This window comes from Neobacillus sp. YIM B06451 (assembly GCF_032667185.1).
Taxonomy (GTDB): domain Bacteria; phylum Bacillota; class Bacilli; order Bacillales; family Cytobacillaceae; genus Bacillus_D.
In genome coordinates this window covers 632989-748331 of the sequence record NZ_JAVFKJ010000001.1, presented here as the reverse complement: position 1 = coordinate 748331, position 115343 = coordinate 632989, and the positions used below count along the sequence as shown (strand labels likewise).

Here is a 115343-nt window from a genome sequence, read left to right as displayed (position 1 = left end):
TCCTCACCAATCGCAAACGGCTTCTCCGTTTCCCCCGCAAGGTTCAAATCAAATAAATCTTTATTGGAAAGTACAACTAGTGTGTAAAGCAAGGCGGCGGCACAAACGGCTGCTAGCGGCTTTAGGTTGAAGCGCTTTTTGTTGCTTGATTGGGCTTCACTTATTTTATGCTGCAATTCATGCACAAATTGCTGCCGGGGTTCCAGCGAAGGGTGATGTTTAATAGGCCTCAGCAATTGTTTAACCTCACGAGTCAATTCGTCGTTTGTATTCATCGCTTACCACCTTCCTCTCCCTGTCCTGCATTTCTTTTTTCAAAATCTTGACGGCCCGATGGAAATCGACCCGGACCTTCAACTCTGTGATTTGCAGTATTTCCGCGGTTTCGCTTACCGTCAGTTCCTGGATTCCCCGTAAGATCATGATTGCCCGATAATGGGGCTTCATTTTTAATAAGGCATGGTGCACTTCTTCCCACTCTTCCTTGCGAAGGATATGGTCGTCCAGTGATTGTTCGCCTGAAATGATTTTTTCAAAAAAGTCAGGAAGGAACTCCTTCATTTTTCTTTTCCGCAAATGGTCGATGGCTGTGTTCCTCGCGATCGCCATGAGCCAGTATTTCCCCCGGTCCGGATTCGTCAGCGTCCGTAAATTCTTAATCGCTTTAATGAACGTTTCCTGCGTTATATCTTCAGCGTCCTGGACGGAATGCGTAAAATACAAACAAAACTGGTAAACATCCCGATGGTAGTCCTTAAATAAAGTTTCAATATCCAAATGGCCCCCCACCAACTCCCCCCCCTTTATAAAACAAGTCGAATAAAATCGTTATTTGTTTCAATTATAGATAAAAATTGTAAAAGTGGTTCAAAAAAATGAAAGTGATTTTTATATTCAAGTACGTTAGGAGTTGGTGCAATTAGGAAAAAAGCGTGAAACGGCAAGGTGGAGGTCGCTAGCAACGAGGGAAAGGTCCACTATATTCTTTTTTAGGAATTCGGATTATATAAGCATTTTAAGAAATTGGAGGAATTGGCTATGTGCTACGATTTCAATTTATTAAGCTTTAGAAAACTGGATAGGAACGACTTGGAGAAAATGCATAAATGGTTAAACAATGGTTTTGCTGCCCAATGGTATGGAAAAAAACAAATGACATTGGATGAGGTTAAGGAAAAGTATTTGCCCTACATAAACGATGAAAAACCTACACAAAGTTATATCATTTCATACGAAAATAAACCTATCGGGTACATTCAAACTTATAAAATAAAAGACTATCCTGATTACGCAAAACAGGTAGCAATAGATGAAAATGCCTCCGGTCTGGATCTATTCATTGGCGAAGATGAATTTATTCATAAAGGATTAGGCAAACACATCGTTCGCAGGTTCTTAAAGGAGATTGTATTCTCTCTTAGTGATTCAGATAGTTGTATATTAGGGCCTGAACCCGATAATGTAATCGCGATAAAAACATATGAAAAAGTTGGTTTCAAATATGTTAAGACAGTAAGGACTGATGATGGAGATGAATACATAATGAGAATTGGGAAAGATGAATTTCAAAATTAATAGATTTTAAAAAGAAAAACCCCATTCGGGATCAGCATCTTATCCGAATGGGGTTTCCTCACTAGATTTATTCTCCATTGCCAGGATGTATTTGCCGTTTTACTTCCTCGACATCCGTATCACTATACATCGCTGTACCCTTCCCGCCGGTTTTTACTAGTAGTGCCTTTACCTCGTTATAGGACAATCCTGACTGGGCGTTAAGCCGCTTCACTTCTTCGATATCCGTGCCGACTGATGTGAAATTCTTTTTGTTTTGATCCATAAAACCACCTCCAGTATCGATGGCATTATAATTCTTCAAGTCAGCTTTTTTTATCCAAACGAGAATAAAGTAGTGGAACTTTATGAGTAGTTTGTCGAATGGTGTAAAAAGGTAAAGGTAAAAGGAAAGAAGAAACACCAAAACACTATGGAAGGGGAATAGTTATGTCGAAAGTGAAAAAACCTTTCAACAAAAAATGGTGGGTCTTGATTTTTGCAATCCTTATCATCGGCGGCATTGCTGGGTGTGTTGACGAGTCGGCAGATACAAATAAAGAAGTACAGACTCCCGCCACCGAAACGGATAGTAAAGATGATACAGCTAATAAAGAAACTCCTAAAAAGGAAACACCTAAAAAAGAACAAAAGAAAACTAGCAAGCCTGCTGCAAAAAAAGGCGTTTTAACCAAAGAGAAATTCGAACAAATTAAGGACGGTATGACTTATGAAGAAGTCGTTAAAATCGTTGGAGCTGAAGGTAAGGTTATTTCTGAAACAGGCGACAAAGGATCTCAATACCATACAGTTATGTATGAATTCGATACGGACGGTTTTATGTCGAACGCCTCGATGATGTTTCAAGGTGGAAAGTTAATCAATAAAGCGCAATTCGGTTTAGGTGAAAAATCAGATGTCGAAATTTCACTTGAAGAGTTTAATAAACTGCAAAACGGCATGACCCTTGAAGAAGTAGTGGCTATTGTTGGGGGCGAAGGAGAAATTTTATCAGAGTCTGGAACCAAAGGAACAAACCTTCATACCGTTATGTATTCTTACCAAGGAAAAGGAAGCATAGGGGCAAACGTCTCGTTATTGTTTCAAGGAAATAAGCTCCAAAACAAGTCTCAATTTGGCCTCGAATAGGAAATATATAAGTTTTTTTACTTGGCCCTCTATAAGGCCATTTTTTTTTCAAAAACTAAGAACACATGTTCCGTTGATGGTAGAAACGGTATCAAATGCTTTGTATTGGACACTTGTATAGAAAAGTTAAGTATAAACTCTACAGAACACACGTTTTGGTGTACAATAAGATTTATGGTTTTTTCACATAAATTTTTTGAGGAGAAATGAATATGAATGGCACATCGCACGCAGCAATTGGAGCAGCAACAGGGTTTGTTGTCGCCAATTCATTTGATGCCTCTCCATCCGCAACACTTTTGCTTGTAGGATTAGGGAGCATTTCAGGCCTGATTCCTGATCTCGATATTGATGGGAAGCTTCGCGGCAAAATCACGTTGTCGCATAAGATGATCAGATTATCCGCCCAACTCATTGGAATACTCATGATTTTGTACAGTTTTATTGAAAAAACAGCGACTGAAAAATGGCTCGGACTCGGAATCGGAGTCATGATTAATTTGGTTGCATCGTTAATCAAGCAAAAACATATGCTTACGATTACCGGAGCTGCAGTCATTGCGGGAGGTTTTTCCTTGGACGAACTTTGGCTAATCCTGCTGGGAGTCTACGTTATTATCGCGTCCTTTTCTTCGCACCGGAGCTACACACATTCACTCCTGGGGGTTATCTTCTTCGGATTCATTGCTTATAAGCTGGAGGCCTCTCTCGGAATCAATGGCGTTTTCTATACTTGTTTAGGAGGCTATGTCAGCCACCTAATCGCAGATTTAAAAATCCTGCCATTTAACAAACGCGGAATTAAGCTTTTCTTGCCAGTGTCATCGAAAGAACTATAATTTAAATACATATTTAAAAACAGTAAATCCCTACCTTAAAAAGAAACCCAGAAACATACAACGTACGATTTTGTACATAATAATGGGTAACCAAATTAGAGGAGGTTACGATTAATGAAGAAGAATCAACAGCAAAACAGAAACAACAGTACAAAATCATCAGGCACGGCTCCCCAAAAAGTGAAACAGGATATACAACAAGATGTGAACGCAGGACAAGGAGCAATGACTTCCCGTGAAGCAGGAGCAATGAGGGATTAAGAATTTTTGACTTGTAAAAACCGACATGAAATTATGTCGGTCTACTTTAATTATGCTTTTTGTTAACTCGGTCCTTTGAAATGCGCCAAAGAAAGAAAAAAGAACAAAATTAAAAATGCGCCCATCATGTACTATTTTGTTTGTTGTATTGGTTTAATTGGCAATTTCCCTGCTCCTTTTGGCAAACCTACCCATATGTAATTAAACAAAGTGAGTTATGTATAACGGGTTCGGTTTTGAAGTACAAAATTCGAATTAGCGTAGAAATGGCAAACACTTAGCAGTAAAATTAGCACGAAAGAAGCTCGGAGCACATTATGCTTCGAGCTTTCTCTATAGTAGTGCATTGTTCAACTAAAGCACCCCTTCAGTTTAAGTGAAAATCTTCACATATTTTTAGGAATTATAGGCTGCTTAAATGACAGCCTTGTAGAAATTAAATTTCACCTAGCCACTTACAGCCTTTTGGTTAATAGTTAATATATATTTCAATTGTATCTTTTCACTATCCAATCACTAAGACGTTTTGAAATAACTAATAATCTTTTTGCATCCTCAATTGAACTATGACCCTCATGGACAGCGATATTCCCAATCACCCTTATTTCATGAAGATTACCGAGATGAATATCGTTTAATATACCGCTTCTCCCTAAAATATGAAGTTTTTCTTCTTGTGAAGTTCTTGAAGGAACTGTAATTCGTTCTTCTGTAAAAATTATACTCACAAGCTTTTCTCCAAACATTCTCAATTTAATTAATGATATATTGGCATCATTAAAGACATTTTCCTGAGCACTTGCTGCTAAATTATATAATTCTTCCCATTTATCTTTGAGACAGCCAAAGTAGTTATCCTGAATCTCTCGCTGATTTTGAGTTTGATTTTGCATTTGTTTTAAAGCTGATGTTGAAATTTCCTTTTTTCTTGGAGGGATAACAGTTTTGCTTTCCAGTTTCTTAATTGGAGGATTGTCTTGTTTAGTTTCCTTTGTAACTGAAATACCATTCCCGTTAGTTAATATTTCAAGCCTTCTTCCATCTTCAGTTACGGCTATATATAAGTTTTTCGTTGTTGTTGTAAGAATATATCTCGTATCGGTATTCATTGAATTTCTTATGTAAGTTTGTATATATGATTCGATTGTTTTTTCCAGAGAATTGGATGTTGAAATTTCCTTTTTTCTTGGAGGGATAACAGTTTTATTTTTCATTTTCTTAATTGGAGGATTGTCTTGTTTAGTTTCCTTTGTAACTGAAATACCATTCCCGTTAGTTAATATTTCAAGCCTTCTTCCATCTTCAGTTACGGCTATATATAAGTTTTTCGTTGTTGTTGTAAGAATATATCTCGTATCGGTATTCATTGAATTTCTTATGTAAGTTTTTATATATGATTCGATTGTTTTTTACAGAGACTTGGATGTTGAAATTTCCTTTTTTCTTGGAGGGATAAATGTTTTATTTTCCATTTTCTTAATTGGAGGATTGTCTTGTTTAGTTTCCTTTGTAACTGAAATACCATTCCCGTTAGTTAATATTTCAAGCCTTCTTCCATCTTCAGTTACGGCTATATATAAGTTTTTCGTTGTTGTTGTAAGAATATATCTCGTATCGGTATTCATGGAATTTCTTATATAAGTTTGTATATATGATTCAATTGTTTTATCTAAAGAATGGGATACTTCGGGATATTCTAAACAAGGCTTGCATCTAAGTGTTTCCCCTTCTTTTAGATAGTTACCACAATCCAAACACTTATATCTAGTTTTCGTTTCCTCTATTAAATATGGTGAGAGCTTTATAGACTTGGCATTAGAATATCCCAAACAAGACTTGCATCTAAGTGTTTCCCCTTCTTTCAGATAGTTACCACAATCCAAGCACTTATATTTTGTTTTAAGATTTTCTTTTGCTTTTCGCAGTCTAGAAAATATCAATTCTTTAACCTCATTTCTTGTCTTTTGTTCTAATCCACAACATATTATTAACTCATCTACTTTTATCTTGGTTTTAAATTAACCTGCCCCGTTTAAAAAGGGATTTAACAAAAAAGGCGGCTAATCCTTCCTGGAACAACGCCCCCAATAGTTGAGGAAATAGCGATTTTTTAAACAATTCTATTTTGAGTTAATCTAATATACCCACTGCAACTGTCCCTTTCTCCTTTTTGCAATGTACATTATTTGCCCAGTATGGTTATGTATTTCTCGCACCATTTGTACCATTATATCGAGTAATGTTGATTTGTAGTCGTTAGCACTAAAAGTAAGTGGAGGCATATTTAGATAAGGCTGCCATACTAATAATTGGGGTTTCATATTCAAATCTTCCAAAATCCAAATAATTACATCAAATATCAAATAATTCATCTGCTAGTATAAGAGCTTCTTCTTTCGATAAGCGAAGTCCTCGCTCAAACTCTTTATCCCTTTCTCTATTGTCTGGTACATTAAAAAATACAGTTTCAGGTAGCTGACGTACTGTTCCCCTAATATGTGATATTAAATTTGCTATACTGTTACTCTATGGAGTTGGATGCCACACAATATCTTCTTGTTTTCTGATAATTGGTTAATTGCTTGAAAAACCCACTTTTTCTCAGATTTAAACTTTCCAACTTACTATCAATAAGTAATATGGCATTATACAAGCGAGCTACCCACTGTTATAATTAGTTTTTACAACGATTATATTTATTTCTACCTTATAAAATATATTTCCTTCTTTCACTAATTCCCCTTTAGTCGAACAAGCAGCACGATCTCGAGCTATGGCACCAGTTAGTGAAAATTCATTTAATGAAATTCTTAAAGACATCAAAAATCAAAGGAATTCCGCAAACTACCATCAAAACAAATCCACTATATCGAAATATTCCTTCTACAATATCCGTAACGTCTTGCCAAAAGAAAAAATGAGGTATAGGTAAAATCAATAATCCAAAACCAACAATAAAACCATAAAAGAAAGTTCTTTGCTTATCCAATTTTCAACCCTCTTTTCTACAATACTCTTCCTTTACCTAAATGCCCCTTTTGATGAAGAAACTCTTCTTTAATTTTAACATAAATAACCAAAAACCTAATTTCTATTTTTATCAATCCAATCCATATAGCAATTAGCATACGAATTCGCACGCTGACAATAACTTCGGTCACACTGCTAAAAGGGGTGCGAATTCGAGTGCTAAAACGCCATAAAACGTACAGAAATCCCTGATATATCAAATAAAAAGATGGAGTCTAATTCAGTTGCGAATTGGACCGCTAATTAGTGTGCGAATTAAGTTTTTGTACTTGAAAACCGAACCCGTTAAGTTACTTACAACCTGTTTCCATTATTATGTACTAAAAAACACTCATCTTTACTAAAGACGAGTGCCCGATTTTTTCATATAGATTAATCTTTATAATTTGACTCAACCACCCAAATTCCTCTTATTCCCATAAGGAATATTGTGCGGCAAATTCCAGTTAAAACGGACGGATATGATTCTTAAGAATACAATAAGAATCAACAGGACCGCTGTCATGTAAGGCCCACGTACCAAGCCTAAACCGATTGCGAAACCAGCAAGCGCTGCCCATAGAGCATAAATTTCAGAATGAAAAATCATAGGCTTTCGGCCCGCAAAAACATCACGTATCATCCCACCGCCAGCACCGGTAATAGTCGAGGCGATAATGACAGCTGCAAAAGGCGCACTAACAGAAACTGCATAGTTTGCACCCTGGATCGCAAATGCCGCCAGGCCAATGGCATCAAAAAAGATAATCCAATTTTTAATTTGCTCAAGCCATTTATTGGGCAACAGAAAAACAAGCGTAATCGAGAAAAAGGCTATTTGAAATAAGTTCCCTTGCATCCACGTGTTTTCAATCGGAATTCCAATCAATAAGTTTCGGACAAGGCCTCCCCCGAAGGCAGTCGTAAACCCAAGAACGTAAATTCCAAGAATATCATAATCCTCTTCCCTGGCTATAAGGGCACCACTTATTGCGAAAGCAAGGGTACCAATGATATTAAGAAGGTCCCATGTCAAAGCGCATCCCTCCTGTCACCGATGTTCTAATTGATTGTCTACCCTTAAAAGATGCAACTAAAAATCAGTGGAGGAAAAAAACCTCCACTGATTGAATTTGCACCAGTATATGGCATGTTTTTGGAACAGCAAGGTCGACTAAAACGACCACTATAGTATTTTCCACCTGAATGAACACAATTAAACCTTTAATTGCGATAGCCAAAAGGCCGAGTGTTAACGGACTTGGCCAATCCAAATCAATTACGAAGTTAATAAATACATTCAAAGTGCCATAATGAATATAAATGCTTAAAAAACAGCCTTTCAAAAAAAAGACACCGGGAAGGCCCAGTGTCTAATTCAGCTATTGGATTTTGTCGATTTTTGATTGACTGTCCGTGTTTGCCTGTTGCTGTTTCTGGCTTTTAAATTGGATGCCCAACCGATATTGGACTCATATTTCTGAGTGTATTCCTTTTGGACTAGCTCATGGAGCCGGTCCCTGTTTTTGGTCAACATATCTTCCATCACTTGAAGCCGACGCGTTGGGAAGCTTAGTCCGGCGAGAATGGTGGTGATGGATGGGTCTGTTTCCGAGATATAGGTTCCTTCGTACAGTTCGAGGGGTTCCCCGATCCTCTCGAAAATCGATGGGATGTTAATCAATTTCGAGACATTTTCAGGTCCCTCATATATCAATCCAGCACGGATGACGCCAGCCGATTCAACCGGACAGAACACCGAATTTGCCCATGATTGTTGGATTTTAAGGGATACTTCCGCAGTTGTTTTGGCATCTGTCACTGTACTTGTTGAGATGACGGTTACACCTCGTGTGCTAAGGATGTTCATAAGGTCGGTTTCATCAAAGTTCCCGTAAAGGGAGCTTTTCATGGTTATTTGCAGGACATGGTTGATTGCCTCCACAACCTTGTGGTTTGAAGCCCGATAAATTTGCTGCTTGCTGGATTGGGGATTGGTCCTGCGCAACTGGTCATTGTCGACCAGGAAGGTGGATGAAATCCCGTCAATTTTGGACAATTCCTCAAGGCATTCCGCTGCATTGATCCGATTGCCAGCAAGGACATTCCGTTCAGGCACGACAGCAATCGCTCCTACTTTTAGCTTTGGCAGCTGGTTCAGCAGGATTTCAATCAGGAGCGGGCTCATCCCCGACCCGGTTCCACCGTCAGTGGAGAATGCCACAAACAGGAACTTTACTTTTTTAAATGACTTTTCAACAATTTCGACTATCTCCCTGTAATGATCGTGTACTGCCCGGGCACCGATCGACCGATCCTGTCCGGCCCCGTTATACCCTGGAACAAAATACTTGTTTTCAACCCTCGTATTGACAAGCCCGTCACGCTTGTTCGTATTGATAAGTGCGGTTGGAAAGCCCAAGGCCGATGCCGCCTCCGCAATATTGCCACCTGCCTGGCCTACGCCCAAGATTCCAATTGGTTTCACCATATCCCCTCCCTTATCTAATAAAATAATACTCAATAGTTCAGAATTTAGACTAATCTTCAGGAAAAGAGGCTTTATTAGTAACGGGTTCGGATACCTATCACAAAACGTTAATTTGCATTGCAAAAAGTAATATTTGTTGTATATAAAAATGTTATTGGTTTTGAGGACCAAATTGCTATGCTGGCGATTTGGTCCTTTTGCTTTGTAAGACATTTCAAACGTTATTACTTGAAGGAATTACGCACCTTTTTGTTGAATTCCTTATTGAACAAACGGGGCAGTATAGTTGAAGAAGGATGACACTAAACTCAAAATTTCTCGTCAGTTTAAATGGAGGGGATTTTATTTTTAGTAAAAAAACAGTCTCATTAGTGATAGCTACTTTAGTTATAATTGTAGGTTGCTCGAACAATGATAGCAATGATACTAAAAAGAGCTATGATGAAAAGGTAGCCAACAATGAAGAAATTACTGGTCTTGGTGTTGAGGGTTACGTTAAAAAACGGACATCTAACAGGGGCTTTTTATTTGAAGTGACAAAGGAACACCAAATGTTTAAAACAGGTACCTTAATAGACGTAAGAGTAGATAAGGAAACAATGTTAGACGAATTAGAAGTAGGTCAGAATGTATCAGTTTGGTTAAGTGGAAACATTCTCGAATCATACCCACCAAAAATCAAAGGGTTAAAGATTGAAATCAAAGATAGTGTGAATTAAGTTAAAAAGCCCTTGTTAAGTCAACGGGTGCGTTAATCCAGCAGGATTAACCGCCTTTTTTGTTGAATTCCTTATTATGCTAACGGAGCAGGTTAGTTTAAGAACATTTAGGGCAGGTTACTTTTAAAAAGGAGTAACCTAAATGAAAAATCCATTCTTAAAAAGTTTGTATTTGTTTATATTTTCGTTCAGTCTCTCCATTTTCCTGGGTAATCCTGTTTATTCTCAAACTACGCTTTCAGATAAGATTGAATATCTATATCCTGCAAATAAGGAAAAAGTTTTTGATGAAACTGTAGATGAATTTTACCAGGCATTAAGAGATATAAAGTATCCTGTACATCAGGAGCTTTACCTAAGGAATAAGCACAAGCAAATACATTTGGATACTGTTCTTTTTAAAGAAATACCTGATGCATCAGTAAATATTAGAAAAAAATTATTGTTTAATGAAGTAGAAGAATTTAATTATATAACTTGGGATGGAGATATTCTTCATACCTACCCTGATTTTGATATTAACTACCATCAGACTGTTAGCCCTGATAGGCAAGTTTATTTCTTTTATTCCTTTAAAGACACGGAAAAAGAATTTAAAGGTAGATATACAATTTATGATGTTGAAACCAAAAAAATGGTAGCAGGTGGAGGTATTAATATGCCAAAGTATCCGACTCACAAGGAACACTTAAGATAAAGAAGGATAAATTTAGGCTTGGAAAAATAGCAAAAAAGTTGTGTTTGTCTTCTTTAACTATCGGAAGCGTTGGTCTTAAGCAGGACTAACGCTTTTTTTGTGGAATTTCTTAATGAACAAACGGGGCAGTTTAGTAAAAGAAGGAGTATTCAACTTTGTGAGGAAATAATAAATTTAGGAAAAATGTTTACCTGGAGGAAAAACGATGGAGTTAAATGATGAACTGTATGAAGAAATTTCAAATTTATGTTCCGATGGGGATTCTTTGGTTGAAGAATCGATGTATGATAAGGCAATAGATTTGTATTTAAAAGCATTAAATTTAGTACCTGCTCCCAAAACGGATTGGGAAGCAAGTACGTGGATTTATACAGCCTTAGGTGATACCTGTTTTATTAAGGGAGATTATAAAGCTGCTAAAAACTATTTGTTTGACGCTTTAAATTGTCCAGACGGAATAGGAAATCCCTTTATCTTGTTGCGTCTTGGTGAAACATTGTTTGAAATGCAAGAAGTCATCAAGGCAAAAGAGTATTTACTAAGGGCATATATGTTGGAGGGATACGACATATTTGAAGAAGAAGACGGTAAATATTTCGATTTAATTAAGAATGAGACGTAGAAGTTGGGAAGAATTACACTTAAAGTAACGGGTCTTTAATAAGAGTTTTAATGGACTTTGTTTCAGGAAATGTTAGGTATCCTTGTAAAAAAGTAAGGAATGGAGTTTCGGTGGGGGACTGCTCAAATAGATGAAGAAGGAAAAAGATATTTGATTTAGATTAGACGGGTGAGTTGATCCAGGAAGGATTAACCGCCCTTTTTGTTGAATTCCTTAATTAACAAACGGAGGTTAGTTGGACAATTTTATTAAATGAAAGGTTGTAGGCTATGCTAAATGAGCTTCAAGATGTTTCTGGGTTATTAAGGATTGATAGAGAATTCAATACTTTAGGAGCATATATAAAAATAATAGCTAATGGAAAAATTGGACGCAATAACCAAATAATCTTCGCTAATAATCATTTTTATTTATCTTTAAATACTTATCTCGATGGAAAATATTTAAATTTGTATTTGGAATTGGATAGTGCGGGTAACATCATAAAAGTGTTAAAAGAAACGGAAGGGATGTTGCCAACGCTATTTATTGCTCCGAATAGCACAGTTTGGTGTACTCTTGATGACATAGAGGATAAGGAATTAATTCTGCCATTATCAAAGCGTCAGGAAATAGGAAGTGTAAAAAAGTATCGTCCATTTGTGGGGGAATGGTTGGGGACTTTTAATGATATAGCTTTATTTCATTCCTATGATAGTTTTGGAAATAAGCCAGACCAATTAATGAAACTAGAATTTAAGGACAATTTTATTAAAAAGTGTGAAATTTTAAAAATCGACAAGCCACAAAAGAATAAGATGATTATCCAGCAGGAATACATCCAAATGATAGCTTGGGATAAGGGGAATTTATTACACCGAAAAATGGATCTAAAGGGGAATATGATTCAGGAAAGAACTATTTATGTTGATGATATGGAATTGAATGATGTGGTTGGTGTAAAGTTATGTTTTGATGATGAATCAACCCTTATTGGTTTTAATGATAATACATTGTTTATCCTATTTATAAATTCTATTGGGAGAATAACCAGGAAAAACCTAATAGAGTTGGAAGCCACTTTTTATAATATCTTGGGTTTAAAAATAATTGATGCTGAAAATTATTTGGTTTCCTTCGTTGGCGAAGCGTTTAATGGATGGGCACTAATAAAAAATAATATCCTTGCGGAGTGTTTTGTAGGCTACGAAGGAAATTCCTTCTATAAAGAAATTATTTCAGATAACATTATTGAATTTCCTATACGAGGAAATGACAAATTGATTATTTCTGGGATATGTGTAAATAAAAGTGATGGTTATCAAGTGGTAATATATAATCAAAAAGAGGAGAAAGAACTTTATATTATCTCTCGGAACTTATTACCTGTAAATTAAATACTATTCAATTAGGTGTCGCCCTCAGGGTAGCTTTATTTTTATTAGATATTTTAAGTTTGTGAATAAATTTACTTAAACATACGGGTGCTTTAGTTAAAGAAGAACTCAAACATAAAATCGCTTAACTTCACTGTTAAGCGATTTTTAATTCCCGAAATTATTTTTGTTAGCAAAATTGCCGGTCAAATGTACTGTAATTTGCGGGCTTACCGAAGTTTCTGTTAGTCTGCAAATTGATATACAAGTTCTATAGCAAATAATTAGAATTTATTAGTACAAATGCCGGTAGATCAATAAAAATAGACCATCATTTTCAACTACAATTTGATGGTCTATTTGCCTTACATAATTAAATTTTGTGACAGGTAACAGAACCCGTTACTTTATTAGCCCTATTTTTATTCAAGAAATGTATTTAGGGACCCTTTATATACCGGGGTTGTCACGGAAGACACTCTTGATAATGCAACCGGGAATCTGCCAAAAGGTAGTTCATCAAAATCTGCTTTATCAACTCATTAAGAATAGACGAAGGAATTGCCAACCTGAAACAACAAGTGGAATAATAGATAACCAAATAAGCCATCTTTTTTTAACAATAAATCCGATTGCTAGAATTACTAACCCCAATATAAATACTCCTAAAATCGTTAAGGTTGTCATAGCTACCTCTCCCTTTCCAACAAATTCACCATCAAATCCCTTTTTATTTCATTAATGCCCGGAAACCTATAAATATGTCAATTTTTATATACAGAAAGAAGCACCATTGAGTTGTTCAATGGAAGCCGTCTATTGATTTTCCCAACTTATCCAAAGTATTTATTCCATTAACCGCCGTATTAATATGTATATGGGGACAAACCCAAATTTTCCAAAAGGAGTGAGAATTTTTATGGATCGAAAAGTCAAGTTCATTGGATTGCTGTTTGCATCTTTGTCGCTTGTCATATCGTCTGGTGTGGCAGCTGCTAAAAGTGACGCTCTTCAAAAATACTTAGGGAGGAATGAGGAAAGCGTTGAATCTCAGTTGAAATCGTTAGACACAAAACAGCTTATTGAAGAAATTGATGCAATTGCATCAACAGAAGAAGCGGATGATAAATTAATGCCCTTTGTTTCAGCACTCTTTGAAAAGAAAAATAAGGTCCAGGATTCAGAGTTATTAAAAGTCATTAAAGACAAAACGAAAGCAGTTAAAACCAGGGAGGCAATGGTTGACTTATATTTGCACATACATGAAAAGGAACCAATCACAGCTGAATTGAAAGAGCTTCTTAACAGTCCTGATGTTAACGAAAGAGTAAAGACTAAAATTGTGGCTGGAGCGCGCTTTACTGAGAAAGACGTTCATCTCTTAAAAGAATTAATAGCAAAAGATGATGCCCTCGTAGCTTTCCACAGCTTAAAACAACTAAGTAAAACGAATACAAATGAAGCCTACACCATTGCGAGTGAAATCCTTTCCAACCTTGATGTTTCCTCAAAAGATAAAGTTTCTGCAGCACTAAAATCCACAGCCAAGTATTTAAAAAAGCAGCCCTTAAACCACAAAAATTACGCCAAGACAGAAGAAGACTTCCTAAATTTAAGTTTTAAAATTATTGATACGAATGACGATACGTATCTGAAGGATTCAGCTTTTTTTGCTGTATCTGAATTGCAAAGCAAAAAAGCCATCAAAAAAATCATTGAAAGCAATTCCGTTGACAAAGAGTTAAAGGTATTTGCGATTGATCAGAACTTCGTTACATTGAAGGAAATCCTGCAAAATAATCCAACAGAATCAGATATTAAGGTAGTCATTGAAGCAATGAATTTGTATCCAATTGTCGATTTGGCTGAGGCTCTTGATAACGCAATGAAAACAATTAATAATCCACAGTTAAAAGAGGAAGCTAAAAACGCTATCAGCATTATGAAAGAACAAGGTGTAAAAGGAAATGAGAAATGGTTGGATAAAAACTAAAAAAAATGCGAGGTGAATAAAATGAAAAAACACATTAGGAAAATTGCCGTATTACTTTTCACATTGGCGTTGTTGGCCCCTTTGTTTTCAAATCCAGCGGAAGCGGCTACCGGGTATCAAGGCTATGCCATTTACCGGGATGGAGTGTTTTATGGTTACGACTGGCACGCTGGAATGATGGATGATCCATATCGGACTACTACTTCTCTTCCGGTTTTGCACGCACCTGGGTCAGGCAGTGTTGTGAGCTGGGATAGCTGGAGTAATTTCATGAAAGGTAATAATTTCAAAGGAGTTTACAGGCCCAATCGGACACCCACTTCGTCGGAACGTGATTTATTCGTTTCAATGGGCAGGAATTTAAGAACTGAAAATATAACTTATAATGTCGCTTATCAAGTATATTATGACACTGGAAGTTCTGGTACTTGGGTCGATCCAAGCGAAGTATCATCAATGAGATGTGACGGCGTCGTTGAATATATTCATGAATGGTATAGTTTCAGAATCTATGGCAGTGACACCTATTGGGATGTAACAAGAAACTCTTTTTGGGGACGAGATCATCACAGTGGAACAGCAATTACACCAAAAAAGCAAGTGGGTTATATGACATTAGTAAAGAGCACAGCCCCTTAAAAGTTGTTGTACAATTAGGTGATAGTTTAAGTTTCAATTGATTAAACCCTTCAGTTTTACCAAAAGAGCAGCCCAATGCCGTTGCGTATTGGGCTGCTTCTTTGTATGCACATTAAGTTTTCTGTACTCGAAAAATGCTTGTGGTCGCGGTTGTCAGGACATTGCACTCTTGGAGGCAACAACCTCCTCCGCCATTTTCCTCAATTTATACTTCTGAATCTTCCCTGACGCTGTTGTCGGGAACGCCTCGCAGAATTCAATATACCTTGGCACCTTGTAGCGGGCTATTTTTCCAAGGCAGAATTCGCGAATTTCTTCTACTGTCGCGGTTTGCCCTTCCTTCAGCTGGATCCATGCCATCACTTCTTCGCCGTATTTTTCGTCAGGAACTCCGATGATTTGGACGTCAAGGACGGCCGGATGCTGATAGATAAATTCCTCAATTTCACGGGGGTAGATGTTTTCGCCGCCGCGAATGATCATGTCTTTAAGGCGGCCGGTGACCCGGCAATAGCCGTTTTCATCCATGACAGCAAGGTCGCCAGTATGCAGCCAGCCGTCCTTGTCGATTGCTTCGGTGGTCGCTTCGGGATTTTTGTAATAGCCTTTCATGACATGGTAGCCGCGTGTGCACAATTCACCCTGCTCCCCGTATGGGACTTCTTCGTTCGTTACCGGGTCGACGATTCTCACTTCGACGTTCGGGAGCGCTTTGCCGACCGACGAAACGCGCAGTTCAATCGGGTCGTCCGTCCGCGTTTGCGTAATTACTGGCGATGCTTCCGTCTGGCCGTAGCAAATGGTAATTTCTGATGCGCCCATTTTTTCGATGACGGCTTTCATGACTTCAATCGGGCAATTGGACCCCGCCATGACGCCTGTCCGGAGGCTTGATAGGTCGTATTTTTCAAAATCGGGATGGTTCAGTTCGGCGATGAACATCGTCGGGACGCCATGCAGCGCGGTGCAGTGTTCCTTTTCAACCGCTTCCAGCACCTTCTTCGGGTCGAACTCCTGTACAGGGACCATCGTCGCGCCAACCGACACGCAGGCGAGCGTCCCAATGACGCAGCCAAAGCAATGGAAGAACGGCACGGGGATGCAGAGCCTGTCCTCCGCTGTCAGCTTCATGCATTCGGCGATGTTGATGGCGTTGTTGACGAGGTTGTTGTGGGTGAGCATAACGCCTTTCGGGAACCCGGTCGTACCAGATGTGTATTGCATGTTGATTGGATCATCCGGGTCAAGCGATTCCATCCGCTTGTCGAGCTCCTCGTCGGATACATCATCCTTCAGCGCTAGGATATCGTCCCAATGCAGCATGCCGGGATAGCGGTTCTCGCCGAGTACGATGACATTTTTTAAAAAAGGAAGGTTCTTCGACTTCAGCTTACCTGGCTCGGACGTTTTCAACTCAGGCGCGATTTCGTAGAGCATGTCGATGTAGGAGGCATCCCTGTAATTCTTCATTAGGATGAGTGTTGTTGAATCTGACTGCTTCAGCAGGTATTCGAGTTCCGCCGTCCGGTAACTCGTGTTGACGGTAACGAGGACCGCCCCCATCTTCCCGGTCGCGAACTGTGCCGTCACCCATTCAGGCCGGTTCGTCGCCCAGATCGCGACATGCTCCCCTGTTTCGATGCCAAGCTTCATTAATCCCTTTGCCACGTCCCGGCACAGGTTTTCGAACTCGCCGTATGTATAGCGCAGCCCTCTGTCAGGGTAAACAACTGCATCTTGCTCCGGCTGCCTTGCAGCGGTTTCCTCTAGAAGCTTGCCGACTGAAATGTTCATTTTCTCCGCCATTTCTATCGCCTCCATTAATAAGAATCGCCAAGTCAATTCTATATTTTAGTAATATTATAATTGGAAAATTCAGATATTACATCTTTGAGTAGGTGGTTTCCCAACTTTCTTTAGAAAATTGAGTCTTATATACAAGTGAATCCACCGATTGGTACAATTAGGAAAACACCCACTTCCCGATCGGAGGTATTAAGAGTGGCTGGCAAAAATAAGGGGCATCGGTTTCTTTTTCTATTTCTTAGTATTAGTTTAATTGTTGGCATCGTTTATTATTTTCGCCCGTTAAACGCTTATCAGGTATTTCCTGAATTGGACAATGTTAAAAGGGTTCAGTTTGTTGTGAGATTCCAAGAGAGGCTGGCTCAAGAGCCGATCTATTCGGAATTAGAAGTCAAAGATACGGAAGCTTTCATACATATATTGGAGAAAGCCAGGTACCAAAGGGCATTTGGGGCAACGAATATTCAAAGCCAAACAAACGCATACGACATTTTACTTGTTATTCCGGAAGGCAATTATTCAATTGTACTAAATGATAAGGGATATGTTTTAGTCGATGAGAGAAACAGCAAGAAGAAGTACAAAATCCTAAGTTCGAAAAAAGAAGGATTGATAAATTTGATCGATGAGTTGTTGCAGGAAAAATAGACATGGATTTACTAGATTTTTTCAGCTTTTAGCCTAAAGAAAAAAGCTGCGAAAATGCAGCTTTTCCATGAGGTTTCATTCATACCAGCAGTAAAGTTCACTTTGCATAAATTCCGTTACTTATATTGAAAAATTAGGATGCCGCCTATCATCACGGCTATCCCAATAATTTTATTAAGAGTCAGAGTGATTGGCTCGGTTCCAAATAGTCCGTTTGTATTGATTATTAATGCTATGATCAATTGTGAAATCAATAAAATGGAAACAGAAAGGGCCGGTCCCGCATGTGTGAAACCTTGCATTACGCTAAATACAATAATGACTCCAAATATACCGCCTAGGAGATAAACCTTATTGACCTCTAGCAGATTTTTGATGCTTCCATCCTTAACAAACAGATAAATGATTACAGATCCAATAAAACCAGTGCCGTGTACAACCACAGTGGTCAGCCATAACCCCGCTTTTGAACTAACGTTCGTGTTAAAAATGTTTTGCAATGTGATAAAAATTCCCGCCAGTAATGAAAATAACAACCCTTTTACCATAAAAAAACAACCCACCAAATCATTCGAATTTTATCCCATCCGCCAACTCTTTTCCCCTCTTTATTAACAAGTACCCATCCCTTTTCTACAATAATCTTTTTTGGGACCAACTCGTTAATCACCTATTTAGATGCGATAACTTGTTCCTAATAACTCGGCGAGTTCATTTTAATTTGGGTGGCTTATCTTTTGCCTATCTTTCGTATTTTTCATGGGACCTCACCTTTTTACGAAAAAAACAGTCCAATTCTCAACTGAGTATTGGACTGTTGCTTTTATATGGGTAATGACTGTTTCCCCATCCATACTTCCCAATCATGTTCATCGTAACGGTTTTAGGAACCTAGTTATTTCCTTATTATTTCATTCAAATTTTGAACGACAAAACCGTACCCGTTAAAATCGCCACAGGTACGGTTTGTTGTTCTTAACTTTAAAAGTATCATTTGTACTATTTGCACAAAATGGGGGTTTTAGTTACATACGAGCGATTAATTAGGCAAATTACACAATAAACCGTAGCTTATTATCCAAAAATATGCGTACCAGCTTCCTCATTAATCGCAGCTTTTAAGCTTTCGGGATTTGTGATGATCACTCTTGATCCGTTGTTCTCTAAAAAGCTTAAACTTGCTTCTATTTTTGGAAGCATGCTTCCTGCCGGGAAATGGCCTTCTGCGACATATTGTTTCGTTTCTTCAACTGTAATTTTTTCTAGTGCCTGTTGATTAGGTTTGCCGAAATTGATACACACCCTGGAAACGCCGGTAGTGATAATTAAGGTATTTGCATGGATTTGTTCAGCGAGTAAACTGGTTGCAAAATCTTTATCAATTACTGCGTCAATTCCTTTATAGGTGCCTTGTTCGGTTTTGATAACCGGGATTCCGCCGCCGCCAACTGCAATAACGACAAATCCTGCGTTGATTAATGTTTTGATCGCATCTTTCTCAACGATATTAATTGGTTTTGGAGATGGGACCACCCGCCGGTAGCCACGGCCGGAATCCTCAATGAATATCCAATCTGGATGTTGTTTTTTCATTTCTTCCGCTTGTTCAAATGTAAAAAAGGATCCCACTGGCTTTGTTGGATTTTTAAAATTCGGGTCGTCTTTACTTACTTCCACCTGGGTAATGACGGTAGCCACCTTTTTGGCAATGCCCCTTTGTGCAAACTCATTCGTTAAGGCTTGTTGAATTTGATAACCAATTCCGCCTTGGGTATCAGCTCCGCAATTGACAAGCGGAACTTCAGGCATGCCCGCTACTTCATGGGCTATTTCTGCTCTTCTAAGGCAGAATCCTACTTGCGGGCCGTTGCCGTGGGTAACCACCACATTAAACCCTTGTTCAACCATGTCTGCTATATGAACAGCTGTTTCAACAATCGCCTCATACTGATCTTGTACTGAATCACGTCCGTTATCACGAACCAATGAATTGCCCCCAATGGCAACGATAACCGTCTTTTCCACTTTCAATCCTCCCAATCATTTGGAACTATTTTTGAGCTAGCAACTCCAGTGATTTTTGCTTATGAGTATGGTACAGCGGGTTTGTTGGATCATTCTTGATGGCGTTCTCAATTGCCTCAATCGCTTCTTCATGCTTCCCTAAAGATCTTAGGCTGTTCGCTTTATGGAAGGAGAAATCGTAACGGTTCGGCTGGAGATCCAATAATTGATCCATTGCCCTAACTGCATCAACATGCCTGCCAAGTTCCCTCAAATAGTTGGATTTATGGTATAAGTAGAACGTTTCGTCCGGATCAAAGGCAACTGCTTTATCGTATTCTGCCAATGCTTCCTCTGTCTTTTTCATCAGCCGTAAGCAATTGGCTGTGTAAAAATAGAAATCCAGGTCATTTGGATTAATGGCCAATGCCTGTTGATACTGTTCCAATGCCTCTTCGTATCTCTTTAATTCCTGGAAGAAATGGCCTTTATAGTAGAGTAAATCAAGGTTTTCCTGATCGCTTTCAAGAGCTTTATCGATTAAACCGATGGCTTGCTCATATTGATCTGCGCGTCCCAACGATTTTGCCTGCTTGATCGTTTCATTGCTTTCAACATATTCTCTTTTTAAAATTTGCACGACCTTCTCTTGCTTCAATTCAATTGCATGCTGAAGCGAAGACTTCCCTTCCCGATCAGGCAAGTTTACATCTGCTCCGGCTTCAACCAGTAATTCGATTACGTCGAAATACAAGCGGCCGCCATTCCCCAAAATAACGGCTTCCAGTAACGCAGACCATCCTAAATCATTGGCGTGGTTGACTGGAATACCAGCGTCCAAACATCGTTGAACTGTTTTTAAGTAGCCTTTTTCACTAGACGGAAGTAGAGCTGTACCGCCAAAACGATTCACACTCTTAAGGTCGGCTCCGTAGTCCAGCATCAAGCTTAAAATTTCGTGAAAACCGTTTGCACCTGAACAAATAAACGGAGTTAATAGAGTAATGTCCCTTTCGTTGACATCACTTCCCGCTTCCAAAAGTATTTTGACAACGTCGATATGATTTTTTTGGGTAGCCGCCATTAAAGCAGTACGGCCTTCCTCATCTTTATAATCAACACTTGCCCCATTTGCTAAATATTGATGGACAGCATCAACATCTCCCCGTTCACTTGCAAGGATCAACTGCTGATTCAATCTTTCTGTTTCCAAAATTACTTACCCCGCTTTTTTGTATGTCGTCGAAATCCAATATCTACAAGGATGTTTTTGCATTTAAAAAATTCATCCGGTACTCGTTTACAGCACCGGAGAATAATCAATCTTATTTAGTGGAATTATGGAAAACCTCGAACAAATTATCACAATCTTCTCTTTGCTCAACCTTTACCATGTTAAGAACACTTTTATCTTCACCCGTTAAATACTTTCTCAAATGCATATCGGAGAAGCCGTGTTTGTCTGCATCTTCACTCGTATTGCAATAGTATACTTCTTTAATTCCTGCCCAGATGATGGCAGACACACACATTGGACAAGGTTCGCAGGTGGCGTAGATGACACAGTCGGATAAATCCATTGTGCCTAGTTTTTTAGTTGCCTCCCGAATGGCAACCATTTCAGCATGCGCAGATATGTCAGTATCTCTCATCATTGTGTTGCTTACTACAGCAATAATTTCATCACCGCGTACGATCGTTGCTCCAAATGGTCCGCCAACTTTGTTTGCCATACCAACAAGTGTAGCATCCGCAGCCAATTTCATATAATCCATAGTAGTTGTCTCCTTTGAATAAAACAAGAATTTGAAACCAAGTTACATTATTTTATTTTTTCGAAACAAACCCAGGAGCAGAATCCAAATGGCCTTACTCCTGAGCAGCATTCATTATTACTCTGTAACTGGACCAAGATTATCTTTTTTATTGATATAAAGTTTATACGCCAAGAATGCCGCGATGAGCAGGTATCCCCAAACGAAAGGCATGGCGGTTGCTTGTGCAAGTCCGATAGTGGCCGTGTGGATTGCGCCAATAAACGTTAAGCCAGCTGCCAGCACTGCAGCGATGATGCCTCCAATAGGCGTGTTGCGGATCGTGAATACCGCGATACATCCCCAAAGAACACTGGAAATAGGTGCGCCATTCCCGAGAGCAACCAAACCATCATAAAAGAGTCCTGCATTATTCAGAGCTAGTGAAGAAACTTGGCCATCTGCACTCCCCGCAGATGTTCCAGCAGCTGAAAGTGCATTATTTACAGCAACAAGCGCCCAGTTGGCAACCCATGGGAAGAAACATACAAAGATTGCCGGTGCTTCAAATTTCGGACTTTCTTTAACGACTTGGTGCCCTGTAACAATCGCAATAAACACGAGCATTGGAACAATAGCGGCAATTGGTACTACAGCTAGCAACAGACCCATTAGACTGAAAATCGATAATAGGAATATTGCAACAGAGCTAGCAATCGAATACCCAAGACCTGCACCTACTTCTTTCCAACCAGCATGGCCAACATATACGGTTACTGGGAATGGGTTCCCACAAATGCCGCCAATTGCAGTAGAAAATCCGTTTGCAAGCATAACATCCCGAGTTTTGTATTCATCGCCACAGACCGCAGCAGCTTCAACGTTTTCCAGGTTAAAAATGTAGTTTGCTAACCCTAGAGGTACAGCAGTTAAGAGATATGGCAAAGCAGCGCTAAAATGGTCTAATAATCCATTCAAATGCAGCTTAGGCGGGTTAAAGCCAAATGATTTTAGAGCTTCCGTAACATCTGCAGGATTTTGATATCCAGCTATCCAGGCAATGGCAGTACCAACTACGATCAGTAATAAACCAGTTGGTATTCTCTTTAAGATTGGATGTTTACTTAACCAGTTCATGAAGATAATGATAAGTGCTACAAATGCAACGATCGGCATTTCAAAGGATTGCAGCATTGGGTTCATACCAAGGAATACAAATGCCAAACCTGCCAGTGCTGCCAGCAAAACTGTTCTTGGGACGATTTTTCTTATTGTTTCACCCAGGAATGCGCCTAAGAATAATATGGATGCCTCTACAAAGCCCCAGATTACAGCTACAGTTGTAGTGAAAGCTGCATCCTGTGTTTGATGATAGAGAGGAAGCATGATGACAAATACGATTAGAAATATACCAGGTGAACTAGAACCCGACGGCAGTGCGGTAACATCCGTTCTGCCTGTCTTTTTGGCTAATTGATAGGCAAAATAAGCAAAAATAATCCCAGAAATAAGTACTGCAAATCCAAAACCAGGAACAATCCGTTTAAAAACAAACTCAGCTGGCATCCCAACTACGCCGATTAGTAATGAGATCATTACCAAAAAGTCTGTTAAAACGTTAACGAACAAACCAAAGGATGCAGCAATGTCTCCCTTTTTCCAAAAAGCTACTTTTCCCATATTAAGGTCTCCTTAAAATTGAATTATTGGAGACACTGGGGAAACCGGGAATTTGCTGGCTTCCCCAAGGTGTCATTAAAACCTATTGAATAGTTTCACTTAAAGCGAGCAATGCTTTTTCAAATGCTTCAACTGGCGGATACGTGATACCGGCGCCAATCATGCCGATTCCTGGTTCTTTGTGGGCGATGGCCGTATTGATTACCGGCTTAATGCCTGTTTGAAGAACCTTTCGTACATCGATTCCGGTTGGAAGACCCATGAAGTTCAATAACGGAATCGTTACATTTGGATTTTCAGTGGTTGTAATTTCCTTCATTTGTGTTGAAAAGCCGATCGCTTCCTCAACTGTTCCACCTACAAGCGAAACAATCGCGGGAGCGGTAGCCATTGCAAAGCCGCCAAAACCATATGTTTCTGTAATCGCACTGTCGCCGATATCCAATCCGGAATCCTCCGGTTTGTAACCTGCAAACATTGGTCCCACAACCTTTTGAGCCGGGCCGGTAAACCAGGTGTTGCCAGCCATTCCACTGACGCGGATGCCGAATTCTACACCGTTGCGTGCCATTGTCGTTACAACAGTACTGTTTGGTATTCCATGTCCGGCATCAAGGGCACATTTGGCCATAGCCATCCAGGTTGGACCAGAGAAATAGTCGCTGCTTGCTACGAATTCAAACACTTCACGCTTTTGTTCCGTTGTAAAATCTGTTTGTATAATGTAAGGAGTCAAAGCCTGGATTAACAGAGTTGTCCCTGCAACATTCCTGTTATGGCACTCGTCTCCCATATGAAGAGCTTGTGCAAGCATGAGGCGCAGATCAATTCCTGTTGGATGAAGCTCCATAGCTGCTTTCAAAATCGGGCCAAATACATCCCGCATCCAGATCAAACGATTGATGACGCTCTCGTCATTGGCACCCATCCGTAAAATCTTTGATAACTGTTCACTTAAGTTTGTATAGGCAATGTTTCCATACGTTTTATTTTCAACGATATGCATGTACATGGAGGCTGAAGTAACCCCGGCCATGGAACCAACACAGTTATGCTCATGGCATGGCGCGAATGTAATTTCTCCTGAGGCCGCGACTTTGTAGGCATCCTCGATATCTTTGGCCAATCCTTCAAAAACCAGCGCTCCTGTTACAGCACCCTTCATTGGGCCACTCATGTCTTCAAAGGCAATTGGCGGGCCCGCATGAAGAATGGTCGTTTTTGTCATGCCTGGAACACAGTTAATTGCTTGATCAAACCCAATTAACACTGGCTGGGAATTTACAATTCTCTCAACTGCGAGTCGATTTGCTTCCTTAATTTTTTCAATTACGGCCGGATTTTCAAGCTTATCCAATGCTGCAATGATTTCCGGCTTCCCACCGCCTGGCGGTTGCCATTCCAGGTGTGTTGCATGTGTATTTTGATTTAAAATATCGTCTTTGAAAAATTCGATTCCAACGTTAATCACATTGAGGTTTGATTGAAAAAGTTCATTAATTTTACTCACGATTATTCTCCTTTCACTACGAATTCACGAGCTAATAACCCGGCGTTTTGGCTGCTGGATGCATGCGTTGCCCCTGAAGCTATTAATTTATCAATTTGCTCCTGATAGTTTTGTTTGTCCAACTCGGTTCCAAGAATGTATCCAAGGATTTCCAAGTGCCTTCCTTCTTGTTCTGCTTGTTGTTTTGCTTCGATAATGTGTGGAACCATCACCCCGACTGGATCTTCATTTGCACCGAAGCCTAAAACAAAGTCCATCACGATTACCCCAACAGACGGATCCTTCGCTTCTTCCTTAAATCGTTCAATCCGGGTAGATGGATCAATCATCGGATGTGGCTTCCCTTTTGTAAATTCATCATCACCAAAGTCAATGAAGGTATGCTCCTGGCTGACTTTAAGGTCCTTTAAGAGATAATCCGGGTTCTTTTGAATGTTGCTATAGACGTTATCAAACTTTTCCATTGCTGCGTACATGGCTTCGTCACATAACGTTCCGCCGCAGAATAATCCGCGAATGTATTTTTGTTCAGGTGTTAACTTTGCACGTACTTCATTAATCAATGGAATGTTCAATGCTTTTTTATTAATCTTGCTTTCATCGGCTCCTGTTAATAAAACAGCCTTCAGCGCCGCCTCTTTCGACATTTTTGCAAAATGGCCGCCCGCTTTTGTGACCTTTTCTTCGTTTCCGCCAATAAACCAGACAACGACTGGCTTCGAGCATTGTTTAATTTGATCACAAATTTTGTCTTCCACACTCGGTGCAGGTGGCTTCGATACTAAAATGATTACCTTGGTTGCCTCGTCGGCTTCCAAAGCCCGAATGCCATCAAGCATCATCAATCCGCCAACTTCCTCGCTTAAATCACGGCCGCCTGTGCCGATTAATTGGGAGATTCCACCGCCAAATTCATGAATGCGCACGCTCACTTCCTGGCTGCCTGTTCCAGATGCACCAACAATGCCAATGCTTCCCTTTCTTACCGCATTGGCGAATGCCAACCCAACGTTGTTGATAATCGCAGTTCCGCAGTCCGGCCCCATCATCAGAAGTCCTTTTTCATGCGCAAGCTTCTTTAGCTCGATTTCCTCTTCAAGGCTTACGTTGTCGCTGAAAAGCATAACGTGAAGGCCATTTTCCAGTGCCTTTTTCGCTTCCCTGGCTGCATACGCCCCATTAACTGAAATGAGGGCTAAATTGGCCTCAAGAATATTCGTTGCAGCTGATGAGATCGTTGAATATTTCACCTCTCCTTTTCCGCCTGAAGGTTCTTTTTTCGTTAACAATTCTTCAATTTCAACGAAAGCGTTTTCGCAAAGTTCATCTGTTTCTGCCTTCACGACAATCATAAGATCACTTGTTTTTGCTTCCTCAACTTCTTGCGTCATTAATCCAACGTTACGGATTACCTCTTTGTTCATTTCCGTTCCCATTGCGATGATTGCCTGATCAACGCCTTCAACTTGATTAGCCTTCGTTGATAAGGACATTAACGAAACGGAATCAAAATATGTGTTTGGTTTGATTAATACTTTTATAGTCATGCTTGGCCTCCTATTTTTCTATTAGCTTCTAATCCGTAGTAAATACCTAATGCGATATCTGTTCCGGAAGTAGAGCCGATGGATAAGACTTTATTTAAAGAGAGAATAAACTCCTCATCTCCACCAGTGAAAATAGACTTTACTAAATGGTTCATTGATTCTCTTACATGTCCTTTTGATGCTTTTTTAAGAGCCATAAAGCTAATATCATTTGTAAGGGATGTGGCGTCCCGTACGACTTGATCCGCTAGTCTTCGATACTCAAAAATCGGACTATTGGGAATATTCAAGACAGTAAATAGCCCTACCAGAAAGTCATCCCCCGACGGCGTTAAACCGGAACCAAGACCAATTAGTCGGATCGCGCTCGCCGTTGCCTTCGAAATATCTTTTTTCAAAATCGCTTCGCAAAGGATGAAAATCCTTTCTTCTAGCATTTTGGACAATTCCGCTTCAAAAGGGCTTTGCGCCTGAGTTCTTTTTTTTACTCCCCCGCCCTTGCCATGAAGGTCAATATACTCTTTCATTTTTGATAAATTATTATAGAATATCTCAAGATTGGCAGGAAAATCAGGTAACTTGCTTTCCCACAAGCTTGCCTTTTCAATCGAGATAACGAGTTGATTGCCGACCGTTAACCTTGCATTTTCAGCAAATACCGGAGCATTGATGGCTAAATCGATGTCATCCAATCGTTCCTCTTCAATCACAAGCGTATTAGGGCCATTGTCTATTTGGTTACAAGCAATGGTATAAAGCTCATCATTTTCGTAGCATTTAATATTGGCGGTCCGATGAAAGGTGCTGTGTATAAAACCGCTAAAATTTGAATCTTTAATTTGCTTTATAAACCCCACATCACCAGATTTTGCATTTCTCAATCGTGCCACTTTTTTTAATAGATCCCCCTCCATATTTATAGGTTTCCTTAATATGTGAACAGTTCAGAAAAATCTTTAAGCAATTGCTTTACAATCTCATTTTATGTTCGATGCATTATCATATCACTGTTTAACAACACCAAAAAGATTTCAATTCCCTTGTGCAACTTGCCTAATGATATGTGATAAAATTTTGACAAGGGAGTGAGGGAAAATGCTAACAGTTAGAGATTTGTTTGAAATTAAGGCAATCGATGGAATTAAAATTGTTGCGGGCGAAAAGGGTATGGATAATGAAATTTCCATTGTGAATATCATAGAGAATCCCGAAGCATTTGACTGGCTTTCACCAAATGAATTGCTCTTATCGACAGGTTATATTTTTAAGGATAATGAAGATGTTCAGAAACGTATTATTAAAGAATTATCTGAAGTTAATTGTGCCGGGCTAGTTGTTAAAATGAAACGTTATTTCGATAAGATTCCACAGAATATGATTGATGAGGCCAATAGGCTTGGGTTACCAATCATTGAATTGCCATTTGAATATACTCTCTCAAGGGTTATTGCAATTATTAATGAAAAGGCATCTGGAAGATATGATTTGTTGAATCGAAAAACCTTGGATATGCATAACCTATTTTTTCGAATTACCCTCGAAGGCGGGGGTATTGAAAGAATTTCTTCCCTACTATCCGAGACTATAGGGAATCCAATTGTTTTTGTAGATCGGGACTGGAAGCTTTTACATCACACGGAACACCAGGATAACAAAGTACCATTAGCTTACTGCCTTGATTTGGTGAAAAACAGGAAGGTTTTCAATCAATCATTCATTGAGTCAATTCCTACTAATTTCAGCGAGATGAAAAAATCAATCAAACGCATTTATCACTTAGAAGGCATGGAGATTAAGTGCCGGATTCTTCCTGTTGCGGTCTCTAATCAACTCTATGGCTATATTGTTGTTTGGCAAACGGTACGGGAGCTCACAGAATTTGATTATATTAATTTAGAACAAGCGTCTACGATAATGGCACTTGAAAGAATTAAAGCAAAGGAAATCGAGGAAGTGAAATTAAGAATCAGGCAGGACTTCTTTGATGATTTATTAACAGGAAAAATAACCTCAAGTGAATCTATACAGACATTAAGTGAATTACATGGATTAAATTTTCAATACAAGTATTTTTGTATGGTGGTAAACATTGACTCTCAGGAACTCAATGTCAGTAAGGATTTCATTGCAAGGAAAGTACATTTGGAAAATAAGGCACGGAAATGTGTAGAGTTAGTATATGAACATTCCAATTTAGTTGTTGGAGAGATCACATGTTTCCATAGAAACAATCGCATCATCGTTTTAATAGGCCAACATGAAACTAGACCAACTATTTCCGTTGAAGAAGTCAAAAAATACGGTAATGGCCTATTCGAAATTCTTACTAAGCATGTCCCACATACAACGTTCTTAATTGGGATTGGCAGTCAATACGATACCATTCATTCACTCCACAAAAGTTTTTCAGAAGCGAATGAATCAATCAGGCTTATGAAAAGGCTTGATGAAAAAGGCGGCATCTCCCATTTTGAAGATCATATTGTTTATCATTTCTTGGATTCCAATATTAACGATAAGGAATTAAAAGAATTTTTCCTAAAAAGCCTTGGCCCGGTTTATGCCCATGACAGATTACATGAGACAAGCTATATCGCTACTTTGGAAAACTTTTTTAACAACAATCTCAACATAAGCGAAACGGCTAAAGCGATGTTTTTACATCGAAATACACTCATATACCGAATTGAAAAGATCAAAGAGATATTGAACAGTGATTTGAAAAACCCCGATGAGCTTTTACAACTCCAATTAGGCTTAAGGATCTTGAGATTATTGAACAAAAATATACAAATGAATGATTTGGATGAAATTAACTAAGGGAAAAAAGATCTTCAACCTAAAAATCATGGGGTTGGGATACACTGGATATTGCCTCGAATTTTTTAAATAGCAGGAACTTTATGCCCGATGGCGAATTGGTTTGTATAGCGCTTAATGTTTGGAGGCATTTGCTTTGTTACTCTACAATTGATTTTTATCAACTTCCCGGTCTTTTTTTAAAAAAAACAGGAGTTGATAAGATGATTTACAAACATACGATTGAGGGTATTACCCCTGATATGCTGCACGGTTTTTTCGTTGGCTGGCCGAATCCGCCTAGCCCGGAAATGCACTTGAAGCTGCTTCAGAACAGTAGCCATATTGTGATTGCCCTAGAGAATGAACAAGTTGTCGGTTTCATTACGGCAATCAGTGACGGCGTCCTTTCCGCCTACATCCCCTTCCTCGAAGTGCTGCCAGAGTACCAAGGAAAAGGTATTGGCCAAGAACTTGTCAAACGGATGCTCGAACAGCTCGGTAGCATTTATATGATCGACCTATGCTGTGAAGACGACCTCGTCCCTTTTTACGAAAAGGTTGGGATGTTCAGGTCTAACGGTATGCTTTTCAGGAATTATGACAGGCAGTCGGGGATTTAACTACAAAAGCATATATTTTTAAAAAGAAAACGCCCTTAGCAATGATGCTTTGGGCGTTTCTTACCAGAGGCTTGTAACTCCGCACTTTGGCGGGTGCTGCTGAATACTGTAGATTCTGAACAGCCAATTTTATTTTATCGGTGGGAGTGGACTTACCTAGTCAAAAATCCACCTGCCAAAAACAAACGCCTGTCCCGGATAGCCAAGTCTATTACTCTCTATCAAAAAAGAATAAAATGACTCCGGAAGTTCTATTATCTTTGTTTTTGAATAGAATGATTTAAGTTTTACTAGACTGGACCGTTGAAGGAGATTCGATATGAGCACGTTTGCCTTCATAAAGGAAACTAAGACACGTTGGCTAACACGGGTTATATGGCTGGTAACCGCCTGTTTTGCGATTTATTTTTTTATCTTAGATTTTCCTTTTCGGCTTGAAACGTATAGTTCCGTATGCGGGGATGAGAAGATTTGCCTCGAAACAGGACAGCTTAACCTCGAAGAAGCACTGCAGTTAAGCCAATTAGGACTGTCCCTTGATGCTTTCGCGGGTTTTAAAGTTTTCCTCGAAATCGTGAAAGTGCTTGTCTATTTTAGCGTTTCATCCCTTTTGCTTTTTCGTAAAGAACAGCCTTGGTTTAACCTCTACGTTTCCCTCGTATTCCTTTCATTGGGAATCGGCCTTTCCTACAATTTTCTAGCAGATCATCCAACGCAATTCATCATGTACCATTTTATTAGTAATTTCGGCGCTACCTACCTTGTTTTGTTCTATTTGCTCCCGGATGGGAAGTTTGTCCCTAGATGGACCGTTGCCATCGCCTTGTTTTGGATCATGGTCGGTGTCTTTTCGGTTTATTTTAAAGGAAGCGTTATGGACGTGGAGAATTGGCCCATTTGGCTTGGGGCATTTTTCTGGATATCCTTCCATGTCATTTTGATTTTTTCACAAATTTATCGATACAGGAAAAGATCTGATGCCATTATACGGCAGCAAATGAAGTGGTATGTATACAGTATTATCATGTACGTGATTGCCCTGCTGCTGTTGAATTTCGTTGGGCCTCTTAGCATTTCGCTAAAAATGGCAACAGAATTCGTCTACGCATTGAGTTCAATACTGATTCCTTTATCCATCGGTTTTGCCATTTTCAAATACCGGTTATGGGACATTAATATCATCATTCATCGTACGGTTCTTTACGGGATTCTCAGTATCCTGGTCGTCCTTTTTTACAGCGTAAGCGTAAGTGTCTTGAGCCTGTATATCGTTGAAGAGGATAGAATGATTTCCTCCTTAATCACTGCTGGTATCATTGCTTTTTGTTTTCAGCCTGTAAAAGTAAAACTTCAATCGTTTGTGAACCGCCTTGTGTATGGGGACAGGGATAATCCCCTTTTCATCCTGACCCAGTTGAATTCCATCTTAACGGCCGCAAGCAGCATGGAAAAGGTCCTTCCATTGGTCGTTACGACATTGGCGAAAACCTTGAAAATACCGTATGTGGCGATTCGGCTTATTGAACAGGAAACCTCGTATATAGCTGCCTCATTCGGAAAACCGAGTGAAGTGGACAGGGAAATTCCTCTTTTTTATCAGGGGAATCGGCTCGGTTCATTATTGCTTTCGAGCCGGGATTCGCATGAACCATTTAGGCCGTCGGATATGAGACTTCTTGATGGCTTGGCGCAACAGGTTGGTATTGTTGCCCAATCGATTCTGCTCCATAAGGATTTGCAGCGGTCGCGCAGCCAGCTTGTCCTGGCCAGGGAAGAAGAACGGAGAAGATTACGCAGGGATTTGCACGACGGGTTAGGACCGAGTTTGGCTAGCATAAAAATGAAGCTGGATGTAGCGGAGTCGTTTATCGAAGCGAAGCCTGAAAGCACCGCGAAAATTATCCATGAGACCGGGAACCAATTAAAGAAAATGATTGAAGAAATCAGAACTCTGGTCTATTCCCTTCGCCCCCCTGTCCTCGATGAACTGGGTTTAGTTGCAGCAATTCGGGAAATGTGCAACCACTATAGCCAGTCAGAAATAAACTTTTCTGTAGTTTCGATTCCGGAACCCTTGCCCGCTTTGCCGGCTGCGGCCGAAATAGCGGTGTACCGGATTGCACAGGAAGCCATTACGAATGTGGTCCGCCACTCGTCCGCAAATGAGTGCTCCATTACGATAGATGCTGAAAATGAGAATTTGCATGTGACAATTGTGGACAACGGCATCGGAATATCGGATGAGACTTTTAAAAAAGGCATTGGTTTCCATTCGATGAAAGAGCGCGCGGAAGAGCTTGGAGGAACGGCCATCATAGAGAACTTGCCTGATGGAGGTTTAAAGGTTTTTGCAAAAATACCAATTCAATAGAGGTGGAATAAATGATAAAGATACTGGTTGTGGATGACCATCCGCTGTTTCGGGAAGGGATTGCGACATTGCTCCAGTCAACTGATGATGCGGAATTGATTGGGGAAGCCACGAATGGGAAAGAAGCGATTGAGATGGCGGACAGGCTGAATCCGGATGTCATCTTAATGGATTTAAATTTACCGGTTTTGAATGGAATCGACGCCATCCAGTCGATAACCCGCCGAAAACCTGAAATCGGGATTCTGGTTTTGACGATGTTTGATGACAATGACTTAGTATTTGCTGCGCTAAAGGCGGGCGCGCGAGGATATTTATTGAAAGGTGCAAACCGTACGGAAACATTGCGGGCAATCAGCGCGGTTTCTAATGGTGAATCGATCTTCAGTCCACAAATCGCAGGCAGGCTTTTATCCTATTTTCGGACCGGACAATTAAAAGAAACCCTTATTTTTCCGGAATTAACGGAAAGAGAACGGCACATTTTGGAATTGATTGTGGACGGCAAAGATAATCCCGAAATAGCCAGGAAATTAGGTATTTCTTTAAAAACAGTCCGGAATCATCTGTCGAATATATACAACAAGCTCCAGGTGGCAAACCGTGCCGAAGCCATTGAACAGGCAAGAAATGAAGGCATGGGCCGGAAGTTTTAAAAATTTATGAATTGCTCCCGTAATGGTCCCGTAAAGTTCCCGACTGTATCGGGTAATGGCTCCCATGACAACGGGTTATACCCGATGATAATTTTGAATTATGGAATACCGGATTACATTTTGACCTCCTACTACGGTATTTTAAATTTCAATAAAGGGAGAATGAGAGAATGAAGTTTTCCAATCATTTTTTTCGGGTAAGCGGAGCATTTATGGTATTAGGGTCCATCGCGGTAGTCATTGGCCATTTACTGAAGCCCCAGCCGCCAGTAAACAATAGTGGGATCGAGCGTTTTATTTCGCAATCGCTGCTTTCCGATACGTTGTTATTGGTTGGGGTTCCAGTCGTGTTGCTTTGTTTGGCAGCACTGTTCATCAGGCAATCCAGTTCCTTATCGCTCTGGGGATGGGCCGGATATCCCCTCATGTTCATTGGTTTGCTGGTCGTTGACGTGATACAGCCGGTTATAAGGCTGGCCACCTATCCTCATGTGCTGGCGGATGTGAACGGTGAAAAGGAAATTTTCCAGGCCGTAACGACGATTTACGATCAAGAACCTTTTGGGTTTTTAAACTTCTTGCTGCTGCTGAGCCTGATTGGCCCGCTTTGGTCAGCCGTAGTTTTTTGGAAAGCGAAAACGTATCCAGGTTGGATGGCGCTCATGCTGGCATTTCTGGTTCCCGTTTTTATCATCGCGCCCCTCTTTGGATTCTTTAACTTTCCGGCGTATCTTTATCTCGTATTCGCTCTCTTTGGAGTAAGGTTAATCACCGACACGTTTAACAAGCAGCCTGCCCTCGCACTTACGCCCGATCAGTAACTGAATGTTTTTAACGGTTTGGGACCATTCAATTGGTCCTTTTTGCATCGAAAAAAAAGATTTGGGTTCCTTTTTGTTCCATCTTTGAAAAAATGGTTACATAAACCCAAAAACGGGTAAATTCACTAGGATTATATCTAACAATTTTTTTAAGGGCAGGTAGAAAATGCGAACAAGAATTATTGAAATTTTAAATGAACATCGAGAGAGGCTTTTGGCAGATTGGAAGATTGAATTACATCATGCCCTTCCTAAACCCGAGTATACGGAAGGGATTTTGGCAACTGAACTTTTTGATATTATTTTTGAAAGCATTAAAAAAGTCGACACCGACTCCTCATCTGACTTAAGTGCTTTTTATTCAAAATTAATGGACTTCAATGGCTCATTAAATTTTCTAACTTATGGTTTTCAGGGGTTTCGGAGAATTGCCTTAAAAACGCTGCTTCAGGAAGATTTAACAAAAGAGGAAGTTCTTCAAGTTTATTACGAGATTGACCGTTGGTTCGACCCGATCATCTCCCAGGTTGTAAACGATTGTTCAAATGATTGGGAAAATGCCCTTTCGCAGCAGCAACAAACCATCCAGGAATTGTCCGCGCCGGCAATTCAACTCTTTGATCACATCATCGTTATGCCGTTGGTCGGGAACATCAATGAGCGAAGGGCCACCACAATCATGGAAAGCCTTCTAAGGGGAATTGAAAAACATAAGGCTGAAATTGTCTTTTTGGACGTAAGCGGAGTCCCGACAATCGACACCTTTGTAGCACAGTCTCTTATGAACTCCACCACGGCTGCCAGATTGTTAGGAACAGAATGCATGATCGTCGGAATGAGGCCCGAAATCGCCCAAACGATCATCGGATTAGGCATTAACTTAAGTGAGATCAAAACGTTCGGGTCGTTGAACAGCGGCCTCATGTATGCAATGAAAGAATTGAACTTGCACAAATAAAGGCGAAATGCCCTTCCAATTGGGAGGGCATTTATAGTGTTGATAAAAAAACAGGCCCCTTGATTGGAAACTGGTGCGGTTTTGAAGTATAAAATTCGAAATAGCAGTGCTTTTCGCAGTTAATTCGCAGTTGAATTGCAGGCACTTTAACAGTAAAAATTTGCACTCAAAAAGCTCGAAGCATAATGGCTCCGACCATTTTTATAGTAGCACTTTGTTAAAGATTAGTCCCGTTAGCCATCCATGAAAGTACAATTCTTTACAAGTGAGTAATAACGTATGAAAACATTCGCTATAGCCTCCTTAAATATTGGCTATTTTCCCCTCCACTTCTAAATATGCATTTATCTATTCATGAAGCAGAATCTATAAACTAAACGCCCAATACTATCAGGAGATAACTTAGGATATTTCTCATAAAGATATTTCCAAAAAAAATCTCCTGACTCAACTACTGTTTTTTGGTTATCAGGAAAACTGTAAATCTCATCAATCAAAAAGCTAATTTTTGCAGCATCTTCAGGAGACATTTCAAGGGATTTCTTGCTGGACCATTCCTGAATAATTAAATTAACTTCCTCCCAATCAATTTCCATTTTGAGACACTCCTTTTGTTTAGCTAACATGCCTCGTTTGTTGGATAACCCTAATGATTTAGATTCATTTAATGTGGAAAGCAACTTTTGGGCAAGATGCCGTTCATTTTTATGAACATAAAAATCGTAAATAACAGGTTTTCTAAATTCATCGGCACTAAACGGTTGAAAAGGTGAACTATTAGGGGATTGTTTCTTTACTTTATATTTCAAGCCTCCATTTTTGAATAATTGGGCTACTTTAAAATAATCAATGTGATTTGTTGCCGTATATACTAATTCTTTATTAAATAGAAAGTCTAATATAGACAAGTGAACTCCCCCTTAAAACCACATTAATACATTTTATTGAATTCCTTTTTTGTACTAACCTGCACCTTTAGTCGAACAAGCTGCACGATCTCGAGCATTGGCACCAGTTAGTGAAAATTCATTTAACAAAATTCCTAAAGACATCAAAAATCAAAGGAATTCCGCAAACTACCATCAAAACAAATCCACTATATCGAAATATTGCTTCTACAATATCCGTAACGTCTTGCCAAAAGAAAAAATGAGGTATAGGTAAAATCAATAATACAAAACCAACAATCAACCCATAAAAGAAAGTTCTTTGTTTATCCAATTTCCATTCCTCTTCTCTACAATACTCTTCCTTTACATAACTGCCCCGTTCGTAAGGATTTCAACAAAAAGGGGGTTAATCTGACCTGCACCGCTGTTAAATAAAAAGCTGCCACTTTAAGCAGGACATAATGAACTTTATTATTAATATTTATCATTAATTTCTTCTGTTGCTTTTTGTTTCGAGTAAAAGTATGTCTTCACCAATCCAACAGCTAGAAGTGAAAGGATTCCGTTTAATATCACGGAGAACAAAGCAAAATTAGTTACCCCATAAACCACTGAATAGGTATAGCCTATTAACATACTTAGTAAAACAACTAAGATGAAAACCGTAATCTTAGGCAAAATGAAACTTATTAGTCCGCTTAAGAGCATTACAAGTGAACCCATAATAAAGAAGTGGAAGCTAAAGATCATTAAGAATTCCAAGTTATTGCGCCCCTTATTCTAATTACTTTATAAATTCTCCCAAAAAGAGGAAATCCCTTCTTTCACTAACCTGCCCCTTATGTTATATAAGCCTCCATTAAAACTTCATTTAACGCCCCAAGAGCCGGATGTTTGGCCTTCTGTTGAAAGAGATCACCATGTTTTCAAGAACATTCCACTCTTAAGTTGGAGCGATTATAATATGGGGCTAAAGTAGTTTACTAAGATCATGAAGTAATGTTCCTCCGACTATATAGTGTTCACCTTCATGATCACCTAATTGGAAGTGGGATGAAACAATAAACCAAGAGTAGCTTTCATCAAAAACACAGAAATCACTTGGCAAATATTCTCCATTGATCGCTATTTCTAACTCATGGCGGACAATTTCATTAAAGGGAACAGAGTAGACGGCATTTCTTCTATGGCTTACTGGAAGGAATGAATCGCCCCTGTCAAAAAATATATAAACTGGTGATTTCTGAATATGCTTACACAACACTTTTATCTTCGTAGAATCGGTAATCTGACTTTCTTTTTTAAAAGTTGATTCCCAAATATACTCCCCGGTTTCCCCTTCAATAAAGTTTTTTTCAAAAGTTCTAATCACATTCATAGAATCTCGGTTCGGTGAATGGCCATTCCAATCAAGATTCACTGTTGTTTTTTCTGGAAAGTACACAGACCTTCTTTTATCCTTAAGAGAAAACTCTTCAAAAAAGTGCCCCGCTCCATATATTTTCCCATCTCCGAAAACAGTGTTCATTAAATGGATATAAGCAAAAGTGGGAAGATAGTCCTCAGTGTCTTTTTTTATATAGTTACCATGATTGATTATATATTTTTCAGTAAAGGTCTTCTTTTCAGAATGATCTACACCTACAAATGTTCGCATCGTGGCCCCGTCGTAAATAACATAAAATTTATCTCTTACCCTTTGACCCAGCTTATGCTCCAATTTTTCTGGCTCACTATAGTAATCAATCTTTTCGTATTCATCATCCAAATCAAAAAATCCCCTAAGGTTAAAATCCGATTTTAATGATACAATATTTTCGTTTTTACTCATAACCTCACCCCAGAAATCGCGATCTCGCAATTAAATCGTGTCTCCTTCCTCCAAACTAAAACAGTGGGATACTGTTACTCCCACTGTTTATGCCGTTATTTAGTTAGTTTAATTAAAGATTTTGGAAAACAATCAATCTCCGCTCTTACTATAACTTTCAGTCAAAACAAACTTTCCCTCTCCGGGATTGTCGGCGATTTCATTCATTGCTTCCAAATCGTTAAAGTGCCACCATTCCGAAGCGAGCGGGCTAAGTCCGGCGCTTGTACAATAGGTCTGTAATTTCATGGCAGCTTCATTCATGGAATTGGTATACGTCGCATTCTTCCAGGCTGTTGCTGACCTCGATGATACGGGAGCAGTAAAAATCGCCGATGCCCCGCTCAATTCATGAATCGGTGTCGGCATCTCATACTCCGTATAATCGGTAATAATGGTTACGGTGTAATCGCCAATCGGCACCTCTTTTTTTTCATTAACTTTCACTAAACTCACATCGATGGCATACCCTTTTTGATGATTTGAAACACCATTTGTAATAAACCAGGTGATGTCCCATGGCTGGGTATTGATTCCCGCCATCACTTCAGGGTCTTTTTTTGCCAAGGCACTCAGTCCGTTGACAACTGCCATTTGCACCGTAAAAGGCCTGAACGCTTCATATATTTTGAGGGAGTCCCCTTCTTTCAATGCATGCTGTTGAGCGATGTCGATTTTTTTCGCCATCGTGTAAAGAACAGGCATGATATATTCTTCTTTTCCTAGCCGCTTGTTAAATGTCTTCCCTGGATATAAGGCCCGGTTGGAAATAGTGGGAATTTCCTTGACTGATGACACAAATTTTGAAGAATATGTATTCGTGTTGTCATAAACAATTGAAGGAATGACGTCGGGCAGATTGATAAAACAATATTGATGCGGCAGCCAGCCGGATAAAGGCCCCCGTTTTACGAACCACCAATCCCCTTCTTCCCTTACGATTTCAAAAGCTGTTCCAGCCTTCATTGTTTCAATTGTCTTTGCATCAGGATTTGCCGAGGCCTTTAATTCCAGTGCTACAGATGTATAGCCTGTTGCACCTTCAATTGGGAGTTCCAGTTCACCTTGATAAGGTTTACTTTCCACAGTTACTTTTTCGGCGGGTTCCTTTTTTGATGAATTTGAATTGGTTTCTTGATCCTCTGCAGCTGGCGGTGTTTGTCGATCGTTTCCAGAACGCTCGCCGTCCGGTTTTGCTGTACAAGCTGCAAGAGCAAGGATGATAACCATCAATAAAGCAAGCAGAGACTTATTTTTGCAATTAAACATCAACCTTCTCCTCAATTTCTACTACCCAAAAATAACATGTCTAAAAAGATACAAAATAATCAGGTGCGCCGGGTAAAAAACGTAAAATGTCCATTGAATCAATTTCGATTTTTTGCCCCGCTCCCCATTGTATAAGGCCAACAAAGGAATGACCAGAAAAATCCCAAAGCGGAAAATGGAATCGAAGCCCATTGAAACGATGCCAGGGATAATATAGAAAACCGTCCCAATCGTTGCATAGCTCGTCATTTGCATTTTGAAATTTCCCCTGAATATACCGAAAAACAAAACCCACAATACAGCGATATAATTCCAGTCTGCGGTGTAGGCGAGCAGGCAGCATACACCAACTAGCGCTATTTTTAAGCCAAGGGGAATATCTTCTCTTTTGCTTATCCCCAAGGCAACGAGCCCCATCAATAAGGACCAGATGACACTTGTCGCCTGCCACCATTCCAGCCCTAGAAACAGTACAAAAGGGAAGTGCGAAATCACCGCAAAAATAAACAGGCGTTTCTTATACTTTTTTAAATTTGACGTATAATGGTATCCTTCAGCGATTAAATAACACATAATAGGTGCGGCGAGTCTTCCAAAAGTATGTATAACAATGTCCAGCGTTGTCCCCTTCGCTACGAGCCAGATAGCCGTATGGTCAACGATCATTGCGATAATCGCAATAACTTTAATGGCATTCGCATCCAACGCTCCAATACTAATCGTATCTGACGTCCATGTCCTTGTGTTATTGGCTTCCAAACCTTACACTCCCATCTTGCTATATTTCCGTTACACTAACTATTACTATTCCTTAGAAACAAAGACATTAAACTTCTTTTTTCGACAAAAACGAGCCTGTCTTTTTTTGAAAATAAAAAGAGCTACCTTAGTAGCCCTTTGCTGCGAAAAAAACTTTATTTGACTATTACTTTTCCAACCATTCCCTGCTGATAATGGTACCGGCATATCAAATCATATGTACCCGGCATATTCGGTTTTACGCTAATGGTTTTTGTTGTTCCCGCCTGGACAACGGCGTCAATTCCGAGCCTTTCCACTGTAAAAGTGTGCTCTTTCTGGCCATTGTTTTTCAATATAAGCGTTGTTGCTCGTCCATTTGGCAAAGTGATCGTTTTCGGATTAAAGTAATCATCGTTCAACTCGACTTGAATCGCATTCTCTCGCTCACTAGGCTGTGTATCTACACTGGATTCAGCAAATACATTGAATGAGCCTAAAGTAATCACAGCCATAACCATTAAGAGTAAAACGCTTAACCTTTTTACAAACATTCTGGAATCCCTCCTTTTCTAGGGCTATTTTTACCAAATCGATAAAAATTATCACTAAATTGGGGGGATAAGAAGCAATTTCTTATTTTTGAAAAAGAAAAAAGATGGCTCCAATAAACGGGTTCGGTTTTCAAGTACAAAATTCTAATTTCCAGTACTATTCTCACGGATATTCATAATTGAATTAGCAGGTACTTTAGCAGTCAAATTAGCATACAAAAAGCTCAGAGCCGTAAATGAGCCCTGAGCTTGCTTTATATTAGTGCGTTGTTGAACATAAACACCCGTTAGTGTAAGTGCATTTTTTCACAATTTTGTAATATTGATGTTATTGGATAAGGATGTAAACATTTATCTCATAAAGCGAAGCCATTTTTCATTTATCTTTATTCATATTCTAAGTAATGGTATTTTTGAGTATCTTCTTCATAGGGAAAGTTAGAACCCTGTCTAATTTTTCCGTCTACACGGAAATATTCATAAGTATGTTCAGGCTCATCTTTAAAGGTTACATAAGCCGCATAACCGCCTTTTGGTAACTTTTGAGTTTCGACTTTTTGAATTTTTTCCTTATCATATTTTTTTATTAGATAAGTATAAGTATCATTTTTTAAAGAATAAAGTTGATATTTTATATATCCATAAATACAGAAAGGAAATATTATTATTAGCCATAAAATAATAGTAATCGGTATTAAAAATTTTTTATTCATATATAACTCCCCCCTTTTATGGCCTCAAAGTAAATAATCTCTATAAGTGGTTGTAAAAACCTTTTTTAAACTAATCTGCCCCGTTTGTTTAATAAAGAATTCAACAAAAAAGGCGGTTAATCCTTCTTGGATCAACGCACCCTTTACTTTAATAAAGATTAGCATATTTCAGTAGGTTAAAATTTGCTAAAGGTAATATCTATAGGTATGGTACTTTTCTTAAGGTTATCTATATGTTCAATAATGAATTTCTCTGAATCAAAAGCCATATCTGGTATTTCAGAACCAGAATTGAAACTATACCATTCTAATACCTTCAAGTCATCATTTGGTTTCATTTCTCCAGATACTACTTTTGCAAGTAACACTATTGCAATTGTGTGTAAACTAGGTGAGATATAATTTGTTACTACATTTAGGACCGAGCAAATCTCTATATGTAAATTGGTCTCTTCTTTTACCTCTCTATGTGCAGCTGTTAGGAAATCCTCATCGAATTCTATAAAGCCTCCAGGAAAACCCCATTTGTTATGTCCATATCTCCCCTTTCGCAGACCTAACAATACCTGGTTTTCTTTCTCAATAAATACGACTACAACAGGAGTTGGGTTGCGATAAAAGATGTAACCACATTCACTACATTTTAGCAAACTATCTGGTCTATATTCTTTTCCACAACAAGGGCAAAATTTAAATTTATTATCTGCAGTTTCTGAATGAGGATAATAAGAAAAAACTTGTTTTATATTCACTTTAACACCCCTTGATAACTCAATAGTATAATTTCTAAAATAATTATAAATAAGGTCATGTATAAATTCTTTATCTTTTAAATATATCCCTGCTTCTGCCACTAACCTGCCCCGTATGTTCAATAAGGAATTCAACAAAAAAGGTGGCTAATCCTGCCTGGATTAACGCACCCGGTAGTTCTATAACAGACCTTTAATCTCAACCTTGTTTATATTACATTTTTAGGTGAATTGGGAGTTTTATATTAAGTATAAATGGGCAATAACGTATATTGCTAAATCAATAATTAGTGTTAAGACACTTATGAATATGCCTACTACACTAGTTCCACCCTTTTGTTTTAGAACCTCTAATTCATCATATAGAGAAAGATTTAAACTCTTTATCCTTGTTATCTCTCTTTTACACTTAGCAAAGTATAATGAATTAGATATGAGTCCAAGTACAAGCCAATACAAAGCCGTTATTATTGTATCTTGTGTATCACTTATATCAGAAAAGATTAAATTGGGTAGCATAACTAAAGTAGAAAGAACTATTAGTTCGATATACATTTTTCTGTATCCCAACCAAAGTACACCACCAAGGAATGCACTCCAATTCCACGATAGTTTTGCTCGGCGGGGTAAGTTTATACAACTTTCATCATAAAGCCTCATGCCAAATTTACGTAGATATTTATCTTTTTTACTTTCCCCTATAAATACTCCCAACCTATCTTTGTCATTGACTTCACTAAAATTCCATTTAGTTATTCCGAAATATCCCATATAAATCACTTCTTCCCATCTGAAGATTTTTCCGTACACAAGAAAAAATAGAAATTAAAGTCCCTTTGGATTATAGGTGCTTGATAATTCCATTTTTTTCAAGTATTCATATTAGTATCATATTGACACAAATGGGACCTTTAGTCACGAGTCTTAATGTACTAACCTGCACCGTATGTTCAATAAGGAATTCAACAAAAGGTGCCTTAATCCTTCTTGGATCAAATCACCCGTTACTTTATGTACAACACCTCACAAACTTTTTTTTACACCTCATAAACTCAATAATTTAAATGTGTTCCATGCAAAAAGCCGCGTTTTTATTTAAGAAAAGAGCCTGATTGTTGAAGACTACAATTATATTTCACTCTAAATATCACTGGGGTTTGGATTTTAATACCTTGCCATTAAAGACACATCAAACCTAAAAAGTGGAGGAATTTGTGAGGTACCTCTCATTACTAAGCTCACTTCTAATGTCGCATTAAACTACTTTAAGTACCATACTCTTATTCTTACGTATCGTGCATCTAATATAAAAGCCATCTTGAATAAATTGGATAATTAATCCATAATTGGGTGAGGGCATCTTAAATCTTAATCCTGTAATACGTTTAAGGGAGTGATGGTGTTTGGTTAAGAACAAACAAATCGAGAAGCGAGTGAGAGGTTTATATTTTATTTAGTTGAATAAAACCTCTCATAAGCTCATGGGAGGCAAATGAATATGATGTACTCAAAAAACATGGTACAAGGAATTGAACTGACTAGCGAAAACTTTTATAAAGCAGCAGGTCTTTTTGAAGCGTTGAAGCATCATTTATCAATTAAAGGTGTCATTAAAGGCACTGTACCAGGCAGGGTCTTTCTGTCTAATGACGGTACATCAGCATTGTTGACAAGCCCTCAAGGCATTTTTCTAGGGGGTAGTACAGAGAACAACCGATTTTTCGAAGAAGCCAATAATTTAGTCAAAGATGAGCTTTTACCTGAGTTTGCCTCGAATGGAGAGTTAGATTATGTACTGTTTTATCCCACAGATGGAAAATGGGATGGTATTCTCCAGATTGTTATGAAGGATTTATTGCCTATGAGAAGTGGGCGAATGATCTTTACTCACAATTTGAGCAGTATAGAAGTTCCCGCTGATAATAGTATTGTCCCGATAAATGGCAACGTATTGCAACGTCAAGATGTAGTAGGGCTAAGTGAAGTAATAAGTGAAATTCTAGAGAACTGGCCTTCAATTGAAGCATACGAGGATAAGGGCTTCGGTTGTGTTGCTATACAAGATACGTCTCAGGGGCCGACCATTATTAGCTGGTGCCTAACGGATTGGGTAGTTGATGATGAGTGTGAAATCGGTATTGAAACAGATGAAAACTATCAACGTAACGGGTGGGCACGAAAAACAGCATTAGGTACACTCGCGCTCGCGAAACAGAGGGGTATCAGAAAAGTTGGTTGGCAGTGTTGGTCAAACAACATAGCTTCTCAGCGAACAGCTCTGTCTGTTGGTTTCAAGCCGCTTGCGGATTTTCCTGTTCTGTTTGGTTGGAATCATCCTTTAAACAACCTCCTTGTCAACGGAAACCATTATATGCGTGGTGATCGTAAGTATGATGTGGAGAAAGATTATGCCCGTGCAGCTTGGAGTTATGCTCAAGCACTTGATAAAGGTTGGGACTGGAATGGAGATAAGGCATTATATTGGAATGCAGCCTGTATGTTTTATTTGACAGGCGGAATAGAACAGGCGAAACATTATTACAAAAAGGCTACAGATAAGGGATGGAGAGATATCCATCAACCACATTATCATGAATATGTCTATAGAGAAGAGAATAGCGAACAGATCGCACTCATACTTTCAGAGTTACTTATGAATTAGTTTAACAAATACTGCCTTATCCACTTTAATTATTGCCGCCAAAACTATAGGAACTTTTTTGAAGCAATTTTCTCAATAAAGCTAACGTTCCTGGTAATTTAGTTGAACTACACAGTAAGGGTACAGATTCCTTTGACTATTTGCAGTTAATTTAAGTTAATATTGGTCAAGATCTTAACGCTTGAAATTATGACAGAGGTTGCTCCTGAAATTTGATATTCAGCATTTTTCAGGACAACCTCACTTTACTGCTTTAATTGAAATATCCTGTCTATTAGTTCACCAAACTGGCCCAATTGTCGAATTACCTAAAATTTTTTTCTTCAAATAAAATGCACCGTTAGCTTAATAAGCCAACAAAAATAAGCGATAATCCTTCTTGAATTATCTGTTAGTTCTATTTTAGTAAACTAATGTTATCAATCCTTATTAACAATAGAAGCTCCAGACTCTTCAAGGATTTCCTCTATTATTTTATATACTGCCTCGCCTTCTTCATTTCTTATTTTATACTTTTTATTATCTATATCTGTCAAAGTAATATAACCATTTTCATTTATATCCAAGGTGTAAACAAAAGTATTAGAAACTATGCTCAGCCTAAAAAAATCATAAAAATTTATAATATCTTTGGAATTTAATATTCTGGAGTATTTAACGGATTTTATTGTTTCAGAGAATTGTGTTAGATATTCTCTGTCTTCTATTGGTACACTATCGTAGGTGTATAGATTGTCATCTTTTCTAGAAAGATGAATATACATTTTTTCTATATCACCAATGTTTTTAAATACTTTATCTGATGACAAAGGGAGAATGTAATCATTAAACATATAAACAGAAATGATAATAGCTATGAAAATCCAATAAAATCGTTTCATAAAGCCCTCCTATTTACAAACCCCTTATTTTTACAATACATATTCTCTAGAGTTCTATAATAGTTCTCAGATTTCCTTCTTTAACTAAACTCGTTAGTACAAGAAGGAATTCACTACATCATTCTTCAGCAGTTCATCGTATCCAGCGATTTTATTGATTTTTAGAGTTAGAATTCAGTAATTCTGCCTCTATTTCTTCATTTGGCACTAATACCTCTTCATTGTTTTGATCCTTACCTTTAGGTATCAGCATTAAAATACCAAGAATAAAAACGATTAAAATGAGCAAAACAGAAACAGTATGCAAACTTTGCCCTGCTGCCATAGCAACTTGCAATAAAATTGAGGCTGTAAGTAGTGATAAACTAATTATTAAAAATCCAAATAACTTGGACATAACTCCCCAACTCCCTTTTTCAATTACCTGCCGTTATTTATATTTATTCTAGTATTTACTACGGATTCCTTCTTCCGCTAAACTGCTTCGTATGTGCAATAAGGAATTCAACAAAAAGGAGGTTAGTCCTTCCTGGAACAACCCACCCTTTAGTTGAATAACATCAATAAATATTTATTATTATCAACGAATTGATTTAGAAATTTCTTTAGATTATTAAACACTTCTTCTATGTCTCCAATACCTTGCTCTGCTAAATAAAACCCGTCTGATAAAAAGTGAATCTCCAGCTCTATCCACTCATTACTTATAGGCAAATACTTTATTAGTTTATCCAGCATACTTATAACGCTAGAAATATCTTTAGTTGCATTTAGATATTCACTTAGCAATCCTAATATTATTTTTGGAGGAAGACTATTATCAATCTCTCCCTTGACCATCATTAACTTTAAACAAATTTCATCTTGCTTTTCTTTAGTAGATAAGGATAACTCAATAATTTCATAAGGTGGAGAATCAAGGTTATCAATTATTGTGTCTGCCCATTTTATCATTCCCTTTATTGTTAAAAAACCTATTGAAATCCCTATTCTATATACTTCTGCCACCAATTTTATTTCCATAAGCACACCACCTAACCAATAATCATCCTGTATATTTCCACATTGTGGCTATTCCTTCTTCAGGAATGCTGCCCCGTTTGCTTAATAAGAAATTCATCAAAAAAGAATAAAAATCAGTGCAAAAATAAGTAAGATTGTATGAACACCAATCAATGCAAGCCTCCCTCTTTTTGGCATCTCGCACAGCTTTATAAAAGTAAGGATTGAAAGTCCAATTGACAAAATTGGACCTATTATAAGCCCTACAAGAAGGAGCATCCCGAGTACATCTGTCGTGATGTGTACATATAAAAAGCCCACAGCCAATGATAGCCAATAGTAATTAACCAAACTCACGAATAGGAAAACCACATTCACGATAAAGTTCATGTTAACCTCCCTTATTGTCTTTAACTCTTCTGCCCGTTTGTTCAATAAGGAATTCAACAATAAAAGGGCGGAGGTTCTTCCTAGAACATCACGCCCTAATTTCTTCACAACTAAAGGAACGCAGTGAAGCAGAGGACGGTTCTGCTTTCCTGCTTCATCTGCTAGTTAGAAATCCCTTACTCTTCTTTATTACTCTAATAATGATGAGCAGACCTTTTAACAATAAAAACACATGATAAAATATGAGTGAAGGGATAAACCCGCCCAGCACGTTGGAAATATCCCTAAAGATTAGCTCTCCTGCTAAGAAAGCTAATAGAATATAAAATGTGATTACCCCAAATATTCCGTACATAACGACATTGAAAAAATATCTCCAAATACTGTTCCGTATTATAATTTTTTGATTAGTTATGTCAATTAGATATGAAGCGGGAATTCCTAAAATAAGATACCCGAAAAAGAAGATCATCATTATATTTAGGTCAGTACTTATGCTTATACTTGTTGGTCGCAGCATATATAGCGAGCAGACAACAGTAGAGACCAAAGCAGTGATAACTTGAATAGAATTCTCTTCCCCTCCTATTTTTACATTTAGCATAGATGCAAATAGACAAGGTTCAACTTCAATCTTAACTATTCAGAAATAAGCCTTTGTTCGAGTTTCTCAATGGCCTTATAATCCAGAGGCGGATTCAATACCTTATAACCTCGGGACCATGCTACAATGTCTCGCTCAAAGGTATATATTTTCAAATCCCCATCTATATAACCGAGGTAAAGTGTAAATTGTTCATTTGGATGTTCAGAACTCCAACCTTCTTGATTTGTTAATTTAACACGGTATTGACCAAGAAATTCTGAGAGGTCATGAATGGTTTCATCGTCTGGTTTTATAAGTTGAAATTCCTCTGGCCCCTTATTTCCCATTATGATATACACTTTCTTGACGTCTTTAATTTTCACTAAATCAGCCAGATTTTGTTCCCGATATTTATATCCGAAAAAAGCAATTACGGCGATTATTATTACCAACAAAAGAACATAGAATTTTTTCGTCAAATCGTATCCTCCCCTGTCTTTCTTCTTAAAAACGCTGTATTTGCAGAAAAGGTTTACCAAGTTGGTTCCGCTTTCAATTTACCATAGCTAACTTAAAATAACCATATAATGCCATTTTATAAGACATCATATTTGAATGGAACAATGGCAAACCTCGGCGATGAGTTTTGCCAATTTTACTATTATGACGATCCTTAGTAGTGTTTATTTACTAGAAAGGTAATCCCTCTTTAAAAATTACGTCAATCCCAAATGAACGAACCAACCGACAAATCCAGTAAAGCTTGAAATCGCACGCTATGAGCAATATTTAATGGAACCGGTCGTATTCAAGTAGAACTAGAGGGAAAGTAGATAATTTGGTAAAGAACGAATAGCCCTAAAGTAAAGCCGATTCAAGAAAAGACCTTGAATCGGCTTGTTTTTCCAACCAGAAAAATCATAAACCCAACTGTTACAAGCATGAGATAAATACTAAAGTATGGTATCTGGTTCAGAGATATCGATGTTAACTCCATCGTTTACATGGATGTGAATCGTCCTTGCTTTTATTTCGGCATTTCCTTTTATTTGGTATGTCAGCTGTACCTCATGGCTGGGCTCCGCTTTACTTGGAATGGTTTTGTCAATCGTAATCGTTTCATAGTCGATTTTATTATAAGTTTCAATCAGTTCCTCGATTTCGGATTCCATTCTTGTAAATGCGTACTTTTTAATTTCCTCCATGTCTTGTTGTTTAAGCGCATGAAGATAATGGATGAATACCTTCGCGCCCTCTTCCGACTGGATTGCTTTGGACAATGTTTGATATAGGTCTTGGTAGTGTGAGTTTTCTTTTAACAGTGTAGCGAGATCATAGGAGTGATTTTCTAAAGGTGGTGGAGTTTCGTTATTAGAGATGGATGGAAAGAAAACATCAAAAACTTTGCTTTCACCATCTTCATACTGGCAATTAACAATTTGTAGGTTTTTCATATTCCAGTCTGAGGAGCGTAGATAGATAAATGAATGATCCAATTCTACAATATTGTGACTAGTAAGATATTGTAAATCGTCGTATTGCTCATGATAACCAGGTGCTTCAATCGTTTTAGGTCTATACAAGCTTGTTGGCTGTTGTGTCGTTTTTTTGATTACTCTAGTACTAATATTGTATTGATGAGTAAATACAAATTCGTTAGACATAGACATATCGTCATTTCCAATATAGATTGTTGTACCATCTTGTGATACAGATGCCAACATCATTGAGATGCCATATGACTTAATTTGCTCATATGAGATTCGATTAGATACTATTGAATCTTTCATATTATATACGATTACTCCAAATGTACCCTGCATAACTACTATGTTGTTATCGGCATATAAAAGTCGGGGCATTTCGGCACCAATATTCATTTGTTCTATGTCAGACAAGTCTACCGCTAATTCTTCACCCTCAGGTAAGTCACTACTAGAACCCTGTACAGCAGGCCCGTTTTCTGGACCCACAAAAGAGTCTTTTAGAAAGGGTAGGCTTAATACGAGAAAAATAATGGCAGCAGAAGCCAAAACTGTCCAATATAAGGGATTAAACTTTCTTGATATACGACTTCCTTGCTGGATTTTTAGGCGAATTTTTTCGCTTTCTTCAGCCGAAAATTTAACATTCTCTTTTAAATAGCTCTTCACGTTATCTGATATGTTCTTATCAAAGTTATTCAAGGTTGGTACCCCTTTCAAGTTTACTTTGAAGAGCCTCTTTTCCACGTAACAGTCTTGATTTAACGGTATTTATGCTAATATTTAGGACCTCACCAATTTCCCTCATGTTCATTTCCTGATAATAATATAGAATGAGAACCTCTTTGTATTTTCCTGAAAGACTAGCGATTTGTTCTATTATTTCATTGGAATGTTGTTGCTGAATAAACATATTTTCGGATGATTGACTTGTATTCAATGGATGAATTTCTGGTTTATAAATTAGATTCTTAATGCTCCATCGTTTACGATGATCTTTGCATTTGTTAATTGTGATTCGAATCAGCCAAGTCTTATAACTAGCTTCATGCCGAAACTTGGCCATATTTTTATAAAAAGTAATAAAAACTTCCTGAATTATATCCTCACATTCAATTTGATCGTTTACATACAAATAGGCGATCCGTTTTAACTCAGCTCCATACTTCAGCATTAACTGATTCAAGAGGACCTCGTTAGTTATTTCTACATCAATACTTTCTTGAATAAACACCGCCGCCCCTCCCTTCAAAAGATTAGACGAATGTAAAGATAGATTTGACCCGTTTATTTTATATGCCTTTCTTTTATCGTACCTAACTAGTTTACTGAAGACAAAAAACCGCTTTGTTGATTTCTTTTGTCGAAAACAACAAGGCGGTTAGTTCTCTACATTCTGTTACATAACGTTTTGCCCTGGATGGCACTTTTGAGAAAATTGTAAACCGGCAGCGACTTGTTAAGAGGCAGGAAGGCTAATTTTTGTTAGCTTTCCGAAATGCATCAAATATATTGTATGCCGTTCCAAAAATCATTAAGAAGATTGATCCGCCAAGTATCCACGTTTTAAACTGATCGTTTGTAGTGTTAAATAAATCCGCCATATAGGTAAGGAAATTAGTATTTAGGATATTTGGGGTGACTAGGATTACGATGACTACGATCGTTTCAATGAGTTGGATAACAGTAGTGTAAAGCGCCATTCGCTTCGTCCATTTCCCCTTTATCAATTTATAAAGGGATAGCGCAATTTCTAAACCAATCATTATTACAACTATCGGCCAAAATCGAAGTAGAACGTCCTGATTAAAAGCTGGGATCACAAATTCAAGCGCGCCTCTTCCGTTTTCATATACCCCTATTAAATGATCCGCATAGAAAAAGACTGTTGCCGCAATTGCGGTCCACATTAAACACAAGAATACTTCAAAATTAGAAATGGCTTTTTTCTTAGGGAGATAAGTGACATTTTTCAGATCGTCCGGAGTCCATTTCTTTAGACTTGATGTTAACGGCTGATCGTCATTCCCTTTATCGACCCTTTCCAAAACCGCAAACACAATCGTTAACCAAAAGAAAACTTGGATCCCTACCTCAATGACTTGTGATATTCCTTTCCCGATAAGATTGAATACCACATCCATTACAGCTTCATTTCCACTATATCCAATAAAAAATTGAGCAATGACGATGATGAAAGAAACCGCCGCCGCAATTGGAAAAAACATTTTTATCAGCGTCACATATACATCGAAATAGCGCGGCCCAATCAGGTACATTGGCCGATCCCGATAACCGTTCGCCAAACTGACCGGGTTTCCCATTTTCTCCAGAACCGCCTTCACATCTTCCTGGGTTGGCTCATCCGGAAGCATATCCGCTATCGTTGACTCCAACTCAAGCGCAATATCCTCACGGTTTTTCTCGGGCAGTCTTCTGGTAACTTCATGAACATATATCTCAATTAGATTCATCGTCCTCTTCCCCCTTTAATAAGCTGTAAAGTTCATTCGTATTCTTGAGCCATTCATTTTTTAATTGCGTGAAAATTTCCTGGCCAAACTCGCTTAATACATAATACTTGCGGGGTCTGCTCTCGGTTGTATCCCAGCTGCTCGTGACCAACTCCTGTTTCTCTAACCGCCTAAGCAGTGGATATAAGGTACTCTGGTCAATCGGGATGCCCGATTCTTCCAGTAACTGAACAAGTGAATATCCATACTGCGGGGTTCGCAATTGGCTTAATACGGCCAGTGTCAAAGTACCCCTCCTTAGCTCAATCATTAGGGAATCCAATAAATTACTCATTCACCCACCTCATTTCTTTTACTATGTGTCGTACAGTATTTATTATATACTATGTATGGTACAGTATTGTGGAAATGAAATCAATTAAATTTTACAAATTATCCAAAAACAGGGTTAAAAACACTTTAAAAAAAACGGTACTTTAGTATTTGAGCTAAAGTGCCGTTTCGGCCTCAGGAATTTTGCACATGTTTTTCTTGCAGGGGACATCATGAAGATAATATTGTGCCTGTCTAAATGGTTGGCAGGCAATCATGTGAAATTAAAAAAACCAGCAGTTTCCCGCTGGTCGACATTCTATTTATTTCGATAAAAACGATCCCTCACTCTTTTCAAACGCGCATGGTAATTCAAAATATCAAGCCGAGCTTTTTCGGCTTCCGGTGCGATTGGACGCAGGTTTTCAATATCCCAGTAATCGACGATGACATCAAGCACCTGGTCAAAATATTCAAGCGGCCCGTAGTTCGCTTCCTTGGCGATGATCGCCATCCGATTTTCAAAATCAGGCATCACAGCTCCCGGCATCTGAAAATTCATGATGACGTTCGCAAGATGGTAGCAGTAATTCGGCTCGAGTTCCAAATGATACTTGATTACTTCCCGGTAGAAGGTGTAATGAAGTGTTTCATCCTTGGCCAGACGCCTTAAAAGGCTGGAAAGATCCTTGTCATGAGGGGCTGCTACTTTTGCGACATTGTAATAAAACACCATAGTGGCAAGTTCCTGCATCGAAGTGTACACCATTGTTTCGAATGGTGTGTGAAAGTCAGGATTCCAGCCGTTTTCAACCGTTTGTTTGTGCAACTTGTGCAGGTGCATCGGATCGACGTTCCTGGTAATCAACAAATACGTTTCCAGCAAATTCGAGTGCTGGTCTTCCTCGGATGTCCATGTATGTACAAATTCTTTAATGACCGATAATGATCCCTTAAAAGTCTGCTCAAGATATGAAGTAAACCAAGGAAGGTTCACTTCGGTCAATAGGGCTGTTTCAACAGCTGTGATGACCGATGAAGGAAGCGTCACTTGGCTTGGATCCCAAGGAACGCGCCTGAAATCCATCGCTTTATCCCATGGTAAAAATTCATGATAACCCCAATCGATTTTATCCGCCCTTTTTTTATGCTCTTCGTACAACTCTCTCAATCGTGGTTCAAGTCTAAAATCCAAATGGTTTGTTAACAAAATAGCCCCTCCAAGTTTGAAAAAATTGTCCATTGTTCATAGCGTGTGGCTTTTACCTATTTCATTAAGCCTTCCACCGAATTTATCCCCTGGTATTAAGACCAGTTCTCAAAAACAGTATACCACACGACTATGTTGTTAACCCAATTGGAGGGTCTAGGTAAAAGGGATTAATTTTTAAACAAGTAAATGGAAATTGTCCGATTGAGAGATTGGTTCGGAATGGTTTAGGAACGGTAACCATTGAAATGGACGATATAAAGGGTGCTTCTGACTCGTTTCGGTGCTGTAATCAAAAAGCTGCCAGAAGACGGGGCATCTTCTGACTGGTTTCGATCGTGTAATCGAAAAGCTGTCAGAAGTCTGGGGTACTTCTGACTCGTTTTGCTGCTTTAATCCAAAAGCTGTCAGAAGACCCGGCATCTTCTGACATGTTCCGGTGCGGTAAACAAAAAGTTGTCAGAAGCTGGGTTACTTCTGACTCGTTTCTGCTCTTGAACCGAAAAGCTGTCCGAAGACAAATGTCTTCTAATGAATAATCCATTAATACTTCCCAATATTCTTCGTATCCCGTTTAATTCCCGGGTTGCCTGGTACCCAGTTTGCGGGGACGCCCTCCCCTGTCATGCGGCCGTATTGGATTCCCTGTATAACGCGAGGGATTTCATAGACGTTACGGCCTACTTCAGGAGGGTAGACGAATTTGGCGCAGATTTTTCCTTCGGGGTCGATGATGACGGTTACCCGGAAGGCCGCGCCCGAAGATTCGTTCAGTGCCCGGTATGCCCGGCAGATTGTATGGGTCCGGTCGCTCAGCAAGGGAAATTGCACCTTCATCGCGGAGGGGGAAGTTTCTGTAAAAACTTTATGTGAGTATACACTGTCCGTGCAGATTGCCAGCACATCCGTGTTAATGGCTTTAAGCTGATCATGAATAGCAGCGACCGCTGCCAATTCTGTCGGTCAGACAAAGGTGAAATTACTAGAATAAAAGAAGAGTACCACCCATCGGCCTCGGTAATCGGCGAGGCGGATTTGCTTCATCTTCTTTTCGCGGTTGTCATAAGCCTCGGCCGTAAATAATGGCGCCGCATCGTTCGTATGTGCGCAAAATGGGAGGTCCCTTCCGCCTAACGTTTCCTTTTCGTTTGCCATGGCTGCACCCCTGCTATCCAGATTAGACTTAGAAATATAAAAATGCTGTTTTCCGGATAGTTTATGTTGGAACGCCAAAAACCGTACCAATGGACATTCTCGGTACGGTTTACGAACTTAATGGGTTTTTATTTTACCAAAAGCCTCAAAAACGGCTTCGTAATCATCTTTCTTGTCGGCCTTGAACGATGTGTTCAGGTAGGCTATCTTCCCTTCCGTATCCACGATAAAGACGGACCGTTTCGCGACAAGGCCTTTGTCATTGTAGACGCCGTAATCCTTAGCGGTTTGTTTTGTCCAGTCTGAAAGCAGCGGATACGGGAGTGTTCCCATGCTGGCGGCGAATACCCGGTGCGAGTGGATGTGGTCCACACTGATTGCCAAGATTTCCGCGTTCAGTTCTTCGAATCGTTTGTAATCCTCTTTCCAAGAGGCGATTTCCTTGATTCAGCCAGGCGTGAAGTCCATCCCATAAAACGCGACAAGCACATTCTTTTTTCCAAGATATTCAGACAGGGAAAGCTTTTCGGAAGTTGTTGCTTCCAAGGAGAATTCTGGTGCCTTGTCACCTATTTTCAAAGCAGCCTCCAAAAGGATTCCTCCTTCCATATTGATGGTGTTATTCTCCCCATTTTTCCCAACAATTAGCCTCTCCTCATAAAAGTCCGGCTCGTCTCATATCGTGTTAATATCGGGGGTGGGAGCGTGAGTACATTTTTACGGGGGACGGCAATCCTGATCATTGCCGCTTTTTTGAGCGAATGCGTGGAGTTTTTGGTGAATATGCAGCTGGCGAAGGAGCTTAAGGAGGAAGGCATGGGCCTTTACATGTCCGCCATGCCGGTCGTTTTCCTTATTTTTATCCTTGCAAGCCTGGAATTGCCGATTTCAATTTCAAAATACATAGCCGAACATAAACGGGACACCCATTTGAGCCTCTTAAAACATGCGTTGCGGCTTGGGCTTTTATCAACGATCTTTTTTATCATCATGGTCGGCGTGGCTGCTGCCATTCCGTCCGCGTTCAGCAGGTTTCCGGCGCATACCCACTGGCTTTTGTTTGCCCTTGTGCCGATCGCGGCTTTTTCGTCGATTGCCCGCGGCTACTTCATGGGAATCCAGCAGATGAGTAAAATTGCGATTTCGAATTTCTTGCGGAAGTTTGCGCAGCTTGGATTGCTCGTGGCTATTTTTCAGTTGTTTGATTCAAGCCTTGAAACCTCGCTCCTTATTGCGCTCGGAGCCTTGATTGGCAGCGAGCTGATTGTTTTTCTCTATCTATTCAGTTTTTTCCTGATTCAAGTACGGGTTTTAAAAACACAATCGCACGAGATTCTCTCTTCCAAACAGGCCCGGCAAAAGCTGATGGCGGTATCGGTCCCAACCGTCGGCCTCCGGATTTTTCAGTCGTTCGTCAATGCGGTCCAGCCTTTCCTCATTCAGCTAACACTTGTCCGGTCAGGGTTTACGTCACTCGCGGCAACTGAACATTTTGGGATGCTCATGGGCGTGGCGATGTCCATCGGGTTTTTCCCCGCGTTCATTGCACATTCGCTTATGGTTGCGTTGATTCCGAATGTTTCCGATGCATTCGCGCGTTCCGATTCGGCTAAGCTTCATGCTCTTTTGCGCCAGTCGATGTGGCTGACGATGCTGTACGGAACCGTTTCCGTTTTTGTCATGTACATGTTTTCCGGACAATTGGCGTCGCTGTTCTTTTCCTCCCCTTCCGCAGCCTATTATTTAAAAATGCTCTGGCCATGCTTCCTGTTTCATTTTTTCATCATCCCACTTCAGGCTTATTTAATCGGCGCTGGGCTGATCAAAGATGCATTCCTGCATAGCATTTGGGCAAATTCAATTACGTTTGCCGCCGTATTCGTATTCGGCTCCATGCCCGGTTTGAATATGGAAGGAGTCATCCTTGGAATGAATGCCGGAGCCGTACTTCAGGCGTTGCTTCATTACTTTACCGTTTGCAAGCGGATAGGCGTTCGGACATGGCTTGTGGCTGGAAAAATGCCCTGATAGGATGGTTAAACGAGTAAAAATTTTCCCAACAAATAAAATTTCAAATTTTCTAAAACTAGCAGGACAGCCACCCCTTAAATATGGTAATATTTAGTTATTCGTTTATAGGGGGTCAATCATGAGGAAAGTTTTATTGGCATTTTTATTTTTACTTAGTTCGACATTCTTTTTCAACACCGGACAGGCCTCAGCAGCAGATGCTTCTTTTTGCGCGCAATTTAAAGGCCAGTCAAAAATTTTCTGGAATGGGGTAGAGTTGAAGCCCGGCCAGATTGGCAGATTGACAGTTTTGCAGAATACGACGCTATACAAGGTCAGCGGCGAGCAAAAGACCGCTTCCAAAACCCTTAAAAAAGGCGAGTTTTACAGAATCTATGCTTTTAAGCCAGGCATGCTGAGCGTGGGCGGCGGCTATTACGTAAACCGTGATGCAAAAGTAAAGTATGAAACACCGAGCAAAGCTAAACTGGATGCGGTCAAGTGCATCAGCAATCCGGCTGGAACCACCACTCCAAAAGACAAAACTCTTACCGTTCAGGAAATTGTCTCCCTAAACGATGATAAAGTTGTTTTACTTAATGGTGTTGCGGGACAAGGCAGCGGCGTCCTTATTAGCAAGAGCCTGATTTTAACAAATGAACATGTCGTAAGCCATAACCCGAATATGACAGCACTCTTCCTTAACGGCCAGGAAATTGATATTGAAGGCGTCGTTGTAAAAGATGCTGACAAGGACCTTGCAATCGTCAAGCTTGCCACACCAGTATCGGTTAAACCAGCTACCATGGGAACAGTGAACAGCAGCAAAAAAGGCGACACAGTCGTTGCCATCGGAAGCCCGATTGGATTGCAGAATACTGTCTCCCAAGGGCTGATCAGCAGTTTCCGCAATGAAGATGGAGTCAGCCTGATCCAAACGTCAGCATCCATTTCATTTGGTAGCTCTGGCGGTGGATTGTTCAACACAAAAGGTGAATTGATCGGGATCACGACTGCCGGAATTTTTGGCACCAGCTTGAATTTCGCCATTTCCATTGACGAATCTTTTGTTTGGAAAAAATATCTGGCAACAGAACATAAAAGCATACCTCTTCTTCCAAAAGAAACATTGAAGGTTTACTTAAATGATGATATGTACGTTGGCATGACTAAGGAACAAGTGAAACAAGCTAACCTGGTCTACGGCAACCTAGCCGAGGAAACAGCGGATTATCTCGTTTTTGAGGAAATCTCCTATTACGATTACCCGGTAATTGAAGTTTACAATTTCAAAAATGGAAAATTGGATTCAGTAGCGGTAGTTTTCTTGATAGAGTTTAAGGACAATGCCGATGGAAAGGCATTCTTCGATGAAATTAAGGGCTACATTGAGGAAGATTGGGATGAAGCTGCAGATCGCGAGGATACCAATTGGGACGATAATATAATCGAAGCGACATGGAATGGGGATGACAGGGCTTCTGCGATGAGCCTGGTCGTATTTCCAGAGGAAGGCCAATTGGTTGCGTCATTAATTTTCCATGTAGAAAAGTAATAGTTGGTTATAAGGATAAACCCCCTCTCATTGCTGGAGGGGGTTTGTTTTTGTTTCTTATTAAGGGCCTTTACGAGAATTCCGCTTGTAACGGGCCTTAAGAACGATAATTACCTAACCTTCGAAATCTCCTCAAGGAGTGTATCAAGCGCATTTTGCTTGTAGGCGGCTTTCATTTTCATTTTCACATCGGCGCTTTTGTTCTTCAACTCCTCCAATGCGGTGAGAAGTGTTTCATCCGTCAGGTTTTCCTCGTTTAGTGTGAGGGAATAGCCTTTTTCCTCGAAAGATCGAGCATTCTGGATCTGGTCTCCCCTGCTTTGCTGGAGTGTCAGAGGGATGATCACCATTGGAATCTCGAGTGCGAGGAATTCGAAAATGGAATTCGAGCCCCCACGGGTGATGACCAAATCCGTTGTAGCTAGGATGTCGGGCAGCTCCCCATGGATGTATTCGAATTGCCTGTAGCCCTTCACAGACGCAAGGCTCTCATCCAAATTGCCCTTCCCGCAAATATGGGCAAGCTGAAAGTTTTCCAACAGCTGCGGCAGGACGCTTCTGACTGCCTCGTTAATTCGCTTGGCGCCAAGGCTTCCGCCCATTATCGTAATAACCGGTTTTCTTGAGTCAAATCCGAGATACTTCCTGCCTTTTTCAGCGGAGCCTTCAAGGATTTCCCTTCTAATTGGAGAGCCGATGGCGGTTGTTTTACTGGGGGGGAGATATTTCACCGTTTCATCAAATGAAGTAAAGATTTTTGTCGCAAACCGTTGTGAAATCTTATTGGCGAGCCCAGGAGTCAAGTCGCTCTCATGAATGAAAATTGGGATATTTAACGTACGTGCAGCAATGACCACAGGGACGCTGACAAAGCCTCCTTTTGAAAAAACAAGCCGGGGCTTCAATTTTTTCAAAATCCGCCGTGCTTCAAAGCATCCGCGGAGCACCCTGAAAATGTCCTTCGCGTTCTCCATGTCAAAATACCTGCGGAGCTTGCCGCTGCTGATGCCATGGTACGGAATGCCGGCTTTTTCGGCCAATTCCCTTTCAATCCCTTTTTTAGAGCCGATGTATTGGATATTCCATTTGTTTTTATCAAGTTCATTTATTAAGGCAAGGTTCGGGGTCACATGACCGGCAGTCCCCCCGCCTGTAAATACAATCGTCTTTTTTTTCATAATGCCTCCACTTTTTAATCACTGATGTTTTATATGTATGCTAAGCCTACTGCCCATTTTAACATCTTTTCCGGAATGAAGGGAAATCGCGAGCGTGTTGGAGGTTTTTTTCGAAAAATAACCCGCGGAATATCGCAGCGGGTTTAATGGGCATCTACATCCTAATATTTGTGGCTAGTTGAGAGCGTGCCTTTGTTACGGGAGGGTGCAGGCATTTTTAAAGTTTAATAAAATAGTAGTAGGAAGCGACTACGATCAGTACCAGGCTTGCCATAAGGATGGTGATCACGCCGTAAGCTTGGATTGCGGCTGGGGCAATTGGAACTAGCAGCATCAATATCCCTGCGATGACCAACACTTTGCCGCCGAACCGATGTGTCTTTTTCCAGACGTCCTCGTTCGCGAGCGTCCAAGGCGTACGAATCCCGAGGAAGTAGTTCGGCTTGAATTTCGGGCTAAGGTTGCCAATGAAAATGAACAGCAGGCCGACAAGGACAGGAATGGTGTTTTTGGAATTGACTAGGCCGAGGCTGCTCGTTATGACCATCGCCTGGAACAGGAAAAAAAAGAACAAGATTCCGTTTGTGATTCCGATATAATTGAACTTCTGAAAATTGACCTTCTTAGGATCGATTCTAGGCAGGAACATCATTAGAAGGTAAAGGAATACCATTGTTCCAGGAAGAATAAATACGCCGAAAGATTTAGGCCCGAATTGATCCGGCACCCCCTCGAAGTTCCAATGTGTTGGTATCCGGTCAGGTAAATAAGGGTACGCAATCCAAGTTCCAAGCACGGTTGCAAGCAAAATAATGATTCCTAACCAATATCGTTTCATGCTACTTCCCCGCCTCGTCTTTTGTTAAAAAATCCATAAACCAGGTGACAACATCTTCGAAAACGCTCGTGTTTAGCGAGTAGATCACTTGTTGGCCCCGCTTTTCCGAATCAACCAGGTTCGCCTGCTTCAATAAATTCAAATGATGTGAAATACTCGGCTTTGTCATGTCAAACTGGTCGGCGATCTCTCCAGCAGAAAGGTCATTCTGTTTCAGCAGATGCAGGATTTTTCTTCTGGTAGGATCGGATAGCGCCTTAAACGCATCATTCATCACAAACCCTCTTTCCGTAGGGGATTCTGTTTAAATTACAATTGATGAGTAAGAATATGTTGGAAATCTGTCAACTTGATTTAGATATTTAGATAAACTTCTAAATATTTCTACTTTCAGGATAATACTGGTACACCCAGAAGTCAATCAGTTATTTTAGATATTTAGACAAATTTCTAAATAATGTGCAAAAAAAGTTCCGGCGGGCTTACCGGACTTAGTTTTTGGTCTTGTGAAAGAAGATATCTCCGGCTTCACTTTTTCTTGCGAAGCGGAGAATCGACCCTGTTTCAATTTGACTGGCGTGAAGCAAGGAGGTGTTCCCTGATTATTTTGAGGTGCTATAGGAAGAGTAATTCCCTTGTTTCATTTTTGCGAAAAAGCAGTTTGGACAGCGGTTTTTAGTTCTTCAAGTAGCGGAAATGGTCCTTGGCTGCCGAGGCTGTCAATGAGGCTTCGGTAATACCATTCTTGTTTATCACGACCCCGATTGAACCTGCTCCAAACTTCATCGCCTCCCTGTTCGACGTCGTCCAAAATGGACGAGATGTTGTGTAGCTTGTCTGCACAGGCAACTGCCCGAATTTCGTTGCTGGTTGTTTTTAATAATTCAATAGTATGCTCTTTTCGCTCCTCCCAACTGAGCGTTTTGTCGGGTTCCGAGCATCCGGCTACCACTTCAGCAACATTCCGCCCAAATCTTGTTTCAATATCCTCTAATGTAGCATCCGTATCCTCGACCGTATCGTGCAAAATTCCAGCCGCGACTAGCTCTTCGCTGTACCCATGCTTTAAAAGCAGCATCCCGACCGCCACTGGATGAGTTATGTACGGCGTTTTCGTCCCCTTTCTATATTGCCCTTCATGCGCTTCGGCAGCGAAGCGGAGCGCCTTGTCAATTAGTTGCATGTAATTGCCTCCTTTTTAAAAATGGGATATATGCCTGTAAATAGGTTCTATATGATTTTATTCCATTTTATCGGGCGGAATCCTTTCTTGATTTTTAAAAAAATCTTAGCGCTCTTGGTTTCTTTCCATTGCTTGTGGTATAGTAGGTGAAGACAAGGAAGTGATACAATGATAAAAATTGAACTGCCGGCACCTGATGTCGTCCTGACGAGAAAAAAACAACTGGGCGAACCGGTGGAGGCCCCTATCAGCAGCAAATATGGCTTTACGGATTATAACCGGATTCCAAGGGACAAAGGCGGAATCATTCTGTTTTTTAACGCGGATGATGACCTGCTCTTTGTCGGAAAAGCCCGTAAACTCCGCCCGCGTGTAAAAAGGCATTTCGAGGACACAGTTTCACCTTTGAAAAACCACCGCGATGAGATCCACAAAATAGCCATACTGGTGGTCGATGAGCCAATGGACCGAGAAATTTACGAAACGTATGCCATCAACACCATGAAGGCGAAATACAACATCGACAAAGTGTTCTACAAATAGGAATGACGCCCCCGGTTACGGTGGCGTTTTTCTTTTGGAAGGATTTTATTCAATGTGTTGACTCAAATCAAAATGAGCGACAAAGATTCCTCCAAAAGCCCAAAAGCTGTCGCACAAATCACGTTGAGCGACAAAGATTTCTTCAAAAGCCCTAAAGCTGTCGCAGAATTCCCGTTGAGCGACAAAGATTTCTTCAAAAGCCCTAAAGCTGTCGCACAAATCCCGTTGAGCGACAAAGATTCCTTCAAAAGACCAAAAGCTGTCGCACAAATCCCGTTGAGCGACAAAGATTTCTTCAAAATCCCAAAAGCTGTCGCACAAATCCCGTTGAGGGACAAAGATTCCTTCAAAAGCCCAAAAGCTGTCGCACAAATCCCGTTGAGCGACAAAGATTCCTCCAAAAGCCTAAAAGCTGTCGCACAAATCCCGTTGAGCGACAAAGATTTCTTCAAAAGCCCTAAAGCTGTCGCACAAATCCCGTTGAGGAACGGCGATGAACAACGCAATAGCTGTCCCGCCAAAACAAGAGTATAGAAAATAAGTCTTCATTTTCTCAAGCTTATCCTCCTCCGCTTTCCGGATCGATATTAGAATAGAATCGCCCAAACTGCAAAATTTAAATAAGATACTTCTATTGGAAATTAGGTGATGGTGTGGATTTTATTTGGCAGTCGGCAGTTTTGATTGTTGTGGGGATTATCCTTTTGAAAATTGCAGGTCGGAAATCCATATCACAGTTGACCTTGGCCCAGACGGTTGTGATGCTTTCAATTGGTATGATCATCGTACAGCCGGTTGTTCAAAATAGTTTGATTAAAACCATTATCGTTTCGACTTTTTTTATCTTGTCAGTCGTCATCATTGAATATATGCAGGTAAAATCGAACGTTATGGAAAAATTCATCACTGGAAAAGCAAAGTTGATTATTAAAAACGGCGAGCTTGATACAAAAACGATGCGTAAACTGCGGATTACGGTTGACCAGCTTGAGATGCGGCTGAGGATACACGGGGTTTCGAATATAAACGATATAAAGAATGCTTCCCTTGAGGTTAATGGGGAGCTTGGATACGAGCTGAAGGATGATGCGAAGCCTTTGACCGTGGGCGAATTTAAAAAATTGATGGATATGTATTTTCCGGGAGTTCAGCCTGCCCAGACCCCTTCTGGAGGAAAAGAAGGATTAAATCTTTTTGAGGAGCTTGATGGAGAGGAAAAAAAGAATCAGGATTATCTTCAGTGAAGCATTAAAATGAAAAGCCGCCCCAATTTTCATGGAGGCGGCCATTTTAAAAGGAGAAATAGTGCGATTATAGATATTTTTTAAGTGTTTCTTGCAGTGTTCCTTTCGTTTCGGCCTTATCAGAGAAGTTAACGCCGGAGTGGACCATTTCCTTGACAAGGTCCGGGCGCATACCTGTAATAATTGCTTTACATCCCATCATTTCAACGCCTTTCAAAACCCTTAGGAAATGGTCAATTACGTCCAATTCCATTGTGGCGATCCCGGATAAGTCGATTACAAGGGATTGTACCTTTTGGTTTCCAACTTCAATGAGGACTTTTTCCTCAATCGTCCGCATCCGATAGGCATCAATCAAGCCAATGAGCGGCAATACGGAAACTGTGGGGCTAACAGGAATGATTGGAACAGAAAGATGCTCCACCAATTTGCGCTGAGCATTCAAAAGCTCATCTTTGAATGTTGAATAACTTAGGAAGAAATTATTCAGAAATTGGTCGATTTTGTCATTGATTTTCTTTTCGAGAACAAAGAAGTCCTCCTTTTCCAGGAAGCTTTCACTGTTTTCGTCAAAACGAGCAATGAATTGCCATAGAGTCCGCCGGATTGCTTGGATCCATTCAAGTTTGAAGGAAAGAGTCAGCGCATGCTCCGCCCAGATCATTCCCTCCTGCTCAGCAAATTGAATTAATTCGGCTTCTTTTTCTTCAACAACGTAATTGACGAGCTTCTCCGCATTTTTCAAGAGATCAATGTTACCTTGCCTAAGGATATCATTAATCTTGGAGGCCACCCCAACCGCTTCGGACAACAGCATTCCCTTAAACTCTTCACGGTTCTCAAAAACGTATTCCCATATCTGGTTACCTAGATTGTATGTTGATACCATTATATTCTCCCTCGACAATGTAATTTTCACATGAACATAGTGTTAATGAAAGTATACAATAGCCTTTCCGATTTTAAAAAAAGAAAGGCTTGTTATTTATAGACAAGGAACTATTTACCTATTTTTACGTAATTATTCCAATGAAAATCGTTTAAAAAACCAAAACTTTGCCCTTTGGCATCCTTCCTGTTTTTAAGTATTATCAGCAAGCCACTTCGCTTGTTGACTGCCTAGTAACAAAAGAGGCTGTTGGATTTCTCTTATTCTAACCTGCAGGTGAACCTCATACTTAAGGTACTTTATTTGTTCAAATTTTACAAAAATATGTATATATGAGATTAACCATTGCAAACAGGCATTTTAAAACTTATTATTTAAATATAGTGGTTTATTTTGGAATTTGTGTAAATGTTCTTCCAAATGGTTTATCCTTTCTATTTTCTTTGTTTGGCTCTTGTTTCTATATACCCTATTCCAATAAGGAGATGTTCATTTTGGCCAAAAAAATCGCTCTTGCTGCCGTTATTCTTTTGGCAGCTGGGATATTGGCTTTCTTTAATCCAACCGAAAACGACTATATCGCTTATTCGAATGAGTACATGTTTGACTCCCATCCGGACGAAATCGAAAAAACCAACCTTCTGGTATTATCGATTTATACGCCGGTAATCGATGAAAAATATGGGATTTCCCACCTCGGGATCATGGGCCAGTTCATCGAGCTTTCTGAAGAGAACTTTAACTTGCCGATATGGGTTGAATTCTTTTTCCGCTAAAACATAAGAGAGGACTGCCGGCACAGCCAGGCAGTCTTTTTTAAAAATAACTATTGCGGTTCATCCTTGAAACGTATACCCCGCCGGCGCACCCAACAAACGCGCCACCCCTCCTTTGTGGTACGGCATGAGCGAGTCGGCTGTCTGATAATCCATCCAACTGATTTCGGTGATTTCGTTTGGATGAAGAATGGTTACCTCACCACTAGTAGCCTTAACTTCAAACGTAAAAAACAAAACGTGGTTGCCCCTGTCCGGCCGGAATGCCTCATTAACAGCCAGAAGCCTTCCTGCTTCGGCTTCAAGGCCTGTTTCTTCCATTACTTCTCGGATAAGTGCCTCGGTTAAGGTTTCGCCCTTTTCCACTGCACCACCTGGAAGGGTCCAACCCGCTCCTTCATTTCTTACCATCAGCACTTTCTTTTCTTCGTTAACGATTAATCCATATACCACATCGACTCGTTCCATAGTGTCTCCCCACTCAATATTTTATTTCTCCATACTTAAGTATGATATAACTGAAATAAGAACGCTATTTTGAAGAGGCTTGACTGATAATCGTGTGCAGCTGATTGCTACGCCGTAATGCATAATTTGGTTTAGAGATTGAGACTCGAATTGCGAAGTCAAATTTTCCTAAAAAAATCCTTAGAACGGATTGGAGAAGCCACTTGTCATAATTTCGCCATACTTTTGTTGCGTTTGCAGGCGTGCGAGCCACTAAAGTCCTATGGTTATAGTGTAAAATAGAGCGTGTACCGGACATAGCCAGGGTGCCTGGCACTTAACTACTTTTGAAAAGGGGACAGCATATGAAGAAGTTATTGTTTATACTTATTGGGTTATTGGCGTTTGCATTGGCGGCGTGTTCCGATGCGAAGGATAATGATAAGAGTGCGGGCGATGATCTACCGAAGATGGTCGAGGTTACGATCCTGCTTCCAGATAAAATCGACCCGAATGTGGAGACTGAAATCAAGGCGCATGTCACTCAGGATGGCAAAAATGTTGAGGATGCGAACGAGGTTAAGTTTGAGGTTTTTAAGAACGGCGACAAAGAGCATGAGATGATTGAAGCAAACCATGCTGGCGATGGCATTTATTCGATTAAGAAGACGTTTGCCGAGGCTGGCAATTATGTGGTGATCAGCCATGTGACCGCCCGGGATATGCATACAATGCCAAAGAAGGAGTTTGTTGTTGGCAATCCTTCAGAAGAAAGCGCGGATGGGAACGAGTCAGGCGTTGGACATGAGTCTGCGGATGGACACAATCATGGGCATGGGCATGGCTCCGCAGTTGAGATTGACTTTCCGGTGGCTTCGGCTGCTGCCGGCCAGGAAACACTTTTAACAGCGGCCATCAAGCATGATGACAAGCCGCTGTCAGGCGCAAGGGTTAGGTTTGAAGTGTGGAAGGATGGCGTTGAAAAACATGAATTCCTCTCTGCGGCGGAAACGGCTGAAGGCACATATGAGTTAAAGCATGCCTTCTCTTCCGCCGGCGACTGGACGGTCAATGTGCATGTTGAAAAAGGAAAAGACCTTCATGAGCATCAGGAAAAAATCGTTACTGTAAAATAACAGCCTAAAACCAGCTAGCAAAGGCTTAACAGGGTCGGTTTTGAAGTACAAAATTTAAATTAACAATGCTTTTCGCACAGAAAGTCGCACTTGAATTAGCAGGTACTTTAATAGGCACATTAGCATGAAAAAAGCTCAGAAAAATTCTGGGCTTTTTTAATATATGTGTGTTGTTAAACATAAGTACCAGTTGCTCAATCAGAAGCTTTGGCAATTATCTTATTTTTAAGGAAAAACACTGTCCAAAATACAACCAGGTATAGAAAACCTATAATTGAATAAATAGACCAAATCGCACCTTGTTGTAACTGAGCAACTAAGTGTTCAAATTCATTCATACCCTCCGCTCTTCCAACACTATTTAACATACTAATAATAGGAACTGTAATGGTTAGAACAATTGCAATAATCGACAGACCTAACATCCTTTTTCGAAAAATATTTAAAATTCCAGTTCCTAATGTTAGAAATAAAAATAAATAATAAATTATCCAGACCCAACTAGGAAGAGTCTCCCAATACATATTCCACCTCTTTTGATTTATCTTCCTCAACTCTATTTTACCATCAAATTTCCATTAAAATGATAAAATCCATCTTTTCTTGTTCAACAAACCTCCCCGTTCGATAATGAATTTATCAAAAGGTTCCTCAATCCTTCTTGGATCAACACAAAGGACGATAACCAATTTTATGGCTATCGTCCTTTTTTCTTCTACTGAACAGTAAGTCCGAACTGCGTAATAGAAAATCCATATACTTCCACTTTCTTAAATGTTATAATCCTTTCAACTATACATTTAAGGTCGTGTTAAAAATGATCAAATACTTCCTTACTTTCTCTAGGATTTCTTTAGGTTTAATATTCCTAATTGCAGGTATTAATGGTTATTTTGTAATTTTTAATTTAGAACCCTTTATTGCAACAAGTCCAGAAGCAATGGCATTATTTGAGTTTCAATATCTACTTATCTTTGAAAAATCATTAGAGGTTATTTGTGGTTTATTGCTGTTAATAAATCGGTTTGTCCCGCTAGCCCTTTTAATTTTGTCGCCAATTATCGGTAACATTCTTTTACTTCATATATTCCTCGATCATTCTTTACTCTTTTTAGCTATTTTACTTGTTATTTTGCATGGTTTTATGTTGTTCTGTTACAGAAAAAATTTTATAGCGATATTTGAAAAATAAATGCAATCCATAAGGTTTGTGTTTACTTCACAGTATTTGTCTACTGCTACCCATCTATGACTTGCTTATTAAACAATTTTGCCCTTTAGCACAATAAAATGTTTAGTGATTGTATATCATACTTTTTAAGAAATCAATTTTTATAATATCTTTATTATTATTTTTATCTGCTCGGTAACTATCCTTCGATGAAGACTCGTAAACAGTTAGATATTGCTTAGGGCTTAGTAAATAATACTTTACTTCTCCCTTTTGATATAATTCTAAATCCTCTAATTGTACTCCTGCAAAATCTGGTAACGTGTCAGTAATACCAAATTCAACGGATAACCCTTCTCTAGAAAACTCATGCTCATGTAAATCAATGAGACTATATCCCATTGAATTCATGATTTTCATAATATCATCCCATTTAAATATTGATAATTCAGGCGGCACTTCCCATCCTCTTTTATCACCTGGTACATGAATATCTAAGTCTTGGGCATCCCAACTTTTCCCTGTAACGACTTCTAAACCAACTGAACCCATTAACAATGGAATAATTTCAATATCATTTAGTTTCTTTGCAATTTTAATAAACTGATTAAACTTGTTATTATCCATTTACTCCTCCACCTTTTTCTAATTACAACATAACTATGTTCAACAATCCTGCACCTTTAGTTAAATAAGCCTCCTAGTCATTTTAACATAAATATCCAGAATCCCATCTTCATTTTAGCACATCGTTTCGCTTGCAATTAACAGCCGAATTCGAAGGCTGACAGGAACTTCTGGAACTAACTAAAAGGGGGGTGAATTCGAGTGCAAAACCCCCTTAAATTTATTTGAAATCTTGATGATTCAACAAAAATTAGTTTTTGTACTCGAAAACCGAACCCGTTAGGCTTAGGCATGCTGGTTTTTTTGTTGGGTGGATTTTTAGAGGCAAATGCGAACCATCCTTTCTCACATATGGTAAAATGTGTTTCATCAGGAACATACGGGGAAAGTAGGTTGAAGAGAATGTTAGACACAATCCAATTTGTCGGGGTTGACAGCACAAATTTACAGGATGAAGGTTGCTTCTGCCTTCGCTCCAAGCCAAATTCAACAGGATACAAGAACAAGAATCATTGGCTTATGGAAAGGTTTGAGGAAGGGTTAAAATACATAAAGTTGCTGGAAAACGGCAAAGCTGCCGGCTTTATTGAATACGCACCGATTGAATATTCATCTCGGGTCGTTTTAGGCGAAAATTATACGGTCATCCATTGTCTTTGGGTTTCCGGTACGGGTAAAGGCTATGCCAGCAAGCTAATAGCTAAATGCATACAGGATGCGAGGCAGAATCAAAAAGCTGGCGTGATCGTCATTACAAACCCGGACACTTCCTGGACTCCGGGCAAGGATGTTTTTTTAAAAAATGGCTTTATTGAAATTGGCCACGGGCCGTTTGGATTTGAGTTACTGGTTTTAAAATTCGATGATTCTCCGGATCCTTATTTTCCAAATGATTGGGATGAGCGTCTGAAACGTTTCTCAAACTTAACAATCCTCCGGACGCAGCAGTGCCCATTCGTGGACATCGCAACCGAAAATGTTGTCATGGCCGCATCAAAACTTGGCGTCCAGGCTGAAATCATTGATATACAAAACCGGGAAGAATTACTTCGGCTTTCTCCCACCCCGTATGGAATTTATGGGGCTGTATTTAAACAGCAGCTGATTTCTTTCCATCGGCTTACAGTCCATTCTGCGATGAAACGTTTAAAGATGTTGTTGTAATATAAAAAACGCCCGGAAGGTCCAGGCGTTTTGTAATCATTCCTTATTTCAATTCAACTTTAGTTGCTGTCTTCGTTACCCCATCATCCGTGTAAGTTACGGTCATTTCCTGGTCAGGCTCAGTGTTTTCAAGCTGTTTGAAAATGGTTTGGTCAATTTGCAGGGAAATTGCTTCGCCGTTTTTGTCAGTTACTTCAATTGTATGGTTATCCGCAAGGCCGACATATGTTACGTCTTCTGTAACGGTTTGATTGGCATCAGCTTTGCTGTCTCCAGGCCATTCAACTCTTGTTACCTTTTTAAGCTCTTCCGCACCTTTTGCCACCGGCCAAACTTCGAGAGTGTATTGGCCTTTTGCAAGTCCTTTGAATCCTTCCGACGCATCGATTTCAATCTCAAGGCTGTCAGATGGCTTCACTTTCTTCTCGGTTACAGCCTGGGCGAACATTTTGTCCTGGGAGTATGTGTATACTACATTACCTGAGCTGTCTTTAATTTGGTAATCGTACACCTGGGATGTTCCGTGCTCAAGCACTACTTCCTGGTCGCTCGTATTTTTTAACGTAAGCTTGTATTTTACATCGTCCTGGGAGCTGCTTTCCTGGTCAAGTGATGCATCGATTGCCTCTTTCGGATCCGCAACGGTTTCCTTATTCACAGAACCACCCGTATTGACAACTTTTTTCTCGGCACCTTCATCTTTTGACCCGCAAGCCGTCACTACGATTGCGAGAAGGAGAACTGCTGCTGTTTTTAAAATAGCTTTCATCATGTCGTTTACCACCTTTATGTGTTTGATATTATGTTAGACGGAGGCAGGATTAGAAAGTTACATTCGAATAGCAAATTAAGTCTAATGGCCTTTTTAATTTCCAATCCCTTCTAAAGAAGTTTATAATAGTAAAAAGGGAAGGAGTTGTATGAATGAAACTTAAATCTTTTATCGTTGTCATATCCGCATTCATTGGAACGGCTGGCATCCTGTACGCAATCGGGCATGCATTTACGATTACGCCGCTCATGTTCCGGCATGAATTCACCTCAGATTCAGGTGGTTTCAACATGACATCAGGTTCTTTTCTTCCGGTTCTGATTGGGCTCCTGGCAAGCTTTATTGCTGAAAAATGCTATCTTTATAAAGTAAAGAAAAATCTTGGCTGATGAAGGCCAAGATTTTTTTATAGGCAATTTGATTGGCCCGGATGCGAAAAGCCAGCCTGAATTACTGCGCCCGACCCTTTATCCAACTGGCTTTTATCCAGTTTGTTTTATTCCAGCTGCCCTCACAGCCTTATAAACCCCAAAAAGAAACACAGCCATTGCAATCGCCCAAAAAAAGCCCGCCAGCCCGATATTCAGGGAGGCCTCCTCCGATTGCATCATTTCCGGAACGCCGCTCCTTACAACGTTAATTGCCTCAAGGAGATAATAGCCTACGGGCAAAAGGAGTATCAAAAAGACGATGAATGGAATTATTTTAGCTGATTTATACCGGATCATGATAAAAACAAGCAAAAGTATCGAGATCGCCATTACCCCATAAAAACCAATCGCTAGCATCCCTGGCACTTCCTGCTCGAGAGGCATCCTCGTTCCCTCCTAGCCATTTTCTCAATCTTACCAAATTTTTCTCTAGAGGCCGAATCTTTTACATCTATTGCCCGTATCCTACTCAAGGGGGAGTGATAAATATGGAGAACAAAGGATGCATCAAATGCGGCAGCAGGAACGCTGGGTCAAAGGATGTTGCAATGACTGGCACCGGCCTTTCGAAAATGTTTGATATTCAGAAAAACACATTTACCGTGATTTATTGCAGAAACTGCGGCTATTCCGAGTTTTACAACAAGAATACAAGCATGGGCTCCAATCTTCTCGACCTGTTCTTTGGTGGTTGAACTTCAGTCAGTTACCACAACCGGGGCTTCCATGTGGGAGGCCTTTTTATGATGAATCTTTTTTCAAAAAATCGGTTCGTTGGTCGAAGTTTTGCTCCTAAAAACCCATAAGCCTGTTCCTTGAACACGGTTTTCGAACCTGCTTACGTGCTGGGAGTTTCATAAGTAAAATAATTTTAACACATTAATAATTTCAGGATAAAACCGAGAAACTTCCGGATAAGACGGAAAAACTCCAGGATAAAACCGAAAAACCTCCGGGAATCGCTAGCGGTCTGCTAGCAAACAGCAAGCATTTTGCTAGCAAATACCTAAAGGGCAGCTAACTGCTCCTGCGCCATAGGAAATGCGACGATACTATCACCAGATCGTCGCAAAGCAGCGTGATGCTATTCATGAAGTTTTTTCATGTAGGAATTCCTAGGCTTTGCGGTCACTTAGAATGGTGTGTATGTCCCTTGCCGTCATGTCCACTGCCTGCTTGAATGTATCGACGTTGTTTTTTTTCCAAAAATCAAAGACCTTAAGCAACGCGTTCCGATCATACACTTGGTTGGCGAATGTTTTATAAAAATAAATAAGGAGAACATTGACGATTTCGGATGGCTGTTTATTTTTTGCAAGCACGCGCCTGAGGGCCAGCAAATCCAGGCCGCGGACATTGCCCCCGGTAACGGTGTGAAGTACTTCGTAAGGGCTAGAATGCCTGCAACTTTCGTATAAGTTCATTTCTTTCTCATCGAGCACCATGCCCGCTCCCCCGCTCTTTTAAATTGCTTTCTAGTTTCATTATAAACGGGGTGAACCAGGGTTTCCTATACTACTATAGCAGTTTTATGGTACTACCTAAGTACTAACTTTTAAAAATTTCAATATCCCCTATCATCGACTCGCCATTTATCGGTTTTACTGTCTCTTATTAAGATCCAGCTCCAGCCGGTATGGGTAGAATTTGGCTCAAGGGTTACGTCTGCGCCCCAGGATCTCACTTTAAAATTTGAAAACAACACAATAACATTTTCCGGTTTAACGCCGTTTGATGCTCCCCTGCCATTTTTCATATACCCCTCAATCTCTGCCTCGGATTCTTTCTCGGAATACCAAACATCCGTTAATTCACATCCCCTAAAGCTCCAAAATTTCCTCTTTACAGCTTTTACCGCATCATTTATTTCTTCAGTCGAAAACTTATCGGATTTTTCGATACTCACGTTAGTATTATGGGTTTTGCCAATTTGTGTGTAAAACAAAATTGCAATTACGAAAACAATAATACCAAATATAATTCTGGCTCTTTTCATACCAAAACCCCTTTATTATCGAGTTGGCGTGTTCAATAATTGAAGTACCGGCGCTGTATAGCTATCGAATTTCTCTTTATCACCGAGGCTGATCCATGCGGCTTCCAAGATGTCGGTGTTTGCTTCGTGTTCCATGTCGACATGGAGGCTGCCGCTAATGATTTCCGCTTCAAACGTAAACTTGGAGCTGTTTTTTACAAGAAGCCTTATTATCGCGACGTCATAGCCGGTTTCTTCTTTAACCTCCCTAATGCATGCTTGCTCGGGTGTTTCATCACCCTCAATCCCGCCACCAGGAAAATTCCAAACAATATCGCCCCTTTGGACATATTGTTTTACCATAAGGACTTGTCCATTTTTTAATATCACGCCCTGTGAAATCATTTGTACACCTTATTTCCATCTAATTCGCAGGCTGTTTCTTCAAGCAGTTCCTTGAACCAAATCATGCATTGATATGTATCTTTCCAGTCAGTTTTGTCCTCGATTCCCCAGCAGGCGTACAGGGTCGAGAGCGAAACGGCAGCTTTTAAAAGCAATTTCCGGTCCATTGAAACTTCGTTGCAAATCAAATCTATTCTAAGTTTTAACAATTCTTTTGGATTGGGCTTTTCATTTACATAGTTTACAAGGAAGGAGATGATGTCAAAATACGGGTGCCCGATTACCCCTTTCGGATCGATTGCCACCCAGCCGCGGCCTTCCGCATAGAGGATGTTCTCATGATGCAAGTCGCCATGGAGAAGCTGCTCCTCCCCTAATCCAGCCAGCTCTTTGAAAAATGATGCCGCCGTATCGACTGCTTCAAATGGAATCGGCTCTCCGCCTTCCGGGAACATTGCTTTGTACCTGTCTAGTCCGGAAGCCCAATCCTTGACTGACGGGAAGTTGACTCCTGCGGGAATTGGCGTCCGGATTTTTCTCCAAACATTGATGTATTCCCTTGTCACCTGCTCCTCGTCCTCTAAAGTGGACAGGTTGTGACCCGGTAGTAGCCGCTCAAGCAGCATGGCTCCGTTTTCGGCATCCTCAACGAGCAGCTTTACAAAAGAGTTCCCTTTATATGCCTTAACGGCCCGGACTTCATTCTTGAATTCCCCATTCGCTACGCCTAGCTTCAGGATGACTGGGGTTCCTTTTATGTCTTTCGCCTTTGTCACGTAATTATAGGAAAGATTCGGGACCGGCCCTTCAATGACAAGATTCCATTTCTCGGAGTAATGTCTGATTTGGCCTTCCAAGCCCGCGAGCCACTTTTCCCCTGCCTCCCCAAACGCACCCGTGATCTTCCTAATAAAATCCTCTGGCAAGTCCAATCTTTTAGTACTCATACTCGACTCTCCCTTTTAATGTTCAATGCCAGGCGCCATGCTGGAACAAAACAGGGCCACTTTTGGCGCCTGGCAACTTTATTTCTTTTTCCAATCGGGATTGGCGGATTGGATGAATTGTTCAATTTCCCCTGGCTGGAGTTGCCCTTCGAGAATTTCGTAATAGGCTCCGTTTAGTTTAAGCGGGTTGGTGAATGTGATGGTAACGAGCTTTTTGTTTCCGTTGTAAAAGTCGGCTAAATGGAGCCAGCCAACACTTTTCTCATGGTTTTTCTCTTTTTTCACAACATATCCGTCGAGCTTCTCTAAAAACTCGTCAATTTTCCCAGCATCTTCAAGGCTGAATGGCTGATTCATTCCCCTACCGTCACGGAAAACAATTTTTGTCGTGTTGCCCAAATCCACGTCAACAGCTTCGGAAACGGTGATTTCTTTATTTTTCTCTTTACCCGAGGCGATGTGAAAAAGCAATAATGCAAGCAAAATAGCAACGAGGACCACAAACCACTTTTTGTTCAGGAAATTGCTTTGGTTCGCTTTTTTCCTCAAAGGAATCCCCCCGTAAATTCACTTATTAGAGTACTACTATTCACCAATTCACCCCTGTATTCCTCCTTGCCGTTTTTCAGAGGGCGTGCACCATCAAATCCTCGCTGTAAAGCTTACCGTCAAGATTCAATGCAGACTGGTCGACCCCGTACGTAACAAATCCTAGTGATTCGTACAATTTCTTTGCTGGAATGTTTGTCGACGTGACGGCGAGATAAACGTGAGTAACCCCCTCCATCTCCCTGGCCAAGTCAAGCGCTGAACCAACGAGTTTTTTCCCCGCTCCCGACCTTCTATACTCGGGCGCAACATACATGGCGACAATGTTCACCCTGTGCTTGAACTTCTTTTTCGTCTCCGGGAAAAGTGTCACCGTTCCCGCCAATTCACCAGCGAAAAATGCTCCAAGCGTTACTGCGGGGCCATTCCTGAACCTGTCCTCAAAAAAGGATAGCGGATATTCGTGTTCTTCCTCATAGCTTGATCCAAACGCCTCGGGATGGGCGCGCAACGCCTCCAGCCTAATTGTTCTGTATCGGGCGGCGTCATCAGGGGTAAGTTTTCTAATCTCCATTTTTAGGCCCTCTTTTCGTTTTCGTAAAAATAGATTAAGCTAGAATTTTCTTTCCCTATTATTACAGACCTTACCGTAAAACCACGTGTGCTGACACCGTGGGTGTAAGGGCAACGCTTAAGACTGGTCTTTTGACCATCCTATGCATCGTTTGCGAACATATGTTTCAGTATGATAAAATAGATTTATAAAATGGGAGCGAGCCTAGATAGAACTTAGGTGGTAAATATGTGTGAATACAACACTTTAAATCATTGTAAGTTTCTAGTTCATTACCATATTAAATCCCAAACTTAAAGAAGTTTAATTCCCGATGTGGGGTTTTCTAGAGCGAGGTATATTTTGTAATACAGCTGGTAGGGTAAGCGAAGCACCGGTAAAACGATATATACAGGGCAAAAGACTAAAATTTTATAGAAAGGAGTATGGTTTATATGAATAAAGCAAAAGAAAAAAAGACACGGAAAAAGAATTCGCCTTCCGAATTCAAAAAAATGTTGAATGTCATTCGCAAAATACATACTCCTCTTCATATTATTGAGGTCGAACTTGGTGTTTTGCCTTTTCAACACTACAGAATGAACCGAATTGGTGAGCACTTACGAATCATTAGAAATACTGTGTTAAGTGAACTATACAAAAACTATCTACAAATGGTTCGAACGAAAAAATATAAAGTGTTGTTAAAACGATACTGTTCGGTATCGGGTGAAATAAGAAAAACCGCCGATGATGCTAAATTATTGAAAAAAGAACTTAATCACCTAAAAGACCAACTTTCAGAATTACGAGATTCCTATAATGTCACATTTGATTTTGCCAGAAATTATGGTGCTGGGCTGCGAGAAAAGAAGTTTCATTTGCCGGACGCTGTGACCGTTTGGTCCGTGTGTGAAATGGCGTGGAGCACGATGGAAAAAATATTGTTTAGTAACGGAGAAAAACCATATTTTTATAATAAAGGTGATTTCATTACCTTTCAAGGAAAACAAGCAGACCGCTGTATTATCTTAAAACACAACAAGAAGACGAATCATTTCTATGTTAGCTACAATGGCATGAACTTCCCTTTGAAAATCAAGGAGAACGATTTATTCATTTCAGAAACTCTTTCCCACATTCGAAATTACATGGTGAATGGCGCTGAAATTGACCAATTAAATGTAGACCTACACTTAACAGGTCAGGCTATCCTTCCTACTTATCGGATTCGCAACAACCGAATCGTAAGAAAAGAAATCAGAGGCAAAATCAGATATTTTATTCAAATCATTCTAGAAGGCAATCCTGTGCCCAAGCGTAAAAAGGACGGTTCTTTTCGCCATACTTACGGTACAGGGCGAATCGGCGGGGACATTGGTACTCAGTCCATGGGAATTGTTTCAAAGGACCAGGTACTCTTGAAAAATTTAGCCGAACGTTCTTCAAAAACATTTCATACCGAACAAAAGATTGTAAATATTCAACGATATCTAGACCGTTCCCGAAGAGCGACGAATCCAAAAAACTATAACATCGACGGAACGATAAAAAAAGGAAAGAAAGAATGGATATTTTCAAAGAAATATAAAAAAGCTCGAATGAAATTACGCAATCTACACCGAAAAGCAGCCTATAACAGAAAGTACGCACACAATGAAGACATTAATCGATTGCGATCCGCAGGGGATGAATTGATTATCGAAACCATGAATATCAAAGGGCTGCAGAAGAAATCAAAAACCTCTGGCAAAAACGAGAATATAGGGAAATGGAAACGAAGAACACGCTTTGGCAAAAGTATTTTGAGACGAAGTCCCGGCTATTTTATTAAACAAGCCAAATATCGGTTTACCTTAACCGGCGGAAAAGTCAGCGAAATTAATACGTGGACATTTAAAGCATCCCAATACGACCACATGTTAAATACAACTAATAAAAAGCATTTATCGAAACGATGGCATGTTTTACCTGATGGAGCCAAAATTCAACGCGATTTATATTCATCGTTTTTACTCTATTGTACAGACGCTGAAGGACAAAAGCCCGACCCTGAACGGTGTCAAACTGAATTTGAAAACTTTCAACTATTACATGACAAATGTATCCAACAAATTAAAAACAACGGTATAATGGTCTTAAATAGCGGCATTAAAATATCTTGAAACAAATCTGGGGGTATGATTTAACCTCCATTTTCGAAAGAAAAGAAAACAAACGCCAATGTGGTCAACGGACTGCTTGTTTGTTGGTTTTCACCCCTATAGCTAGTGCGTAACGCCGATGGGAGCTTGACTCCATGTACGCTTGCGAGAAACTATATGTGAAAACCCGAGGGCTCGCCCTGTAGAGTAAATCAGACAATTTTTAGTATTAAGCCAATTTTATGGGAGATGAGGAGAGAGCACAATGGCTAGTGTAGAAACTTTTTTGCAAGAGCTCAATGGGGAAATGGAATCGCTTTTAAAAAACGTCACTCAAACAAGCTGGATGGCCCAGACGACTGGAGACCCTGAATGGGCCGAGAAGCTGACAAAAGCAAGCACGGCGTTCAGCTTGTTTTTCGCCAACAAGGATACATATGAGAAAGCGAAGCAATTTTTAAAAGAAGAAGGCCTTACCGAGGTTCAGAAGCGACAGCTTGAACTGTTAACCAACAGCATGAAGCGGAACCAGCTCCCTGAAGAGATTCTCGCGGACCTGTCAAAGCGGTCCTCGGAACTGAATTTGCGCTTCAACACTTATTCACCGGAAGTGGATGGCAAAGCTTACTCAGCCAATGACATCCGCGACGTGCTGACGAATAGCGAAGACCTTGAGCTCCGCAAAAAGGTTTGGTTCGCGAGCAAGGAAGTTGGCCGCGAAGTCGAAAAGGATTTGATCGAGCTTGTTAAAAAGCGGAACGAGGCCGCGCGCCTGCTTGGCTATACCAATTATTACGAAATGGCGTTCGAGCTTCAGGAGCTGGACCAAAATGAAGTCATGGGCATTTTCAAGGACTTTGTTGAGCAGTCGGATGCTACGTACCGTTCGATGAAAGCCGAGCTTGATGGCCGTCTGGCGGAGAAGTTCGGAATTGATGTGTCGGAAATCCGCCCGTGGCACTATGTCGATCCATTTTTCCAGGAAGCGCCTCCTTCCGATGCCACAAACCTTGACCGATTTTACAAGGGGAAGGACCTTGTGCAGCTGACGTCCGACACGTTCAATGCGATGGGCATCGACATTACCGACCTTTATGAAAAGAGTGACCTGTACCCGCGCGAAAAGAAAAACCCGACCGCGTTCTGTACCGATATTGACCGCGCCGGCGACGTCCGCGTCCTGTGCAACTTGACGGAAACGGCGTACTGGATGGAAACGAACCTCCACGAATTCGGCCATGCGGCGTATTTTAAGTATATTGATTCAAGCCTGCCATTCAGCCTCCGCTCCTACAGCCATACGCTGACAACCGAAGCAATCGCGATGCTTTTTGGAAAAATGGGCAAGGATCCGCGCTGGCTGTCTAGGTTCCTCGGCCTTGACGAAGCGACAATTTCCGAACTGGCGCCGGAGCTGGAAAAATACCAGCAGCTGCAAATGCTCATTTCCGCGCGCTGGATCATTACGTTCGTCTTTTTTGAAAAAGAGCTTTATGACAATCCTGATCAGGATTTGAATTCGCTTTGGTGGAAAACCGTTCAGGAAATCCAGCTCGTCACTCCGCCGGATGATGTTGACAATCCTGATTGGGCGGCGAAAATTCATTTTACGCTCGCGCCGGTTTACTATCATAATTACGCGTTAGGCGAGTTGACCGCGGCCCAGCTTCAGCGCTACATTGAGCGGACAATTTCTGAGGATTTCTTTACTGAAGAAACCGGGAAGCTGTTGATTGAGGAGTATTTCAAGCCGGGCGCGCTTTACCCGTGGAATGAAAAAATCGCCCGGGTGACAGGCGAAAAGTTGAATCCACAGTATTTTGTTGAGTTGTATTGCTAAAGTTTAATACCCCGGGCCGGTTTATACGGCTTGGGGTTTTTTGTTTTTGTGTGGCTGACGAGGTCTGGCTGATTCGGTTTTTTCGTATTTCCTTTCCTTTTTTAATGCGTGTTTTTGTCAACGTACTTACCGTAATCAGGGACGGCAATCTGATCAAATTCATTGACGAGTTTTTTCAGGCTCGAAGTAAGCAATTCTCCCGACATGGGCAGCCCGTGGCCAGTAACAGCAACCGACGGATTTAATGCGTCCAGTTTAATGACTGATTCCTTGGCGGCTCGCCAGTCTGTTGTAAGATAGCGGGGAGGCCCGCTTATTTCTTGTTCTTGGGTGAACACTTTATACAGGTATTCCTGTTTCACCATTACAAATGCATCTCCAGCGATTAAGGCGCGGTCTTTTTCCCGGAATAATGATACATGGCCTGGAGTATGTCCCGGGGTATGGATCCATTTAAACCCTGGCATATGTGGAACAGTGCCATCATCAGGTAGCGTCTGGACGTTGTTCCCTAAGTCAATCGGTTCAGTAGGAAACAGAGGCGACATTTTCGCCACCATTCCCCCTTCAACCGTAGGATCCGGATCGGGATAGCTTTTCTGGCCAGTCAGGAAAGGCATTTCCAACTGATGGGCATAGACCGGAACATCCCATTGGTTCACGAGTTCGATTATTCCCCCGACATGGTCAAAGTGCCCGTGGGTCAAGATAATTGCTTTTGGTCGGCTGTTTGCGCCAAATCGTTCTTCGGTGGCAGAAATAATTTCGTCCGCAGACTCAGGCATTCCGGCATCCACCAAAACAAAATCACCCGTTTCTGGATTCCCGACTAACAAGATGTTGACAATTTGGATCGTATAACAAAATAAATCCGGCAATATTTGAATCCCCATTCCATTCCCAATTGAAGTGGCCGGAATGAATTTGTAATCACTTCCATAGTTCATTTGTATATCCATTGGATTTCCTCCTTTAGTTACTTCATTGCCTTCGGTTATTGTGTCCTATTTTTTAAATTCCTAAGATTGTCACGGATCTGATTTTAGCGTGAAATAAACCGGGTTCATTTAAGAGCCATCAGCAAAAAAGAGCACCCCGGCAGAACCTAGCCGGGATACTCTAAAACGTTAATTTGGTATTATAACTATTCAGCAATATTTGCAATATTTAGTTTGTCATTAACTTGAATAGCAATAGCCTTTTCAACACTAATATCCTTTATCCTAAAAATTTTCCCTGGATTTTTATATGGGTTTTGGTCTTCTGAGTAAGAAACAAGTTCTTGTATGTTAGTAATTTTTCCTATTTGTTCTTCAACCTCGTTAGTAGTTACAACTTCGTCAGTCATAAGATAAGTAAAGTTATACATTTTAATTACGGCTGGTGAAAGGTTAGTAAATTGAGCGTCGCTTAAATTGTTTGAATTACATCCCGAATGAAAAATAGAAATACAAATTAAACCAATTGTTATTGCTTTTTTCAATGTATTCACCACTTTTTAATACATGAAATTATAATTTTAAAAAGCAACAAATTTTACGAAAACAGCCAATATTAAATCAGATTCCCGGAATGGAAATCATTATATCGGTTCCGTCTACTGTACTCTGAAAGGTTGATAATAGCCTTTGGAATCCATATGGAGCTTACCTCAATGTTATGAATCAGTAAGGTTTTTATCATTTTGTATTCAGAGTAATATTGAACATTACCATCTAAAATTTCTTTGTATGCTTCTTGTTCACTCTTTATTTGAATATCCCTGACTTTGTCATAAGTAATAGGATTCGGACAGTAAACCATGTTTTGAACGGTCTCGTGTCCGAATCAGGCAGGGATTCAGACAGTAAACCATGTTTTGAACGGTCTCGTGTCCGAATCAGGTAAGGATCACCAGTAGGTAGAAGTGGTAAATGGTATGTTATTCTTTGATACACTTTTTATCATTTAGGGGTAAAAACTGTGCATTGCTCCAATCTCAAAACTAAACTTCCCTTCGCAGCGCGCTCAGCACATCAACCTGAGTGGCGCGTTTAGCCGGACGCATGCCCGACAGAATGGTCACGACATAGCAGATGACAAAACTGATTACTGGCAGCGACCATGGTATGCTGCTGAACGTCAGCCCTTCCGGCGGATTTTCGCCGAATGCCTGCTTGATGATGAGCGGCAGGCCGAAGTTGACGGCAAAGCTAATTAAGTAAGCGACTGCCGTACCGATCATGGCTCCAATAATGCCGATATAGCTGCTCTCCAAAAGGAAAATGCTTTTAATCGTTTTTGGATTCGCGCCGATCGCTTTCATTATGCCGATGTCCTGCGAGCGCTCGGTGACCGCCATTGTCATCGTGTTGTAAATGCCTATTGAAGCAATCAGGACGGCGATCGTGCCGATGAAAATTAAGCCTGCTTTTACAATCGTGAACATCGTATTAACATTCTTCAATTCATTCACGACCGAGTAAACATAATACTTATCTTTCTCAAGTTTATCTGAGATTCCCTTAACCGCTTCAAGATTTTTCGCGTATACCTTCACATCATCATAGGAATCGTCCGGTAGCGGCTCGAATTCCATATTTGGGTTGTTCGGATCCTTCATCATGCCGCGCGGGGTCCCGGTGAATGCTTCGATTTGCTTCATCAGGCCTTCGGAAATAAAAACTGTCCCGTCATGCACCCATTGTTTTGAAGGCTCTTTTCGTATGCCTGCCACCGTAACCTCAAACGATTTTGTTATTTCTTTTCCATCCTCAAACTTCCGGACGGTCAGTTTAAGCGTTTTTCCAAGCAATGATTCGCCAACCTGGTACTCTTTCTTTATTTTCCCTGTATTGTCGTACAGGTCATCGCCCTCAAAATTCTTCGGGACAAACCCATCAATGAAATTGTAGCCAAGGATGATTTCGTTGTCTTTTTCGGCGACCTTTCCTTCAGACAATTCAAAGCCGGCTTTCAGTTCGGAAGGCATATGGGTGACTACCGTCCGAGCGAACGCTTCGTGGTTACCGTATTCAAAGTACCCTTCTTGCTGAAGGGATTTTCGCCTTGTCACTGCCTTAACATTATCGATTTTCTCAAATTTGGCGATGTCTTTATCGGTAATTTGGTGGTTACCGTCTGTACTTTCTTGCTTTCCAGGCACCTGTATCTCGGTTACAATCTGCCGCTCGGTGATTTCTTTTACGACCGACTTATGCAGCCCGAATCCGACCGAGGCAAGGACAATGAGGAACGCGCTCCCCATCGCCGCCGCCAAAATCGTCATGAACACGCGTGTCTTGCTTTTTTTCATATTTTGCCGGACGAACCGGAACTGGTCTTTAAGCTTCATGCTGTAACCCCCTCGTATACCCTGCCGTCCCTAAGTTCGATTGTACGATGCCCGACCCTTGCCACTTGTTCGTCGTGCGTGATGATTAGGAAGGTAATGCCGAGCTCCCGATTTAGCTGAACGATGAAATCAAGAAGCTCCTTTTCCGTTTCGCTGTCCAAGCTGCCGGTCGGTTCGTCTGCCAGGATGATTGGCGGGTTGACGACGAGTGCCCTTGAAATGCTGACACGCTGCTGCTGGCCGCCAGACAATTCGCCCGGATAATGGTCGCGGTACTCAAGCAGCCCGACTTTCGCGAGCATCTCCTCGGTTTTCTTTTTTCTCTGTGCCTCACTCATCCCTTGCAAAACGAGCGGCAGTTCAACATTCTCGTACGCCGTCATGCTCGGAATGAGCTGGAAGCTTTGAAAAATAAAGCCCAAATGTTTGATCCGGAAATCGGCGAACTTCGCTTCATTCAAGCTGGAAACTGTGGTTCCGTTAATCATTATCTCGCCTTGCTTCGGGCGGATGAACCCACTTACTAGATTCAGCAGCGTGGATTTCCCAGAACCGCTACGTCCGACAATTGTCACGATTTCGCCCTTTTCAACCGAAAGCGAAACGTCCTTCAGCACAGGAATAACCGTTTTGTTCCCCTTTTTCCCAATTTCAAAGTCATGGGACAAATCTTGGATTGTAATCATTATGAATCTCCTAGTCTATTTTTTAATAAAGTCATGCAGGCAGCTTATCCAGCACCGCCTTTTTCAAATAAAGCCTGGCGCGGTACAGCCTTGTCCTAACCGTCCCTGATTTCAAGTTCAGGACCGATGCGATCTCGTGCTCTTTCATCCCATAATCAATCCGCAGGACGAGGACATTTTGGTACTCCATGCCCATCCGGAAGACGGCGCCCCGCACCTCATCCCTAAGTGTCATGAACTCGATTTTCTTCTCGGTCGATTCAGCGGCCCCCTGCTCAGATATACGCTGCTCCATCACAGTTTGGTCGGCCGGCATCCATCGCTTACGTTTTTCCCCCCGGACGAAATCAATCGCCGTCCGGCGTGTAACGGAACAAAGCCAAGCACCGATTTTCCCTGAATCCTGCACCGTACCAAGCTTTTTATATGCTTTTAAAAAACTCTCCTGGACAACATCCTCGGCGATGTGCATATCCCTGGTGATATTGTATGCAATTTGTTGCAGCTTCCCAGCATACGTTGAATACAGTTGGTCAAAATCCAGCTCCGTCATCCGGATGACCCCCTTTCGCTTGAAAAAATCCTTCCATGTAATATCGCTTTTAGAAAATACCTACAAGGTTAAAAATGGGCTTTTATTACACCCTGCCAGGATATAAATAGCTTTCATTCATATCCGCGATTTTTTAAAAATCCCTTCCCCTGTAATCTGGGACACTTTTTAAAAATGATTTTTAATAAAATCCGGCACATTCTTTTCGTCAAGAGTCCTCATTTCCTTCATTCCGTACGGTTTATAAACAACGACCGCGACATATGAATCCCTTTCTCTCCAGCCATTTGTTGACTGGTCCAATGCATTCTGAATGTCTTTTTTGTCTTTAATAATTAAAGTACTTGGATCCTCTTTCATCGGGCCCGAAAGCAATTCTTCGATTCCGTATCGGTTAATCAAATCCGTCGAGTTTTTTATAACAGCGATGTAGTCCACATCCTTTGCGGAGACGATTGCCTCTTCAAAAAGCCCGTTTTCGTTCAGCCATGCGGCAAACTCCGTGTAGGACTTTTTAAACTCGAGTTGGACCACTCCCTGATACGATTCGATTTCGATGACCGCCCTAGTACCGACCGGGTTTTTCCATTCTTCATACGACTCGTTTTCGACTTCTCTTTTTAAAATGGCGAGAGCCTCTTTACCCTCTAGGCTGTCGGAAATCACTACTCTTTTGTTTAATCCAACGCCATCGTTTATGCGGATTTTCCGTAACGACGATTCTTTTAATTTGAAAATTGGATGGGTCGAATGCTTGTATTCCTTTGTTAACTGGAGGGGCCTGAGCCATGTTTCATATTCTTCGGGCGTGATATTGTATTCACGGACTACAGTTCCACCATCTTTTAGTTCGTACTTAAAGAAAAACTGCTGGGTGATCCGTGGGTCCTTCCGATTTGTGGTTTCCCGTTCAAGAATGGCTGAATGAAGGCTCCTGGCCATTTCGATCGCCTCTTCGCCTTTCAGTGGAACCGGGCGATACAACCTATGAGATTCATCCTGGGGTCTAATTACAAAATTTGAGACCATTACGCTCTTAATTTCATTTTTGGCAGGAATATGCTTTTCGTACGGGCCAAAAGCCTGCAGGCCTAAAACCAAAAGGACAATTACTCCGGCGTATACCGCAAACCCGCGAAGATTTCCAAAGACCCGCCATGTCTTTTGCAAGACCATTTCAGCAACAAAATAGCCGATAATCGCGCCAAATGCATAACCAAAAATCATCCATCCAAGTGTATGCTGGTCGTTCCCAAAATACATTCCGCCGAGCATCATGGTGCAGACGGTCACTCCGAATTTGAAAACAACCTTCAGCGAATCAAACGCAATTGCATCGGAGGCGGCTTCACTTTTCCTTTTTTGATAGATGAATAGGCCGAGCACATACAGAACTGCCGATATGGTTAAATAGATCAAAACATGCTTCCCGCCTATGTGCCCGTTTGAAGTTTCCATCACGGTGAAATGCGTAAGCGGCGATAAGTATTCAATATTGTGGATTCTGTAGTAGCTGCTCGGAAAACCATATAAAAGCATGCCGAGATTGTAGATGACCAAAAGCGATATCCCAGCCGGAAACAGCAGGAAAATATACGTAAGTACCGCCTGCACCGCTGAAATTCCGGTGACCATTGCGACAAAAACCCCAGCGAGGTAAAAGATGAAATTGAAAACGAGCGTAAGCCCCACCCAACTTGCAATATCCCCAACAGACATGTACAAATTCCAGCCATATACGGTATGCAAGCCAAGAATGATTAACGCAATCAGCAGTATGGGTAGCGCAAGGAAGACCAACCCCGCAATCGTGTAGAAGTTATAAATATGCGCTCTCTTTATTGGCAGGCTGTGCATGAGATCCGACCATTGCCTTACGTGCAGGAAACGGTACAGGAAAACCGAAAAAAGGACCGGTGCGGCGATCATAAGGACGAATTGGATGCCAAATTCGTACTGGAACAAAGTTTCCCTTGGCGCCCACACATGCAATTCCCTGTCCGCGTACATCATCATCATTCGGATTGGCAGGATAAAGAGCAGGACAAGGAAATAGACGATCGATATCCAGCCAACACTCCGGACGACCTGGAGGATCATATCCCTATTAAACAATGACATTCTTAATGGCATAGCCGATATCCCCCATTTCATAGATGAAAATTTCTTCAAGGGTAAGCGGTAGCCAATCGAAAATGACCGGGCTGGTCTTTTTGATTAAACCTACTATTTCGTCTTCGCTGCCCCTAACAATCAGGACCTGTACACTTCCCCGTTTTTCGGAGTGGAGTACGTTCAGTTTTTCTGTCAGCCCCTCCGGAATTCCATCCTTGTAAGCGAGTTGGACTTTGTGGATGTCTGACTTCAAATCATCAATATCTTTTTCGAGAAGGAGTTTCCCTTTATGTAAAATGCCAATGTGGTCGCAAAAATCCTCAATCTCACGCAGGTTATGGGATGATATCAAAATCGTCATTTCCCTTTCAGCGACATCCTGGACGAGCAGGTTCTTTACCTTCCTGCGGACAACTGGGTCAAGTCCATCCATCGGCTCATCGAGGATCAGGAAATCCGGCATCGTCGATAGCCCAAGCCAAAACGCCACTTGCCGCTGAACCCCTTTTGAGAAAGTATGGATTTTCTTGTTCATATCAATCTCGAAAACTTCTTTTAGTTTTTCAAAACGCTGCCCGTTCCAGCGGGAATACATGCTCCGGTAAAAATGGGCCATCTGCTTTGTGGTGTACTGAGGCAAGAAATATGGCTGGTCCGGAATGAAGAATATCCTGTCCTTCAAGGTTGTATTCCCGTAAACCTGCTCCCCGTCCATCGTCATTTCGCCGCTGTCCTGTCTGTAAATACCGGCCAGCATTTTTATGAGTGTCGTCTTCCCCGCTCCGTTTGAACCAATCAATCCGTATATCGAACCTTGCCCAATGTTCATGTCCACGTTTTGAACGGCAGGCTGGCTATTGAACGCTTTTCTAATTTGTTTCACCTGAATCATTTCAGTCTGCCCCCTTTTTGGCATCTGTCTCTACAATCATGGCCTGCAGTTCCTCCACCGTCACGCCAAGATACAACGCTTCTAAAATTAGTTTCTCCAGTTCCTGCTTCACCTGTGAAATCTTCTCCTTATCCATCCCTTTTGCAATCGGGTTGACAAAGCTGCCCTTGCCCTTCAGCGAGTAAATAAACCCTTGAATCTCCAACTCGCGGTACGCCTTCTGAATCGTGTTCGGATTAATTGTCAATTCCTGCGCAAGCGTCCTTACAGAAGGCAGCTGCTCATCAGCCTTCAGCACTTCATTGACAATCAGTTCCTTCAGCTTTTCAACAAGCTGCTCATAAATCGGCTTCCGGCTCCTAAGGTCAAGATCGAACATGATGACCCCCTATCTGTACTATGTGTACTAGGTGTACTATTACTCTTAATACAGTTGATTATATTCGAAGGTTAGGAAAAAGGAAAGCATTTTGTGGAAAAATTTTTAGGGAAGTTTTCTGCCACACTTTTTTTCCATAAAAAAACCTATTTCTCTTAGAAGAATGGGTTTGGTTTTGAAGTACAATATTCTAATTTTCAGTGGTATTCGCAGGGAAATTCGCATTTAAATTAGCTGACACTCTTGCAGTGAAATTAGCACGCAAAAAAACTCGAAGCCATTATGGTTCGAGCCTTTTTTAACGTATTACTTTGTTGAAGGTTAGCACCCGTAGTTCAGTAAGAACAACGAATAAATTATTACTTCTCTTTTGGCTATGTTAAATAATATTGTTAATAATCCCCGATAAATAAAGGACCTCCAGGGAGGTTCTTCTATTTAATCACTTACATGTGTTTCTATGAACTTATTAACATATTCGCTTATCTCTTTATATCGAGTCCAATGGAGATAATGATTTCCTTCTAACGTAACAAGTTTATTTGAAGACCCGTTACTTAACTGTGTTTGATAAAAAGTTATTTTTGATTGGCCATCTTCATTTATGTTTTCTTCTTTCGGAGTAAAGATCATGACAGGTATATCAGACGGGAACGTCATACCGATGGTTTTATCGATATTATGATGTATATTATTTGTTTCATTAGATACATTTTTATTAAAGGAATTCCAAACTGAAATGGCTTTGGTCATCTTTAAATTTTCTTCGGAATACGTTTCTTCCTCGGATAGGGGAAAGAATAGATCTGGAATCACAAATGATGCCAATCTTACAATTCCAGTTGGTGCTACATAAAATTTAGGCATTTCATGGGAAGCAGAGACCTTTGGCATTGTATGGGAAAAGTGGTGATTAAACCCTGGCAATGTGGGATCAATCCCTATAACTGCTCTAACTTCATCTGGATATTTATTAGCATAGTACATACTATAAATCCCAGAAATGGAGTGTGGCATTAATATATATGGTCCCTCTATGTTTGACTTTTTTAGAGCAGTTCTGATTTCCTCTACTATATTTTCCACTGTTCTTTCCTTATTAGTTAAATCACTCCAACCATATCCAAAAAGCTCTACAACAACAATTTTATTGTTCTTTAACATCTCGTTAATCAAAGGTTCAAAATCTAGCACAGGTGCAACCGTACCCAATCCACTTAATAAAACAATTGTATTTTCACCATCACCCTTTGTAAAGACATGCATATTGTTTCCATCCACTTCAACTAATTGCCCTATTGCTGGGTATTTTTTTTGTTCATATGCAGTCATAGCGTTATTCAAAACGATCAGAATAAGGAGTGCCGCTACTATAGTCAATGAAATATTTCTCATAATAATCCAAAATTTAAATTCTTTTTTGGTTTTCACTTTTTTCACTACTTCCTATAAAAATATAAATTTGGATTTTTGATAATTTTCCCATTCTATCTATGAAAAATATTTGATGTCATACAATCTCCCTAAATAAGAATTATCTCTAATTACCCCTAACAATAACAATTTCTTTTGTAATCCTTATGCGAATTCTTATTGAACTATTCTGTACCGTTTCTTCAATAAGGATTTCAAAAAAATTCCCGTCTGGATCACTGTACTCGTTTGCAACTTTAAATTAAATATCGTTGAGAATCTCTTTATCAAACCAAAGATCTTCATAATCATCAGCAATTAAAAATCGCCAGCCAGGTGCCAACCCTAAATATTTTTTAATATTTGGTACCCATTCATCAATATGTTCAATGTGAAGAGGAACAAAAAAATCAGGATCTTGGGAAAATTCGTCACCTGCCCGTATGAACCAGCCAGAAGTTCCTTCTTCTGGAAATAGACGAAGTCCGTTAATAGGAAATACACCTTCTTTTACTTTCTTGGAAATCCCTAATTTCAATTTGTCTGCTGCGGCGAAAAATTTAGCACCATATTTTTCACAAATCACTTTTTGTTCTTTCTCAATATTAATTGATATAAGATTCTCCCATTTTTACTAAATGTCTCCCTTAATAATTCAACGGGAATTGTCCACTTCCTTCTTTCACTAATCTTTGAAAAATTTATATGTATTCAGAGTTTAATAAGCCTTGTTCAACTATCATGAACGGAAGATCGTACAATGGAACAAATGATGAAACCGAAGAAAGGGGTATTGAGATGACTTATAAATTTAGCATTATGACACAAGAACAAGCAGAGGCTATTGCTTTTACCTGGCATTAAGATGGTCAGTACTCCTTTTATGATCTGGAAGCTGATAAAGAAGATTTAGAGGAGTTTTCAAACCCGAAAAAACGAGGGAATACAACATATGCTGTAACAGAAGAAAATGAATTGGTTGCTTTTATTAGTTGTAATAAGGTTTCTCATAGAAATTTCGAAATTGGTTTAGGCATGAGGCCAGATTTAACTGGAAAAGGCAATGGGAAGGAATTTTTAAAGGCTACTATAAGTTTTATTAAGACGGAATTTAAACCTGAAAAAATTACATTATCAGTTGCAACCTTCAATAAAAGAGCGATAAAACTATACAGAAAAGTTGGATTTAAAAATGTAGATACCATTATGCAAGAGACGAATGGCAGCACATTTGAATTTCTCAAAATGGAATATATATGTTAATGCTGTTTTTAAACGACCTTGCGCATACTTTATTATGAATTTTAGACGATGGTTAAATTGAGGAAACGGGTTGGTTTTGAAGTATAAAATTTGAATTAACATGCTTTTCGAACGGAAATTTACAACTCAAGTAGCAGACCACAGTAAAACAAAAAAATGCTGTGAGCGGTTATAAGCACACAGCTTTTTATAGTAGAGTGTTGTTGTACATAAACACCCGTTACTTCAATAAGATACTTTACATATATCTGTCGCTATAATTTCTTCTTTACTGATAACGTTAAAGCTTGCCATAGTTTCAGTAATAGTTTAAAAAACCAATAAAACAGAAAAAAATTAAAGATTAATCCCAAAGGTTTAAAGGTAGACACCCCAACCCCATGATATTCAAAAGCCTCAGCAGGGAAACCAAAATAGATAATCCCATTACTATGGACGTGATAACCAATTTTAGGTAAGAGAGCAAATATTATAGTTGAAAAAAGACTAAACAGATATAAGTTCTTTTTTGTGGAAGTCATTTTATTTTTGGGGCTTAATAAACTAAAAAATACTAATACAATTAACCCAATGAGTAATAATAAATTCAACATTTCTATCACTCCTACCATTTCTATCCTCCTTAAATAAAGCTTCAGCAATAACAATTAATAAAGTACCTATATGTCCAATGACAATATAATAAGACCCTATCTACAAACGATTTCTTGCTTTTTTACGAAAATAGACTATTAGAAGAGAGAGTAGTATGGAGGCAGATATAAACATTAAGTAGGTGTTTAAATTAAAATATTGTTTATTAACGTGTATAGACATAAAAGAAGTGATGCTCTCAATATACTGCCAGTCAATAAATCCAAAATCTTCTTTGTGCATTTCTGCCAAATGATTTTTATATTTTAGGAAGGCACCCCTTTGATATAAAATTGAAATTACCAATTGAATAAAGGTAACAGAAACACCAAAGGATAAAGCTTCAGGTTTAATAGTTTTTTCATTTAAAATCTTGATCCATAAATACACTAGGCAGCAAAACATAATTAGAATAACACCCAATAATAAAATTGCAGGGTTCCCATTCCCTGATGTTTGACCAGGTTCTGGATTCGTTAAATTGCAGATCCAAAATATCGGTATCACTATTACATTTATTCCTATTATGAAAATTATTTCTCTTTTAATAAAAATACCCCCATTTTCTTATTAAAGTAACCCCCGTTCGATAAGAAATTCAACAAAAAATGGCGGTAATCCTCTTCTGGATCATCACCCGCATTTCAATAAGGTTCCCTATGAGAAATCCATAATTACATTCTAAATCAGCATCGCAGTATCTTTCAGCAATGTTTAATCTCTATTATCTAATAAATTTATACAATCAACTTCCAAATGTTTGGATGTATTATTTTTGTCATAATAATCGATAATTTTACCATTCGTCGCTCCGTGCCAATCCCTTTCACAAAACTGAACCACTTCTTTGCCTTTTTTCGAAACCCCATAATAATAATACATATTTGGTTCATCCATAAATGCAACAGTATAATGGCCGTGATAGTAGTCTTTATTTACTCTATGCTTTGGTTCAACATAATGGGACTCACTTATTTCATCATACTCATATCCTTGTTTCTTTAAATATTCGGGAACATATCTGTTTGCAATAAATTTATGAATTGGATTTCCAAAGTTCAACAAATAAAATCCTACCAGAGGCACCAATACAAAAATCCCTGTAACAATAATAGTTATCCTCTTTAACATCCTAACCGCTCTCCTTTTTAGTGTAATTTTACACCAAAAAGAACTATCTGTCACAGGTATTAAAAAGATATCTGACCATAACTTAAATTTAGCGAAAATCTTTACAGAAGAATTATAGATATTTGCCGCTGTGCACCACGGTTTCAGCAGCTTTAAAAGTCGTCATTACTATAGCAATTAGTTTCTTGGTAAGCACCAATTCTGTGCGGATTAATGCTGCTTAAGTTTAGAATGTTAAACCTCAATTTTACCCAGAATAGTATCAATCCGTTCACTTTCTACTTTCTTATCAATGTATTCGAATAAACCAATTCGATTTCCCCAAGGGTCTGAAAAAGTGCACCACTTTACTGGAACTTCCTCACGAGAAAACACTTCAAAATTTTCAACCTCTAACTCACTCACTAACCTTGACTTTTCCGCTTCTAAATCCTTAACAGCCACACGAAGAGGACCACTACCTGAAGAAGGTATTCCTTCAGCTACTTGTAACCAACATCCTGGTACAACCTCCCATTCCACAAATCCATCGTGCGGGATAAAATCTGGTGCATTTTGCAAGAAAGTTTGATACCACTTATGTCCTTCTTTAATATCTGTAACACGAATCTGATAAGTCATTTCAAAAAACAATAAAATCCCTCCCATAATATCCTTTGGACTTATTCTATAAAAAGATAGTTTAATCTTTCTTATCAAACTCACCTTATGTTGAATAAGTTCTCTAACCACTTTAACATAAATAACCAAAATTCTGTTTATCAGTTTAGTACACCAACTCGTATAGCAATTAGTATACGAATTGGCACGTTGAAAATAACTTTGCTATAGTGGCAAATTTAGTGCTAAAACATCATTAAATTCACAGGAAACCTTGATATTTCAACAAAAAGATGATGTCCAATTCAGTTGGGAATTGGACTGCTAATTTGTGTGCGATTTAAATTTTTGTACTCGAAAAACCGAAAAAGACTCCCATAAAAGAAAAAACCTCTAACCCGTTTCCGGATTAAAGGTTTTCTGCCAAAGCGCCTTCGCTTGGAAATTTCTTTTTCTGAATGTAGAGGAGCCTGAAGGACAGCGCGATTCCAGCTGCTAAAAGGCCAATTGTCAGGCCAATCCAGTATCCCGGTGCGCCCAGGCCTGTGTTATGCGCCAAAATGTAACCAATCGGCAAACAGACGAGCCAGTAGGCAATCAGCGTCATGATGAAGGCGAGGTTCACGTCCTTGTAACCACGGAGTGCCGCAAGTGCGGTTACCTGGATGGCGTCCGCAATCTGGAAGAACAATGCGTAAATCAGGAACGATCCGGTCAAGGCGATAACAGCCGCGTCATTTGAATAGAGGCCGGCGACCTGATCGCGGAACAGTACGACAAGAGTTCCAGTACTAGTAGCAATGATGATGGCAAGGATGATGCCAAGCCAGCTGTAGGCCCGGGCATCCCGGTACCTGCGCGCGCCCACTTCGAATCCGACGAGCACGGTCTGAGCCATCGAAATTGAAATCGGAACCATGTACAGGAACGAAACAATATTCAAAGCAGATTGATATGCAGCGATGGTTGTGACATTGAACTTTGAAATGAGGATTGTTACGACGGCAAACATGCTTGTTTCAAAAAAGAGCGACAACCCCATAGGGATACCGATTTTTAAAATTTCCGCAAAACGGTCACGCGAAAACTCTTTAAAATTGGCGAAAGACACATAAGCGGAAAAAGGATCCTTCGTTTTGATGATAAAGGCTGTTATACCCGTAATGATCCAAAACGTAACGGAAGTCGCAATCCCGGCACCAGATCCGCCAAGTTCAGGAAAGCCAAGATTTCCGAAAATAAGCACATAGTTCAGGAAGAAATTGACCGGAAGCGACATCAGCAGGATCACCATGACAATTCTAGTTTTGCCAAGCGCGTAAATGAATGAACGCAGCACGTTGAAGATAAACAATGGAATGATTCCAAACCCGAGATTAACCAGGTAGTTGTTCGCTGTTTCATGAACACGCGGATCCAAATCCATCGCGTTCAAAAGTGGATTTAGGATGAGCGCCCCTGCAAAGATGACAATCAGCGCAATACCAATCGCAAGGTAGATGCCGTGAGAAAGGATTGAGGAAACTTCATGGTCTTTCTTTTCCCCAAACTTTTGCGCGGCAATGGGCGAAACCGCGAGCAGGATTCCGCTCAAGCCTGTGAAAACCGGATTCCAGATCGACGAGCCGATTGCCACACCAGCAAGGTCGGCCGGATTGTATTTTCCGGACATAATCGTACTGAAAAACACCATTGAAAACATCCCAAGCTGGGTAATCAGGATTGGGATCAGCATGATAAAAATTTGTTTGATTTTTTCCTTCGTTGTAAATGTCTGATACATCTCAATGCTCCTATAATATAACAATAATGCAGGTTACCATTTAACCCATAAGAAAGAGTATAACAGAATTGGCGGAATAAGAAACATTTTGCTTCCTGGGGGGCGTATCTTTTAAAAAAGCTTTCTCCCAATATTTCTCGGGTCATCTTCCTACTTTTATGCCAAAATATCCTTTAGCTTTAATTCCCAGGATTCGGAAATGATTAAAGCGTGAAACCCGAATCACTCTAGCTAAATTTAATACCGACGGCTTTAGTTGATTTGGTTCCAACTAATGTGCATGATTTTCTTAACTAATTTTCCTATACTTTGAAGAGGGATAAGAATCTTAATGTCGAATATACATTTAAGAATGTGGTTTACACTTCCAAAATAGGAGGAACCTATGGTCACATTGCACAGGTATTTCATTGGAAGTTCGTTCAGTTTTATCGCTTTTGTACTTTCCGTTTCGTTTTTTGATTTCCTATTGAGTATCCTTTCATTATCCAGTGGCTATCAAGAATTATCCTTCATTGTTTTATCAGTCTACTCCATTCCTTTCATTTACGGTACTACCCTTGCCACGGTGCTTACCTATGTACTTTTGAAAAAATATATCCCACGCTGGAACTATATCATTCATTGTTTACTGGCAGGAGTTCTATTCTCACTGCTATTTGGGCTTGTCCTTTTTGAAAGATACTTGGTCGGTCTGCTGACGTTCCCGGGTACGTACGGAATCATGATTGGGGCCGCGGTTTTCTCATTGGGAAACTATATCCCTTTAAAAAAGGCCGCTGTGTATGCCTACTTTATCCCGCTTTTTGCAGCAGCGTTTTCCGTTATGTATGTAAATATATATTTTTAGTGTTAAAGGGCAGTCAAAAGCTAAAGTTTTGGAGGTACGTGCATGGTTTTGGCAACCTTTAGGCGGAAAATCAAGGCTGGCTTGCTGACGATTCTTTTTTCCAGCATTGCTGTGTGGTTTTATTTTTACAAAGAGATGAATATAGCCATAATGTCAATGGTCCTTCTCATCTTCGCCGCAGCCATCATGACATATGGGCTTGCAGCTGCTTGCTTTGCTGAATATATTTCAAGCAAACTTTCCTCTGAAAAACTGGCCTTCCTTGCAAGGTTCCTGATGCACGTACTTTTCGGGCTTATCCTAATTAGAGGTGAATTCTTGGTCGTATACAGCCTGGGCGCCTCGCTGATATTCTTTTGTGTTGATGAAATTCTTCGGGCGAGAGGAAATCACGTTGCGAGACATGATTTAATTGGTGAATAACATATGGTTTGTCAGTACGATTATTCAATTAAACAAGATGGAAAATGGCGGATGTTCAGGTTTTCAGAAGAAAATATTTTAATTGAATATATGATTGATGATATGCAAAGCTTTGCCAGCCCAATTTTTTACGAGCATTTTGAAAAGGTTCTTGACGGGTCGAGTCAAAAGGAATCAACCGGCGGCAACATGGTGTACGTAGAGATTGGGAAGAATTTTACCGAAATAGGCATGGGGTTTACAGACGACGTGCAGGCAAAGTGTTTTAATACGTTCGCCTTGATGGCAATCATAAAGGAATGGATTCACTTAAATACAGATCTTTTCAGGTAAATACAGTCCGCACCCTATTAGGGCAGCGGACTATTTCTTTTCGCCAGCTCAATGATTTCCTTCAAATCATTTGTGAAGCCCTTAACAGCTTTATCTCCATACACAGTTACGGGCACGCCAAGGTATCCGTACTGATCGACTTCCTTTTTAAAAACAGGGTCCTCGGTAATATTCCGCGCTTCAAACGGGATCCCCTCCTCTTCAAGCACCCTCTTCACCATCGTGCACTCGATGCAGTCATTTGTCGTATAAACGAGAACCTTGTCGGCCAACTGGAACATCCCCTTCATATTTGTCAAGTGATTTATTTTGAAAATTCACAAAATTTACACTTTCGGTAAGCGTTTTCACTGTTGTATACTTACAAAAATAAATATATAAATCATTGTTTAAATGGTACATATACATTTAACAATGATAACAGAGAAAAACAGCAAATGGGGGAAAACATCATGATTTGTTTTTGCGAGGAGCTCGATTACGAGAAATATGGGCTTGGCGGGAAGGTTGTCATTTTGGAAAGTAAGGAAACAATCCTGCAGTCGTATGGGCTGAAAAGCGCCCGCTATTTGGAACTTGCCGGTATTGATACGAGGCTTTTGACCATGTTTTATAAATCGATGATGCCAGGTATCGACTGGTTCATCGTCGTTTACGATTACAACCAATTTTGCGCGGACCTTGAAGTAAAGGAAGCGATCATCTGGCATGAACTTGGGCATATTGAAAATCCCGTTGAAAAAGGCCAGCTGAGTGTGGAATCCGAAATCCGCTGCGACGAGCTGGCAATCATGCGCGGCTACAAAGAAGGCATGAAGCGCGTCCTTGATATGACAAAGAAAATGGCCAGAGCGCTTAATAACCAGCTGCTCGACGATATGACAAGCGAACGCTTGATGAGGATTACAGGTTGATGATCGCGGTTGACCATCCTAAAACAAAAATGCGCGGGACTTTGCCTACTTGAAAAAGAGGCTGATTTCCCGGCGCATTTTTTCTTTGTTCTCGGCGAATTGCTTGTGCCGGTGGCCGTTGCTCCCCGACGGATGCGGGAAGCCTGCTACTAAATAGCTGGTATCCAGCTGCGCGCTTTTGCCAAGCTCCTCAATCACCCGCAAGACATTCACTCCGAGTGGGATAATTAGCGGTGCGTTCAAAACCGAATGCTCCTTGGCAAAATAGGTTTCAATCTGGGAACGGAGCAATTCTGTTTTCCAAGGGTCCGGCCTCGCTCCATTATAATTTTTCCCGACAAAAAAGACTGCATGCGGCAGGATGAATGCGGTTTGGACCAAATGGTTTGCTTTTCCGAACAGGTCCATTGTTGTTGGAATACCGAGGTGATCCGCGAGCCCAAGCTCGTCCAGCATCGCAACGAGATTCCTCCGCATCGGCCCTTCAAAGCTTGACTGCTTCTTTACTTCGCGGAGGATTTCCTCATCCGGAGCGTCCTTACCGCGAAAGCCATGGACAGTTTGGTAGGCAACCCGCATCTGGTGCATTCCCGGGGTTATGCCCGCAATCAGGATTCTTGCACTCGTGTTTATGTATTCAAATGGCGAGTAAAAGATTTCGAGCTTCCGCTGTACGTCTTTTTCCAAAAGGAATTGCCGACTCCTTAAGTCCTCGTCCCGCAAAGGGAATGGCAATGAAAAGATTTTTTGCTTGTATTGGCCGAACATTGATGTTCCAACGATTCCCATTGCAAACCCCTGATTTCTTTAAAAAATTATGTAGTTTACCCCCCGCACAACACGAGGGGCACATGGCAATTATTTATTTAAAACCCATTCCTCGATCGCCTTCGCAACCCCGGATTCATTGTTGGTGGCCGTTACCCAATCCGCTTCATCCTTAACAGCAGGCTGAGCGTTCCCCATCGCGACTCCAATGCCGGCTTCTTTAATCATCATCATATCGTTCAAGCTGTCGCCAACCGCCATGACATTTTTCATGCCAATCCCAAGAAACCCGCACACTTTTTTAAGGGCTTCCGCTTTATTGATCCCGATGGCGTTGACCTCGATGTTGGTCGGGGCTGAATTACTGATCTCCAGTTCCTTTTTTTCACGGAGCAGCTTCAAAACAACTTCCCTCACTGCGTCATCAGGAATATCGAAACCAAACTTCAGCCACTCCTGGCCGGAGAGGTTTTCCGGCATCTCCCTTCGGTAAACCCGCTCAGTGCTGATTGCCCAGAAATGCGTGTTATACTTTTTCGAAAGGTCAAACATCCATTCCATCAGCGGAAGACTGACCGGGTTCCGCTCCACAAGCTCCCCCTCCGGCCCCCAAATTTCCGCGCCGTTAATGGTCACCAGGTAGGAAGACAATTTAAGGGAAACGGCATAATCCTGGCATGTCGCCAAATTGCGTCCCGTGCTCAGGACAACCTTTACACCTTTTGCCTCTGCCTCACGAATGGCCCTTTGGTTTTCCTCCGAAACTTCATGATGGTCATTCAAAAGTGTTCCATCCATATCCAACGCGATTAATTTAATGTCCAATTGGCCCTTTTCCATTTCATAACACCCCAAATTCTCTCGGTTGTTCTAATGTCCATCTTAACACGTTGCCAAAGTAGATGACATTGTTATGCCTTGGTAGGCCGCTGCTATACCCTCATTCTCCCGCCGCAATCCGCGCGAATTCCTCCAGGGTCGTCGAATATTTCACGTACGTGCGCGGCAGCTCATAGTTCTCATCTGGCGTATTTCTTTTTACAAAAGGCCCGGGAGTTGTCGTCAATCCAAACCGGTAGTATTTTTTTGTTTCGTTGATCACTCTCTGGTTCGCATTGCCGTACGGATACGAAATCGCAATCACTGGCCTGCCGGTAATTCGCTCAATTTTCTTCTTCGATTCCCCTAGCTCATACTCGTAATTCGTGATTTTCGTCAGATCGGGATGGTTGGCCGTATGCGACTGAACCGAGAACATCCCGGATGAAGCCAGCTGCCGCAAATCCTCTTTCGACAAACGGTTCCTCCTCCCAATAAAGTCGGAAATGACGAACAATGTCGCTGCCGGCTGGAACGTTTCACCCCTTATTTTTGAAAAAATGGTCGCCACACTCAGGTTATTCTTATACCCATCATCAAACGTTATGAAAATCGGTTTGGCAATCCGGCCGACTTCATCCCAGCGTTCAAACGTAAGCGGCGTAAAACCGTTCGCTTTTAAGTACTCCATTTGCTTTTGGAAATTTTGCGGCGTTACATACAGCTCCTTCTGGCCCGTCCCTTGGAACTCCGCGATAGAATGGTACACGAGGATAGGGATTTTCTTTTGGGCAAGTGTGGTTGTAGGAAAAAGAACCATTAGCCAAGCCGCCAATAAGAGGATACGTTTTTTCATAAGGATTCCTGCCTTTTTTAAATAATATTTAGTGTTGTGCAGGAATCCAAAACTTATTAGAGAAACTATATAAAGAACTTTTTACGAGGAGTGAGCGTTCATGAAACAGGTAATAACGCCTTATTTAAGCTTTAACGGCAATGCGAGGGCTGCTTTGGAACGGTACAAGGAGATTTTTGGAGGGGAACTTGAGCAAGTCCGAACTTACGGGGAAGCGGATTTCCCTACTCCGCCAGGCGCTGATGATCTGCTTATCCATGGCCGCCTGCGTGTTGGCGAGCTTGTGATTATGGTGTCAGACGCCGCCCCTGGCCGCGATGTAACCGCCGGGAACAATGTTTCGCTTGTCCTCGAATTCGAGAGCGAAGAGGAAATCAACCATGCTTACGAGTCGCTTTCAAGGAACGGCGACGTCTACATGGAACTGCAAGACACCTTCTGGGGAGCGAAATACGGCAAAGTCCGCGACGAATTCGGGATTATCTGGGATTTGAACTTTGAAAAAGGACAGCAGTAAATTTCGGGGCAGAGACGATAGTAAAATTGAATGCCGAAAAAGGAAGCCGTTTGGTGCGGCTTCCTCTTTTCTATTTCATTGCTTTGTATATAAGGGTAAAGTTCGCGTCTATTATTGCTAATCCGGATGTGCGACAAAGATTGGGCCATATCCTAATAAGGTGTCGCACAAATCCAAATGAGCGACAAAGATTGGGCCATATCCTAATAAGGTGTCGCTCAAATCCGGATGAGCGACAAAGATTGGGCCATATCCTAAAAATGTGTCGCTCAAATCCGGTTGAGCTACAAAGATAGGGCCATATCCTAAAAAGGTGTCGCACAAATACGGATGTGCGACAAAGATTGGGCCATATCCTAATAAGGTGTCGCTCAAATACGGATGTGCGACAAAGATTTAGCCAAATCCTGAAAAGGTGTCCCACAAATACGGATGAGCGACAAAGATTGAAAGGAATGCCTTAAAGCTGTCACTCAACCGGTTTTGCAATACATTTTACGATAAAAAAACTCGCGTCATCTTCCAACAGATAAGGCGCATCGTCATCACTAAGTGTATCTGGGATTGATAGCCTTTCCGCCGACTCTTGGAGCATCAACTGTTCCCTCTCTATTTGGAGCTCGTATTCAAGTTCCTCATGAAGATAATAGTAGTCTTCATCTAGATTATAATAGTCCTCATAATGATTATAAGATTCCTCACCAAAAAAATAGTTTCCTTCTGGGTCGCGTCTTCTTAGGTAATCATCCACCCAAGCGAGGCTGGGATCTGTCAGGGCTTTTTTCCTTTGCTTTGCTTCCCTTTCCTCCCGCTCAATTTCAGCCATTTCCTTATGCGTGATCCCATATGGCGCACCGCCCGATGTATAGCCAGCAATAAACGCAAACGTCTCATCCGAATCGTAGTCGAGGCCCCAGTAATCATTGTATCTAGTTTTCTTTTCCATTTTATTTTTCTTTTTCTTCTTTCCCATGTTACATTAATTCCCTTTTTATTAAAGTTATTGTTCAATTTTAAAAGCTTACGTAAAGAATGCCAAGATGATTGCTTTTGCCAAAAGGTTTACAGGCTCATTTCTGAATTTCCTTGGTGAACGAAAGGCCAGCCATCCGAAACCCTTCCGCCATAACCTTGATTTAATTTTAACGCCGAAGTCACTCTCGACTTAGGTCTTTTCCAACCGGCTTTTCGTAAAATTGCCCTTGGGTTCCCGATTGGCGGTGCAAACACTGTTGTAGAATGCCTTTGCCAGATTATTTGGTTTTTATGCAATTTTATGAGCAAAATTCACACACAAAGAAGGGACACTTGTTCAAAAGTGCCCCTCCCCTAGCCGGAGGAAAGTCCCAGCCTCCCTATCTAATCAACCAGTATTCCTCAACCCTGCGGCAATCCCGCTGATCGTGAGCAGCACCTGGTTCATGAGCTCCTCGTCGGGCTCGTCCATTTTTCGCAGTTCCTTAATCAGCTCGACCTGGATGAAGTTGAGCGGATCCACATAAGGATTGCGGCGTTTAACGGAGTCGCGAATATTCGGTGAGTGCTCGAGCAGCTCCTCATCCTCCGTAATCGCAAGCAGGATTTCTTTCGTCCGATTGTATTCATCCTCGATATCCCCGAAAATTCGATTCCTGATTGCCGTATCCTCCACCAAGGCGGCGTATTGCCTTGCGGTCGAAATGTCGGCCTTCATAAGCGCCATCTGGAGGTTGTCGATAGTCGAGTGGAAAAACGGCCACTTTGCATACATTTCCCTAAGCAAAGCCAAGTTCTCTTCACTTTTACGAGCAAAGCTCTCCAGCCCAGTGCCCGCCGCATACCATCCTGGTAAGAGCTGCCTGCTTTGTGTCCAGGCAAACACCCATGGGATTGCTCGCAGGTTTTCGAATTGCGCACTGTTTTTCCTTTTCATCGGCCGTGATCCGATGTTCAGCTCGCCAATTTCATGGAGAGGCGTTGCCTGGTTAAAATATGTCAGGAAGTCCCTGTCTTCGAACACAAGCGATTGGTATTTCTTTAATGATGCCGCGGATATTTCCTCGATTGCCCGGACAAACCGCTCATCGCGGATGTCCTGTTCCGATTCGGTTGAGACGTGTGCGGCCACCTCAAGCATCGTCGACGTTGCCTGCTCGAGACTTCGGTAGGCGATGTCCTCAAGCAGGTAGCGTGAAGACAGTACCTCGCCCTGCTCGGTAATCTTGATGCCGTCGCCGAACGTTTCCGCCGGCTGGGACAGCAAGCTTCTGTTCAGCGGGCCGCCGCCACGGCCGAGCGAACCGCCGCGTCCATGGAAAAACTTCAGGCGGATGTTATGTTCCCTCGCCATTTGATGGATTTCAAGCTGCGCCTTGTACAGCTTCCAGTTGGCCGTCATCGTGCCGCCGTCCTTGCTGCCGTCCGAATAGCCAAGCATGATTTCCTGGCGGTTGCCGAGCATTTCCAAGTGATTCCGATATACAGGCATATTGAACAGCGTTTCAATGATTTTCGGTCCCGCAGTCAGGTCATCGATTGTCTCGAGCAGCGGCGCGACGTTCAGATACGACTCGACCGTTCCGTCCGCATGGAGCTTGTAAATGCCCGCTTCTTTTGCCAAGACAAGAACTTCAAGCAGATCGCTTACCGATTGCGTCATGCTGACGAGGTAAACCAGGATGGATTGTTTCCCGAATTCCTCATGCGCCTTTTTTATCAGCTGGAAGACGTTGATCATTTCCTGCGTTTCTTTTGAATAATCTTCGTGTAAAAGTAAAACCGGCCTTGGGTCGGCGAGCAGCCGTTGAAGAAGTTCCTGTTTCTCCTCCTCGCTCAGCGATTTGTAATCCTCCGCGATACGGACCTTCCGGAGAATTTCCGTAATGGCCGCTTCATGTTCGCCGCTGTGGTTGCGGATATCAAGTGTCGCGAGATGGAAACCAAACAGCTTGACCTGCCTGATCAATTTTTCCAAAAGCTTCAGTTCATGATTGGCAGGATGGTGCTGGTAAACGCTGTTCCTGATCATTTCAAGGTCGGCGAGCAGCTCCTCGGGCTGTTTGTAACCGGTCTCCTCCTTGCCAACAATTCTGACACGCTCAATCATGACCGCGAATTTCCGCCGATACAGTTCCTCGGCCACTTTCCACCGTTTCTCTTCCGGCAAGTAAGCCTGCTCATCGTTTGCGACCGACTCGATTAGCTCATCGCTCATCTTTACGTGGGCCGTTGAATGGCTGAACCGCCTCATCAGTTCGACGAGGACTTCGCGGTATTTTTTTAAAACAAGCCGGCGTTGCCTTTTGAGTGTTTCCCATGTCACTTCAGACGTTACATGCGGATTGCCGTCCCGATCACCGCCAATCCAAGACCCGAACCTAAGGAACGTCGGAACCTTCCATGATTCTTCCGGATAATACTCGGCAAGGCATTCCTCGACTTCCTGATGAATTTCAGGGAGTACGTCAAAAAGTGTATGATCGAAATAATACAGGCCATTCCGCACTTCATCGATTACGGTAGGCTTTCTGTCACGGAGTTCATCCGTCTGCCAAAGGGCGACCACCTCGTTGAACAGGCTGCCTTCAATCTTTTTACGCTCCTTTTTGGAGAGGAGAGGGTTCTCGAGGCTCTTCAGAAGGTCGGCGATCCGCTTTTGGATTTCGAGGATCGACCGCTTTGTTGCTTCGGTTGGATGTGCGGTAATAACGAGTTCGAGTGACATCCCGTCTAGCACCTTTTTGATGACCTCGGCGCCGATGGAATGCTCTTTCAAAGAAAGAATGGCATTTTCAATCGAGCCGGGCTGCTTGTTCGCATCTTCCTGCAACTGGTACTCGCGCCGCCTCCGGATCCTGTGGTTCTGCTCGGCTATATTAATCAAGTGAAAATAAACGGCAAATGCCCGGATGACCTGTTTTCTTAATCCAGGGTCCAACTCGGAAATTTCCCTTTTCAGTTCTTCAAATATCGTATCCTCAAACGATTCGCGCAGAAGCTTGAATTTCAGCCTGATTCTTTCGACTGTCTCAAAAAGTTCCTGCCCTCCGTTGTACTGAAGAATCTCACCAAGGATATTCCCCAGCATTTTTACATCCCGCCTGAGCGGAAGGCTGCTGTCATTTGCTTTCAATTGTGTCATTTACTCACCTTCCTACAAACTACATTACAAAAAGTTTTTTCTACTATAGCACGAAAGTCCCGTTTTGTTCATTTATTAACATTGCATTTTAACTGCTTGTTAATGAATTTTTTTAAAATGAATAAAAAAAATCCTTCAAAATTTGTTGAAGGCTCTTCTTTAGAGGATAACACTATTAAGCTTTTTTCCTAATCTGATTAAGGGTAAACATTAAGCCTGTAAAACCAGCAGTAAAGGAAGGCGGAAGGCTCCATAATAGATAATGCCATTGTCCGGTAATCACTGAAACCAAAAAGAATAGTAAGGGAAAGCCAATTAAAACGATTAAGGAAACGGATAGTGCGAATTTAGAGCCTTTATTCATACGTACTCCCCTCATTCCAAACCCTCATAAAGGGCTATTTGGCGATAACTGTAAATTCTATATTAACATAGGTTTACTTTTCTTAAAACTATCAATGGCAGTAATAAGGCAAGGAGGCCAAAAACCCCTTGCCAATTTGATGATTTTATCTTTGTCCGTACGTTTTGAATTTTTCTGCGAGTACAGCCATTTCCTCCTCAGGCAAAAGGACTGGTTCGCCAATCGCTTTCGTTTGGCAGTAAATCTGCGCGCAAAACTCGATTTCTTCGGCGATTGTAAAAGCGGTCGCGATATTATTAGCGCCGGCAATCAGTCCGTGGTTTGCGAGCAGGACGGCGCGCCGGTCTTCCATCCCCTTGAAGGCTGCCTCCGCGAGTTCTCTGGTCCCGAACGTAGCATAATCGGAGCAGCGGACATTCGGCCCCGCGTAGGCAACGAGATAGGAAACGGCTGGCAGCTCCCACCTTAGCGAGGCAATTGTTTTCGCGAATGGCGAATGCGTATGGACGAGGGCGTCAATATCGTCTCTCTTCCGGTAAAAAATCAAATGCATTTCGAGCTCGCTTGACGGCTTGCGGGCTCCATCGACCACGTTGCCCTCAAGGTCGACAACGACAATATCTTCTGGCGTTGTTTCAAAGTAGTCGAGGCCGCTCGGGCTGATGGCAGCGAGGCCTTTTTCCCTGTTAAAAATCGAAATGTTCCCGCCTGTCCCTCTTGACAGCCCGCTTGTGATTAGTTTTTTCCCGTATTCAACGATATTCTCACGTTCGTGTTGCAATAGCATGCGGAATCTACCGCCTTTTTTAATAGTTTAAGTTGAACTTCGTGCATAGCCTACACTGGAATGAAATTGGCTTAAGCTGGGTGTTGTCCAATTTTTCCAAAAGAAGGTTTAGTCTTGAAAAAGTTTCTTCAGGTTTTCCCTGTATGGCGCGCGGACGATGCCTTTTTCAGTGATGATGGCCGTTACGTTTTCGTGCGGCGTGACGTCGAAGGCCGGGTTGTAGACCTGGATGTCCTGCGGCGCGGAGAATTGCCCGAAGCGGTTGATGACTTCGTGGGCATGGCGCTCCTCGATTGGGATGTCCTTGCCGGTTTTGGTGCGCATGTCAATTGTCGGTGTCGGCGCGGCGACGTAGAAAGGGATGCCATAGTGTTTCGCAAGGATGGATACGCCAAGGGTACCGACTTTGTTGGCGACATCGCCGTTTGCTGCGACCCGGTCGGTTCCGACGATGACGGCGTCGATTTTGCCTTGCGACATGACGACCGCGGCCATGCTGTCGGTGATGACGGTTACATCAATTCCGGCGCGCTGCAGTTCAAGCGCGGTAAGGGTCGATCCTTGGAGGCGTGGCCTCGTTTCATCCGAATAAACCTTGATGTCCCAGCCTTTTTCCTTCGCGAGGTACATCGGCGCGGTTGCGGTGCCGTACTTTGTTGTCGCGAGCGCCCCGGCATTGCAGTGCGTCAGCAGTCCCATTCCGTCCTTCATAAGGGTAAGCGCGTGTTCGCCAATTTTGCGGTTGATTTCTTCGTCTTCCTTATGGATGGCGATCGCTTCTTCAAGCAATTTCGCCTTGATTTCCGAGATTGGGTGCTCCTGTAACGATTCGGCGGTGTTTTCCATCCGTTCAAGCGCCCAGAACAGGTTCACCGCGGTCGGGCGGGATGTGGCGAGATAATCGGACACTTCCTTTACTTTTTTCCAAAAGGGATCGAATGAATCTTCGGGTGCATCCTTGATGCCAAGGTACAGACCGTATGCGGCCGCAACGCCAATCGCAGGCGCCCCACGGACTTTCATGACTTGGATCGCATCCCAAACACCTTCAGCGGTTGTAAATGTTTCATAGACTATTTCATTTGGTAAAAGAGTCTGGTCAATCAGTGTGAGTCCATCATTTTTCCATTCAATCGTAACCAATGGTTCAGCCACGCCAAATCCCCCTTTTGTCTATCATGCTAGTTTCTTATACTCTCAGCATTCAGTCTATCACCTGCGGGTTAAAGTGGACAAGCAAAAATACGAACAGCGTAAATGCGAACAGTGCAGCTCACAGTTGAAAATACGAACAGTGCCTGGCACCACCCGAATTTTGTCGAAAGTGGGGCTGTGGGTGGAAGTTTTTTAGCTTACCAATCTATTCACCATTGCGAACAGTGCCTGTCACCACCCGAATTTTGTCGAAAGTGGGGCTGTGGGTGGAAGTTTTTTAGCTTACCAATCTATTCACCATAACTGTGTTATGTTAACTTCTTTACCGCATTTATTTTATAATTTCCTTCTTTACATAAATATTCCAGTATAGTACGTTTATTACGTAATCCGAAATAATAAGGAGTGATCGGGATGGAGTATCGCAGGTTGGGGAAAACGGGGCTGAAAGTGAGTGAAATCAGTCTTGGAAGTTGGCTTACATATGGTGGTTACGTTGAGGAGCAAAATGCGGAGGCGTCGATTGCCAAGGCGTATGAGCTTGGAATCAATTTTTTCGATACGGCCAATGTTTATATCCGCGGCGAAGCTGAAAAAGTGGTCGGCAAGGCGCTGAGCAAATACCCTCGTGAGTCGTATGTGCTTGCCACGAAAGTATTTGGCAAAATGGGTGAAGGCCCGAATGACAAAGGCTTGTCGCGGAAACATATCATCGAGCAGGCGAACGCAAGCCTGAAGCGGCTCGGCACGGATTATGTAGACCTTTACTATTGCCACCGCTATGACCCGGAAACCCCTCTTGAGGAAACACTGCGCGCACTGGATGACCTCGTCCGCCAAGGGAAAGTTCTTTATATCGGAGTAAGTGAATGGACTGCCGAGCAAATTACCGAAGCGGTCCATCTTGCAGATAAAAAACTGCTTGACCGGATTGTCGTCAACCAACCTAAGTACAGCATGCTGCAGCGTTATATCGAGGCTGAAGTTTTGCCGGTCAGCATAAAGCATGGTATCGGCCAGGTTGTGTTCTCCCCTCTCGCTCAGGGCGTCCTGACTGGGAAGTATAAAAAAGGTGAAGGCATCCCTGCCGGCAGCAGAGCTTCAGTTGAAGGATATGCGAACCTGTTCGGCCTTTTGACGGATGAGAACCTTGAGAAGGTTGAGCAGCTAAAAGGAGTTGCAGCCGAACTCGATTTGAGTCTGTCCCAGCTTGCCCTTGCGTGGATTCTTCGCCAGGAAAGCGTTTCGAGCGCGTTGATTGGCGCGAGCCGCCCGGAACAGGTTGTGGAAAACGTCAAAGCAAGCGGCGTCAAACTTTCAGCCGATGTGCTTGCTCAAATTGAGGATATTCTTCGCTAGATCAAGTAAAGCTTATCAATGACTGCAGGGGTAATGTTCTAATTTTACAAAAGTCGGGCTAGTTTAATTTGTGTGTTTCCAAGAAAAGATAATACTGGCACCCCCGTGATGCCAGCGTTTCACCAAAATCCTGCATAGAGGTGATAAAATGAGCTACAAGGATTATCTTGATCCGCGTTCAGGTCTTTTTCACCAGGCGTTTCAAAGCCGGAAGCACACAAAGTCACAGCTGAATGGCCAAACGAAAATGTCACAAACAGACATCATCCTGAGGAGCAACGCGAAAGCGCACCGCTGGTGATGGCTGGCAGGAGAAACGTGTGTGCGGCACCCTTTTTTGCGAAGGGGTGCCGTTTTTTTGTTGGGAAAGGCGGTGTCTCTGCTGCTAACTATTTATGCGATGGAGGGCGTTCTTTTGGGCACAATTTATCTGCTCTTTACTTGTGTCCAAAATGTGACAGTTTTCGATAAGTGGCTTGAAATTTTCGATATCCTAAAAAAATCTTTCGATATCCTGCCTGAAATTTTCGATATCTTTTAAAAAGTGGGCGATAAACTTTAAAAGGGTCCCTCCGCCAACCTAAATGGCCACAGGCTGATTCGAAAAGGTTACCTGTCAGCGTCAAAATCCCTGCTAATTTATAGAAAGTCCCTTCTGAATCCATAAAAGCTTCCTTAAAATGACTTAAAGTCCGTTTTAAAAGCCGTTGCTGCACCCGAGAGGCTCCAAGCAATTGAACAAAAGGCCGGCTAGCTAGTTTACCAGCAAAAACAGGCCTGCCTGCCTTATAACCTCTCCCCTCCTGCCACAAACTTCCTAAATTCTGGCTAAATCCCCCTGTACTGGCACCTATCTATTTTGACATTGCCCACTCTTTTGGTATCCTTCTGCTATAAGCTAAATCGATTGAAGGTTGATTTCTTATGGAAAAATTGCATCCTTTTTGGGATAAATTACGCCCTTATTGGGAAAAAGTGCGCCGTTTTTGGAAAAAGCGGCATTTGACTCAGATTCTTTTGCTGATCGCATTGATTACACTGCTCGTAACGATATTGTTCTTCGCATGGCTTGCGAGCCGCGCCAACGTGGAGTCCCTGAAGGAGGGGCTTAGCCAGTCCACGGTCATTTATGATAGAGATGGGGTAAAAGCGGCGGAAGTGACGGCCAACAGGATTGGCGGGATCAAGATTGACCAGCTGCCCGACCATGTGAAAAATGCCGTCATTTCGATCGAGGACGAACGTTTTTACCAACATAACGGTTTTGACATCCGTGGGATTGCGCGAGCGTTCTTCGGCAACCTGCTTGCCGGAAGGATTACGGGCGGCGGAAGTACGATTACCCAGCAGCTTGCGAAAAATGCACTGCTCTCGCCTGAACAAACGTATCGCAGGAAAGCCGAGGAATTGTTCCTTGCCGCGAAGCTTGAGGACACGTATAAAAAAGATGAAATTCTTGAAATGTACCTAAACCAGGTTTATTTCGGCAGCGGCGCTTGGGGAATTGGCTCCGCGTCGCAGCGTTATTTCAATAAAAACATTAAGGATGTCACTGTAAGTGAAGCCGCGCTGCTAGCGGGATTGCTCAAGGCACCTTCCGCCTATGACCCGTTCAACCATTATGACCGGGCGTTGGAACGGAGGAATGTCGTTCTCGCGAAAATGCGGGAGCTGAACAAAATTTCCGATGCGGAATACAAGCGAGCCGTAAAGGAAAAAATCGCTCTCAGCGATGGCGAGGGGACAAAGATTAAACGGAAATATCCGTACTATGTAGATGCAGTCATCAATGAAGCGATTAAAAAGTACGGACTGACTCAGGATGAAATTTTAACAAGAGGCTACCGGATTTACACGGAACTGGATTCTAATTTGCAAACATCACTCGAAAAAGTGTACCAGCGCGACTGGCTCTTCCCTCGCGGACGTGGCGGAGAAATCGTCCAAAGCGGCGCGGTGTTAATTTCACCGCAAACGGGCGGGGTCATGGGTGTTATCGGGGGCCGCGGAGAACATGTCTTCCGCGGATTCAACCGGGCGACCCAGCTTAAAGCGCAACCGGGATCAACAATGAAGCCGCTCGCAGTGTATACTCCCGCGCTCGAGGAAGGATACACGCCGGAATCCGAGCTCGTTGATGAACCAATGGAGTTCAACGGATACAAACCTGAAAACGTGACAAAAAGGTATTCGGGAAAAGTGCCGATGTACAAAGCGGCGGAACAATCAATCAATGTGGCGACCGTTTGGCTCCTGAATGAAATCGGCGTAAGCAAAGGTGCCGATGCGGCGGAAAGGTTCGGAATCCCGATCCAGAAGGAAGACCGGAACCTTGCCCTAGCGCTTGGCGGGATGCACCACGGCATCTCCCCTCTTCAGCTTGCTTCAGCCTATTCGGCATTGGCGAACGATGGGAAGCGGCATGACCCGCATTTCATCGTCCGGATTGTCGGCCCGACCGGCAATGAAATCGCGACCCACAAGAAGGAAACCGTAAAAGTAACTTCCAAACGGGTGTCGCGGGAAATCACTTCCATGCTGCTTGGCGTCGTGGAAAATGGCACCGGGAGAGCTGCTCGGGTCAGCGGACTCGATATTGCAGGGAAAACCGGTTCGACCCAGCTTCCATTCGCGGATATAAAGGGAACGAAGGATCAATGGTTTGCCGGCTACACACCGGAAGTTGCCGGAGCGATTTGGATGGGCTACGACCGGACCGACCTCGAGCATTATTTGACAACGAACGCTTCTCAGGGGACCGCCCCGATTTTCAAGGCAATCATGCAGGAGGCAAAGCCTTACTTGCAGGAAAAATCGTTTGGCATCGCTGTTGCCGGCGAGGAACCGGACCCGCTTTTTTCGAAAGAAGAACTCCTCGCCCAGACCGAAAAACTGAGGGAAGAAGTCGGCCAGGCGGCTGAAACGATCAAACAGGAAGCCCCTAAATGGAAAAAGGCGCTTGATACAGGCGTTGAAGCCATGATGGACGGGTTTGGCAGGCTCGCTGAAAAGATACAGGAGCTGAAAAACAGATAGGATGGCACCCCTCTTTCACCCATTAAAATAGGAAAACCCGCTAGGATTCAAAACTGCCTAGCGGGTTTTCTTTATGTTTCAAAGGCTATATGTAACTATAAGGCCTCGCCCAAATTCCATTTTGAGCGGCTACCTACTTTAGCTTTGAATCCCTTTTGCATAACAGCCTTGCATTCAACTAAACTAATCGTATGATCGTTTTTTTAAAAGGAGGAGCTATGAGAGCAGCGGATGTTTTAGTGAAGTGTCTTGAAAATGAAAGTGTGGAGTATATTTTTGGAATTGTCGGGACGGAGGTGCTCGCGCTGGCTGATTCATTGGCAAAATCGGACAAAATCCAGTTCATTAATGTCCGCCATGAAGAGGGCGCGGCGTTTATGGCTGATGTGTATGGGCGGTTTTCCCGAAAACCGGGTGTTTGCCTGTCAACACTTGGGCCGGGAGCAACGAACCTTGTGACCGGGACAGCGAGCGCGCAGTTGGACCACTCCCCTCTGGTGGCGTTGATTGGCCAGGCAGACATGAAGCGCCAACATCCGGAATCGCACCAATATGTAGAACTTGTCAAACTGTTCGAGCCAATTACGAAGGAATGCACGCAAATCGTGGACCCCGATACCTTGCCGGCCGTTGTCCGCAACTCATTCAAGCTGGCGGCCATGGAAAAGCCAGGCGCGGTGGCGATTGTCCTACCCGAGAACATTTTAACGGAGGATACGGATAAAATGCCTTTGGTGGCCACTCCCCTGCACGAGAGCGTGCCATCCGAAAAAGCCATCAAGGCCGCAGCCAAGTTGATCGAACAGCATAACAAACCTTATCTCCTTGTCGGAAATGGTGTGTTCAGGCAGGATGCTGCCGAGGAACTGAGAACCTTTATCGAAAAGCTAAAGGCGCCCGTTTCACACAGTTTTAAGGCGAAAGGAATTTTAGAACCTGACCATCCGCAAAATTACTTTACGTTTGGTTTTAACGAAAAGGACGAGGCGCTCTCCGGAATCGAGGAGGCGGATTTATTGGTCGTGATCGGGTTCGACTTTTCCGAAAAGCTGCCGAACCACTGGAACAAGGGAAAAACCCCTGTTTTGCACATCGACTCCCTGCCTGCGGAAACAAATGAATATTACCCGGTCACCGTTGAACTAGTAGGGAACATCGAGGAGAGTCTAAGATTGCTCAATCAATCAGAAATTCATGAGAAATCATGGGCTCCTTCCGGCAATCTAAAAGAATCTATTATGGACGCATTCAAAATAAAGCGGCAGCCCTCCGATTCTAGTGGCGGACCTTTGAAACTGGAGCAGATTCTTCAAACGATTGAGAGACTTTCTCCGAATGAGACAATCTTAATTTCCGATGTCGGAAACCATAAAGTTTCCATCGCGAGGACGTATCAGCCGAAAATGCCGAACAGGCTCGTCATTTCCAATGGGCTGGCGACGATGGGAATCGCGATTCCGGGCTGTATCGGAGCCAAACTCGCCTGCCCGGATGCCCCTGTCATCGCAGTCACCGGAGACGGCGGCGCCTTGATGAACTTTGCCGAACTCGAAACCGCCAAACGTCTTGGGCTTTCGTTCCTGATTATTGTCATCAACGACTCGATGTTAAAGCTCGAAGTGAAGCAAATGGAGAAAAAGTTTGGCGAGAGCTATGGCGTAAGGTTCCAAAACCCCGATTTTGTAAAATTAGCCGAAAGCTTTGGTATAGAAGGCAAGCAGGTTGCCACTTTGGAAGAGTTCGAAACCGCTTTTAATGACTACCTTTCCGAACCTGAAGGCATTTCCTTAATAGAATTATTGATGTAATTCCTTTTTTCCTTTTGCGGCTGGAATATGGACGGCTTCTACATGAATATGAAGGTAAAAAGGCAATTTTCGAAATGGACCAACCCCGGGTTTGATTTCGCAATTTATTTATACGTGAATTTCGTACGAGTTGTACTACTTGAAGCGTCCCGAAAGACGTAGTCCGGAAAGTTACCCAGGTAGGATGGCTTTTATTTTTTTAAAAAAGAACAAAACAGCCTCCACCCACAGCCACGCATACAGGAATGAAAAGAGCAGGATGCCGCCTGTTGCAGTAATTGAAAACGAACTGGACGCCATCGGACCAAGCACCGGGAAACGGAACACGTAGAGGAGAATGAGGATTCCAGCTGCCAAGCTAACCGCCCCTGAACAAATAATGGCCAATTTTCTCTTGCCAATCGTAAACGCAGTGCCTAGCCCAGCCCCGAGCAAGCCGGTTGTAAACGGAAAAACGAAAAGTTCACTCGGCTGAAGGACGACCAGCAGCAGGCACGTGATGAGATACGACAGTGTGCCGGTCCATGGCGATACGATAAAACAAAGCAAAATCGGTGCGGTCGCGAACGGGCTAACCACATACCCGATGCCTGGGAAAAAGCCGCCCGCCGATTGCAGGACAGCCGCAATGCCGGCGAGGAGCGCGCCGAAAACAAGCTTCATCGATGCTGAATAGCAACTAAATTTCACTTGGGCGAACTGAATATCCTGTTTTATTTCTTTTAAGAAAACCATTGGACCACCTCGTTTCCATACTATGCTCGCTACCCTACTGGATATTAATTGCAATGAGAATCGTATGTTTGGAAAATTGCCAACAAAGGGGAGGCTGAAGTGATTACAATCAATCAGAAGATTGTGGCGGTTAACCAACTTAACGCTATGAAGCCGTCCAGGCAAAAATTGAAGATTCTTCAATGGATGGGGAAATCGAAAAAGGTTTATCCGTTCGCGACCATCGGCGAATTGGACTTTGAGCTGGAGATGAGGCTTCGCATCATGCGAGCGGCCGTTTTGATGAATAAAAGCAATCCCGGTTTTGCGACGTTCGCAACGACGAGGTGCAATGAAAAGTATTGGTATCTGGATAATCGCGGCGCCATTATACTCAAACCAAACGTCCTGCCCCATACCGCGCTTAACGATATTTTTATAAACGGCAAGAAATACGCCTTCGAATGCGCGACTGCCATGTTAATCATCTTTTATAAGGCTGTGCTCGACTCAATTGACACAGCGATATTCAACCGGCTTTTCGCTGGGCTGAAGCTGTACGATTGGCAGTATGACGCAGACCTTGATCTAAAAATATTCAACAGCACGGACTTTTTGCCAGGGGATTGCCTCTATTTTAAAAACCCAGACGTCGATCCTAAAACAATCCACTGGCAAGGCGAGAATGCGATTCTATTGGACCGGAACCTCTACTTTGCCCACGGAATCGGAATCGTACCCGGGAAATTCATCATCGACTTCCTTAATACGAAAAGGAAGAAAAACGCCAAACGTGAAGCCTATCTAACCGATGTCGTAGCAATTCCGAACTTCCGCTATCTAAGCCAATTCCGTTGTTTGGATGACCGCGGGGTTTTCAGACTTCAAGAAATTTGCCATCCAGCAAATCTCATTGTCTCCGAAATCGGCACAAAAACGTATCTCCTTTGACCGCAACGCAAAAAGACGTATGCCGGAACATACGTCTTTTTCTTATGAATGCGATGAACTTTTTCGGTATTTCCGCACGATTGTGGAAGCACCGGCCAAGCAGAGCTTTACACCTTTAACACTTAGAAGTGCCAACGACCTAACGCTTGAACCAACCACAGTGGCGGCTCTTTTCACAAACGTTGAACATCCTGCCATGGAGTCCGCGAATCGTGATTTAATCTTGTCCAAGCTTCCATCATAAAACGATGCTTTCTGCCAGACAGGATTGCGGCGAATTTTAACTTCCCCTTTTCGGAAAAATTGGCCCACGGACAGGGAGAGCTTCTCCCATGCTGGATGGCTTCGCACCTTTCCTATTGCTGAGGCTACTTTTCGGAAAAATCGGCCAACGAACAACGAGAGCTTTTCCCATGCAGCATGGCTTCGCACCTGTCCTATTGCAACGGCTACTTTTCGGTAAAATCGGCCAACGAACACCGAGAGCTTTTCACATGAATGATGGCTTCGCACCTGTCCTATTGCAACGGCTACTTTTCGGAAAAATCGGCCAACGAACAACGAGAGCTTTTCCCATGAAGCATGGCTTCGCACCTTTCCTATTGCAACGGCTACTTTTCGGAAAAATCGGCCAACGAACAACGAGAGCTTTTCCCATGAAGTATGGCTTCGCACCCTGCCTATTGGACCTGATCCTTTTCGGGAAAATCGGCCCACAAACAGTGAAAGCTTCTCCCACACTGCATGGCTTCGAACCCCTTTAAAAGCTGCGGTACATCTTCCTGAAATCTTGCCTGCAAAACGGCCAGCATTTTGCCACGCAACATGTTTGTTTATTCTTCCAAAAACTCCTGCTCCAATCGCCGAAACCCTTTCAAGCATACCGGAAGCCCATCGCCTCCGTGTAAAATGAACTCGGCTGCGCCGCGTCCTCAAAGGTTCATCTTCCACATACCGTTTCCAGAAGTACTGTCCAGCCTCTTCAATAATGAATAATAAAACCCAAGCCCCGACAATCGTTCCAATTACCCAACCAGGCATAGGCATTCTCCTTTTCGGTCTGGTTTTTATACTCCTTTACCTCAAGGGGACAAACCTAAACGGAGCCCGGCCAATTATTCAGTTAACGCCATACGACTCTATTCATTCTGCAAACGGATAAACCTTAACCGGCACGGCCATTTTTTACTTCATCAAGCAAGTAAAAATCATTATTCAGGTACCAACTTAAACCGATTATCCTTTAAATTCGTTGGTAGGCATCCCTTTCACGCTAGGTTTCACCTTAAAAACTCCCCCAGCATGCGGGAACCGTTCCAGTTCTTCATCGGACATTCCATTCCTTGCAGTTGTAATGTACAGCTCCGAAAAATCCTGACCGCCAAACGTGCAGGACGTCACATTTACAGCTGGAACCCTGATTTCTTCCACCTTTTCCCCGGTCTCCGGATTCCATCTGCTCACTTTCCCACCGGCCCAATGCGCAATCCAAATGAACCCTTCCTCATCAATCGTCATTCCGTCCGGGAACCCTTCCCCGTCCGGAATTGTGACAACCTCTTTTGGTTCGTTGATTTCACCGGTTTCCAGCTTATAATTGTACCGGACGACTTTCCCGGTCGGCGTGTCGATGAAATAAAGATACCTGTTGTCAGGTGACCAGGCTAGGCCATTCGAAATGCCCAGCCCTTCAAGCTTCTTTTTAAAAGAAAGAGATGGCTCTAGGCAATATAGGGAACCGTTCTTTTCAGAGCCGTTATTATCCATCGTGCCAGCCCAAAAGCGCCCAGCGGGATCACATTTTCCGTCATTAAACCGGTTCGTATCCAAGTTGGTTTCCGGATCACAAATTGGCTCCAGCCCACCTGTCTCAAGGTTCAAAAAGTGGAAACCTGTTTCAAGTGCAACAACAGCTCCGCCTGATTCCCGCGGGACGATCGCACCTACCATCTGGCCAACATCAATCGCATTGTCATCCCCAGTACTCGGGTCATAGAGGTGGACCTTCTTTCCCTCGATGTCCACCCAGTACAGGACCCCCGATTTCCTGTCCCAACTCGGCCCTTCTCCTAGCACTGCCTTCGCGTCAACAACAAGCTCAACTTCTTTTTGCATGAAGATCCTCCTTATGTACAACGATTTCTTGCGCTCTGTTCTACTAAACCCTTTTATAAATATAAACAAACATCATTCACCAATGTCCATGTGATTAATTGAGCGGACTTAAGGGTAAATGATTATTCAGCCAGTTAGGCGGTATTTTTTTTCGGAAAGGATAAGGTTCATGGTTGAAAATAAAACAATGATGCAATTTTTCGAATGGCATTTGCCCGCAGACGGCAAGCATTGGAGCCGGCTGAAGGAGCTGGCCCCAGAACTAAAACGGATTGGAATTGATTCGATCTGGCTGCCGCCGCCCACGAAAGCGATTTCGCCCAATGACGTGGGGTATGCTCCTTACGACCTGTACGATCTTGGGGAATTCGACCAAAAAACAAGCGTCAGGACAAAATACGGAACAAAGGATGAGCTGATTGAAGCCATCCAGGCATGCCATGAAAATGATCTCAAGGTCTACCTCGATGTGGTCATGAACCATAAAGCCGGAGCCGACGAAACGGAAACGTTCCAGGTAGTCCAGGTGGACGAAATGGACCGGACCAAAGTCATCTCAGAACCTTTTGAAATCGAAGGCTGGACAAAATTCAATTTTGCCGGGCGCGGCGATGCCTACTCTTCTTTTAAATGGAACTACCACCATTTCAACGGAACGGATTATGACGTTAAAACCGGGAAAACAGGCGTCTTTCAAATACTCGGTGAGCATAAATCGTGGAGCGACCATGTCGATGACGAGTTTGGCAACTATGATTATCTCATGTTCGCCAACTATGACTATGACCACCCCGAAGTGCGGGAAGAAATGATACGCTGGGGAAAATGGCTCGCCGATACGACCAATT

At 41.6% G+C, this 115343-nt stretch carries 125 protein-coding genes and 1 pseudogene (2 of these 126 only partly in view); 44 read left to right on the top strand and 82 right to left on the bottom strand.

The window, feature by feature from the left end:
- Positions 1-275, bottom strand: the 5' portion of a protein-coding gene (locus RB160_RS03670; protein ID WP_316568846.1) for a hypothetical protein. Its footprint begins 1213 nt before the window's first position; only the first 275 of its 1488 coding nucleotides appear in the window; the start codon lies at positions 273-275; its stop codon lies off the left edge, out of view.
- Positions 247-789 (bottom strand): RNA polymerase sigma factor, encoded by a 543-nt coding sequence (locus RB160_RS03665; protein ID WP_316568845.1) that lies wholly within the window; start codon positions 787-789, stop codon positions 247-249. The genes RB160_RS03670 and RB160_RS03665 overlap by 29 nt, the downstream gene beginning before the upstream one ends.
- 249 nt (positions 790-1038) lie before the next feature.
- Between RB160_RS03665 and RB160_RS03660 the strand changes: the two genes are divergently transcribed.
- On the top strand, positions 1039-1575 hold the full coding sequence (locus RB160_RS03660) for a GNAT family N-acetyltransferase (RefSeq protein ID WP_316568844.1): 537 nt from the start codon (positions 1039-1041) through the stop codon (positions 1573-1575).
- A 67-nt stretch (positions 1576-1642) separates the two neighbouring features.
- Here RB160_RS03660 and RB160_RS03655 read toward each other — a convergent pair whose 3' ends face one another.
- Complete coding sequence (locus RB160_RS03655) at positions 1643-1840, bottom strand: gamma-type SASP family protein (RefSeq protein WP_316568843.1); 198 nt, start codon at positions 1838-1840, stop codon at positions 1643-1645.
- A gap of 164 nt (positions 1841-2004) precedes the next feature.
- On the opposite strand from RB160_RS03655, the gene RB160_RS03650 reads away from it, so the two are divergent.
- The 3 genes from RB160_RS03650 to RB160_RS03640 all read left to right on the top strand — a co-directional run bounded on the left by RB160_RS03650 (position 2005) and on the right by RB160_RS03640 (position 3803).
- The gene (locus RB160_RS03650) at positions 2005-2703 is read left to right on the top strand and encodes a DUF3862 domain-containing protein (RefSeq protein ID WP_316568842.1); all 699 of its coding nucleotides are present in this window, start codon (positions 2005-2007) and stop codon (positions 2701-2703) included.
- Positions 2704-2915: 212 nt separating this feature from the next.
- Positions 2916-3542, top strand: a complete 627-nt coding sequence (locus tag RB160_RS03645; RefSeq protein WP_316568841.1) for a metal-dependent hydrolase — start codon at positions 2916-2918, stop codon at positions 3540-3542.
- Between the two features lie 114 nt (positions 3543-3656).
- Complete coding sequence (locus RB160_RS03640; protein ID WP_316568840.1) at positions 3657-3803, top strand: hypothetical protein; 147 nt, start codon at positions 3657-3659, stop codon at positions 3801-3803.
- A gap of 488 nt (positions 3804-4291) precedes the next feature.
- Here RB160_RS03640 and RB160_RS03635 read toward each other — a convergent pair whose 3' ends face one another.
- From RB160_RS03635 to RB160_RS03615, 5 genes are all read right to left on the bottom strand, one after another.
- Complete coding sequence (locus RB160_RS03635; RefSeq protein ID WP_316568839.1) at positions 4292-5170, bottom strand: DUF4145 domain-containing protein; 879 nt, start codon at positions 5168-5170, stop codon at positions 4292-4294.
- 42 nt (positions 5171-5212) lie between these two features.
- Positions 5213-5743 (bottom strand): immunoglobulin domain-containing protein, encoded by a 531-nt coding sequence (locus RB160_RS03630; protein ID WP_316568838.1) that lies wholly within the window; start codon positions 5741-5743, stop codon positions 5213-5215.
- 854 nt (positions 5744-6597) lie between these two features.
- Complete coding sequence (locus tag RB160_RS03625) at positions 6598-6792, bottom strand: hypothetical protein (RefSeq protein WP_316568837.1); 195 nt, start codon at positions 6790-6792, stop codon at positions 6598-6600.
- A 432-nt stretch (positions 6793-7224) separates the two neighbouring features.
- Positions 7225-7848: a trimeric intracellular cation channel family protein gene (locus RB160_RS03620; protein ID WP_316568836.1), complete on the bottom strand. Its 624-nt coding sequence runs from the start codon at positions 7846-7848 to the stop codon at positions 7225-7227.
- A 342-nt stretch (positions 7849-8190) separates the two neighbouring features.
- A complete protein-coding gene (locus RB160_RS03615; RefSeq protein ID WP_316568835.1) occupies positions 8191-9303 on the bottom strand; it encodes a tubulin-like doman-containing protein in 1113 nt (370 codons plus the stop codon).
- Positions 9304-9599: 296 nt separating this feature from the next.
- Between RB160_RS03615 and RB160_RS03610 the strand changes: the two genes are divergently transcribed.
- From RB160_RS03610 to RB160_RS03595, 4 genes are all read left to right on the top strand, one after another.
- On the top strand, positions 9600-10022 hold the full coding sequence (locus tag RB160_RS03610; protein WP_316568834.1) for a DUF3221 domain-containing protein: 423 nt from the start codon (positions 9600-9602) through the stop codon (positions 10020-10022).
- A 142-nt stretch (positions 10023-10164) separates the two neighbouring features.
- Entirely contained in the window at positions 10165-10719 is a 555-nt protein-coding gene (locus RB160_RS03605; RefSeq protein WP_316568833.1) for a hypothetical protein, read from the top strand.
- A gap of 205 nt (positions 10720-10924) precedes the next feature.
- Positions 10925-11341, top strand: a complete 417-nt coding sequence (locus tag RB160_RS03600; RefSeq protein ID WP_316568832.1) for a tetratricopeptide repeat protein — start codon at positions 10925-10927, stop codon at positions 11339-11341.
- A gap of 269 nt (positions 11342-11610) precedes the next feature.
- On the top strand, positions 11611-12717 hold the full coding sequence (locus RB160_RS03595) for a hypothetical protein (RefSeq protein WP_316568831.1): 1107 nt from the start codon (positions 11611-11613) through the stop codon (positions 12715-12717).
- A 513-nt stretch (positions 12718-13230) separates the two neighbouring features.
- Here the strand turns inward: RB160_RS03595 and RB160_RS03590 are convergent.
- Complete coding sequence (locus RB160_RS03590) at positions 13231-13383, bottom strand: hypothetical protein (RefSeq protein WP_316568830.1); 153 nt, start codon at positions 13381-13383, stop codon at positions 13231-13233.
- A 232-nt stretch (positions 13384-13615) separates the two neighbouring features.
- On the opposite strand from RB160_RS03590, the gene RB160_RS03585 reads away from it, so the two are divergent.
- On the top strand, positions 13616-14689 hold the full coding sequence (locus RB160_RS03585; protein ID WP_316568829.1) for a hypothetical protein: 1074 nt from the start codon (positions 13616-13618) through the stop codon (positions 14687-14689).
- Positions 14690-14710: 21 nt separating this feature from the next.
- On the top strand, positions 14711-15328 hold the full coding sequence (locus RB160_RS03580) for a hypothetical protein (protein WP_316568828.1): 618 nt from the start codon (positions 14711-14713) through the stop codon (positions 15326-15328).
- 153 nt (positions 15329-15481) lie between these two features.
- On the opposite strand, the gene RB160_RS03575 is transcribed toward RB160_RS03580, so the two are convergent.
- On the bottom strand, positions 15482-17134 hold the full coding sequence (locus RB160_RS03575; protein ID WP_316568827.1) for an AMP-binding protein: 1653 nt from the start codon (positions 17132-17134) through the stop codon (positions 15482-15484).
- A 195-nt stretch (positions 17135-17329) separates the two neighbouring features.
- On the opposite strand from RB160_RS03575, the gene RB160_RS03570 reads away from it, so the two are divergent.
- Positions 17330-17782, top strand: coding sequence for a hypothetical protein (locus RB160_RS03570; RefSeq protein WP_316568826.1), 453 nt, complete (start codon positions 17330-17332; stop codon positions 17780-17782).
- Positions 17783-17898: 116 nt separating this feature from the next.
- Here RB160_RS03570 and RB160_RS03565 read toward each other — a convergent pair whose 3' ends face one another.
- The 8 genes from RB160_RS03565 to RB160_RS03530 form a co-directional block, all read right to left on the bottom strand.
- On the bottom strand, positions 17899-18330 hold the full coding sequence (locus RB160_RS03565) for a DMT family transporter (protein WP_316568825.1): 432 nt from the start codon (positions 18328-18330) through the stop codon (positions 17899-17901).
- A 526-nt stretch (positions 18331-18856) separates the two neighbouring features.
- Entirely contained in the window at positions 18857-19807 is a 951-nt protein-coding gene (arcC, locus tag RB160_RS03560) for a carbamate kinase (RefSeq protein ID WP_316568824.1), read from the bottom strand.
- Positions 19808-19832: 25 nt separating this feature from the next.
- Positions 19833-20999, bottom strand: coding sequence for an ankyrin repeat domain-containing protein (locus RB160_RS03555; RefSeq protein WP_316568823.1), 1167 nt, complete (start codon positions 20997-20999; stop codon positions 19833-19835).
- A gap of 112 nt (positions 21000-21111) precedes the next feature.
- Complete coding sequence (locus tag RB160_RS03550; RefSeq protein WP_316568822.1) at positions 21112-21561, bottom strand: nucleoside deaminase; 450 nt, start codon at positions 21559-21561, stop codon at positions 21112-21114.
- Positions 21562-21678: 117 nt separating this feature from the next.
- Positions 21679-23220: a xanthine permease gene (locus RB160_RS03545; RefSeq protein ID WP_316568821.1), complete on the bottom strand. Its 1542-nt coding sequence runs from the start codon at positions 23218-23220 to the stop codon at positions 21679-21681.
- 82 nt (positions 23221-23302) lie between these two features.
- Positions 23303-24730: a YlbE family protein gene (locus RB160_RS03540; RefSeq protein ID WP_316568820.1), complete on the bottom strand. Its 1428-nt coding sequence runs from the start codon at positions 24728-24730 to the stop codon at positions 23303-23305.
- Positions 24731-24732: 2 nt separating this feature from the next.
- A complete protein-coding gene (gene fdrA, locus RB160_RS03535; protein ID WP_316568819.1) occupies positions 24733-26277 on the bottom strand; it encodes an acyl-CoA synthetase FdrA in 1545 nt (514 codons plus the stop codon).
- Entirely contained in the window at positions 26274-27167 is an 894-nt protein-coding gene (locus RB160_RS03530; RefSeq protein ID WP_316568818.1) for an oxamate carbamoyltransferase subunit AllH family protein, read from the bottom strand. Before RB160_RS03530 ends, fdrA begins: the two co-directional genes overlap by 4 nt.
- Positions 27168-27372: 205 nt before the next feature.
- On the opposite strand from RB160_RS03530, the gene RB160_RS03525 reads away from it, so the two are divergent.
- The 6 genes from RB160_RS03525 to RB160_RS03500 all read left to right on the top strand — a co-directional run bounded on the left by RB160_RS03525 (position 27373) and on the right by RB160_RS03500 (position 34505).
- Positions 27373-29097: a PucR family transcriptional regulator gene (locus RB160_RS03525; RefSeq protein ID WP_316568817.1), complete on the top strand. Its 1725-nt coding sequence runs from the start codon at positions 27373-27375 to the stop codon at positions 29095-29097.
- Positions 29098-29300: 203 nt separating this feature from the next.
- Entirely contained in the window at positions 29301-29699 is a 399-nt protein-coding gene (locus RB160_RS03520; RefSeq protein ID WP_316568816.1) for a GNAT family N-acetyltransferase, read from the top strand.
- A gap of 319 nt (positions 29700-30018) precedes the next feature.
- On the top strand, positions 30019-32070 hold the full coding sequence (locus RB160_RS03515; protein ID WP_316568815.1) for a sensor histidine kinase: 2052 nt from the start codon (positions 30019-30021) through the stop codon (positions 32068-32070).
- 11 nt (positions 32071-32081) lie between these two features.
- On the top strand, positions 32082-32726 hold the full coding sequence (locus RB160_RS03510; protein WP_316568814.1) for a response regulator transcription factor: 645 nt from the start codon (positions 32082-32084) through the stop codon (positions 32724-32726).
- Positions 32727-32896: 170 nt separating this feature from the next.
- Positions 32897-33547 carry a hypothetical protein gene (locus RB160_RS03505; RefSeq protein ID WP_316568813.1) on the top strand — a complete coding sequence of 217 codons (651 nt, stop codon included), beginning with the start codon at positions 32897-32899 and terminating at the stop codon, positions 33545-33547.
- A 166-nt stretch (positions 33548-33713) separates the two neighbouring features.
- Positions 33714-34505, top strand: coding sequence for an STAS domain-containing protein (locus tag RB160_RS03500; RefSeq protein WP_316568812.1), 792 nt, complete (start codon positions 33714-33716; stop codon positions 34503-34505).
- Positions 34506-34849: 344 nt separating this feature from the next.
- Here the strand turns inward: RB160_RS03500 and RB160_RS03495 are convergent, their stop codons facing one another.
- The 9 genes from RB160_RS03495 to RB160_RS03455 all read right to left on the bottom strand — a co-directional run bounded on the left by RB160_RS03495 (position 34850) and on the right by RB160_RS03455 (position 42062).
- Positions 34850-35413, bottom strand: a complete 564-nt coding sequence (locus RB160_RS03495; protein ID WP_316568811.1) for a hypothetical protein — start codon at positions 35411-35413, stop codon at positions 34850-34852.
- Positions 35414-35531: 118 nt separating this feature from the next.
- Positions 35532-35726 carry a hypothetical protein gene (locus RB160_RS03490; protein WP_316568810.1) on the bottom strand — a complete coding sequence of 65 codons (195 nt, stop codon included), beginning with the start codon at positions 35724-35726 and terminating at the stop codon, positions 35532-35534.
- Positions 35727-36365: 639 nt separating this feature from the next.
- Positions 36366-37226, bottom strand: a complete 861-nt coding sequence (locus RB160_RS03485) for a hypothetical protein (RefSeq protein ID WP_316568809.1) — start codon at positions 37224-37226, stop codon at positions 36366-36368.
- Positions 37227-37358: 132 nt separating this feature from the next.
- Positions 37359-38534, bottom strand: coding sequence for a hypothetical protein (locus RB160_RS03480; RefSeq protein WP_316568808.1), 1176 nt, complete (start codon positions 38532-38534; stop codon positions 37359-37361).
- A gap of 21 nt (positions 38535-38555) precedes the next feature.
- A complete protein-coding gene (locus RB160_RS03475; protein ID WP_316568807.1) occupies positions 38556-39293 on the bottom strand; it encodes a TraX family protein in 738 nt (245 codons plus the stop codon).
- Positions 39294-39448: 155 nt separating this feature from the next.
- Positions 39449-39826 carry a cupredoxin domain-containing protein gene (locus tag RB160_RS03470; protein WP_316568806.1) on the bottom strand — a complete coding sequence of 126 codons (378 nt, stop codon included), beginning with the start codon at positions 39824-39826 and terminating at the stop codon, positions 39449-39451.
- Between the two features lie 386 nt (positions 39827-40212).
- Positions 40213-40539, bottom strand: a complete 327-nt coding sequence (locus RB160_RS03465) for a DUF3139 domain-containing protein (RefSeq protein WP_316568805.1) — start codon at positions 40537-40539, stop codon at positions 40213-40215.
- Positions 40540-40715: 176 nt separating this feature from the next.
- Positions 40716-41393 (bottom strand): NUDIX domain-containing protein, encoded by a 678-nt coding sequence (locus RB160_RS03460; protein WP_316568804.1) that lies wholly within the window; start codon positions 41391-41393, stop codon positions 40716-40718.
- A 138-nt stretch (positions 41394-41531) separates the two neighbouring features.
- On the bottom strand, positions 41532-42062 hold the full coding sequence (locus tag RB160_RS03455) for a DUF2628 domain-containing protein (protein ID WP_316568803.1): 531 nt from the start codon (positions 42060-42062) through the stop codon (positions 41532-41534).
- 727 nt (positions 42063-42789) lie between these two features.
- On the opposite strand from RB160_RS03455, the gene RB160_RS03450 reads away from it, so the two are divergent.
- On the top strand, positions 42790-43953 hold the full coding sequence (locus RB160_RS03450) for a GNAT family N-acetyltransferase (protein WP_316568802.1): 1164 nt from the start codon (positions 42790-42792) through the stop codon (positions 43951-43953).
- 419 nt (positions 43954-44372) lie between these two features.
- Here the strand turns inward: RB160_RS03450 and RB160_RS03445 are convergent, their stop codons facing one another.
- The 12 genes from RB160_RS03445 to RB160_RS03390 all read right to left on the bottom strand — a co-directional run bounded on the left by RB160_RS03445 (position 44373) and on the right by RB160_RS03390 (position 54056).
- Positions 44373-44834: a hypothetical protein gene (locus tag RB160_RS03445; protein ID WP_316568801.1), complete on the bottom strand. Its 462-nt coding sequence runs from the start codon at positions 44832-44834 to the stop codon at positions 44373-44375.
- A 151-nt stretch (positions 44835-44985) separates the two neighbouring features.
- A complete protein-coding gene (locus tag RB160_RS03440) occupies positions 44986-45231 on the bottom strand; it encodes a hypothetical protein (RefSeq protein WP_316568800.1) in 246 nt (81 codons plus the stop codon).
- Positions 45232-45380: 149 nt separating this feature from the next.
- Entirely contained in the window at positions 45381-45857 is a 477-nt protein-coding gene (locus RB160_RS03435) for a hypothetical protein (protein WP_316568799.1), read from the bottom strand.
- Between the two features lie 96 nt (positions 45858-45953).
- Complete coding sequence (locus RB160_RS03430; protein ID WP_316568798.1) at positions 45954-46226, bottom strand: hypothetical protein; 273 nt, start codon at positions 46224-46226, stop codon at positions 45954-45956.
- A gap of 639 nt (positions 46227-46865) precedes the next feature.
- Positions 46866-47291, bottom strand: a complete 426-nt coding sequence (locus RB160_RS03425; protein WP_316568797.1) for a hypothetical protein — start codon at positions 47289-47291, stop codon at positions 46866-46868.
- A gap of 474 nt (positions 47292-47765) precedes the next feature.
- A complete protein-coding gene (locus RB160_RS03420; protein ID WP_316568796.1) occupies positions 47766-48998 on the bottom strand; it encodes a hypothetical protein in 1233 nt (410 codons plus the stop codon).
- Positions 48991-49530 carry an RNA polymerase sigma factor gene (locus RB160_RS03415; RefSeq protein ID WP_316568795.1) on the bottom strand — a complete coding sequence of 180 codons (540 nt, stop codon included), beginning with the start codon at positions 49528-49530 and terminating at the stop codon, positions 48991-48993. The genes RB160_RS03420 and RB160_RS03415 overlap by 8 nt, the downstream gene beginning before the upstream one ends.
- Positions 49531-49771: 241 nt before the next feature.
- Positions 49772-50770: an HAAS signaling domain-containing protein gene (locus RB160_RS03410; RefSeq protein ID WP_316568794.1), complete on the bottom strand. Its 999-nt coding sequence runs from the start codon at positions 50768-50770 to the stop codon at positions 49772-49774.
- Complete coding sequence (locus tag RB160_RS03405) at positions 50757-51104, bottom strand: PadR family transcriptional regulator (protein WP_316568793.1); 348 nt, start codon at positions 51102-51104, stop codon at positions 50757-50759. The genes RB160_RS03410 and RB160_RS03405 overlap by 14 nt, the downstream gene beginning before the upstream one ends.
- Before the next feature lie 297 nt (positions 51105-51401).
- Positions 51402-52292, bottom strand: a complete 891-nt coding sequence (locus RB160_RS03400) for an acyl-ACP desaturase (RefSeq protein WP_316568792.1) — start codon at positions 52290-52292, stop codon at positions 51402-51404.
- 543 nt (positions 52293-52835) lie between these two features.
- A complete protein-coding gene (locus tag RB160_RS03395) occupies positions 52836-53447 on the bottom strand; it encodes a peroxiredoxin (RefSeq protein ID WP_316568791.1) in 612 nt (203 codons plus the stop codon).
- Positions 53448-53564: 117 nt separating this feature from the next.
- Positions 53565-54056, bottom strand: a complete 492-nt coding sequence (locus RB160_RS03390; protein WP_316568790.1) for a redoxin domain-containing protein — start codon at positions 54054-54056, stop codon at positions 53565-53567.
- Positions 54057-54152: 96 nt separating this feature from the next.
- On the opposite strand from RB160_RS03390, the gene RB160_RS03385 reads away from it, so the two are divergent.
- Both RB160_RS03385 and RB160_RS03380 read left to right on the top strand, forming a co-directional pair.
- Positions 54153-55475 carry an oligosaccharide flippase family protein gene (locus tag RB160_RS03385; RefSeq protein WP_316568789.1) on the top strand — a complete coding sequence of 441 codons (1323 nt, stop codon included), beginning with the start codon at positions 54153-54155 and terminating at the stop codon, positions 55473-55475.
- Positions 55476-55596: 121 nt separating this feature from the next.
- On the top strand, positions 55597-57012 hold the full coding sequence (locus tag RB160_RS03380; protein ID WP_316568788.1) for a S1C family serine protease: 1416 nt from the start codon (positions 55597-55599) through the stop codon (positions 57010-57012).
- Positions 57013-57122: 110 nt separating this feature from the next.
- Here the strand turns inward: RB160_RS03380 and RB160_RS03375 are convergent, their stop codons facing one another.
- The 4 genes from RB160_RS03375 to RB160_RS03360 form a co-directional block, all read right to left on the bottom strand.
- A complete protein-coding gene (locus tag RB160_RS03375) occupies positions 57123-58190 on the bottom strand; it encodes an undecaprenyldiphospho-muramoylpentapeptide beta-N-acetylglucosaminyltransferase (RefSeq protein ID WP_316568787.1) in 1068 nt (355 codons plus the stop codon).
- A 217-nt stretch (positions 58191-58407) separates the two neighbouring features.
- A complete protein-coding gene (locus RB160_RS03370; protein ID WP_316568786.1) occupies positions 58408-59028 on the bottom strand; it encodes an SdpI family protein in 621 nt (206 codons plus the stop codon).
- 1 nt (position 59029) lies between these two features.
- The gene (locus RB160_RS03365; RefSeq protein WP_316568785.1) at positions 59030-59302 is read right to left on the bottom strand and encodes an autorepressor SdpR family transcription factor; all 273 of its coding nucleotides are present in this window, start codon (positions 59300-59302) and stop codon (positions 59030-59032) included.
- 366 nt (positions 59303-59668) lie between these two features.
- A complete protein-coding gene (locus tag RB160_RS03360) occupies positions 59669-60211 on the bottom strand; it encodes an HD domain-containing protein (protein ID WP_316568784.1) in 543 nt (180 codons plus the stop codon).
- Between the two features lie 168 nt (positions 60212-60379).
- Here RB160_RS03360 and RB160_RS03355 point away from each other — a divergent pair, with 168 nt between their 5' ends.
- From RB160_RS03355 to RB160_RS03345, 3 genes are all read left to right on the top strand, one after another.
- Positions 60380-60754, top strand: coding sequence for a nucleotide excision repair endonuclease (locus RB160_RS03355; RefSeq protein WP_316568783.1), 375 nt, complete (start codon positions 60380-60382; stop codon positions 60752-60754).
- Positions 60755-60808: 54 nt separating this feature from the next.
- Positions 60809-61288 (top strand): hypothetical protein, encoded by a 480-nt coding sequence (locus RB160_RS03350; protein WP_316568782.1) that lies wholly within the window; start codon positions 60809-60811, stop codon positions 61286-61288.
- A 119-nt stretch (positions 61289-61407) separates the two neighbouring features.
- Positions 61408-61998, top strand: a complete 591-nt coding sequence (locus tag RB160_RS03345) for a DUF421 domain-containing protein (RefSeq protein WP_316568781.1) — start codon at positions 61408-61410, stop codon at positions 61996-61998.
- A 67-nt stretch (positions 61999-62065) separates the two neighbouring features.
- Here the strand turns inward: RB160_RS03345 and RB160_RS03340 are convergent, their stop codons facing one another.
- Positions 62066-62887: an STAS domain-containing protein gene (locus tag RB160_RS03340; RefSeq protein WP_316568780.1), complete on the bottom strand. Its 822-nt coding sequence runs from the start codon at positions 62885-62887 to the stop codon at positions 62066-62068.
- Positions 62888-63381: 494 nt separating this feature from the next.
- Between RB160_RS03340 and RB160_RS03335 the strand changes: the two genes are divergently transcribed.
- Complete coding sequence (locus RB160_RS03335) at positions 63382-63663, top strand: hypothetical protein (RefSeq protein ID WP_316568779.1); 282 nt, start codon at positions 63382-63384, stop codon at positions 63661-63663.
- A gap of 60 nt (positions 63664-63723) precedes the next feature.
- Here the strand turns inward: RB160_RS03335 and RB160_RS03330 are convergent, their stop codons facing one another.
- The gene (locus RB160_RS03330; protein WP_316568778.1) at positions 63724-64131 is read right to left on the bottom strand and encodes an NUDIX hydrolase; all 408 of its coding nucleotides are present in this window, start codon (positions 64129-64131) and stop codon (positions 63724-63726) included.
- A 344-nt stretch (positions 64132-64475) separates the two neighbouring features.
- Here RB160_RS03330 and RB160_RS03325 point away from each other — a divergent pair, with 344 nt between their 5' ends.
- Positions 64476-65246 carry a FixH family protein gene (locus tag RB160_RS03325; protein ID WP_316568777.1) on the top strand — a complete coding sequence of 257 codons (771 nt, stop codon included), beginning with the start codon at positions 64476-64478 and terminating at the stop codon, positions 65244-65246.
- A gap of 194 nt (positions 65247-65440) precedes the next feature.
- On the opposite strand, the gene RB160_RS03320 is transcribed toward RB160_RS03325, so the two are convergent.
- Positions 65441-65770, bottom strand: coding sequence for a hypothetical protein (locus RB160_RS03320; RefSeq protein WP_316568776.1), 330 nt, complete (start codon positions 65768-65770; stop codon positions 65441-65443).
- Between the two features lie 293 nt (positions 65771-66063).
- Between RB160_RS03320 and RB160_RS03315 the strand changes: the two genes are divergently transcribed.
- Complete coding sequence (locus RB160_RS03315; protein ID WP_316568775.1) at positions 66064-66438, top strand: hypothetical protein; 375 nt, start codon at positions 66064-66066, stop codon at positions 66436-66438.
- Between the two features lie 102 nt (positions 66439-66540).
- On the opposite strand, the gene RB160_RS03310 is transcribed toward RB160_RS03315, so the two are convergent.
- Complete coding sequence (locus tag RB160_RS03310; RefSeq protein ID WP_316568774.1) at positions 66541-67044, bottom strand: phosphoribosylanthranilate isomerase; 504 nt, start codon at positions 67042-67044, stop codon at positions 66541-66543.
- A 402-nt stretch (positions 67045-67446) separates the two neighbouring features.
- Between RB160_RS03310 and RB160_RS03305 the strand changes: the two genes are divergently transcribed.
- Positions 67447-68208, top strand: a complete 762-nt coding sequence (locus RB160_RS03305) for a GNAT family N-acetyltransferase (protein ID WP_316569051.1) — start codon at positions 67447-67449, stop codon at positions 68206-68208.
- Between the two features lie 43 nt (positions 68209-68251).
- Here the strand turns inward: RB160_RS03305 and RB160_RS03300 are convergent, their stop codons facing one another.
- Entirely contained in the window at positions 68252-68980 is a 729-nt protein-coding gene (locus RB160_RS03300) for a BsuPI-related putative proteinase inhibitor (protein ID WP_316568773.1), read from the bottom strand.
- Between the two features lie 152 nt (positions 68981-69132).
- On the opposite strand from RB160_RS03300, the gene RB160_RS03295 reads away from it, so the two are divergent.
- Positions 69133-69369 carry a hypothetical protein gene (locus RB160_RS03295; protein ID WP_316568772.1) on the top strand — a complete coding sequence of 79 codons (237 nt, stop codon included), beginning with the start codon at positions 69133-69135 and terminating at the stop codon, positions 69367-69369.
- A 93-nt stretch (positions 69370-69462) separates the two neighbouring features.
- Here the strand turns inward: RB160_RS03295 and RB160_RS03290 are convergent, their stop codons facing one another.
- Positions 69463-69795 carry a hypothetical protein gene (locus tag RB160_RS03290; protein WP_316568771.1) on the bottom strand — a complete coding sequence of 111 codons (333 nt, stop codon included), beginning with the start codon at positions 69793-69795 and terminating at the stop codon, positions 69463-69465.
- Between the two features lie 104 nt (positions 69796-69899).
- On the opposite strand from RB160_RS03290, the gene RB160_RS03285 reads away from it, so the two are divergent.
- Complete coding sequence (locus tag RB160_RS03285) at positions 69900-70106, top strand: zinc ribbon domain-containing protein (RefSeq protein ID WP_316568770.1); 207 nt, start codon at positions 69900-69902, stop codon at positions 70104-70106.
- 420 nt (positions 70107-70526) lie between these two features.
- Here RB160_RS03285 and RB160_RS03280 read toward each other — a convergent pair whose 3' ends face one another.
- The 6 genes from RB160_RS03280 to RB160_RS03255 all read right to left on the bottom strand — a co-directional run bounded on the left by RB160_RS03280 (position 70527) and on the right by RB160_RS03255 (position 73861).
- Positions 70527-70856 carry a hypothetical protein gene (locus RB160_RS03280; protein ID WP_316568769.1) on the bottom strand — a complete coding sequence of 110 codons (330 nt, stop codon included), beginning with the start codon at positions 70854-70856 and terminating at the stop codon, positions 70527-70529.
- Positions 70857-70975: 119 nt separating this feature from the next.
- A complete protein-coding gene (locus RB160_RS03275) occupies positions 70976-71407 on the bottom strand; it encodes a DUF4829 domain-containing protein (RefSeq protein WP_316568768.1) in 432 nt (143 codons plus the stop codon).
- A 15-nt stretch (positions 71408-71422) separates the two neighbouring features.
- Positions 71423-71791, bottom strand: coding sequence for an NUDIX hydrolase (locus RB160_RS03270; RefSeq protein WP_316568767.1), 369 nt, complete (start codon positions 71789-71791; stop codon positions 71423-71425).
- Positions 71788-72738, bottom strand: a complete 951-nt coding sequence (locus RB160_RS03265) for an aminoglycoside phosphotransferase family protein (RefSeq protein WP_316568766.1) — start codon at positions 72736-72738, stop codon at positions 71788-71790. The genes RB160_RS03270 and RB160_RS03265 overlap by 4 nt, the downstream gene beginning before the upstream one ends.
- 78 nt (positions 72739-72816) lie before the next feature.
- Complete coding sequence (locus RB160_RS03260) at positions 72817-73287, bottom strand: hypothetical protein (protein WP_316568765.1); 471 nt, start codon at positions 73285-73287, stop codon at positions 72817-72819.
- A 76-nt stretch (positions 73288-73363) separates the two neighbouring features.
- The gene (locus tag RB160_RS03255) at positions 73364-73861 is read right to left on the bottom strand and encodes a GNAT family N-acetyltransferase (RefSeq protein ID WP_316568764.1); all 498 of its coding nucleotides are present in this window, start codon (positions 73859-73861) and stop codon (positions 73364-73366) included.
- Between the two features lie 434 nt (positions 73862-74295).
- On the opposite strand from RB160_RS03255, the gene RB160_RS03250 reads away from it, so the two are divergent.
- Together RB160_RS03250 and RB160_RS03245 are read left to right on the top strand one after the other, a co-directional pair.
- A complete protein-coding gene (locus RB160_RS03250; RefSeq protein WP_316568763.1) occupies positions 74296-76005 on the top strand; it encodes a hypothetical protein in 1710 nt (569 codons plus the stop codon).
- A gap of 244 nt (positions 76006-76249) precedes the next feature.
- Positions 76250-77824, top strand: coding sequence for a M2 family metallopeptidase (locus RB160_RS03245; RefSeq protein WP_316568762.1), 1575 nt, complete (start codon positions 76250-76252; stop codon positions 77822-77824).
- Positions 77825-77925: 101 nt separating this feature from the next.
- Here the strand turns inward: RB160_RS03245 and RB160_RS03240 are convergent, their stop codons facing one another.
- From RB160_RS03240 to RB160_RS03195, 10 genes are all read right to left on the bottom strand, one after another.
- Complete coding sequence (locus tag RB160_RS03240) at positions 77926-78783, bottom strand: MBL fold metallo-hydrolase (protein WP_316568761.1); 858 nt, start codon at positions 78781-78783, stop codon at positions 77926-77928.
- 185 nt (positions 78784-78968) lie between these two features.
- Positions 78969-79307: a hypothetical protein gene (locus tag RB160_RS03235; RefSeq protein WP_316568760.1), complete on the bottom strand. Its 339-nt coding sequence runs from the start codon at positions 79305-79307 to the stop codon at positions 78969-78971.
- Between the two features lie 501 nt (positions 79308-79808).
- Positions 79809-81158: an ABC transporter permease gene (locus tag RB160_RS03230; RefSeq protein ID WP_316568759.1), complete on the bottom strand. Its 1350-nt coding sequence runs from the start codon at positions 81156-81158 to the stop codon at positions 79809-79811.
- Positions 81155-81844 carry an ABC transporter ATP-binding protein gene (locus tag RB160_RS03225; RefSeq protein WP_316568758.1) on the bottom strand — a complete coding sequence of 230 codons (690 nt, stop codon included), beginning with the start codon at positions 81842-81844 and terminating at the stop codon, positions 81155-81157. The genes RB160_RS03230 and RB160_RS03225 overlap by 4 nt, the downstream gene beginning before the upstream one ends.
- 31 nt (positions 81845-81875) lie before the next feature.
- Positions 81876-82397, bottom strand: a complete 522-nt coding sequence (locus RB160_RS03220) for an RNA polymerase sigma factor (RefSeq protein ID WP_316568757.1) — start codon at positions 82395-82397, stop codon at positions 81876-81878.
- A 168-nt stretch (positions 82398-82565) separates the two neighbouring features.
- Positions 82566-84530 (bottom strand): ABC-2 transporter permease, encoded by a 1965-nt coding sequence (locus RB160_RS03215; RefSeq protein ID WP_316568756.1) that lies wholly within the window; start codon positions 84528-84530, stop codon positions 82566-82568.
- Positions 84505-85404, bottom strand: coding sequence for an ABC transporter ATP-binding protein (locus tag RB160_RS03210; protein WP_316568755.1), 900 nt, complete (start codon positions 85402-85404; stop codon positions 84505-84507). The genes RB160_RS03215 and RB160_RS03210 overlap by 26 nt, the downstream gene beginning before the upstream one ends.
- 1 nt (position 85405) lies before the next feature.
- Positions 85406-85783 carry a GntR family transcriptional regulator gene (locus tag RB160_RS03205; RefSeq protein ID WP_316568754.1) on the bottom strand — a complete coding sequence of 126 codons (378 nt, stop codon included), beginning with the start codon at positions 85781-85783 and terminating at the stop codon, positions 85406-85408.
- A gap of 438 nt (positions 85784-86221) precedes the next feature.
- Entirely contained in the window at positions 86222-87214 is a 993-nt protein-coding gene (locus RB160_RS03200) for an alpha/beta fold hydrolase (RefSeq protein ID WP_316568753.1), read from the bottom strand.
- A 244-nt stretch (positions 87215-87458) separates the two neighbouring features.
- The gene (locus RB160_RS03195) at positions 87459-87782 is read right to left on the bottom strand and encodes an immunity protein Imm33 domain-containing protein (protein WP_316568752.1); all 324 of its coding nucleotides are present in this window, start codon (positions 87780-87782) and stop codon (positions 87459-87461) included.
- Between the two features lie 212 nt (positions 87783-87994).
- Between RB160_RS03195 and RB160_RS03190 the strand changes: the two are divergent.
- Positions 87995-88459: pseudogene (locus RB160_RS03190) on the top strand (GNAT family N-acetyltransferase).
- 254 nt (positions 88460-88713) lie between these two features.
- Here RB160_RS03190 and RB160_RS03185 read toward each other — a convergent pair.
- The 5 genes from RB160_RS03185 to RB160_RS03165 all read right to left on the bottom strand — a co-directional run bounded on the left by RB160_RS03185 (position 88714) and on the right by RB160_RS03165 (position 92606).
- Complete coding sequence (locus tag RB160_RS03185; protein WP_316568751.1) at positions 88714-89070, bottom strand: hypothetical protein; 357 nt, start codon at positions 89068-89070, stop codon at positions 88714-88716.
- 82 nt (positions 89071-89152) lie between these two features.
- Complete coding sequence (locus RB160_RS03180; protein WP_316568750.1) at positions 89153-89599, bottom strand: hypothetical protein; 447 nt, start codon at positions 89597-89599, stop codon at positions 89153-89155.
- A 207-nt stretch (positions 89600-89806) separates the two neighbouring features.
- Positions 89807-90223 carry a DUF3139 domain-containing protein gene (locus tag RB160_RS03175; RefSeq protein ID WP_316568749.1) on the bottom strand — a complete coding sequence of 139 codons (417 nt, stop codon included), beginning with the start codon at positions 90221-90223 and terminating at the stop codon, positions 89807-89809.
- A gap of 234 nt (positions 90224-90457) precedes the next feature.
- Positions 90458-90856, bottom strand: coding sequence for a VOC family protein (locus tag RB160_RS03170; protein ID WP_316568748.1), 399 nt, complete (start codon positions 90854-90856; stop codon positions 90458-90460).
- A 376-nt stretch (positions 90857-91232) separates the two neighbouring features.
- The gene (locus tag RB160_RS03165) at positions 91233-92606 is read right to left on the bottom strand and encodes an MATE family efflux transporter (protein WP_316568747.1); all 1374 of its coding nucleotides are present in this window, start codon (positions 92604-92606) and stop codon (positions 91233-91235) included.
- A 385-nt stretch (positions 92607-92991) separates the two neighbouring features.
- On the opposite strand from RB160_RS03165, the gene RB160_RS03160 reads away from it, so the two are divergent.
- The 3 genes from RB160_RS03160 to RB160_RS03150 are packed head-to-tail and all read left to right on the top strand — an operon-like array spanning position 92992 to position 94212.
- Positions 92992-93456 carry a hypothetical protein gene (locus RB160_RS03160; protein WP_316568746.1) on the top strand — a complete coding sequence of 155 codons (465 nt, stop codon included), beginning with the start codon at positions 92992-92994 and terminating at the stop codon, positions 93454-93456.
- Positions 93457-93498: 42 nt separating this feature from the next.
- The gene (locus RB160_RS03155; protein WP_316568745.1) at positions 93499-93879 is read left to right on the top strand and encodes a hypothetical protein; all 381 of its coding nucleotides are present in this window, start codon (positions 93499-93501) and stop codon (positions 93877-93879) included.
- A gap of 3 nt (positions 93880-93882) precedes the next feature.
- A complete protein-coding gene (locus RB160_RS03150; RefSeq protein ID WP_316568744.1) occupies positions 93883-94212 on the top strand; it encodes a hypothetical protein in 330 nt (109 codons plus the stop codon).
- A 17-nt stretch (positions 94213-94229) separates the two neighbouring features.
- Here RB160_RS03150 and RB160_RS03145 read toward each other — a convergent pair whose 3' ends face one another.
- Positions 94230-94484: a glutaredoxin family protein gene (locus RB160_RS03145; RefSeq protein ID WP_316568743.1), complete on the bottom strand. Its 255-nt coding sequence runs from the start codon at positions 94482-94484 to the stop codon at positions 94230-94232.
- Between the two features lie 180 nt (positions 94485-94664).
- On the opposite strand from RB160_RS03145, the gene RB160_RS03140 reads away from it, so the two are divergent.
- A complete protein-coding gene (locus RB160_RS03140) occupies positions 94665-95126 on the top strand; it encodes a hypothetical protein (protein ID WP_316568742.1) in 462 nt (153 codons plus the stop codon).
- Positions 95127-95171: 45 nt separating this feature from the next.
- On the opposite strand, the gene RB160_RS03135 is transcribed toward RB160_RS03140, so the two are convergent.
- The 3 genes from RB160_RS03135 to RB160_RS03125 all read right to left on the bottom strand — a co-directional run bounded on the left by RB160_RS03135 (position 95172) and on the right by RB160_RS03125 (position 97569).
- A complete protein-coding gene (locus RB160_RS03135) occupies positions 95172-95915 on the bottom strand; it encodes a uracil-DNA glycosylase family protein (RefSeq protein ID WP_316568741.1) in 744 nt (247 codons plus the stop codon).
- Positions 95916-95984: 69 nt separating this feature from the next.
- Positions 95985-96734 (bottom strand): Cof-type HAD-IIB family hydrolase, encoded by a 750-nt coding sequence (locus RB160_RS03130; protein WP_316568740.1) that lies wholly within the window; start codon positions 96732-96734, stop codon positions 95985-95987.
- A 100-nt stretch (positions 96735-96834) separates the two neighbouring features.
- Entirely contained in the window at positions 96835-97569 is a 735-nt protein-coding gene (locus RB160_RS03125; RefSeq protein ID WP_316568739.1) for a polysaccharide deacetylase family protein, read from the bottom strand.
- 100 nt (positions 97570-97669) lie between these two features.
- On the opposite strand from RB160_RS03125, the gene RB160_RS03120 reads away from it, so the two are divergent.
- Complete coding sequence (locus RB160_RS03120; protein WP_316568738.1) at positions 97670-98086, top strand: VOC family protein; 417 nt, start codon at positions 97670-97672, stop codon at positions 98084-98086.
- 117 nt (positions 98087-98203) lie between these two features.
- Here RB160_RS03120 and RB160_RS03115 read toward each other — a convergent pair whose 3' ends face one another.
- The 5 genes from RB160_RS03115 to mtnA all read right to left on the bottom strand — a co-directional run bounded on the left by RB160_RS03115 (position 98204) and on the right by mtnA (position 104512).
- Positions 98204-98461, bottom strand: a complete 258-nt coding sequence (locus RB160_RS03115) for a hypothetical protein (protein ID WP_316568737.1) — start codon at positions 98459-98461, stop codon at positions 98204-98206.
- Between the two features lie 94 nt (positions 98462-98555).
- Positions 98556-99059, bottom strand: a complete 504-nt coding sequence (locus tag RB160_RS03110) for a hypothetical protein (protein ID WP_316568736.1) — start codon at positions 99057-99059, stop codon at positions 98556-98558.
- A 390-nt stretch (positions 99060-99449) separates the two neighbouring features.
- Complete coding sequence (gene ppc / locus RB160_RS03105; protein WP_316568735.1) at positions 99450-102206, bottom strand: phosphoenolpyruvate carboxylase; 2757 nt, start codon at positions 102204-102206, stop codon at positions 99450-99452.
- Between the two features lie 509 nt (positions 102207-102715).
- On the bottom strand, positions 102716-103357 hold the full coding sequence (locus RB160_RS03100) for an L-fuculose-phosphate aldolase (protein ID WP_316568734.1): 642 nt from the start codon (positions 103355-103357) through the stop codon (positions 102716-102718).
- A 108-nt stretch (positions 103358-103465) separates the two neighbouring features.
- Entirely contained in the window at positions 103466-104512 is a 1047-nt protein-coding gene (gene mtnA, locus RB160_RS03095) for an S-methyl-5-thioribose-1-phosphate isomerase (RefSeq protein ID WP_316568733.1), read from the bottom strand.
- 414 nt (positions 104513-104926) lie between these two features.
- Between mtnA and RB160_RS03090 the strand changes: the two genes are divergently transcribed.
- From RB160_RS03090 to RB160_RS03070, 5 genes are all read left to right on the top strand, one after another.
- The gene (locus tag RB160_RS03090) at positions 104927-105871 is read left to right on the top strand and encodes an aldo/keto reductase family protein (RefSeq protein ID WP_316568732.1); all 945 of its coding nucleotides are present in this window, start codon (positions 104927-104929) and stop codon (positions 105869-105871) included.
- A 148-nt stretch (positions 105872-106019) separates the two neighbouring features.
- On the top strand, positions 106020-106172 hold the full coding sequence (locus RB160_RS03085; RefSeq protein WP_082306864.1) for a YpzG family protein: 153 nt from the start codon (positions 106020-106022) through the stop codon (positions 106170-106172).
- A 114-nt stretch (positions 106173-106286) separates the two neighbouring features.
- The gene (locus RB160_RS03080) at positions 106287-106412 is read left to right on the top strand and encodes a hypothetical protein (protein ID WP_316568731.1); all 126 of its coding nucleotides are present in this window, start codon (positions 106287-106289) and stop codon (positions 106410-106412) included.
- 383 nt (positions 106413-106795) lie between these two features.
- Entirely contained in the window at positions 106796-108907 is a 2112-nt protein-coding gene (locus tag RB160_RS03075; protein WP_316568730.1) for a transglycosylase domain-containing protein, read from the top strand.
- A 218-nt stretch (positions 108908-109125) separates the two neighbouring features.
- Positions 109126-110715: an acetolactate synthase large subunit gene (locus RB160_RS03070; RefSeq protein WP_316568729.1), complete on the top strand. Its 1590-nt coding sequence runs from the start codon at positions 109126-109128 to the stop codon at positions 110713-110715.
- Positions 110716-110886: 171 nt separating this feature from the next.
- Here RB160_RS03070 and RB160_RS03065 read toward each other — a convergent pair whose 3' ends face one another.
- A complete protein-coding gene (locus RB160_RS03065) occupies positions 110887-111450 on the bottom strand; it encodes a YybS family protein (protein WP_316568728.1) in 564 nt (187 codons plus the stop codon).
- A gap of 99 nt (positions 111451-111549) precedes the next feature.
- Between RB160_RS03065 and RB160_RS03060 the strand changes: the two genes are divergently transcribed.
- Positions 111550-112380 carry a protein-glutamine gamma-glutamyltransferase gene (locus tag RB160_RS03060; protein ID WP_316568727.1) on the top strand — a complete coding sequence of 277 codons (831 nt, stop codon included), beginning with the start codon at positions 111550-111552 and terminating at the stop codon, positions 112378-112380.
- A 42-nt stretch (positions 112381-112422) separates the two neighbouring features.
- On the opposite strand, the gene RB160_RS03055 is transcribed toward RB160_RS03060, so the two are convergent.
- Entirely contained in the window at positions 112423-113421 is a 999-nt protein-coding gene (locus RB160_RS03055; protein WP_316568726.1) for a hypothetical protein, read from the bottom strand.
- Positions 113422-113616: 195 nt separating this feature from the next.
- Positions 113617-114495, bottom strand: coding sequence for an SMP-30/gluconolactonase/LRE family protein (locus tag RB160_RS03050; protein ID WP_316568725.1), 879 nt, complete (start codon positions 114493-114495; stop codon positions 113617-113619).
- Positions 114496-114664: 169 nt separating this feature from the next.
- On the opposite strand from RB160_RS03050, the gene RB160_RS03045 reads away from it, so the two are divergent.
- On the top strand, positions 114665-115343 hold the 5' portion of the coding sequence (locus RB160_RS03045) for an alpha-amylase (RefSeq protein WP_316568724.1). 773 nt of this gene lie beyond the right edge of the window; only the first 679 of its 1452 coding nucleotides appear in the window; its start codon is at positions 114665-114667; its stop codon lies off the right edge, out of view.

What these genes read in the sequence shown, in the direction of transcription:
- RB160_RS03455 (WP_316568803.1), bottom strand. Translation starts at nt 42,062, where the DNA reads ATGGGATATTTCGGAATAACTAAATGGAATTTTAGTGAAGTCAATGAC.
- RB160_RS03165 (WP_316568747.1), bottom strand. Translation starts at nt 92,606, where the DNA reads ATGTATCAGACATTTACAACGAAGGAAAAAATCAAACAAATTTTTATC.
- RB160_RS03595 (WP_316568831.1), top strand. Translation starts at nt 11,611, where the DNA reads ATGCTAAATGAGCTTCAAGATGTTTCTGGGTTATTAAGGATTGATAGA.
- RB160_RS03220 (WP_316568757.1), bottom strand. Translation starts at nt 82,397, where the DNA reads ATGACGGAGCTGGATTTTGACCAACTGTATTCAACGTATGCTGGGAAG.
- RB160_RS03575 (WP_316568827.1), bottom strand. Translation starts at nt 17,134, where the DNA reads ATGGCGGAGAAAATGAACATTTCAGTCGGCAAGCTTCTAGAGGAAACC.
- RB160_RS03085 (WP_082306864.1), top strand. Translation starts at nt 106,020, where the DNA reads ATGAGCTACAAGGATTATCTTGATCCGCGTTCAGGTCTTTTTCACCAG.
- RB160_RS03305 (WP_316569051.1), top strand. Translation starts at nt 67,447, where the DNA reads ATGTTAGACACAATCCAATTTGTCGGGGTTGACAGCACAAATTTACAG.
- RB160_RS03110 (WP_316568736.1), bottom strand. Translation starts at nt 99,059, where the DNA reads ATGGGAAAGAAGAAAAAGAAAAATAAAATGGAAAAGAAAACTAGATAC.
- RB160_RS03650 (WP_316568842.1), top strand. Translation starts at nt 2,005, where the DNA reads ATGTCGAAAGTGAAAAAACCTTTCAACAAAAAATGGTGGGTCTTGATT.
- RB160_RS03590 (WP_316568830.1), bottom strand. Translation starts at nt 13,383, where the DNA reads ATGACAACCTTAACGATTTTAGGAGTATTTATATTGGGGTTAGTAATT.
- RB160_RS03565 (WP_316568825.1), bottom strand. Translation starts at nt 18,330, where the DNA reads ATGGTAAAAGGGTTGTTATTTTCATTACTGGCGGGAATTTTTATCACA.
- RB160_RS03465 (WP_316568805.1), bottom strand. Translation starts at nt 40,539, where the DNA reads ATGAATAAAAAATTTTTAATACCGATTACTATTATTTTATGGCTAATA.
- RB160_RS03510 (WP_316568814.1), top strand. Translation starts at nt 32,082, where the DNA reads ATGATAAAGATACTGGTTGTGGATGACCATCCGCTGTTTCGGGAAGGG.
- RB160_RS03450 (WP_316568802.1), top strand. Translation starts at nt 42,790, where the DNA reads ATGATGTACTCAAAAAACATGGTACAAGGAATTGAACTGACTAGCGAA.
- RB160_RS03090 (WP_316568732.1), top strand. Translation starts at nt 104,927, where the DNA reads ATGGAGTATCGCAGGTTGGGGAAAACGGGGCTGAAAGTGAGTGAAATC.
- RB160_RS03500 (WP_316568812.1), top strand. Translation starts at nt 33,714, where the DNA reads ATGCGAACAAGAATTATTGAAATTTTAAATGAACATCGAGAGAGGCTT.
- RB160_RS03065 (WP_316568728.1), bottom strand. Translation starts at nt 111,450, where the DNA reads ATGGTTTTCTTAAAAGAAATAAAACAGGATATTCAGTTCGCCCAAGTG.
- RB160_RS03300 (WP_316568773.1), bottom strand. Translation starts at nt 68,980, where the DNA reads ATGATGAAAGCTATTTTAAAAACAGCAGCAGTTCTCCTTCTCGCAATC.
- RB160_RS03405 (WP_316568793.1), bottom strand. Translation starts at nt 51,104, where the DNA reads ATGAGTAATTTATTGGATTCCCTAATGATTGAGCTAAGGAGGGGTACT.
- RB160_RS03520 (WP_316568816.1), top strand. Translation starts at nt 29,301, where the DNA reads ATGATTTACAAACATACGATTGAGGGTATTACCCCTGATATGCTGCAC.
- RB160_RS03295 (WP_316568772.1), top strand. Translation starts at nt 69,133, where the DNA reads ATGAAACTTAAATCTTTTATCGTTGTCATATCCGCATTCATTGGAACG.
- RB160_RS03585 (WP_316568829.1), top strand. Translation starts at nt 13,616, where the DNA reads ATGGATCGAAAAGTCAAGTTCATTGGATTGCTGTTTGCATCTTTGTCG.
- RB160_RS03655 (WP_316568843.1), bottom strand. Translation starts at nt 1,840, where the DNA reads ATGGATCAAAACAAAAAGAATTTCACATCAGTCGGCACGGATATCGAA.
- RB160_RS03270 (WP_316568767.1), bottom strand. Translation starts at nt 71,791, where the DNA reads ATGATTTCACAGGGCGTGATATTAAAAAATGGACAAGTCCTTATGGTA.
- RB160_RS03070 (WP_316568729.1), top strand. Translation starts at nt 109,126, where the DNA reads ATGAGAGCAGCGGATGTTTTAGTGAAGTGTCTTGAAAATGAAAGTGTG.
- RB160_RS03600 (WP_316568832.1), top strand. Translation starts at nt 10,925, where the DNA reads ATGGAGTTAAATGATGAACTGTATGAAGAAATTTCAAATTTATGTTCC.
- RB160_RS03265 (WP_316568766.1), bottom strand. Translation starts at nt 72,738, where the DNA reads ATGAGTACTAAAAGATTGGACTTGCCAGAGGATTTTATTAGGAAGATC.
- RB160_RS03365 (WP_316568785.1), bottom strand. Translation starts at nt 59,302, where the DNA reads ATGAATGATGCGTTTAAGGCGCTATCCGATCCTACCAGAAGAAAAATC.
- RB160_RS03640 (WP_316568840.1), top strand. Translation starts at nt 3,657, where the DNA reads ATGAAGAAGAATCAACAGCAAAACAGAAACAACAGTACAAAATCATCA.
- RB160_RS03605 (WP_316568833.1), top strand. Translation starts at nt 10,165, where the DNA reads ATGAAAAATCCATTCTTAAAAAGTTTGTATTTGTTTATATTTTCGTTC.
- RB160_RS03635 (WP_316568839.1), bottom strand. Translation starts at nt 5,170, where the DNA reads ATGAATACCGATACGAGATATATTCTTACAACAACAACGAAAAACTTA.
- RB160_RS03310 (WP_316568774.1), bottom strand. Translation starts at nt 67,044, where the DNA reads ATGGATAATAACAAGTTTAATCAGTTTATTAAAATTGCAAAGAAACTA.
- RB160_RS03580 (WP_316568828.1), top strand. Translation starts at nt 14,711, where the DNA reads ATGAAAAAACACATTAGGAAAATTGCCGTATTACTTTTCACATTGGCG.
- RB160_RS03645 (WP_316568841.1), top strand. Translation starts at nt 2,916, where the DNA reads ATGAATGGCACATCGCACGCAGCAATTGGAGCAGCAACAGGGTTTGTT.
- RB160_RS03360 (WP_316568784.1), bottom strand. Translation starts at nt 60,211, where the DNA reads ATGCAACTAATTGACAAGGCGCTCCGCTTCGCTGCCGAAGCGCATGAA.
- RB160_RS03485 (WP_316568809.1), bottom strand. Translation starts at nt 37,226, where the DNA reads ATGAGTAAAAACGAAAATATTGTATCATTAAAATCGGATTTTAACCTT.
- RB160_RS03075 (WP_316568730.1), top strand. Translation starts at nt 106,796, where the DNA reads ATGGAAAAATTGCATCCTTTTTGGGATAAATTACGCCCTTATTGGGAA.
- RB160_RS03550 (WP_316568822.1), bottom strand. Translation starts at nt 21,561, where the DNA reads ATGGATTATATGAAATTGGCTGCGGATGCTACACTTGTTGGTATGGCA.
- RB160_RS03255 (WP_316568764.1), bottom strand. Translation starts at nt 73,861, where the DNA reads ATGGAGATTAGAAAACTTACCCCTGATGACGCCGCCCGATACAGAACA.
- RB160_RS03330 (WP_316568778.1), bottom strand. Translation starts at nt 64,131, where the DNA reads ATGGAACGAGTCGATGTGGTATATGGATTAATCGTTAACGAAGAAAAG.
- RB160_RS03435 (WP_316568799.1), bottom strand. Translation starts at nt 45,857, where the DNA reads ATGGAAATAAAATTGGTGGCAGAAGTATATAGAATAGGGATTTCAATA.
- RB160_RS03185 (WP_316568751.1), bottom strand. Translation starts at nt 89,070, where the DNA reads ATGGTAGGAGTGATAGAAATGTTGAATTTATTATTACTCATTGGGTTA.
- RB160_RS03380 (WP_316568788.1), top strand. Translation starts at nt 55,597, where the DNA reads ATGAGGAAAGTTTTATTGGCATTTTTATTTTTACTTAGTTCGACATTC.
- RB160_RS03205 (WP_316568754.1), bottom strand. Translation starts at nt 85,783, where the DNA reads ATGTTCGATCTTGACCTTAGGAGCCGGAAGCCGATTTATGAGCAGCTT.
- RB160_RS03230 (WP_316568759.1), bottom strand. Translation starts at nt 81,158, where the DNA reads ATGAAGCTTAAAGACCAGTTCCGGTTCGTCCGGCAAAATATGAAAAAA.
- RB160_RS03470 (WP_316568806.1), bottom strand. Translation starts at nt 39,826, where the DNA reads ATGTTTGTAAAAAGGTTAAGCGTTTTACTCTTAATGGTTATGGCTGTG.
- RB160_RS03610 (WP_316568834.1), top strand. Translation starts at nt 9,600, where the DNA reads ATGACACTAAACTCAAAATTTCTCGTCAGTTTAAATGGAGGGGATTTT.
- RB160_RS03505 (WP_316568813.1), top strand. Translation starts at nt 32,897, where the DNA reads ATGAAGTTTTCCAATCATTTTTTTCGGGTAAGCGGAGCATTTATGGTA.
- RB160_RS03140 (WP_316568742.1), top strand. Translation starts at nt 94,665, where the DNA reads ATGATTTGTTTTTGCGAGGAGCTCGATTACGAGAAATATGGGCTTGGC.
- RB160_RS03240 (WP_316568761.1), bottom strand. Translation starts at nt 78,783, where the DNA reads ATGGATATACAAATGAACTATGGAAGTGATTACAAATTCATTCCGGCC.
- RB160_RS03245 (WP_316568762.1), top strand. Translation starts at nt 76,250, where the DNA reads ATGGCTAGTGTAGAAACTTTTTTGCAAGAGCTCAATGGGGAAATGGAA.
- RB160_RS03325 (WP_316568777.1), top strand. Translation starts at nt 64,476, where the DNA reads ATGAAGAAGTTATTGTTTATACTTATTGGGTTATTGGCGTTTGCATTG.
- RB160_RS03225 (WP_316568758.1), bottom strand. Translation starts at nt 81,844, where the DNA reads ATGATTACAATCCAAGATTTGTCCCATGACTTTGAAATTGGGAAAAAG.
- RB160_RS03525 (WP_316568817.1), top strand. Translation starts at nt 27,373, where the DNA reads ATGCTAACAGTTAGAGATTTGTTTGAAATTAAGGCAATCGATGGAATT.
- RB160_RS03290 (WP_316568771.1), bottom strand. Translation starts at nt 69,795, where the DNA reads ATGCCTCTCGAGCAGGAAGTGCCAGGGATGCTAGCGATTGGTTTTTAT.
- RB160_RS03320 (WP_316568776.1), bottom strand. Translation starts at nt 65,770, where the DNA reads ATGTATTGGGAGACTCTTCCTAGTTGGGTCTGGATAATTTATTATTTA.
- RB160_RS03440 (WP_316568800.1), bottom strand. Translation starts at nt 45,231, where the DNA reads ATGTCCAAGTTATTTGGATTTTTAATAATTAGTTTATCACTACTTACA.
- RB160_RS03175 (WP_316568749.1), bottom strand. Translation starts at nt 90,223, where the DNA reads ATGTTAAAGAGGATAACTATTATTGTTACAGGGATTTTTGTATTGGTG.
- RB160_RS03210 (WP_316568755.1), bottom strand. Translation starts at nt 85,404, where the DNA reads ATGATTCAGGTGAAACAAATTAGAAAAGCGTTCAATAGCCAGCCTGCC.
- RB160_RS03285 (WP_316568770.1), top strand. Translation starts at nt 69,900, where the DNA reads ATGGAGAACAAAGGATGCATCAAATGCGGCAGCAGGAACGCTGGGTCA.
- RB160_RS03280 (WP_316568769.1), bottom strand. Translation starts at nt 70,856, where the DNA reads ATGGTGCTCGATGAGAAAGAAATGAACTTATACGAAAGTTGCAGGCAT.
- RB160_RS03445 (WP_316568801.1), bottom strand. Translation starts at nt 44,834, where the DNA reads ATGAAACGATTTTATTGGATTTTCATAGCTATTATCATTTCTGTTTAT.
- RB160_RS03055 (WP_316568726.1), bottom strand. Translation starts at nt 113,421, where the DNA reads ATGCCTGGTTGGGTAATTGGAACGATTGTCGGGGCTTGGGTTTTATTA.
- RB160_RS03120 (WP_316568738.1), top strand. Translation starts at nt 97,670, where the DNA reads ATGAAACAGGTAATAACGCCTTATTTAAGCTTTAACGGCAATGCGAGG.
- RB160_RS03130 (WP_316568740.1), bottom strand. Translation starts at nt 96,734, where the DNA reads ATGGAAAAGGGCCAATTGGACATTAAATTAATCGCGTTGGATATGGAT.
- RB160_RS03615 (WP_316568835.1), bottom strand. Translation starts at nt 9,303, where the DNA reads ATGGTGAAACCAATTGGAATCTTGGGCGTAGGCCAGGCAGGTGGCAAT.
- ppc (WP_316568735.1), bottom strand. Translation starts at nt 102,206, where the DNA reads ATGACACAATTGAAAGCAAATGACAGCAGCCTTCCGCTCAGGCGGGAT.
- RB160_RS03660 (WP_316568844.1), top strand. Translation starts at nt 1,039, where the DNA reads ATGTGCTACGATTTCAATTTATTAAGCTTTAGAAAACTGGATAGGAAC.
- RB160_RS03315 (WP_316568775.1), top strand. Translation starts at nt 66,064, where the DNA reads ATGATCAAATACTTCCTTACTTTCTCTAGGATTTCTTTAGGTTTAATA.
- RB160_RS03150 (WP_316568744.1), top strand. Translation starts at nt 93,883, where the DNA reads ATGGTTTGTCAGTACGATTATTCAATTAAACAAGATGGAAAATGGCGG.
- RB160_RS03375 (WP_316568787.1), bottom strand. Translation starts at nt 58,190, where the DNA reads ATGAAAAAAAAGACGATTGTATTTACAGGCGGGGGGACTGCCGGTCAT.
- RB160_RS03430 (WP_316568798.1), bottom strand. Translation starts at nt 46,226, where the DNA reads ATGAACTTTATCGTGAATGTGGTTTTCCTATTCGTGAGTTTGGTTAAT.
- RB160_RS03250 (WP_316568763.1), top strand. Translation starts at nt 74,296, where the DNA reads ATGAATAAAGCAAAAGAAAAAAAGACACGGAAAAAGAATTCGCCTTCC.
- RB160_RS03100 (WP_316568734.1), bottom strand. Translation starts at nt 103,357, where the DNA reads ATGCTATTGCAACACGAACGTGAGAATATCGTTGAATACGGGAAAAAA.
- RB160_RS03340 (WP_316568780.1), bottom strand. Translation starts at nt 62,887, where the DNA reads ATGGTATCAACATACAATCTAGGTAACCAGATATGGGAATACGTTTTT.
- fdrA (WP_316568819.1), bottom strand. Translation starts at nt 26,277, where the DNA reads ATGACTATAAAAGTATTAATCAAACCAAACACATATTTTGATTCCGTT.
- RB160_RS03125 (WP_316568739.1), bottom strand. Translation starts at nt 97,569, where the DNA reads ATGAAAAAACGTATCCTCTTATTGGCGGCTTGGCTAATGGTTCTTTTT.
- RB160_RS03135 (WP_316568741.1), bottom strand. Translation starts at nt 95,915, where the DNA reads ATGGGAATCGTTGGAACATCAATGTTCGGCCAATACAAGCAAAAAATC.
- RB160_RS03370 (WP_316568786.1), bottom strand. Translation starts at nt 59,028, where the DNA reads ATGAAACGATATTGGTTAGGAATCATTATTTTGCTTGCAACCGTGCTT.
- RB160_RS03480 (WP_316568808.1), bottom strand. Translation starts at nt 38,534, where the DNA reads ATGTTTAATTGCAAAAATAAGTCTCTGCTTGCTTTATTGATGGTTATC.
- RB160_RS03155 (WP_316568745.1), top strand. Translation starts at nt 93,499, where the DNA reads ATGGTTTTGGCAACCTTTAGGCGGAAAATCAAGGCTGGCTTGCTGACG.
- RB160_RS03275 (WP_316568768.1), bottom strand. Translation starts at nt 71,407, where the DNA reads ATGAAAAGAGCCAGAATTATATTTGGTATTATTGTTTTCGTAATTGCA.
- RB160_RS03410 (WP_316568794.1), bottom strand. Translation starts at nt 50,770, where the DNA reads ATGAATCTAATTGAGATATATGTTCATGAAGTTACCAGAAGACTGCCC.
- RB160_RS03515 (WP_316568815.1), top strand. Translation starts at nt 30,019, where the DNA reads ATGAGCACGTTTGCCTTCATAAAGGAAACTAAGACACGTTGGCTAACA.
- RB160_RS03215 (WP_316568756.1), bottom strand. Translation starts at nt 84,530, where the DNA reads ATGCCATTAAGAATGTCATTGTTTAATAGGGATATGATCCTCCAGGTC.
- RB160_RS03355 (WP_316568783.1), top strand. Translation starts at nt 60,380, where the DNA reads ATGATAAAAATTGAACTGCCGGCACCTGATGTCGTCCTGACGAGAAAA.
- RB160_RS03050 (WP_316568725.1), bottom strand. Translation starts at nt 114,495, where the DNA reads ATGCAAAAAGAAGTTGAGCTTGTTGTTGACGCGAAGGCAGTGCTAGGA.
- RB160_RS03545 (WP_316568821.1), bottom strand. Translation starts at nt 23,220, where the DNA reads ATGGGAAAAGTAGCTTTTTGGAAAAAGGGAGACATTGCTGCATCCTTT.
- RB160_RS03160 (WP_316568746.1), top strand. Translation starts at nt 92,992, where the DNA reads ATGGTCACATTGCACAGGTATTTCATTGGAAGTTCGTTCAGTTTTATC.